At 57.4% G+C, this 115,343-nt stretch carries 103 protein-coding genes, 1 tRNA gene and 1 pseudogene; 49 read left to right on the forward strand and 56 right to left on the reverse strand.

Going from position 1 to position 115,343, the window contains the following annotated elements; genetic code table 11:
* The 3 genes and pseudogenes from DSL70_RS03865 to DSL70_RS03875 form a co-directional block, all read left to right on the forward strand.
* Window positions 1-217, forward strand: a 217-nt coding sequence (locus DSL70_RS03865) for an ATP-binding protein (RefSeq protein WP_162916331.1), incomplete at its 5' end; no start/stop codon positions are given.
* A 60-nt stretch (window positions 218-277) separates the two neighbouring features.
* The gene (locus DSL70_RS03870) at window positions 278-1,309 is read left to right on the forward strand and encodes a hypothetical protein (protein WP_162916332.1); all 1,032 of its coding nucleotides are present in this window, start codon (window positions 278-280) and stop codon (window positions 1,307-1,309) included.
* Window positions 1,303-1,494: pseudogene (locus tag DSL70_RS03875) on the forward strand (ZinT/AdcA family metal-binding protein); the annotation flags it as partial. The gene DSL70_RS03870 and the pseudogene DSL70_RS03875, both read left to right, overlap by 7 nt.
* A gap of 234 nt (window positions 1,495-1,728) precedes the next feature.
* On the opposite strand, the gene DSL70_RS03880 reads toward DSL70_RS03875, so the two are convergent.
* The 5 genes from DSL70_RS03880 to DSL70_RS03910 form a co-directional block, all read right to left on the reverse strand.
* A tRNA-Pro gene (locus DSL70_RS03880) sits at window positions 1,729-1,805 on the reverse strand.
* A 560-nt stretch (window positions 1,806-2,365) separates the two neighbouring features.
* Window positions 2,366-3,976, reverse strand: a complete 1,611-nt coding sequence (locus tag DSL70_RS03890; protein ID WP_119306620.1) for a bifunctional metallophosphatase/5'-nucleotidase — start codon at window positions 3,974-3,976, stop codon at window positions 2,366-2,368.
* A 436-nt stretch (window positions 3,977-4,412) separates the two neighbouring features.
* Entirely contained in the window at window positions 4,413-5,453 is a 1,041-nt protein-coding gene (locus tag DSL70_RS03900; protein WP_119306622.1) for an NADP-dependent oxidoreductase, read from the reverse strand.
* 176 nt (window positions 5,454-5,629) lie between these two features.
* A complete protein-coding gene (locus DSL70_RS03905) occupies window positions 5,630-6,220 on the reverse strand; it encodes a TetR/AcrR family transcriptional regulator (RefSeq protein WP_119306623.1) in 591 nt (196 codons plus the stop codon).
* 105 nt (window positions 6,221-6,325) lie between these two features.
* A complete protein-coding gene (locus DSL70_RS03910; RefSeq protein WP_119306624.1) occupies window positions 6,326-6,748 on the reverse strand; it encodes a YchJ family protein in 423 nt (140 codons plus the stop codon).
* 139 nt (window positions 6,749-6,887) lie between these two features.
* Here DSL70_RS03910 and DSL70_RS03915 point away from each other — a divergent pair, with 139 nt between their 5' ends.
* Window positions 6,888-7,157, forward strand: coding sequence for a hypothetical protein (locus DSL70_RS03915; protein WP_119306625.1), 270 nt, complete (start codon window positions 6,888-6,890; stop codon window positions 7,155-7,157).
* Between the two features lie 104 nt (window positions 7,158-7,261).
* Here DSL70_RS03915 and DSL70_RS03920 read toward each other — a convergent pair whose 3' ends face one another.
* The 3 genes from DSL70_RS03920 to DSL70_RS03935 form a co-directional block, all read right to left on the reverse strand.
* Window positions 7,262-7,498: an exodeoxyribonuclease VII small subunit gene (locus tag DSL70_RS03920; RefSeq protein WP_119306626.1), complete on the reverse strand. Its 237-nt coding sequence runs from the start codon at window positions 7,496-7,498 to the stop codon at window positions 7,262-7,264.
* 293 nt (window positions 7,499-7,791) lie between these two features.
* On the reverse strand, window positions 7,792-8,127 hold the full coding sequence (locus tag DSL70_RS03930) for a hypothetical protein (RefSeq protein ID WP_119306628.1): 336 nt from the start codon (window positions 8,125-8,127) through the stop codon (window positions 7,792-7,794).
* 242 nt (window positions 8,128-8,369) lie between these two features.
* The gene (locus tag DSL70_RS03935; protein ID WP_245418089.1) at window positions 8,370-9,272 is read right to left on the reverse strand and encodes a histone deacetylase family protein; all 903 of its coding nucleotides are present in this window, start codon (window positions 9,270-9,272) and stop codon (window positions 8,370-8,372) included.
* 300 nt (window positions 9,273-9,572) lie between these two features.
* Between DSL70_RS03935 and DSL70_RS03940 the strand changes: the two genes are divergently transcribed.
* The 3 genes from DSL70_RS03940 (at window position 9,573) to DSL70_RS03950 (ending at window position 11,546) form a co-directional block, all read left to right on the forward strand.
* Entirely contained in the window at window positions 9,573-10,052 is a 480-nt protein-coding gene (locus tag DSL70_RS03940; RefSeq protein WP_119306630.1) for a DUF805 domain-containing protein, read from the forward strand.
* 181 nt (window positions 10,053-10,233) lie between these two features.
* The gene (locus DSL70_RS03945) at window positions 10,234-10,725 is read left to right on the forward strand and encodes a DUF805 domain-containing protein (protein WP_119306631.1); all 492 of its coding nucleotides are present in this window, start codon (window positions 10,234-10,236) and stop codon (window positions 10,723-10,725) included.
* Between the two features lie 200 nt (window positions 10,726-10,925).
* Entirely contained in the window at window positions 10,926-11,546 is a 621-nt protein-coding gene (locus DSL70_RS03950; RefSeq protein ID WP_119306632.1) for a DUF805 domain-containing protein, read from the forward strand.
* A gap of 91 nt (window positions 11,547-11,637) precedes the next feature.
* Here the strand turns inward: DSL70_RS03950 and nadC are convergent, their stop codons facing one another.
* The 4 genes from nadC to DSL70_RS03970 form a co-directional block, all read right to left on the reverse strand.
* The gene (nadC, locus tag DSL70_RS03955; RefSeq protein ID WP_119306633.1) at window positions 11,638-12,531 is read right to left on the reverse strand and encodes a carboxylating nicotinate-nucleotide diphosphorylase; all 894 of its coding nucleotides are present in this window, start codon (window positions 12,529-12,531) and stop codon (window positions 11,638-11,640) included.
* Between the two features lie 104 nt (window positions 12,532-12,635).
* Window positions 12,636-14,255, reverse strand: coding sequence for an L-aspartate oxidase (locus DSL70_RS03960; protein WP_119306634.1), 1,620 nt, complete (start codon window positions 14,253-14,255; stop codon window positions 12,636-12,638).
* A 128-nt stretch (window positions 14,256-14,383) separates the two neighbouring features.
* On the reverse strand, window positions 14,384-15,463 hold the full coding sequence (gene nadA, locus DSL70_RS03965; protein WP_119306635.1) for a quinolinate synthase NadA: 1,080 nt from the start codon (window positions 15,461-15,463) through the stop codon (window positions 14,384-14,386).
* A gap of 853 nt (window positions 15,464-16,316) precedes the next feature.
* Window positions 16,317-16,784 carry an RT0821/Lpp0805 family surface protein gene (locus DSL70_RS03970; protein ID WP_119306636.1) on the reverse strand — a complete coding sequence of 156 codons (468 nt, stop codon included), beginning with the start codon at window positions 16,782-16,784 and terminating at the stop codon, window positions 16,317-16,319.
* A 90-nt stretch (window positions 16,785-16,874) separates the two neighbouring features.
* Between DSL70_RS03970 and pdxH the strand changes: the two genes are divergently transcribed.
* Both pdxH and DSL70_RS03980 read left to right on the forward strand, forming a co-directional pair.
* A complete protein-coding gene (gene pdxH / locus DSL70_RS03975) occupies window positions 16,875-17,471 on the forward strand; it encodes a pyridoxamine 5'-phosphate oxidase (RefSeq protein ID WP_119306637.1) in 597 nt (198 codons plus the stop codon).
* Window positions 17,472-17,663: 192 nt separating this feature from the next.
* On the forward strand, window positions 17,664-18,272 hold the full coding sequence (locus DSL70_RS03980; RefSeq protein ID WP_205563189.1) for a LysE/ArgO family amino acid transporter: 609 nt from the start codon (window positions 17,664-17,666) through the stop codon (window positions 18,270-18,272).
* 269 nt (window positions 18,273-18,541) lie between these two features.
* On the opposite strand, the gene DSL70_RS22160 is transcribed toward DSL70_RS03980, so the two are convergent.
* The gene (locus DSL70_RS22160) at window positions 18,542-18,694 is read right to left on the reverse strand and encodes a hypothetical protein (protein WP_162916333.1); all 153 of its coding nucleotides are present in this window, start codon (window positions 18,692-18,694) and stop codon (window positions 18,542-18,544) included.
* 482 nt (window positions 18,695-19,176) lie between these two features.
* Window positions 19,177-19,797: a TetR/AcrR family transcriptional regulator gene (locus DSL70_RS03985; RefSeq protein ID WP_119306638.1), complete on the reverse strand. Its 621-nt coding sequence runs from the start codon at window positions 19,795-19,797 to the stop codon at window positions 19,177-19,179.
* A gap of 571 nt (window positions 19,798-20,368) precedes the next feature.
* Between DSL70_RS03985 and DSL70_RS03990 the strand changes: the two genes are divergently transcribed.
* Window positions 20,369-21,097 carry a hypothetical protein gene (locus DSL70_RS03990; protein WP_162916334.1) on the forward strand — a complete coding sequence of 243 codons (729 nt, stop codon included), beginning with the start codon at window positions 20,369-20,371 and terminating at the stop codon, window positions 21,095-21,097.
* A 123-nt stretch (window positions 21,098-21,220) separates the two neighbouring features.
* Here the strand turns inward: DSL70_RS03990 and atpF are convergent, their stop codons facing one another.
* From atpF to DSL70_RS04015, 5 genes are all read right to left on the reverse strand, one after another.
* Window positions 21,221-21,703, reverse strand: a complete 483-nt coding sequence (gene atpF / locus DSL70_RS03995; RefSeq protein WP_119306640.1) for a F0F1 ATP synthase subunit B — start codon at window positions 21,701-21,703, stop codon at window positions 21,221-21,223.
* Window positions 21,704-21,715: 12 nt separating this feature from the next.
* Window positions 21,716-22,273: a F0F1 ATP synthase subunit B gene (locus DSL70_RS04000; protein ID WP_119306641.1), complete on the reverse strand. Its 558-nt coding sequence runs from the start codon at window positions 22,271-22,273 to the stop codon at window positions 21,716-21,718.
* Window positions 22,274-22,651: 378 nt separating this feature from the next.
* The gene (locus DSL70_RS04005) at window positions 22,652-22,879 is read right to left on the reverse strand and encodes a F0F1 ATP synthase subunit C (RefSeq protein ID WP_090070561.1); all 228 of its coding nucleotides are present in this window, start codon (window positions 22,877-22,879) and stop codon (window positions 22,652-22,654) included.
* An 83-nt stretch (window positions 22,880-22,962) separates the two neighbouring features.
* Window positions 22,963-23,724, reverse strand: coding sequence for a F0F1 ATP synthase subunit A (locus DSL70_RS04010; RefSeq protein ID WP_119306642.1), 762 nt, complete (start codon window positions 23,722-23,724; stop codon window positions 22,963-22,965).
* Between the two features lie 144 nt (window positions 23,725-23,868).
* Window positions 23,869-24,225: an AtpZ/AtpI family protein gene (locus tag DSL70_RS04015; RefSeq protein WP_119306643.1), complete on the reverse strand. Its 357-nt coding sequence runs from the start codon at window positions 24,223-24,225 to the stop codon at window positions 23,869-23,871.
* A 728-nt stretch (window positions 24,226-24,953) separates the two neighbouring features.
* Here DSL70_RS04015 and DSL70_RS04020 point away from each other — a divergent pair.
* From DSL70_RS04020 to DSL70_RS04045, 6 genes are all read left to right on the forward strand, one after another.
* On the forward strand, window positions 24,954-26,675 hold the full coding sequence (locus tag DSL70_RS04020; protein WP_245418091.1) for a M16 family metallopeptidase: 1,722 nt from the start codon (window positions 24,954-24,956) through the stop codon (window positions 26,673-26,675).
* A gap of 11 nt (window positions 26,676-26,686) precedes the next feature.
* Window positions 26,687-28,225: a M16 family metallopeptidase gene (locus DSL70_RS04025; RefSeq protein ID WP_119306644.1), complete on the forward strand. Its 1,539-nt coding sequence runs from the start codon at window positions 26,687-26,689 to the stop codon at window positions 28,223-28,225.
* 259 nt (window positions 28,226-28,484) lie between these two features.
* Window positions 28,485-29,507: an L-threonylcarbamoyladenylate synthase gene (locus DSL70_RS04030; protein WP_119306645.1), complete on the forward strand. Its 1,023-nt coding sequence runs from the start codon at window positions 28,485-28,487 to the stop codon at window positions 29,505-29,507.
* Between the two features lie 206 nt (window positions 29,508-29,713).
* Entirely contained in the window at window positions 29,714-30,163 is a 450-nt protein-coding gene (mscL, locus tag DSL70_RS04035) for a large conductance mechanosensitive channel protein MscL (RefSeq protein ID WP_119306646.1), read from the forward strand.
* A gap of 164 nt (window positions 30,164-30,327) precedes the next feature.
* Window positions 30,328-32,349, forward strand: coding sequence for a bifunctional metallophosphatase/5'-nucleotidase (locus DSL70_RS04040; RefSeq protein ID WP_119306647.1), 2,022 nt, complete (start codon window positions 30,328-30,330; stop codon window positions 32,347-32,349).
* Window positions 32,350-32,646: 297 nt separating this feature from the next.
* Window positions 32,647-33,828 carry a M20 metallopeptidase family protein gene (locus DSL70_RS04045; protein ID WP_119306648.1) on the forward strand — a complete coding sequence of 394 codons (1,182 nt, stop codon included), beginning with the start codon at window positions 32,647-32,649 and terminating at the stop codon, window positions 33,826-33,828.
* Window positions 33,829-33,900: 72 nt separating this feature from the next.
* On the opposite strand, the gene DSL70_RS04050 is transcribed toward DSL70_RS04045, so the two are convergent.
* The 3 genes from DSL70_RS04050 to DSL70_RS04060 form a co-directional block, all read right to left on the reverse strand.
* On the reverse strand, window positions 33,901-35,607 hold the full coding sequence (locus DSL70_RS04050; protein WP_162916335.1) for a putative bifunctional diguanylate cyclase/phosphodiesterase: 1,707 nt from the start codon (window positions 35,605-35,607) through the stop codon (window positions 33,901-33,903).
* A 617-nt stretch (window positions 35,608-36,224) separates the two neighbouring features.
* Window positions 36,225-37,136 (reverse strand): NADH-quinone oxidoreductase subunit E, encoded by a 912-nt coding sequence (locus DSL70_RS04055; RefSeq protein WP_119306650.1) that lies wholly within the window; start codon window positions 37,134-37,136, stop codon window positions 36,225-36,227.
* Between the two features lie 143 nt (window positions 37,137-37,279).
* Window positions 37,280-38,746 (reverse strand): OmpA family protein, encoded by a 1,467-nt coding sequence (locus DSL70_RS04060; RefSeq protein WP_119306651.1) that lies wholly within the window; start codon window positions 38,744-38,746, stop codon window positions 37,280-37,282.
* Between the two features lie 279 nt (window positions 38,747-39,025).
* Between DSL70_RS04060 and DSL70_RS04065 the strand changes: the two genes are divergently transcribed.
* A complete protein-coding gene (locus tag DSL70_RS04065) occupies window positions 39,026-40,255 on the forward strand; it encodes a winged helix-turn-helix domain-containing protein (RefSeq protein WP_119306652.1) in 1,230 nt (409 codons plus the stop codon).
* A 66-nt stretch (window positions 40,256-40,321) separates the two neighbouring features.
* On the opposite strand, the gene DSL70_RS22165 is transcribed toward DSL70_RS04065, so the two are convergent.
* Window positions 40,322-40,465 carry a hypothetical protein gene (locus tag DSL70_RS22165; RefSeq protein WP_162916336.1) on the reverse strand — a complete coding sequence of 48 codons (144 nt, stop codon included), beginning with the start codon at window positions 40,463-40,465 and terminating at the stop codon, window positions 40,322-40,324.
* Between the two features lie 184 nt (window positions 40,466-40,649).
* Here DSL70_RS22165 and DSL70_RS04070 point away from each other — a divergent pair, with 184 nt between their 5' ends.
* The 3 genes from DSL70_RS04070 to DSL70_RS04080 are packed head-to-tail and all read left to right on the forward strand — an operon-like array spanning window position 40,650 to window position 42,460.
* On the forward strand, window positions 40,650-41,288 hold the full coding sequence (locus DSL70_RS04070) for an HAD-IA family hydrolase (RefSeq protein ID WP_162916337.1): 639 nt from the start codon (window positions 40,650-40,652) through the stop codon (window positions 41,286-41,288).
* Window positions 41,289-41,308: 20 nt separating this feature from the next.
* A complete protein-coding gene (locus DSL70_RS04075) occupies window positions 41,309-41,494 on the forward strand; it encodes a hypothetical protein (protein ID WP_119306654.1) in 186 nt (61 codons plus the stop codon).
* 33 nt (window positions 41,495-41,527) lie between these two features.
* Window positions 41,528-42,460 (forward strand): NAD(P)-dependent oxidoreductase, encoded by a 933-nt coding sequence (locus DSL70_RS04080; protein WP_119306655.1) that lies wholly within the window; start codon window positions 41,528-41,530, stop codon window positions 42,458-42,460.
* Window positions 42,461-42,519: 59 nt separating this feature from the next.
* Here DSL70_RS04080 and DSL70_RS04085 read toward each other — a convergent pair whose 3' ends face one another.
* Window positions 42,520-43,158 (reverse strand): 5'-methylthioadenosine/S-adenosylhomocysteine nucleosidase, encoded by a 639-nt coding sequence (locus tag DSL70_RS04085; protein ID WP_119306656.1) that lies wholly within the window; start codon window positions 43,156-43,158, stop codon window positions 42,520-42,522.
* Between the two features lie 405 nt (window positions 43,159-43,563).
* On the opposite strand from DSL70_RS04085, the gene DSL70_RS04090 reads away from it, so the two are divergent.
* Entirely contained in the window at window positions 43,564-44,505 is a 942-nt protein-coding gene (locus tag DSL70_RS04090) for a 2-hydroxyacid dehydrogenase (protein WP_119306657.1), read from the forward strand.
* A gap of 154 nt (window positions 44,506-44,659) precedes the next feature.
* On the forward strand, window positions 44,660-45,823 hold the full coding sequence (locus DSL70_RS04095) for a cation:proton antiporter (RefSeq protein ID WP_119306658.1): 1,164 nt from the start codon (window positions 44,660-44,662) through the stop codon (window positions 45,821-45,823).
* A gap of 42 nt (window positions 45,824-45,865) precedes the next feature.
* Here DSL70_RS04095 and DSL70_RS04100 read toward each other — a convergent pair whose 3' ends face one another.
* Window positions 45,866-46,639: a hypothetical protein gene (locus DSL70_RS04100; protein WP_162916338.1), complete on the reverse strand. Its 774-nt coding sequence runs from the start codon at window positions 46,637-46,639 to the stop codon at window positions 45,866-45,868.
* Window positions 46,640-46,702: 63 nt separating this feature from the next.
* Window positions 46,703-47,698: a DnaJ C-terminal domain-containing protein gene (locus DSL70_RS04105; protein ID WP_119306660.1), complete on the reverse strand. Its 996-nt coding sequence runs from the start codon at window positions 47,696-47,698 to the stop codon at window positions 46,703-46,705.
* Window positions 47,699-47,884: 186 nt separating this feature from the next.
* Here DSL70_RS04105 and DSL70_RS04110 point away from each other — a divergent pair, with 186 nt between their 5' ends.
* The 3 genes from DSL70_RS04110 to DSL70_RS04120 all read left to right on the forward strand — a co-directional run bounded on the left by DSL70_RS04110 (window position 47,885) and on the right by DSL70_RS04120 (window position 50,676).
* Window positions 47,885-48,937 (forward strand): M42 family metallopeptidase, encoded by a 1,053-nt coding sequence (locus DSL70_RS04110; protein ID WP_119306661.1) that lies wholly within the window; start codon window positions 47,885-47,887, stop codon window positions 48,935-48,937.
* A 645-nt stretch (window positions 48,938-49,582) separates the two neighbouring features.
* Window positions 49,583-49,942, forward strand: a complete 360-nt coding sequence (locus tag DSL70_RS04115; RefSeq protein ID WP_119306662.1) for a CidA/LrgA family protein — start codon at window positions 49,583-49,585, stop codon at window positions 49,940-49,942.
* A gap of 14 nt (window positions 49,943-49,956) precedes the next feature.
* A complete protein-coding gene (locus tag DSL70_RS04120; protein WP_119306663.1) occupies window positions 49,957-50,676 on the forward strand; it encodes an LrgB family protein in 720 nt (239 codons plus the stop codon).
* A 98-nt stretch (window positions 50,677-50,774) separates the two neighbouring features.
* On the opposite strand, the gene poxB is transcribed toward DSL70_RS04120, so the two are convergent.
* From poxB to DSL70_RS04140, 4 genes are all read right to left on the reverse strand, one after another.
* The gene (gene poxB / locus DSL70_RS04125; RefSeq protein ID WP_119306664.1) at window positions 50,775-52,499 is read right to left on the reverse strand and encodes a ubiquinone-dependent pyruvate dehydrogenase; all 1,725 of its coding nucleotides are present in this window, start codon (window positions 52,497-52,499) and stop codon (window positions 50,775-50,777) included.
* 581 nt (window positions 52,500-53,080) lie between these two features.
* Window positions 53,081-55,000, reverse strand: a complete 1,920-nt coding sequence (dxs, locus tag DSL70_RS04130; protein ID WP_119307250.1) for a 1-deoxy-D-xylulose-5-phosphate synthase — start codon at window positions 54,998-55,000, stop codon at window positions 53,081-53,083.
* A 362-nt stretch (window positions 55,001-55,362) separates the two neighbouring features.
* Entirely contained in the window at window positions 55,363-56,022 is a 660-nt protein-coding gene (locus DSL70_RS04135; RefSeq protein WP_119306665.1) for a hypothetical protein, read from the reverse strand.
* A 198-nt stretch (window positions 56,023-56,220) separates the two neighbouring features.
* A complete protein-coding gene (locus DSL70_RS04140) occupies window positions 56,221-57,345 on the reverse strand; it encodes a dienelactone hydrolase family protein (protein ID WP_119307251.1) in 1,125 nt (374 codons plus the stop codon).
* 269 nt (window positions 57,346-57,614) lie between these two features.
* Between DSL70_RS04140 and DSL70_RS04145 the strand changes: the two genes are divergently transcribed.
* The 4 genes from DSL70_RS04145 to DSL70_RS04160 all read left to right on the forward strand — a co-directional run bounded on the left by DSL70_RS04145 (window position 57,615) and on the right by DSL70_RS04160 (window position 60,622).
* A complete protein-coding gene (locus DSL70_RS04145) occupies window positions 57,615-58,043 on the forward strand; it encodes a VOC family protein (RefSeq protein WP_119306666.1) in 429 nt (142 codons plus the stop codon).
* Between the two features lie 226 nt (window positions 58,044-58,269).
* The gene (locus tag DSL70_RS04150; RefSeq protein ID WP_119306667.1) at window positions 58,270-58,902 is read left to right on the forward strand and encodes a LysE family translocator; all 633 of its coding nucleotides are present in this window, start codon (window positions 58,270-58,272) and stop codon (window positions 58,900-58,902) included.
* A gap of 211 nt (window positions 58,903-59,113) precedes the next feature.
* The gene (locus DSL70_RS04155; protein ID WP_119306668.1) at window positions 59,114-59,767 is read left to right on the forward strand and encodes an SCO family protein; all 654 of its coding nucleotides are present in this window, start codon (window positions 59,114-59,116) and stop codon (window positions 59,765-59,767) included.
* Window positions 59,768-59,866: 99 nt separating this feature from the next.
* Window positions 59,867-60,622, forward strand: a complete 756-nt coding sequence (locus DSL70_RS04160) for a TlyA family RNA methyltransferase (RefSeq protein WP_119306669.1) — start codon at window positions 59,867-59,869, stop codon at window positions 60,620-60,622.
* Between the two features lie 48 nt (window positions 60,623-60,670).
* Here DSL70_RS04160 and ubiA read toward each other — a convergent pair whose 3' ends face one another.
* A complete protein-coding gene (gene ubiA / locus DSL70_RS04165) occupies window positions 60,671-61,624 on the reverse strand; it encodes a 4-hydroxybenzoate octaprenyltransferase (protein WP_119307252.1) in 954 nt (317 codons plus the stop codon).
* 417 nt (window positions 61,625-62,041) lie between these two features.
* On the opposite strand from ubiA, the gene purD reads away from it, so the two are divergent.
* A complete protein-coding gene (gene purD / locus DSL70_RS04170; RefSeq protein WP_119307253.1) occupies window positions 62,042-63,334 on the forward strand; it encodes a phosphoribosylamine--glycine ligase in 1,293 nt (430 codons plus the stop codon).
* Window positions 63,335-63,437: 103 nt separating this feature from the next.
* On the opposite strand, the gene DSL70_RS04175 is transcribed toward purD, so the two are convergent.
* Window positions 63,438-64,433: a FecR domain-containing protein gene (locus DSL70_RS04175; RefSeq protein ID WP_162916339.1), complete on the reverse strand. Its 996-nt coding sequence runs from the start codon at window positions 64,431-64,433 to the stop codon at window positions 63,438-63,440.
* A gap of 35 nt (window positions 64,434-64,468) precedes the next feature.
* On the reverse strand, window positions 64,469-64,810 hold the full coding sequence (locus DSL70_RS04180; RefSeq protein ID WP_162916340.1) for a hypothetical protein: 342 nt from the start codon (window positions 64,808-64,810) through the stop codon (window positions 64,469-64,471).
* A 32-nt stretch (window positions 64,811-64,842) separates the two neighbouring features.
* Here DSL70_RS04180 and DSL70_RS04185 point away from each other — a divergent pair, with 32 nt between their 5' ends.
* From DSL70_RS04185 to DSL70_RS04200, 4 genes are all read left to right on the forward strand, one after another.
* A complete protein-coding gene (locus DSL70_RS04185; RefSeq protein WP_119306672.1) occupies window positions 64,843-66,090 on the forward strand; it encodes a class I SAM-dependent RNA methyltransferase in 1,248 nt (415 codons plus the stop codon).
* Between the two features lie 223 nt (window positions 66,091-66,313).
* On the forward strand, window positions 66,314-66,619 hold the full coding sequence (locus DSL70_RS04190; RefSeq protein WP_119306673.1) for a hypothetical protein: 306 nt from the start codon (window positions 66,314-66,316) through the stop codon (window positions 66,617-66,619).
* Window positions 66,620-66,905: 286 nt separating this feature from the next.
* Entirely contained in the window at window positions 66,906-67,250 is a 345-nt protein-coding gene (locus DSL70_RS04195) for a hypothetical protein (protein WP_205563152.1), read from the forward strand.
* Window positions 67,251-67,510: 260 nt separating this feature from the next.
* A complete protein-coding gene (locus DSL70_RS04200) occupies window positions 67,511-67,990 on the forward strand; it encodes an SRPBCC domain-containing protein (RefSeq protein ID WP_119306674.1) in 480 nt (159 codons plus the stop codon).
* A gap of 280 nt (window positions 67,991-68,270) precedes the next feature.
* Here DSL70_RS04200 and ald read toward each other — a convergent pair whose 3' ends face one another.
* Entirely contained in the window at window positions 68,271-69,389 is a 1,119-nt protein-coding gene (ald, locus tag DSL70_RS04205) for an alanine dehydrogenase (protein ID WP_119306675.1), read from the reverse strand.
* A 218-nt stretch (window positions 69,390-69,607) separates the two neighbouring features.
* On the opposite strand from ald, the gene DSL70_RS04210 reads away from it, so the two are divergent.
* Window positions 69,608-70,075: an Lrp/AsnC family transcriptional regulator gene (locus DSL70_RS04210; RefSeq protein ID WP_119306676.1), complete on the forward strand. Its 468-nt coding sequence runs from the start codon at window positions 69,608-69,610 to the stop codon at window positions 70,073-70,075.
* A gap of 15 nt (window positions 70,076-70,090) precedes the next feature.
* Here DSL70_RS04210 and DSL70_RS04215 read toward each other — a convergent pair whose 3' ends face one another.
* From DSL70_RS04215 to DSL70_RS04225, 3 genes are all read right to left on the reverse strand, one after another.
* On the reverse strand, window positions 70,091-71,521 hold the full coding sequence (locus DSL70_RS04215) for an ATP-binding protein (protein WP_119306677.1): 1,431 nt from the start codon (window positions 71,519-71,521) through the stop codon (window positions 70,091-70,093).
* A complete protein-coding gene (locus tag DSL70_RS04220) occupies window positions 71,518-72,249 on the reverse strand; it encodes a response regulator (protein WP_119306678.1) in 732 nt (243 codons plus the stop codon). Before DSL70_RS04220 ends, DSL70_RS04215 begins: the two co-directional genes overlap by 4 nt.
* Before the next feature lie 550 nt (window positions 72,250-72,799).
* Window positions 72,800-72,988, reverse strand: a complete 189-nt coding sequence (locus DSL70_RS04225; protein WP_119306679.1) for a hypothetical protein — start codon at window positions 72,986-72,988, stop codon at window positions 72,800-72,802.
* A 704-nt stretch (window positions 72,989-73,692) separates the two neighbouring features.
* Between DSL70_RS04225 and DSL70_RS04230 the strand changes: the two genes are divergently transcribed.
* Window positions 73,693-74,370: a trimeric intracellular cation channel family protein gene (locus DSL70_RS04230; RefSeq protein ID WP_119306680.1), complete on the forward strand. Its 678-nt coding sequence runs from the start codon at window positions 73,693-73,695 to the stop codon at window positions 74,368-74,370.
* A 45-nt stretch (window positions 74,371-74,415) separates the two neighbouring features.
* Here the strand turns inward: DSL70_RS04230 and DSL70_RS04235 are convergent, their stop codons facing one another.
* A complete protein-coding gene (locus DSL70_RS04235; RefSeq protein WP_162916341.1) occupies window positions 74,416-74,937 on the reverse strand; it encodes a GNAT family N-acetyltransferase in 522 nt (173 codons plus the stop codon).
* A gap of 337 nt (window positions 74,938-75,274) precedes the next feature.
* Window positions 75,275-75,763, reverse strand: coding sequence for a MarR family winged helix-turn-helix transcriptional regulator (locus DSL70_RS04240; protein WP_119306682.1), 489 nt, complete (start codon window positions 75,761-75,763; stop codon window positions 75,275-75,277).
* Between the two features lie 142 nt (window positions 75,764-75,905).
* On the opposite strand from DSL70_RS04240, the gene DSL70_RS04245 reads away from it, so the two are divergent.
* The gene (locus DSL70_RS04245; protein WP_119306683.1) at window positions 75,906-77,555 is read left to right on the forward strand and encodes an MFS transporter; all 1,650 of its coding nucleotides are present in this window, start codon (window positions 75,906-75,908) and stop codon (window positions 77,553-77,555) included.
* Window positions 77,556-78,241: 686 nt separating this feature from the next.
* Window positions 78,242-79,405, forward strand: coding sequence for a PepSY-associated TM helix domain-containing protein (locus DSL70_RS04250; protein WP_119306684.1), 1,164 nt, complete (start codon window positions 78,242-78,244; stop codon window positions 79,403-79,405).
* Between the two features lie 114 nt (window positions 79,406-79,519).
* Here the strand turns inward: DSL70_RS04250 and ribB are convergent, their stop codons facing one another.
* The 6 genes from ribB to DSL70_RS04280 form a co-directional block, all read right to left on the reverse strand.
* The gene (gene ribB, locus DSL70_RS04255) at window positions 79,520-80,623 is read right to left on the reverse strand and encodes a 3,4-dihydroxy-2-butanone-4-phosphate synthase (RefSeq protein ID WP_119306685.1); all 1,104 of its coding nucleotides are present in this window, start codon (window positions 80,621-80,623) and stop codon (window positions 79,520-79,522) included.
* Between the two features lie 171 nt (window positions 80,624-80,794).
* Window positions 80,795-81,889: a chorismate synthase gene (gene aroC / locus DSL70_RS04260; RefSeq protein WP_119306686.1), complete on the reverse strand. Its 1,095-nt coding sequence runs from the start codon at window positions 81,887-81,889 to the stop codon at window positions 80,795-80,797.
* A gap of 454 nt (window positions 81,890-82,343) precedes the next feature.
* Window positions 82,344-82,844, reverse strand: a complete 501-nt coding sequence (locus DSL70_RS04265; RefSeq protein WP_162916342.1) for a hypothetical protein — start codon at window positions 82,842-82,844, stop codon at window positions 82,344-82,346.
* A gap of 289 nt (window positions 82,845-83,133) precedes the next feature.
* A complete protein-coding gene (locus DSL70_RS04270) occupies window positions 83,134-83,748 on the reverse strand; it encodes a histidine phosphatase family protein (RefSeq protein ID WP_119306688.1) in 615 nt (204 codons plus the stop codon).
* Window positions 83,749-83,991: 243 nt separating this feature from the next.
* Window positions 83,992-84,801 (reverse strand): enoyl-ACP reductase FabI, encoded by an 810-nt coding sequence (fabI, locus tag DSL70_RS04275; protein WP_119306689.1) that lies wholly within the window; start codon window positions 84,799-84,801, stop codon window positions 83,992-83,994.
* Between the two features lie 664 nt (window positions 84,802-85,465).
* Window positions 85,466-86,164, reverse strand: coding sequence for a TetR family transcriptional regulator (locus DSL70_RS04280; RefSeq protein WP_119306690.1), 699 nt, complete (start codon window positions 86,162-86,164; stop codon window positions 85,466-85,468).
* Window positions 86,165-86,700: 536 nt separating this feature from the next.
* Here DSL70_RS04280 and DSL70_RS04285 point away from each other — a divergent pair.
* On the forward strand, window positions 86,701-88,191 hold the full coding sequence (locus DSL70_RS04285; protein WP_205563153.1) for an FAD-binding oxidoreductase: 1,491 nt from the start codon (window positions 86,701-86,703) through the stop codon (window positions 88,189-88,191).
* On the forward strand, window positions 88,188-88,634 hold the full coding sequence (locus DSL70_RS04290; protein ID WP_119306691.1) for a GNAT family acetyltransferase: 447 nt from the start codon (window positions 88,188-88,190) through the stop codon (window positions 88,632-88,634). The genes DSL70_RS04285 and DSL70_RS04290 overlap by 4 nt, the downstream gene beginning before the upstream one ends.
* 219 nt (window positions 88,635-88,853) lie before the next feature.
* Here the strand turns inward: DSL70_RS04290 and DSL70_RS04295 are convergent, their stop codons facing one another.
* From DSL70_RS04295 to DSL70_RS04305, 3 genes are all read right to left on the reverse strand, one after another.
* Entirely contained in the window at window positions 88,854-89,111 is a 258-nt protein-coding gene (locus DSL70_RS04295; RefSeq protein WP_162916344.1) for a hypothetical protein, read from the reverse strand.
* A 275-nt stretch (window positions 89,112-89,386) separates the two neighbouring features.
* Entirely contained in the window at window positions 89,387-91,534 is a 2,148-nt protein-coding gene (locus DSL70_RS04300) for an AsmA family protein (protein WP_119306693.1), read from the reverse strand.
* Window positions 91,535-92,649: 1,115 nt separating this feature from the next.
* Complete coding sequence (locus DSL70_RS04305) at window positions 92,650-94,377, reverse strand: ABC transporter permease (protein WP_119306694.1); 1,728 nt, start codon at window positions 94,375-94,377, stop codon at window positions 92,650-92,652.
* 324 nt (window positions 94,378-94,701) lie between these two features.
* Between DSL70_RS04305 and DSL70_RS04310 the strand changes: the two genes are divergently transcribed.
* Window positions 94,702-95,904, forward strand: a complete 1,203-nt coding sequence (locus DSL70_RS04310; RefSeq protein ID WP_162916345.1) for an MFS transporter — start codon at window positions 94,702-94,704, stop codon at window positions 95,902-95,904.
* A 518-nt stretch (window positions 95,905-96,422) separates the two neighbouring features.
* On the opposite strand, the gene DSL70_RS04315 is transcribed toward DSL70_RS04310, so the two are convergent.
* Entirely contained in the window at window positions 96,423-97,466 is a 1,044-nt protein-coding gene (locus tag DSL70_RS04315; protein ID WP_119306696.1) for a Fe(3+) ABC transporter substrate-binding protein, read from the reverse strand.
* A 413-nt stretch (window positions 97,467-97,879) separates the two neighbouring features.
* On the opposite strand from DSL70_RS04315, the gene DSL70_RS04320 reads away from it, so the two are divergent.
* The 4 genes from DSL70_RS04320 (at window position 97,880) to DSL70_RS04335 (ending at window position 101,128) form a co-directional block, all read left to right on the forward strand.
* Complete coding sequence (locus tag DSL70_RS04320) at window positions 97,880-98,488, forward strand: YfbR-like 5'-deoxynucleotidase (protein ID WP_119306697.1); 609 nt, start codon at window positions 97,880-97,882, stop codon at window positions 98,486-98,488.
* 194 nt (window positions 98,489-98,682) lie between these two features.
* The gene (locus DSL70_RS04325; protein ID WP_119306698.1) at window positions 98,683-99,192 is read left to right on the forward strand and encodes a tyrosine phosphatase family protein; all 510 of its coding nucleotides are present in this window, start codon (window positions 98,683-98,685) and stop codon (window positions 99,190-99,192) included.
* 147 nt (window positions 99,193-99,339) lie between these two features.
* On the forward strand, window positions 99,340-100,416 hold the full coding sequence (locus DSL70_RS04330; RefSeq protein WP_425359336.1) for an NUDIX hydrolase: 1,077 nt from the start codon (window positions 99,340-99,342) through the stop codon (window positions 100,414-100,416).
* A gap of 10 nt (window positions 100,417-100,426) precedes the next feature.
* Window positions 100,427-101,128 (forward strand): ribonuclease HII, encoded by a 702-nt coding sequence (locus DSL70_RS04335; protein WP_119306700.1) that lies wholly within the window; start codon window positions 100,427-100,429, stop codon window positions 101,126-101,128.
* 56 nt (window positions 101,129-101,184) lie between these two features.
* On the opposite strand, the gene DSL70_RS04340 is transcribed toward DSL70_RS04335, so the two are convergent.
* Entirely contained in the window at window positions 101,185-103,170 is a 1,986-nt protein-coding gene (locus DSL70_RS04340; protein ID WP_162916346.1) for a DUF2207 domain-containing protein, read from the reverse strand.
* Between the two features lie 129 nt (window positions 103,171-103,299).
* On the reverse strand, window positions 103,300-103,860 hold the full coding sequence (locus tag DSL70_RS04345) for a LemA family protein (RefSeq protein ID WP_119307256.1): 561 nt from the start codon (window positions 103,858-103,860) through the stop codon (window positions 103,300-103,302).
* A gap of 281 nt (window positions 103,861-104,141) precedes the next feature.
* Here DSL70_RS04345 and DSL70_RS04350 point away from each other — a divergent pair, with 281 nt between their 5' ends.
* Both DSL70_RS04350 and DSL70_RS04355 read left to right on the forward strand, forming a co-directional pair.
* Window positions 104,142-105,341 (forward strand): ChaN family lipoprotein, encoded by a 1,200-nt coding sequence (locus tag DSL70_RS04350; protein WP_119306702.1) that lies wholly within the window; start codon window positions 104,142-104,144, stop codon window positions 105,339-105,341.
* A 177-nt stretch (window positions 105,342-105,518) separates the two neighbouring features.
* Window positions 105,519-106,589, forward strand: coding sequence for a FecR domain-containing protein (locus DSL70_RS04355; RefSeq protein WP_119306703.1), 1,071 nt, complete (start codon window positions 105,519-105,521; stop codon window positions 106,587-106,589).
* A gap of 105 nt (window positions 106,590-106,694) precedes the next feature.
* On the opposite strand, the gene DSL70_RS04360 is transcribed toward DSL70_RS04355, so the two are convergent.
* Window positions 106,695-107,642, reverse strand: coding sequence for a glycine--tRNA ligase subunit alpha (locus tag DSL70_RS04360; RefSeq protein WP_119306704.1), 948 nt, complete (start codon window positions 107,640-107,642; stop codon window positions 106,695-106,697).
* A gap of 783 nt (window positions 107,643-108,425) precedes the next feature.
* Here DSL70_RS04360 and DSL70_RS04370 point away from each other — a divergent pair.
* Together DSL70_RS04370 and moaB are read left to right on the forward strand one after the other, a co-directional pair.
* On the forward strand, window positions 108,426-109,046 hold the full coding sequence (locus tag DSL70_RS04370) for a YitT family protein (protein WP_205563154.1): 621 nt from the start codon (window positions 108,426-108,428) through the stop codon (window positions 109,044-109,046).
* A 134-nt stretch (window positions 109,047-109,180) separates the two neighbouring features.
* Complete coding sequence (gene moaB / locus DSL70_RS04375) at window positions 109,181-109,741, forward strand: molybdenum cofactor biosynthesis protein B (protein ID WP_119306707.1); 561 nt, start codon at window positions 109,181-109,183, stop codon at window positions 109,739-109,741.
* A 141-nt stretch (window positions 109,742-109,882) separates the two neighbouring features.
* Here the strand turns inward: moaB and DSL70_RS04380 are convergent, their stop codons facing one another.
* The 4 genes from DSL70_RS04380 to DSL70_RS04395 all read right to left on the reverse strand — a co-directional run bounded on the left by DSL70_RS04380 (window position 109,883) and on the right by DSL70_RS04395 (window position 114,505).
* Window positions 109,883-110,218 carry a hypothetical protein gene (locus DSL70_RS04380; protein WP_162916347.1) on the reverse strand — a complete coding sequence of 112 codons (336 nt, stop codon included), beginning with the start codon at window positions 110,216-110,218 and terminating at the stop codon, window positions 109,883-109,885.
* A gap of 159 nt (window positions 110,219-110,377) precedes the next feature.
* Window positions 110,378-111,241 (reverse strand): CAF17-like 4Fe-4S cluster assembly/insertion protein YgfZ, encoded by an 864-nt coding sequence (gene ygfZ, locus DSL70_RS04385; RefSeq protein ID WP_162916348.1) that lies wholly within the window; start codon window positions 111,239-111,241, stop codon window positions 110,378-110,380.
* A gap of 150 nt (window positions 111,242-111,391) precedes the next feature.
* Window positions 111,392-112,252, reverse strand: coding sequence for a TIGR01459 family HAD-type hydrolase (locus DSL70_RS04390; protein ID WP_119306710.1), 861 nt, complete (start codon window positions 112,250-112,252; stop codon window positions 111,392-111,394).
* A 225-nt stretch (window positions 112,253-112,477) separates the two neighbouring features.
* Window positions 112,478-114,505 carry an EAL domain-containing protein gene (locus DSL70_RS04395; RefSeq protein WP_119306711.1) on the reverse strand — a complete coding sequence of 676 codons (2,028 nt, stop codon included), beginning with the start codon at window positions 114,503-114,505 and terminating at the stop codon, window positions 112,478-112,480.
* Window positions 114,506-115,343: the final 838 nt, after the last annotated feature.

Here is a 115,343-nt window from a genome sequence, read left to right on the forward strand (position 1 = left end):
GCTCTATGAACGCACCAGCGTGATCATAACGACAAACTTGAGCTTCAGTGAATGGGCTCAGGTTTTTGGAGACGCGAAAATGACAACCGCATTGCTTGATCGTCTTACCCATCGATGCCACATCCTCAAAACAGACAACGACAGCTATCGGTTCAAGGCAAGCTCAAAACAGGCACAGAAAACACGAAAGGAAACGAAAACATTGACCACCGCATAATCGCAGGTACATAACGGAACGGTGGGTCAATTCTCGGTGAAAGTACCGGGTCAGTTCTCAGTGACATTCAACATCTTAAGAAATTTCAACCAAACTGTTTCGATTCCCCAAAAGACACATTCAAAGCAAAAGCGGTACCGAATACACCCATTATTGATACAAGCGAAAGAAAATTTCATCAATTCTCGTCAGATCGAAGAGGAGGGTTACCTAAAACCCTATAAACAGCTTCTGGTAGACATCACAACCTCCAGAGCCTGCCTTGATAGATCCTTAGCGTTCGCTTCGGTGTTGTTTCGAGCGTTTAAAGAAGCGGGCCATAATGTCTCTATCGCATCAAAAGACAGCGGCTTTCGTCGCCCGGATATCGATGAGCGTGAAAGCCATGGTACCCGCGGTTATAATCGTTACGGCAAATGGTCGCCTCTGCGTCCGACGGTAGTCGATGTTCAAGGCATGGTGCTTGGCATCTCTATTGTCGAAACATCAGAGGATACTCTTCTGCACTATGTTGAAGGGAAATATCTTAGAGAAGCCGCCTTTCGCAAACTGAAGCTTCCGAAATTCATGCTCGAGAGGTCTTGGACCACCTCTAAAGATTTACCTACCGGCCGTCTGCGCCTCGTCATTTATGAAACATATGCAGGCGTGAGTTGGCAGAAGGTGTGGCAGGATACAACTAGTTCGAAGCTAGACACCATTATTCCTTCAATTGTTGAGCAAATAGAGAAGAGCATAATCACCCTCACGCAAGAAAGAGAGAAGGCTGACCGCGAAGCAGAAGCAAGGCGACGTGAGTGGGAGGAACGATGGGAAAAATCCCGACGTGAAGACGACAGACGCGCTGTAGAAAAATCAATCGTAGACAGCGATATTGATCTTCAAAAGATTATCGAAAGTTGGGCGAGAGTGCAGCAAATTGAGCAGTTCTTTAAACAACTTGAACAGAAGGCATCGTCGCTTCCAGAAGACCAGGAAAACAGGGTCAGAGAGCGTGTGAAACTCGCTCGTGAGGTTCTTGGCACACAGGATCCGCTCGATTATTTCCTTAGCTGGAAAACACCCGAGGAAAGGTACAAGCCTAAATACTGACCTACAGGCAGTGCAGCCAAGGCGTCGGGTTTATCTTTGTGAAAGCAGAAGAAGACAGTGAGGTTCCCCGGTTTATTCAGTTTAGTGATCACCGCATCGCTCCGGCAGACGCCGACCATTATCATCTCTACTGGGGGAATGATCGAGCAGAATTGCTGAAGGAAGTTACCAACTGGCCAACCTAATATCCAACTTCCCTGGCAGGAGATAAAATCGTCAAGGAAATGCTGGCGTACTAATCAGACGCCGAGAGAGACTGCAGGCTCGCTTCCCGAGCTTGCGGCTCTCGCGCATACCTTTTTCCACACAAAATCGACTACGCACTGGTGTGGCTCTTTTGCACGAAATACCTCTGGTGAGTTTTTGGTGAGTTTTTTGTTTTTCACCCAAAGGGGAAAGACCTAACCTATTGAAAAGGTTGGTCGGAGTGAGAGGATTCGAACCTCCGGCCCCTGCCTCCCGAAGGCAGTGCTCTACCAGGCTGAGCTACACTCCGTTGGTGGCGGTAGGATTATGACAAAGGAATGAAATAATCAAGCGCGTCATGGCCTGATGATGCAGATTTAGAGCAGATCTTCACCGACTTTTGTGCAATCGACAGCTTGTCCACAAAGCGGAGCGGATTGCTTCCCCATTTGGCTGCCATGGTCGAGAAAAATGGGTTGCTGGAAAAGGCGAGGATAGCGGATTTGGAGACAACAGTTTCGAGGGCTGCGGAGTGGCTCCGATTCCCTTGCGCTAAAGAAGGTTTTCTCTCCCCTTCAGGATTGATCGCTGGGGTTATTTCTTGAAACGCTCAACCACCTTGTAAAGCGCATGAGCCATCAAGAAAGTGATGAGAATGACGATTAGCCCGTAAACGACAGTCATGGCACGCCTCCCGCATAAGATTGGAACAGTTTTTATTATCTCAACTCCTGGCACCTGCGACAAGTCGACTTGCGTCGGGTCCGGAAACGAACGGACTGAAGCTCGCATCAGACGTCATGAAAAAGGCTCGGCAGGGAATCTCCCACCGAGCCTTTTCAGTTTCAAATCCTGAGCAGGATAAATGGCTTATTCGACTTCGGTGATGTTGCCCGGCAGAGCGACCGTGAAGTCCGGATGCTCGGAGATATAGCTTGCCACCACGTCTTCAAGGTTCGGGCCGTAGTCATAGGCATTCTGGCCGTTGGTCTTGAAGACCTTGTAGCCATCACCACCGGAGCGCATGTAGTTGTTGGAGACAACGCCGTAGACGGCTTCCTTGTCGATTGGCGCCCATGCGCCGTCTTTCATGACCTCGACAGAGACAACGCGTTCACCGGCAGGCTTGGCGCGCGACCAGCTGTATTTGAGGCCAGCGACCTGTGGGAAGCGGCCTGCGCCTTCTTCAACCTGCGAGAGGCCATTCTCCAGAGCGGCGATGACGTCAGCGCCGGTCAGCTGGAAGGTGGCAACCGTGTTCTGGAATGGCAGAACGGTTAGCACGTCACCCATGGTGACCTCACCGCCCTTGATGGAGGCGCGCAGACCACCGCCGTTCTGGATGGCGATCGAGATGCCCTGATCCTTGACGCGTTCCAGCATGGCGTCCGAAACGAGTACGCCCATGGCACATTCCTTCTGGCGGCAAGTTTCGCGCGAGCCGTCAACGTCAGCCCCGAGAGAACCAATCACCTTGGCCTTGAGCTCAGCGATTGGAGCACCCAGCTCCTTGATACGTGCCAGCACGGTAGCGTCCGGCGTGACCGAAGCGTCCAGAAGGATCGGATCGCCCTTGGCGGAAATGACATTGCCGGCATCATCAAAGGTAACCTTCAGATCACCAAGATATTTGGTGTAGGCATAGGCGGTCACGATTGGCACATCCTTGCCATCCGGATTTTTCACCAGGGTCGGATAAGGGCCAGTGGCCTTCTCGTCGGTGTTGGACAGCAGGGTGTGGGAGTGACCACCGACGATGACGTCGATCCCGGCAACCTTGGCAGCCAGATCCATGTCCTTGGTGATGCCTTCATGGGTGAGCGCAATGATCTTGTTGACGCCCTGCTCGGTCAGTTCCTGAACCGCCTGCTTGAGGTAGTCCTCGGAAGAGGTAAAGATCACTTTTTCGCCCGGAGACGAGGTCTCGGCGGTATCAACGGCCAGAGTGGAAATGATGCCGATCTTCTCGCCACCGACTTCCTTGATGACGTAAGGCTTGATCTTGCCCTTGAGCACAGGCTCGCTGGACACATCGATGTTGCCGGAGATGATCGGGAAGTTCACCTTGCCGATGAAATCGGAAAGGCCTTTCGGGCCGTCATCGAATTCATGGTTGCCGACAGCCATCACATCATAGCCAATGGCGTTGGCGAATTCGGCAGCAGCTTCGCCCTTGTAGGTGGAATAGAACAGCGAGCCCTGGAATTCGTCGCCAGCATGCAGCAGCAGGGAGTTGGCGCCATCCTTGGCGAACTCTGCACGGAGCTTCTCTACTTCGCTCTTGACGCGGGCAACACCGCCAAAGCACTTGCCTTCTTCTTCGCCCTTGGCATCGCAGGTGTTATCATACTTGCTGATCGACTCGATGCGGGAATGAACATCGTTAAGATGAAGAATGTTGAGGGTGTAGTCTGCATGCGCAGCGCCGCCAAGGCCAGCGGTCATGGCAAGGGCAGCAACACCGGTGAGTAGATTTTTCATATGAGAGAAACCTCCAAAACATGATTGATCTCCCCGAACTGATCTCGTCCCACTTCAGTATCGAAATCCTGATCCATTCCTGTCCGTGAATTAGTGTGAGCCATGACAGAAATGGTGGCTTGCTTCCGGGGAGCTTTTCCGTGGGCCTTTCTCCGGCAAACCGGGGCCCTCCAAATCGCAGGCAACATTAACCAGCCACGGCAACTGTTTCATGACAGGTTTGCCGTGGCTAGAGTGGAAAGCAGGATCCCCACAAATATGTCGAAATATCCGGACAGGCCTTGGATATCCTGACGAGAATTTGCCCCGCCAGCGGGCAAACGCGCAAATTTCACTCACACTTTAGGCGAATTGGAGGTCACGGTTGCGTGATTGACAAAAAACCCGATGAGGCTCTTCCCACCGGGTTTTGCAGACTATTGCCGTGCTTCAAGGATCAGAGATCGTGCTCGCCGACCTTGATGACCATCTTGCCGAAGTTCCGGCCTTCGAGCAGATCAAGGAAGGCGGCGGGGGCATTTTCGAGACCTTCCACCAGATGCTCGCGATATTTGATCCGGCCTTCCTTGATCCATCGGGTCATGTCGGCGGCGAACTCGGGATAGAGATGGCCAAAGTCCTGGAAGACAATAAACCCGCGCACGGTAACCCGGCTCTTGAGGAAGCTTGCCATCAGGGCACCGGACATATCCGGCCCTTCAGGCAACTCGGTGCTGTTGTATTGGGCGATGACGCCGCAAAGCGGAATGCGAGCACCGGAATTGAGGAGCGGCACGACGGCCTTGAACACATCGCCACCGACATTTTCGAAATAGACGTCAATGCCATCGGGACAGGCTGTCGCCAGCTGCTCCGCAAAATCAGGCGCGTTGCGGTCGATGCAGGCGTCAAAGCCCAGCTCGTTGACTGCGTAATCGCATTTGTCCTTGCCACCGGCGATGCCAACAGCGCGGGCACCCTTGATCTTTGCGATCTGGCCGACGTTGGCTCCCACACCTCCGGTCGCCGCAGCAACAACCACGGTTTCGCCCGGCTTCGGAGCACCGATCTGCAACAGGCCGGTATAGGCCGTCATGCCAGGCATCCCCAACGCACCCAAGGCCCATGACGGGGCTTCGGGGGTCTTGCCCATGTTGGTCACCATGGTGCCATCGGACAGGGCATAGTCTTGCCAGCCGTTAAAGGAGAGCACCCAGTCGCCTTCGGTAAAGCCTTGCAGATTGGATTTGACCACCCGCGCTACAGTGCCGCCGACCATCGGGTCGCCGATCTCCACCGGCTGGGCGTAGGACTTGGCCGCACTCATGCGCCCGCGCATGTAGGGATCGAGGGACAGATAAACCGTGCGCAGCAGCATCTGGCCATCGGCCGGTTCGGGGATGCTGGTTTCCACCAGCTTCAGGGTGTTTTCGTCCGGGGCCCCGACAGGGCGTTCATTGAGAAGGAACTGGCGGTTGGCCGTTGCAGTCTGTGTCATGTCAGGCTTCTTCCTTGATGTGGGTTAGCCGCTTGGCTGCCCCCGATACTGGGCGGCTCCGGGCATAAGATGAGTAAATATTAGACCGGTCGTCTAGTTTTTTGATGAGAAGTGTTTCTTCCCTATTTGCGGGCCTTGCTCAGTTGTCTTTTCCAGAGAGAACGGGGATTCAGGCGTCAGCCCGCAGGCAAAAGGGCCTCGCTGTTGGTGCGGGCCTGTATCAACGGGCTGGAGGAGTGCTGCACCTTGGCCAGAAGGCTGGCACCAAGCCACATCTGATAGAGCAATGCCGCCGTCATTTCGGCATTGATCTCGCTGGCCAATGAACCATCGGCTTTGCCCTTCAGGATCTGTCGGCTCAGACGATCCGTGACACCCGAAACACCGGTTGCTAGAATGTTGCGCATATTCTCAGACAAATCAGAAACTTCCGCGCCGAGCTTGACGATCAGGCAGGTGCTCTTGTGGTCAGCAGGGCACTGGCTGACTACCCATTGATCCCAGTAGTCCATCAACTGCTCGCGGCTGGAGCGTCCCTCTTTCGAGAACAGCTCATCGAGCCTGCGGTGATAGTAGCCGACATATTGCTCAAGCAACTCGCAAGCGAACTCTTCTTTCGAAGAGAAATAGTGATAGAAGGACCCTTTGGGGACGTCGGCTTCGCGCAGCAACAGCCCAAGGCCCAACGCGCTGAATCCCAACTCGGCCATCAGCTCTCGCCCTACAGAGAGGATATGCTCGCGCGTCTTTTCCGTTTTCTTGTTCATGTCGGTGCATATAGGTAAAATTAGACCAATCGTCTAGTCGCTTATTGCCAATTTTTGGATTTTACCCGATTAGCAACCGGCCCGCATCCTTCCGGCAAGGCGCTTTCAGACCTCAGGCAGTGCCTCAACATAGTACCAGCGGCCGGATTTCTTGCGAAAAAGGCTGAGCTCCCGATGGGTATTGAGACTCCCGCCAGCCAGATAGCGCGCCTCGAACAGCACCGTCCCCTGCCGGTCCCCCACTTCCCCCATTTCCGTGGCCAGAATCTTGAGCCCGGCCCAATGGTTCTCGGCAGCCCATTTGGCCGTGGCGAAATGATCAAATCCCGGTTGGTATTTCGGCCAGAGCGTCTCCTTCAGATAGTCGATTTCCTGAAGGGCAAAAGCGGAGTAACGCGAGCGCATCAGCGCTTCGGCCCTCTGAGGCAAGGCATCGCCCTGATGATAGGGAGCGCAGCAGTCGGCGTAGGCCTTGCTGCTGCCACAGGGGCAAGGCTTGTTGTCGGCAGGATTGTTTGGTGTGACCATGATGCTCCCCTCGCTTTGCGGACGCGCGTTTCGGATTAGTCGTATTTATGAAAGCTTTCTGCGCATAGGCAATAGCCTTGCGGCGGCAAACTTGTTAAAGCAGAACAATTCATCCAAGCTGACAGTCAGAGGAGCCTGCATGTCCAATTTACCGAGCCTGATCCAAATCGGCAGCTACGAGATGGTCGTGGTCCAGGTGTTGTTTCTGGCGGGCGTGATCGGCGCGATCACAGCCAAGGCCAAGGGACGCTCCGGCTTTGTCTGGTTTGTGCTGAGCGTGGTCAGCTGCGGGGCCGGGATTCTGGTGGTGCTGTTCATGCCTGCAAAGAAAGCCTCTGCCCACGGCAAGGCTGACGGCTCTGATGGTTCCAGTGGTTCTGACGGCACATCTGAATCCCATTCCAAATAAGGCTGGATCGGCGTCAGACAGACTGACTGACAGCCTTCAGCCACCGATCGTGCAGATCACGACAAACGCATTTCTGGAAAACAGGTATTCGGAGGCCCGGCGTCTCAGTCGACGTCGAGAGGCTCGGTGCCAACCGGTTGGCCTTCTGCGGAAAGGCGAATCTTCTCGACCTTTTCCTCGGCCTTGCGCAGCAGTGCATCGCAGTGGCGCTTCAGCGCTTCGCCTCGTTCGTATTCCTCGATGGACTTTTCCAGAGCGACATCCCCGCGTTCCAGACGCTGAACGATCTGTTCCAGTTCGGCAAGGGCTGCTTCAAAGGTGAGCTCGGACAGGTCGGACATGGCGAATTGATTTCCTCTGGCATGGCTTGGAATCGGGTGAACGAAGCGACTGTCGAGTCGCTCATTTCCTTTACCATGGAAATGTCCTCGTGCAAAAGCCCCGTCGCCAAGCCCTGCGATCTTGCTCCCCCCAGACAGGGGAAAGAGCAAGACAAGATACAGAGCGACTTAGGCATGGACTCGGACATGGGCATAGGCATGTACATCCGCATGAAGCGCGGACAAAATCCAACACCTTCGCCACCTTGAAAGCGCAGTCTCCCGGCCCTCACATCCGGCAGCAGGTCCAGTCGTTACAGGGAGCAGCTCTTCTTGATCATGGTTGCCCGCACTGCGTCCTTCTGGCCCTTCAAATTGGCAATCTGAGGCGCGACGTTGCCACCGGAGAGGCTGGAAACCGGCAGTCCCAGAAGGATCACACCAGCGATATCATTCTTGCGGGCCTGTTCCTGTTGGCCGGAAGCCGTCATGTAAGCCTGATTGAGACGCTCTTCCTCGGCGGCAAGTTGCTTGCAACTGAAGCTTTCATAAAGGGTGGGGGTCACGTAGGCCGGAGCAATGGCATCAGGCTTCTGAGCGCAACCCGCTACCAGCAAAAGGGCAATACAAGCCAGAATGGATTTCTTCATCTTATTTCTCCTTTTGGTTGTATTGTTAGTTTTCACAACTCATAAGTCCACTGTTTCGTAACAGCGCAACGAGGTTTTCCAAAGCTTCGTAAGCGCGTCAGCCACGCCATTGACTGCCAGGTGTGAGTTTTGGGGAAACAGGGCTGCGGGGATGGCTTGCCAGAATGAGGAAAGGGTCCAATGCCTGGCAACATTGGACCCTCCCTTCGGGTGGACCGAAAACTCCGGGATCAGGCGCGGTATCACCCGTGCATTAGCCGGTCCACGTGAACAGCAACCGAACGGGCCAGAGCCGTCAGGTCATAGCCCCCTTCCAGCAAGGAAACCACCCGGTTGTCACAACATTTGTCAGCAACATCCATCAGTTTGCCGGTCAGCCAGGAAAAATCCGCCTCGGTGCAGGTCAGATCGCCCAAGGGATCGCGGATATGGGCATCAAACCCGGCGGAAATGATCACCAGATCGGGGTTGAAATTATAAATAGCAGGCAGCAGTCGCGACTCAAAGGCATCGCGCATCTGCTCGGACCCATTGCCCGCACTGAGCGGGGCATTGACGATATTGCCTTCGTCATCCTTGCCGGTTTCGCGCCAATCGCCGGTTCCGGGATAGAGCGGCATCTGATGGGTCGAGCAATACATCACACTCGGATCATCCCAGAAGATGTCCTGAGTGCCGTTGCCATGGTGCAGATCGAAATCGATGATGGCGACACGCTCAGCCCCATATTGCTTCTGGGCGTAGCGGGCGGCAATTGATGCATTGTTGAAAAAGCAGAAGCCCATGGACCGGTCACGCTCGGCGTGGTGCCCCGGAGGGCGAATGCCGCAGAAGACATTGTTGGTCTTGCCCTGCATGACTTCATCGACAGCCTGCGTGGAAGCACCAACCGCATAGAGCGCTGCGGTCAGAGTGTCAGGCGACACAGTGGTATCGCCATCAAGCGAAATGAGCCCTTCCGCCGGCGTCACGCTTTGCAGATGATCGATCACGCTTTGCGGATGGCACAGCAGAATGTCCTCATAGCGACCGAGCTGAGCCTCTTCGCGCGGAATGAAGATGAATTTCTCATGCTCCAACGCGATGTTGACCGCACGCATCCGATCAGGGCGCTCGGGATGACCCTCAGGCGTCTTGTGATTCATGAAACTCGGATGCGTAATGTAAACCGTTGACACGCTCTAGCTGCTCCTAAACGGGATCTTCTTCCGGATCCCAGCCCGGACAGACTCTGATATCCGTACTATCCTCTATATGCATCCAACGTTTCAAGGGCTTCCGTCAATGCAACATTCGAGGCAGAAGGGGCTTTTATCCGCTGGGCAATTCGTTGAGTTGTCAAAGAAATCACAGGTGCACGGGCGTTTGGCCACGGTATTTGCACAGACCGGGCCGATTTGTTATTGGGCACTATCAAGGGCTTGCTGTATGGAAAAGAGTGTCCCATGCTGGAAAGCTGGCCCGATCATCGCAAGGTTGTACCCATGTCCCCTGTCAAGCTCGTTGAACACAGTCTCTTCCATTGCCTCGATTTCAAGGGCCGCGCCGGGCGGGCGGAATTCTGGCTGTGGATCGGCTTTTCGTTGTTGATGACGGCAGGCTTCTATTTCATCGGCCTCAATGCCCCGCTGCTCTCCGAGATCTGGAAAGCATGGTTTGCCCTCACCTTCCTGTTCGGCATTTCACTGACAGTGCGGCGGCTGCACGACATGGATCTGTCGGGCAAGTGGTTCCTGATCGTGCCGGTGGGCATCCTGATGACCTTTGCGATTGCCACGATCGCCCCGGACCTGATGGCGCAAATGCTCTGGATCCCGGTGGCGCTGGTCATGGTGCTCTATTTCGTGGTTGGCTTTGTTCCCGGTCCGGCAGGTGAGAATCGCTTTGGCCATGCCTTTCCGCCGCGCAAGCTGCCTTTTGCCTGACACCCCCGGCTCCTTCCACAACTGCCTCCCCTCCCCGAGATCAAGCATCCACAAAGAGGGGCAAGCTTCGCCTTGCAGCATTAACCATGTGCAGCAAAAATCAATCTTTACGATTGATTAACCATAAGCTCTTCCGTAGGCTCTGCTTATCGACAAGCGACCGCTTGCGGAGGAGAAGGCAATGTTTTCACTCTATGGCAAACTCTTTTCAATTCTGAGAGCATCCTTTTCCTATTCAGGCCGCACTGCACGCATGGAATTCTGGCTGTTTCTGCTGTTCTATGCCCTGATGTATTTTGCGGCCCTTGGTGCGGACGTCACCTATTTCCAGCAGCAGCAACCAGGCGGCTTTCCGCTCTTGCTTTCCCACCTTATGGGCGGCAGGGAACCGTTTGTCTGGCTGCATTTGATCCTGCTGAGCCCGGCGATGATCGCCATCACGGTGCGGCGTCTGCACGACCGAGGGCATAAGGGCTGGTGGGGGCTGGTGTATCTCGTGCCGTTCTTCGGCCTGTTCCCCATGGTTGCCATGCTGGCGCGCAAGGGCCAACAAGGCTTCAACCGCTTCGGCGCCAATCCGCTCGATCTGGCGGCGCTCGCCAAGCGCGAGGCTCAGGCGGCGAAACCGGCCTACACCAGTGCCCCGGCGTCCGCTCCGTCTCCTGCGGAGTAAGCAACACATTCCGCCCAAGGGTTTGCTATTGCATTTAAAAATACGCATCTTTTGTCTTGCCGCAGACGTATTTTAATAGACAGTTAACGCTTTCTCTGGTTTGAGCAGGGAAAGCCGAAGGCGACAATTGGCCATTAGGGTTCAATTAACAGACGCAATCCATAGTTGGATTATTACCATCTTAGATTGCAGAGTTTGACATGACTTTTTTTGCCGCCATTTCTTCCTGTCTGAGGCATTCGTTCGACTTTTCAGGCCGCGCGCCCCGATCGGAATACTGGTACTGGGGGCTTTTCATCATCCTCTGCAGCTTCATGATTGGTCTGCTGGGGGCTCTCCTGTTCGGTCGTGCCACAATACTGGGCGTCAGTCCCCTGACGCTGATATTTGTGCTGGCCACCGCCCTGCCCGGTTTTTCAGCCATGGTTCGAAGACTGCATGACGTCGGCAAAAGCGGCTGGTGGTGGCTGATATCGGTAGTCCCGGTCGTCAATTTGTATTTTTATTATTTGCTCCTGAAGCGCGGAACGGATGGCCCGAACAAATATGGCGACGATCCCTTGTCCGGAGGCTCCATGGGCTATGCTCCGGGTGCATCAAGGCAGCGAGGCGACCAAGCGCTCAGACCCTTCAGCGATGAGGAACTGGCCAGACTGTTGCCTGATCGAGCCACGGGCGGCGCAGCCGGACAGGCAAGACCCAGAACCAGCGTTCCAACTGTCGGAGGGCAGAAAAGCACCGGCTTTGGACGACGCGGTGCTGGCAACAACCCCGGCTTCAGGGGCTTCCAGACTACCCAGCAAAGGCTCGGCAAGCATTAGCTGGCTTGCCGCCAGCCGCAGATCAAAAACAAAAGCCCCCGCAGGTCGTTTCCCTGCGGGGGCTTTTGTCATTTCTGAACAAGCGGCTCAATCAGCTGACGGAAATGTCGAGGCCGAGATCGAAGTTCGGTGCCGAATGGGTGATGTAGCCTGCGGAGATGTAGTCGACACCGGTCTGGGCGATGGCGCGGATCGTTGCCGGGCTGACACCGCCCGATGCTTCGGAGATGATGCCGGTACCGTTCAGCAGAGCCAGCGCCTCGGTCAATTTTTCCGGTCCCATATTGTCAAGCATGATGACATCCGGCTTGGCCGCAATCGCTTCCTTGAGCTGCTCAATGGTATCCACTTCCACCTCGACCCGAACCAGATGGCCGACGAAATCGCGTGAGCGACGGATGGCCTCGGTGATCGACCCGGCCACGGCGATGTGATTGTCCTTGATGAGAATCGCGTCATCAAGGCCGAAGCGATGGTTGGAGCCGCCGCCGCACTTGACCGCATATTTCTCGAAGGCCCTCAGCCCCGGCAAGGTCTTGCGGGTGCAGGTCACTCTGGCCTTGGTACCCTCCGTCAACTTGACCATCTCATGGGTGGCGCTGGCTACACCGGACATGTGGCAGAGGAAGTTGAGCGCGATGCGTTCAGCAGACAGCACAAGACGAGCCGGACCATGGATTTCGGCAACCACGTCGCCCTTCTTCACCTCGGTGCCATCGCACATTTTGGGAGAGAACTCCACCGCCTCGCCATTCCATTTGCCGATCTGGCGGAAGGCGCTTTCGGCAAGCGGAATCCCCGAGATGATGCCCTGATGGCGTGCCGCAATGACGGCCTTGGCCTGGGCAGTTTCCGGGATGGTGGCGAGCGTGGTGATATCACCGGCGCGGCCCAGATCTTCCTTCAAGGCAGCAAGGACTGCCTCGTCAATGATCGGCTGGGGCAGAAAGAGTTTGTCTGCAGTGATGGGTCTGGCTTCGCTCATGATCGGGGTTTCCTTCGGTCTTCGTCCAGATCTGGTCTTTTCTGGTGCGTTTCATCCTTGCGTCTTCAGCTAGCAAAAGGCGGTGCCAAAGGCGCTGTTCTAGATCAATCGGCAGTTGCTTTGCCGAGAATCCGGTCCATCTGCGCCTCGGCGTCCTTCAATGTCATGTAGGTCCTGTGACGCCATTCCTCGCGTGGCTCGGGGTAGTCGATGCGATAATGCCCGCCGCGGCTCTCGGTGCGCAAAAAGGCTGCAACGGTGATCAGCTTGCTGGCAATGAGATGATTGCGGAAACTGTCGTTGACGGCCCTTGCCTCCAACTCGGCGATGATCTCCAGTGCCTTTTTCAGCCCTTCCCCATCGCGCTCGACGCCGACATAACGGCTCATGGTGGCGCGCAGCCTTTCGATATCCTGCCGGGGCTGATTGACCGCCGGGGCGCGCCTTTCATTGCGGATGGGTTGCCAGAGTTCATGCTTGGGGGCGCTCAGCTGCTGGTCAATATCATGAGCAACAAGCGAAGCGAACACGACCGCCTCCAACAGCGAGTTGGAGGCCAGCCGGTTGGCTCCGTGGGCTCCGGTGGAAGTCACCTCACCTGCGGCCCAGAGCCCGTCAAGGGTCGTGCGCCCCTGGGCATCGGTGAGAATGCCGCCCATGTGATAGTGAGCTGCCGGGGCAATAGGCAACGGCTCGGTGACGGGATCAAGCCCGGCTTCCTCGGCATAGCCATAGACGGTGGGAAATTCCTCCGGGAAGGCCGCGCCAATCGCCTCTCGGCAATCAAGAAACGCACCGTTTCCTGCCTCCACCTGACGGTGAATGGCCCGGGCGACAATATCGCGCGGAGCGAGTTCGGCCAGCTTGTGCTCTGCCAGCATGAAGCGTTCACCGGCCCTGTTGATCAGCTTGGCACCATGACCGCGCAGGGCTTCGGTTGCCAGTGGCGCCGGATCCTTGCCGACATCAAGCGCAGTGGGGTGGAACTGGACAAATTCCGGATCGGCGATGACCGCCCCGGCCCTTGCCGCCATGGCGATGCCGTCGCCGTTGGATTCGGGGGGATTGGTTGTCACCCGATAGAGATTGCCCGATCCGCCCGAGGCCAGAACCACGGCACGAGCCGGGAAAAAGATGGTGCTGCTTTCCTCGTCCTCGGGCCGGGCACAGTTGCGGGCAACGATACCTTTGACATAGCGCCCCTCCATGTGCAGCCGTTCGGCCTGATAGCCCGAGACGATGCGAATGGACGGCATCTCAACCACCCGCAGAATGAGCGCCGCCATGATGGCATAGCCCGCCCGGTCGCCGGATACGCGCACCACACGACTGGCTGAATGCGCCGCCTCACGGCTGAGGCGCAATTTGCCCTCAAGATCCTTGTCAAAGGGTACGCCCACTTCCAACAGGTCGAGAATGCGCATCGGTGCCTGTTCGGTCATCAGCCGGGCGATGTTCTCGTCAACGATCCCGGCGCCCGCCTCGATGGTGTCTCTCAAGTGCGACTCCGTGCTGTCGCCTTCGGAGACCGCCGCCGCTATGCCGCCTTGCGCCCATACGGAAGACGCGCCCTCTCCAATGGGGGCGGCAGAAATAAGCGTTACGGGGCGCGGTGCCAGTTTGTAGGCACAGAAGAGACCGGCCAGGCCGCCGCCAACAATGATGACGTCATCGTTGCGTTGCCAGCTTTCGGGTCGGAAATCGTCGGGGGCAGAGACTATCATGGACGTGACTTCAATCTGGCCGGGAATGCATGCGCTCCGCAAGGGGAACGGCCCGCGCCCGGCGCAGGATGGGGGAAGAAAAGAAAAGGCCCGGGTCAGCCTGTTGCCGTTGTCCCGGGCCTTCGATGTCAGGATTTCAGATTGATCATCCGCTCGACAGCCAGACGGGCCCTGTCGGCAACGAGAGGATCAACCGTGACCTCTTCCTGCATGTAGAGCAGGCTATCGAGGATTTTCGGCAAGGTGATCTTCTTCATGTGCGGGCACAGATTGCAGGGCCGGACGAATTCGACCTCGGGCGCTTCGCTGGCCACATTGTCGGCCATGGAGCATTCGGTGATCATCATCACCTTGCCACCGCGCTTGCCTTTCACCCAGTCGATCATGCCCTTGGTGGAGCCGGAATAGTCGGCTTCGGCGACCACCTCTGGCGGGCATTCTGGATGGGCAATGACCTGCACATCCGGCATGGAACGACGATAGGCCCGGATCTCGTCGGCGGTGAAGCGCTCATGCACTTCACAGGACCCCGCGAATGTCAGCACTTCCACATCCGTCTGGGCGGCGACATTGCGCGCCAGATACTGATCGGGCACCAGCAGCACACGATCCACGCCCAGGCTTTCGACCACCGCCACTGCATTCGAAGAGGTACAGCAGATGTCACACTCCGCCTTCACGGCCGCAGAGGTGTTCACATAAGTGATGATCGGTACGCCGGGATATTTGTCGCGCAGGGCGCGAACGTCAGCTGCCGTGATGGAAGACGCCAGTGAACAGCCTGCCGTGCTATCCGGAATAAGCACGGTCTTCTCGGGGCAGAGAATTTTCGATGTCTCCGCCATGAAATGCACACCGCACTGGATTATCAGGTCCGCATCCGAACGCGCGGCCTCAATGGCCAGTTGCAGGCTGTCGCCACGGATGTCGGAGACGCCGTGAAAAATCTCCGGCGTCTGATAATTGTGAGCGAGAATAACGGCGCCGCGCTCCTTTTTCAGCCGGTTGATCGCAGCAACATAGGGCGCATGAAAGGGCCATTCGATCGCGGGAATGATGTGCTTGACCTTTTCATAGATGTCTGCGGTCTCGGCAGCCACCTCTGCGGTGTAGGCCAGATCTGGCATAGGCAGGATTCCCCTCTCCTGCGCGGCCTTGCTCGGGGCACGTTTTGCGAAATCGGTAGCGGTCTGGGCGGGCATCATCATGCGATTCTGGCCTCCTTCAAATAGTGCGGTGCTCTGTCGATCTGTCCGGATACGTCTCAAACGCCGTGGGCTTTTCTGGTCGATCCCCCCCTTGCGTCCTGTCTCCAGACGGCCCTCCTCCCCGCGACCTGAAGCAGTCCTGCGACAGGCTCGGAGCGGTGGACACTGTTCTCCCGGAGAGGACACCTCGCCCTGTTATGCTCCGGTATTCCAGCAACCCAACTTATGCTCAAACTGAGCATAAGGAGAGCAATAAAACAACCAGCGCACCGCTGGTCCCCTGCCCTTGGGCAGTATTACTTATTTCGAAAAATATAGGGCCAACCCGGCGGGATTTCCAGCCCCTGAAGCGCGCCGGGGGATAAGTGGAGCCTGCGGTCGCAGCCTTTGGCGCCTTAATCCCCACGCCTTTCCAACCGTCAGATTCGTCGGCCAAATGCCGGCGACTTGCCTATACTTTCGGAATTACGCAATGAATTCAGAAGCAAGCGAATTGCGTTTTTCAAGGTTCAAAAGAAAAGACCCAAGGCCTTTCGGCCTTGGGTCCATTCTCAAAAACAGGAAAAATAACAGGATCTCGTGCTGGCAAAATTTGTAAACAGGCGGCAAATAAAAACGAAACAGGATTAGGTTCTGAAAGCCTTGAACTATGAATTTTCAAATCTTGATCTGTCTTGAGGCTCAAATTATCCAAGTTTCATGACAGTTCTTTGACAACCATCCGGAAAAATGACCATTGCATCCGCTTGGGCCAACATGGCGCGCGGCTGCACATGCCAACAGCCCCGTCGCCCAAGTGGTGTGAGCACAGGCAACAGGCTTTCAAGCAGTGGGAATCACGGGAAATGGCGTGCTAGACGGAAACACCGGTTGCGAAGCTGACGATCTGCCAGCTGCCATCGGGGACCTGACAGGCCTGGCCTTCGATATTCTCGACACCGGTCACCCGATGCATCGAGCTTTTGAAGGAACGGCATTCTTCGTTCATCATGTCAGGCAGCTTGCGCACCTGGGTGATGCGGCCTTTCGAGCCGGTTGCCGGATTGGCCCAGTCGGCATTGATGTCGCCACTCTGCATGGCGACCTTGTCGAAGGAGGAGATGCGGTCGAGAAGAACCTGCCAGTCGGAAGGATCTATGCCAGCCAGCAGACTATTGGTAAGGCCCGTAGAGCCGGTCTTGATCTCATCGATCTTGGCACTGGAGCCTACAAAGCTGACAGAAGCACAGGCCCCGAGGGAACAACAGGTGGCCACCACGCACAGCTTTACGGCGCCGCGCGCGACGCTGTAAATAGATGCAGGGACTCTATGGCCAAACATGTCCGGTTCCTTTAAACTCCCGGGCTGAGCCTGCTCATCAAGCAGGTCCCACCTTTGAATTGATAAAACTATTTTCAGCCAGGAAGGTTAATGAGTGGTAACTTTACTGAGGTAAATAAGCCTCTGGAGCTCTTTTCTCATTGGTTGGCGGAAGCCGAAGCCAGTGAAGTCAATGATCCCAATGCCATGGCTGTTGCCACGGTCGACGAAAGTGGTATGCCGAATATCCGCATGGTGCTGTTGAAGGATTATTCTGAAAAGGGTTTTGTCTTCTACACCAACTTTGAAAGCGCGAAAGGCCGTGAGCTGCTTGCCAGCCACAAGACCGCTCTGCTCTTCCATTGGAAAAGCCTCAGACGTCAGGTGCGTATCCGGGGCAACGTAGAAGTTGTCAGCAAGGAAGAAGCTGATGCCTATTTTGATTCCCGCGCCCGCGGCAGTCGGATCGGCGCATGGGCTTCCAAGCAATCCCGGCCGCTGGAAAGCCGCTTTGCCCTTGAGAAATCAGTTGCGGAATATACCGCCAAGTTCAATATCGGCCGCATTCCTCGCCCGGACTACTGGTCCGGTTTCCGCGTGGTTCCCGAGGAGATCGAATTCTGGCATGACCGGCAGTTCCGCCTGCATGACCGCGTTGTCTTCAAGGCTGTCGAAGGTGGCTGGGAGAAGACCCGTCTCTATCCATAAGCTTGCTGGCGGGGAGCTTTTCAAAGTTCCCGAGCCTGAGCGAAGGCGCAGCCCGGCGAGCGACATTGTCAGAACCTTCTACGGCTAGGCAGATCACCATCAAACGACCGGACATCAACCGACCAGATGCCCGGTTTTTTCCCTTCCGGCCCTAGTGGCCCTTTCCAAGTAACCACCATGACCATTACAAGCATGACCGCTCCTCTGTTGCAGGGGTTTCTGCTGGGGGCTTCCCTTATCATCGCCATTGGGGCGCAGAATGCCTTTGTCCTGCGTCTCGGGCTCCAGCGACAGCATGTGCTACCCATCGTTCTGATCTGCGCCTTTTCCGACGCGCTGCTGATAACAGCAGGCGTTGCGGGCATGGGGACACTCGTCAAGCAATCGCACACCCTGCTGACCGTGATCACCTGGGGCGGGTTTGCCTTTCTGGCCATCTATGGGCTGCAGGCATTCATCCGGGCTTTCAAGAGCAATGGCATGCATGTAGGAAAAGCTGAGGCTGTCAGTCTCAGAAACGCAGTGATGACCGTACTCGCCTTCACCTATCTCAATCCCCATGTCTATCTGGACACGGTAATGCTGGTGGGCAGTCTATCGGCCCGCTGGCCGGGCGTGCAGCAGTGGCTGTTCGGCATCGGGGCTATCAGCGCGTCCTTCGTCTGGTTCTTTGCCCTTGGTTACGGCGCGCGCATTCTCTCGCCACTGTTCGAGCGGGCCATTGCCTGGCGCATTCTCGATTTCATCATCGGCACAGTCATGTGGCTATTGGCCTGGTCTCTGATCCACAGCGCTTTCTGAGGCCGAACGTCTGCACCAGACGCAAAAAGCGCTTCACGATGTGAAGCGCTTCCACATTGTTGGCTTTCGCGCGAAATCCGCTGTCAACCGCACCAAGCTTGGATGCGCCAGCAAGCGAGCCATGCGGGTTGGAGACCGTTGAGGGGCTCCTAGGCTCAATCACGCGTCATCAGGGTCCTTGACAGAATTGCAGGCCCAAGACAGGAACCAAGGGCAGCAACACCACAGATCCGGACAGGATCCGCCGGCGACAATTCTAACAAGAGATCCTATTTCTTGTCATGAACAGGATCGTAATCCTTGTGCTTGGCTTCGATGTGCTTCTTGACGCAGCAAGCAGCAGCAACGGAAGGAATACCGATTTCGTGGTATTCTTTTTGCAGAAGATCAATCGAAGAAGATTTTTTTGCTTGTTCAGGCATGGTCATGTCTCGTCAAATTTGCCAGTTCACTCCGGTAAACAGACCTTAGCCCAAAGTATCTTCCAGATGTTTGACTCAGTCCAAACCTGACTATCTTTCCCCGATTTTTTGGATATTCCCCTACAAAGCCATTCGATTTATGCGCGGGAGATGTGCAGAAATCACATTTCCTTTTTGAGGAAAACGACAAAGAACATAATTTTTCAAAACTTAAATATTCAGCACATAATTTCTTAAAAGAAGCGATACTCAATATATATATTGGAAGTCTTCGTCAAATCTGCACAACTTTGAGGCAAAACTCGCCATTTCGAGCCGCAAATCTTGTACCCAAGCTTTTCTCATGCAAATTTGCATATTCGGTATGTAACAATCGGATGACTTGTATTGCGCGCCAGCAGCAACACGTTGCACTTCTCAAAGCGGCAAGCCCTGTTCCAACAGCTCGTTCCGATCAACGATCAGGGCATTGCCGGCCCGATTCAGCGGACCGCGATAAAGTGGGCCAGAAGATAGTTTGACTCGCGCTTGATCGAATTGATGATCTCCCGATCCGTGACCATGTCCCCTCCATTCCTGTCCAGACGCATGAACAAGGGAAACAACGTCAGACCAAGCCGGAAGGAGAGGAATAGCTCTGCTGAAATGTTGCGAACCGTATTCTGGGCAACACCTCTCTTGATGGTTGCTTCGATCAGATTGAGAATTTCATTGATCTTGTCTTCACTGCTGGCAAGAATCGAATTCTTGTTGGGAGCAGGAAAATCATAGAGCAGCAGGCGGGCATAGCCCCGTTTAGCAAGATAGAGATCGATCGTACGGTCCGCACTGGCAAGCAGTGCCTCGCGAGGCGGCAGGGCTGATAGCTCCTTGTAGATATCCAGCAATTTGCCCAGAAACTCATCGGTCAGAGCTTCAAGCAACACCTTGCGACTGTCAAAATGCGCATAGAGAGACGGTAGCTGGACACCGACCTTCTCGGCGACATCCTTGAGCCGAAAACCCTCGACGCCATTGCGGGCGATCTCCTGCTCAGCCACTTCGAGAATGATTTCCCGTGTGCTGCGCTTTCCTTCAGTCTGCCTTTTGCTTTTTGTGGTCATCGTATTTCAACCAGGTCTTGCCTTGCTGTCACAAGGTACTCATCTCACATGGCCGCATCAGGGCGTCGTCACCCGGGTGTATGGCGTGTTGCCTTGGTCCAGTGGTGGGCGTCGGTGCCTTGTTGGTTATATTCACAATCGATGATTGAAAAATGCTTGTCAACGCTTGATAGCAACCTTGTTACTAAAGACATTTTTCATTCACCGCTACGATGTACCAACCAAAAGATCGATTTTCCAAGGCTTCGTCCGGTCCGCTTGGAGACACATCCATGACCGGTTTTGCGCCGCCCTAGTTTGTTGGTGCCAACCACTCTTATACTTCTCTATGCGGGCACTGGATCAGTGTCGTCATAAATATACAAAATTGACGCAAGCTGATGTCGGCCCTCGAAGCACCGCAGGTGCTGTCGCATTCGTTTGACCAATACTGAAGTAGTTTTAAGTATTTCCAAATTTGGCAACACGCATCCCGCACGGATTCGGTGTAAGTGAGTTGATTTTTCGTCCGTAGTTCGGCTGAATAGTTATGGAAATGGATAAGATCAAACGATTCTTGGAAGCAAGTCGCATGATTTATGAAAGTCCATCAGACCCAGCCCTGACCGATTGGCTCAATATTTGTGAGTTTGAAGCGCTATTCTGGGAAGAAAGCCTCAGAATACAGACCTTCGATCGCGCACTGGCCAACGAACGCCCCTATTTCGTCCAGCAGCATCCATCATCATCCCATAGCGGACCGGGAGCCAAGCATGTCGATGAGTGGCTCCCGTTGTTGCTTTTTGGCAAACACATCAGCGGCGACATGCGGCATTGGGACTCAACCCTTGAGGTCTGCGCCACGCGAACCGGCAGTGGCGACCCGAAGACGGCCAACGGCTGCAGTTTCGACGCCATGTACCGGATGTTTTCCAACCAGCCCCATATTTCGCCCGACCGGGAGGGCTATCTGGAAATCACGCGAGCAATGAACCCGCGGCAGGGTGCCGACCTTGTTCGGCATGACCGGGAATTGTCGCGCGTGGGTGTGGTCATCGAGAGCTACCGCCCCTTCAGCATCAGCCTGCAGGAGGTGGAACGGGAAGTGAAGCGCGCCGTTCTACGCAAGGCAGCAAAAAACTATGAACCCGACACCACCCTGATCATCTGGCTCAGAGACGAGCCCCCTGCCCTTGGCAAACGCCTGCAGGACAAGGACCTGCACAGGGATATCCAACGGCTCTCGGACGGTGTCTTTGCCAATGTCTGCTGTGTCGGTCTGAAAACAGGCATATCGTGGCTGCTCGGCTCCGGCCTCTGAGGCCGGAAAAGATCTCTTGGGCTCAACGGATTGTCGCCTGATGACGCTCCTCCGCCCAACAAAAAAGCCGCGGCATTCAGCGCCACGGCTTCAGAATTCTTCTGTCCTGTCCGACGGACCAGACTAGTGCAACTTGGTGCCGACTTCGGCGATGGATGCTTTCAGCAGATCCTTGCCTGCCTTGCCTTCCATCTTCTTAGTGAGGATCTTCTCGGCAGCCTTGACGGCCAGATCAGTGGCGGCACCCTTGACTTCACTGAGGGCACTGGCTTCGGCCTGGGCGATCTTGTCTTCGGCGAGCTTGGTGCGGCGTGCCACAAAGTCGGCGATCTTGACCTGAGCCTCTTTCTCCATCGCTTCTGCTTCGCGCTTGGCAAGCATCACGATTTCTTCCGCTTCACTCTCGGCTTCGCGTGCCTTGCGCTGATATTCAGCCAGAAGGGCCTGAGCCTCTTCACGCAGGCGGCGAGCCTGATCCAGTTCGTCTTCAATTGCCTTGGCGCGTTTGTCCAGAGCTGCAGCAATCGTGCCGGGAACACCCATTTTCAGGATGATGCCGACAAAGATGAGGAGACCGATAAAGGCCCATAGCGTATTCGTACCCATCAGGCTCTCCCTCTAGTTTGCCTTGACCGTGGACACAGCGGCGGCAACTTCCTTCTCAGTGACGTTGGAGCCGAGAATGTGCTCCAGAATGGCTGAGGTGGTGCTCGTTGCAATTGCGTCGACTTCGCCCATGGCTGCGTTCTTGACGGCTGCGATCTTCTTGTCCGCAGCAGCAATCTGGCTAGCCACATCCGCCTCAACCTTGGCCAGTTCGGCTTCGATATGAGACTTTGCTTCTTCACGGGCGTTGTGTGCAATGCCGTGGGCTTTCTGGCGCGCTGAAGCCAGAGACTCTTCGTAGGAAGCAATCGCTTCGTCCGTGTCCCGCTTCAGGCGTTCCGCCTCGCCAAGGTCGCTGGCGATGCGATCACGGCGCACCTCCAGAATGTTGGCAATCTGAGGCAAAGCCACCTTGGACATAATGTAATAAAGCAGCCCGAAGGTGATGGCCAACCACAGAAGCTGAGATCCAAAAGTCGATGGATCAAAAGGAGGGAATGATGAATGCCCGCCTTCTCCTCCGCCGTGACCGGCCACTTCCGTATGCGCATCGATCTGCTGTTGCGCCATCGTCATCTCCAAATCATAAAGTCAGACCCGCTAAACGAACCTGCTTTCGTTCCGGCTTTCAACGAGCCAGCCAGAAGCCGACATCGCAGGCCATTCCCGTTAGCCCCAAGGACATCAGCAAGGGCGTGTTCGATGACGCGCCCTGCCCAAAAATCCGACTGCTCCCTCTTCCGTCCACGAGACGCCTCCTTACACAAAGGAAGGCTCGTTCCGTCTTGAGACAAGCATGGGTGATCGTTGTTGCTCTTCAAAGGCAGAAGGGGCAGACCGTCAGTCGGCCCGCTTCAAATTCCAATGCACTGAAGAGTTCAAGGCTGTAACTGAGACCTTGAAACTATCCGTTGCCTGATCCTGCCCCCTAAGGACAGTCAATCAGTATTAGACAACGAACATCAGCAGGAAGGCAACAACGAGAGAGAAGATGCCAAGACCTTCTGCAAGTGCTGCGCCAACCAGAGCGTTGGTGAACTGAGAGGCTGCTGCAGACGGGTTGCGAAGAGCACCGGTCAGATAGTTGCCGAAGATGGTACCAACACCGATACCGGCGCCAGCCATACCAATACAAGCGATACCAGCACCAATCAGCTTTGCTGCTTCTGCATCCATTGTAAATTCTCCTGTTTCATTCAATCAGAATTTGAGTTGGGTTAATGTTGGTTTGAACTCATTCAGACGAGCCCGAAGCCTTATCAGTGTGACGGGTGAATTGCGTCGTTCAGATAAACACAGGTCAGGATCGTGAATACATAGGCCTGCAAGACTGCGACCAGAGTTTCCAGTGCCGTCAGGGCAACGGTCATGCCGAGCGGAAGAACGCCAGCAAACCACCCCCCGACACCTGCCGCCGTCAAGGTGACGATAAAGCCGGCAAACACTTTCAGCACGATATGACCGGCAAGCATGTTACCGAACAGACGCAAAGAGAGAGAAACCGGACGAGACAGGAAGGATAGCACTTCGATAATGGCGATAAACGGCGCGATTGCCACAGGCAATCCGGATGGCAGGAAGAGCTTGAAAAAGCCAAGTCCGTTGCGCATTAGGCCATAGACGATCACAGTGAAGATGACGAGCAACGCCAGCGCCGCAGTGATCACCAGATGACTGGTAACAGTCATAAAGTAGGGCACCAGCCCGAGAACGTTCGCTGTCAGCACGAAAGCGAAAATCGAGAAGACGAACGGAAAGAAACGCATACCCTCCGTTCCGGCAGAATTGCGCAATGTGCTGGCAACCAGCTCATACATCAATTCGGCAGCAGACTGCCAGCGGGTCGGCACCAGGCCGCGGCCGGAAGTCGAAAGAATCAGGAACGCGGAAATCAGAACGACAATTGCGATCATGAACATTGCGGAGTTCGTCATAGCGAACTTCACACCACCGACTTCGCCCAGAGTGAAAATATCATAGATCTGGAACTGATGAATCGGATCAACGGCAGGATCTGTCACTCGTTTGCCCTCTCAATCAACCTGGTCATCCAGCCTGCCCCGGGGCGCCTTTGGCGCAGAACCGTATTCGACAGACTGGTGTTAAATTCTCAAATGCGTCCTTACCCGCGATTATCGCCCATGGCAAGTCACAGTTCGTTTAAATCAAGCCCCCGGAGGCGGCAACTTGCCCGCCGAGCGCAGCAAATTCAGCATTCCGGCCATGAACCCGAGCAACAGGAAGATGATCATCCCCCACGGTCTCACGCCCAGCCATTCATCAATCAGCCAGCCGATGGCTGTTCCAACAAGAACCCCTGCGACAAATTCGGACCCAAGCCGCCATGCCATTGCAAGACCGTTGTTGCTGGCGCTGGACTGGTTCTTCCGCTCCCTTGTCGCCTGATCCTGCCGAATACGCGCAAGCTCAGCGTCCAAGGTTTCCCGGCGCGTGTCCAGCTCCGGCTCTTCGTCTCGTTGCGTGGTCGCCGCCGGAGTTTCCGCTTTCTTTTCACCGGTCATCCCTTTGAGCCCCTGCAACTGTCGAAGACGGGCGCACCTTAATCGGGGCCAGTTGGGGTGTCAAGCCAGCATATCCCTAAGTCATATCCCTGTAATCCTTAGAGAAATTGCAAATGAGGGCAAAATATCCTCCATTCGTTCGTCCAATGGGGGACGGCAAATGCTCTTCGCGGGTGCAAAACGACGTGGAAATCTTGGCTATTTCACCCCCTCACGCATTTTTGAGCGGGATTTTTCCCATTCGTATCAATACGAAAGTCGCAAAAACCTGTGTGTTTCTCCCTGTTTTGGAGGCTAATAGACAGGCTCAACGGACGGGATAGATTCTCTCTATGCGGAGAATCCGTTAAGCGCCCCGTCCCCTCTCCTTCGCAGAGGCATCAAAAAGACTTACGACTTTTTGTAACGCAGCATAAGCTGATTTGATCGCAACTTCCGCGCCTTACCAACTTTTCATTTGGGACGGCCATATTTCCCTCCTAGTTTATAAAGTATCCAACCTGACAGCGACTTGGCCGTCGGCCAGCGCTTGATCGCAGCAGCATGGTGCTGGCACCGGCCAGATCAGGCCAGATCAGGCCAGATCAGGGAAACCGGCCAATCTCTGCCACAGCTTTGCCGCAACTGTGATTTAGCAGTTGGCAAGAGTTTCGTGGCAAGAGTGGACATTCTGGCAAACGCCCTGCGGACCAACCGCTTGCAGACCAATAGAAAGACTGGAGATTTGAATGCGAAGACAGGTTCTCTCGATTGACCGCTCGATCCATCGCTCCGTGATGATCATGCTGATGGCTGGCAGCCTGCTTGGTGGCGGTTCCGCCGCGCTGGCAAGCCAAAGTGCCACCCAGCCCTCAGGCAGCGCCCAGCCGGTGGCCGGCGCTCCGGCCAAGGTGAGCGCTCTTGGGCAGGCGATGGGTGCCAGTCTTGCGGAGTTGCCGCAATTCGGAACCAATTTCTCCACCTTCAATCTTGAAAACGGCATGCAGGTTGTGGTGATTCCCGATCATCGCGCACCGGTGGTCACCCACATGGTCTGGTATCGGGCTGGTGCCGCTGACGAGAAGCCGGGCGTTTCGGGCATTGCCCATTTTCTCGAACATCTGATGTTCAAGGGCACGAAAGCCCACCCGGATGGAGAGTTTTCCAAGATCGTGGCCTCACTGGGCGGCGAGGAAAATGCCTTCACCACTCAGGATTACACCGCCTATTACCAGCGCGTTGCCAAGCAGCACCTCAAACTGATGATGGAGCTTGAAGCGGACCGCATGGCCAATCTTCAGCTCACGGACGAGCAGGTCAAACCGGAACTGAAGGTCATTCTCGAAGAACGCGCCATGCGGATCGACACGGATCCAAGCTCGCTGCTGAGCGAATCCCTTGATGCGGCGCTTTACCGTAATCATCCCTATGGCATTCCGGTGATTGGCTGGGAACACGAGATGGAGCAGCTGGACCGTCAGGACGCCATCGACTGGTATAATGAATTCTACACTCCCAACAATGCCATCCTGATCGTTGCCGGAGACATCAACGAGGACGAGGTCCGGGCGATGGCCGAAGAAACCTATGGCAAGGTTTTGCGCCGGGCCGAACCGAAGGCACGGCTTCGCCCTCTGGAGCCGCCGCAGCGCACGGCCCGCACGCTGACCCTCACCGACGAACGGGTCAGCCAGCCCAGCGTCCGCCGCGCCTACATGGTCCCATCGGATCACACCGCCACGAATGGCGAGGCCGAGGCGCTCGATCTGCTCACCTATATTCTCGGGTCGGGGCCAAACTCGCGTCTTTATAAAAGCCTCGTGATGGACAACAAGATCGCCACCTCTGCCGGTGCCTATTACCAGAGCACCACGCTTGATGATACCGACATGATGTTCTACGGCATTCCGGCGGCCGGCAAGTCCGTTGACGATGTGCTCACCGGCATCAAGGGCGAAATCGACAAGATCATCAAGGAAGGGGTGAGCGAGGAAGAAGTCGCACGCGCCAAGCGCGCCATTCTGGCCCAGACCTTCTATGCCCAGGACAATCAGGCTTCTCTGGCCAGAATCGTCGGCACGGCGCTTGCCACCGGGCAGGATCTCGATGCGCTGCGCAAGTGGCCCGAACATCTGGCCGCCGTCACGCCGGAACAGGTGGTGGCCGTTGCCGCGAAATATCTTCAGGAAAGCCGCTCCGTCACCGGCTACCTGCTCCCACCTGGCGTCAGCGCCGGTCCATCCGGGAAAGCCGCCGATTGCGCCCCTGGAGCGGACCAGCCGATGCCGAAGGCGCGCGCAATGAGTTACCCCAAGGAAGCGCCTCGGGCATCGCAGAAGGTGCCAAATCCACAGTCCCGTCCGCAGGGGCAGCCAAAGCCGAAACCAGCCGCGGATGCCGCCAAGACCCCTGCTTCCCCAAATGCAGAAGCCCCCAAGGCTGAAGCCCCAAGCACTGAAGTCAAGCAGTAAGGAGGATCGAGATGACCAGACGACAGGCAATGCCCATGCGCCAGATCCAGACCGATCGCGCACCGATCCACCAGACAGCCAAGGACTCCACCATGCATCATCGTCCAGCCCGGGCCCGGGCTCTTGCCAAACAGACCGAAGGCACCGCTCGCGCGCTGGTCATTCTGCTGGGGCTTTTTGCCAGCCTTTTTGTTCTGTTCAGCTGGGGTCAGGCACGCGCCACGGAAATCCAGCGCGTTGTCAGTGACAAGGGCATCGAGGCATGGCTGGTGGAAGACCACACCGTGCCGATTATCGCCGTGGACTTTTCCTTTACCGGCGGGTCTGCCCAGGACACCCCGGGCAAGGAAGGCACGGTTTCCATGCTGACCAGTCTGCTTGACGAAGGGGCTGGCGACATGGACAGCCCGACCTTTCAGACCGCCCTTGAAGACAACGCCATCAAGCTCAGCTTCAGCGCGAGCCGCGACCGTTTCTATGGCTCACTGCGCACGCTGACGCCAAACCGGCAGATCGCCTTCGACCTGTTGAGCAAGTCACTGCAATCGCCGCATTTCGATGCAGACCCGATTGAACGCATGCGGGCCCAGTGGATTGTCTCGGCCAAGCGCAAATTGACCGACCCGGACTCCATCGCCGGACGGGCCATGCGCGAAGCTGCCTTCCCGGATCACCCCTACGGGCTGGACAGTGATGGCTCCGAAGCCTCACTTGCCCGCATCACACGGGACGACATCGCCTCCATGCACAAGAATATCATGACCCGTGACGGTCTGTTCATCGGTGTGGTGGGTGCGATTGACGCCGATAGTCTCAAGGCCATGCTCGATCAGGTCTTCGCTCCGCTTCCCGAAACGGGCACCCTCGCGCCGATTTCAGACGTGGCCATTGCCACGACAGGTGAGCAGCATGTGGATTTTGCCACCCCGCAAACCTCGATCAGCTTCATGATGCCGGGCATCAAACGCCAGGATAAGGACTTCTACGCCGCCTATCTGGTCAATCATATCCTTGGTGGCGGCTCCTTCTCCTCGCGTCTTTATGAAGAAATCCGTGAGAAGCGCGGCCTTGCCTACAGCGTTTACAGCTATCTCAGCGATTATGATCACACCCAGATTTTGGCAGGCGGAATGGCCACTCGCACCGGCAATTCCGATCAGGCTCTGATGCTGGTCAAACAGGAAATCCAGCGCCTCGGCAACGAGGGCCCAACCAAGGAAGAACTGGCCAACACCAAGAAATTCCTCATCGGCAACTATCCGCTGCGCTTTGACAGCTCTTCCAAGATTTCCCGTCAGTTGGTGGGCATTCAGGAAGACGGCCTCGGCATCGACTATTTCGACAAGCGCAACAGCTATATCGAGGGCGTCACGATGGAAGATGCCAAGCGGGTCGCCAAGCGACTGTTGGATCCCTCCAAGCTGCTGATCATCACCGTCGGCCAGCAGATCAAGCATGCAGCGATCAGCCCGGACCAGCAGCCGAGCGCAGTGCCGACACCGGCCAATGACAATGGCAGCAAGAAACCTGCCAAGGTCGCGACAAACTGAGCGCCCTGCTCTGAGCTTCTGCACCGAGCCTCAGTTCGGGCGCGACGCCAGATACCACCAGCCGCCGACGGGCCTGCCCTTCGGCGGCTTTTTTGTATCCGTTTCTCTGGAGCATACGCGCCACCCGTACGCGCCCATTCGCGACATCAGCCATGCAAACGGACACTGGACCTTGGGCGCTCCATCAACTAAAAGACTTCCAACTGCGCAGCCCTAGCGCACCCCTTGCCCGTTTCTTGCCCATTGCAGAATGAAAAAAATGACCAGACCAGCAACTCAGTGGCGCCCGCTTCATCCCGACATCGACCCGCAAACCGGCGCTCCCGCCCCTGGTCTTGCAGATGATCCGGGGTTTCAGAGCGCCAGCAAGCTGCTTGCTGATGGTGGACTGGTGGCAGTGCCGACAGAGACGGTCTACGGGCTGGCGGCGGATGCCACCAACGCCGAGGCGGTCGCCAGCATCTATCAGGCCAAGAACCGGCCAAGCTTCAACCCGCTCATTTCGCATTTACCAAGCCTTGCGGCTGCCGAGCTGCATGGGCTGTTCAATGAAGATGCCCTGAAACTTGCCAAGGCCTTCTGGCCGGGGCCGATCACGCTCGTGGTGCCCAAGAGACCGGAAAGCTCCATCGCCGATCTGACCTCTGCAGGCCTTGACACCGTTGCCATCCGGGTTCCCGATGCGCCCCTAATGCGGGCACTAGCCTTTGCCACCGACAAGCCGCTCGCCGCCCCGTCGGCCAACCGCTCGGGCCGGGTCAGCCCGACCACCGCTGCGCATGTGAGCGAGGAACTGGCCGACCGCATCGACATGATCGTTGATATGGGCGCCTGCCGGGTCGGCGTCGAATCAAGCGTCATCCTCTGTGTGGACGGCAAACCGGTAACCTTGCTGCGACCAGGCGGCGTTTCAGCGGAGGATCTGGAAGCCGTCCTCGGCCGTCCCCTTGCCCGGGCTGGTACAAACGACAAGACCCCGAGTTCACCGGGCATGATGACCAGCCATTATGCGCCGTCGGTTCCGGTGCGGCTCAATGCTGAAACGATCGAAGACGGCGAGGCCCTTCTGGCCTTTGGCCCGACGCTGCCCGCCCATGCCGACCGCGCGGTCGAGATCGTCAATCTCTCGGCGACCGGCGACAGCTTCGAGGCAGCCCAAAAGCTCTTTGCAGCCCTCAGGGCACTTGATCGCCCCGATGTCCGCTGCATTGCCGTTGCCCCCATCGGCAACGAGGGCCTCGGCGAGGCCATCAACGACCGGCTGAAACGCGCCGCCGCCTGATCCCTTCTGTCGCGATCGCACCGGCGAGACAGCCCATGTGCCTTCATGCCCTTGTAAAAACGCGCACAGCGGCCAGACATTCATGTAGGCTTCATCTTCATTTCTCTATAGGATGAACGCCAGTGCAAGGGGTTGCACTGGCATTTTGCAAACTCTGACCGAGTATCCGCAAGACACGGACTGGCGGTCATTGACAGGGGAAAGTCATGTTCAAGGAATTTCAGACATTCATTGCCAAGGGTAATGTCATGGATCTGGCTGTCGGCGTCATCATTGGCGGCGCATTTGGCCTCATCGTCACATCGCTGACCAACGACATCATCATGCCAATCATCGGCGTGATCTTTGGTGGCCTCGATTTTTCCAACTATTTCCTGCCGCTGAGCGGTAGTGTCACCGCCACGACGCTGGATGCAGCAAAGGAACAGGGCGCCGTTCTGGCCTATGGCAACTTCCTGACAGTGGTGCTGAACTTCCTCATTCTGGCCTGGATCATTTTCCTGATGGTCAAGGGCGTCAACAAGATGCGGGCAGAAGCAGAGGAACGCATGTTCAAGAAGGAAGAGGAAGAGAAGGCGGCGGAACCGGAAGCACCAGCTGCCGACATCGCCCTTCTCACGGAAATCCGCGATCTTCTGGCCAAACAGAAGGCCTGAGCCTTCTCGTCGCGCTTTCTTTCATCACGGCGCCCCCGCCCCGCATTCGGCAATTGGCGGGGGCTGTCATCAAAGTTTGTTCTGGCTGTAATTTGGCTGCCATCTCCGGGATGGAATGGTTTGGGTCTCCTTCTTTCCTATTGCCCAGTTTCAAGAGACCCCAAATGACCAGACACCCGTCCAGAGCTCCATCGAGCCTGTCGCGCCGCAGCCTGCTTCTCGGCGGAGCCGCCATCGCCACATCCGCCGCCTTTTCTCCCATACTGACCTTCCGCGCCAACGCCACTCCGATGGCTGGCGAGTTGCTGCTGGTGCCCGCTACGCCGAACCCGAATGGTGTCATCGACCAGTTGTTTCTGCTGAAGGGCGACCCGCTCGCAGGCCAGATCAAGACCATTGTTGCCGAGGACGGCAGCCCGGTTCCCGCTCCTGTCCTCAAGGATGGCGAGCGCCGGGTGCTGCGCGTGCTGCATTTCAACGACATGCACAACCACATCACCGATCTGCACGGCAAGAAGGGTGACACCTATCGCCTTGCCCAGATGGTCAAGCTGGTCAAGGATGCTCGCGCCAATGCGGCCGACAATGAAGCCGTGCTGTTTGTCTCTGCCGGTGACGACCACACCGGCTCGATCTTTGACGAATTGATGGGATGGACACCGGAAGAGTTCGTCGCAGACGCCAGCTATCGCGCCTACAGCGCTGCCGGTGTTGAAATCGCGACCCTTGGCAACCACGAATTCGACCGCGGTGCCGAACTGCTCAAGAAGGGCAAGGACACGGACGCCGCCTTCCCGCTGCTGTCTGCCAACGTCCACTCCTCTGGCTACATGAAGCGCGATGAGGATTATACCGCCGCCGCCATTGCCGATATCAAGGGGCTGCGCGTTGGCATCATCGGCCTTACCACCAACATCGACACCCGTGTCGGCCAGCCGAATGATCCGACCCTTGCCGTCGAGCGCCCGGTGAAAGCCCTTACCAACATCCTGCCTGCGGTTTCGGAAATCTCCGACGTCGTCGTCATTCTCTCCCATTGCGGCTATGGCATTGGCCAGCACAAGTCCGGCAAGGCAGCGACCGCCCGCGCCATCGGGGACGGTGATTTTGCCATTGCCGAGATTGCAGCCAAGCTCAGCCAGAAGCCGGTGGTCGTCGTTGGTGGTCATACCCACACCAAGCTCAATGAAACCGGCATCGACGAGAACAACCTCAAGGACGGCGTTCTCATCACCCAGGCTCTGGCGCATGGCCAGTTCCTTGGCGATATCGCCATTTCCATCGCCGCCAATCAGGGCCGCAAGGACTGGTACAATTCGGTCTCGCTACATCCGATCAAGGCCAGCGACAAGCGTGTGGCAAGCGATGATCCGAAATACAAGACCCTTCAGCAACAAGGCGACTGGGACGCAGCCTTTGAAGATGCTGTTGTGGTCCCCCTTCTCAAGCAGCTCGACAGCAAGCTCGCCGAGACCATCGGCACCGTGGACACCGAAGCCCTTGGTCGCGACGTCACCATTGCCAATCGCTATATCGGCGAAAGTGCCCTTGGCAATTTCATGAATGACGCCGTGGTTGCCCGCTCGGAAACCTTCCCCGGCGGCAAGGTCGACTTTGCCCTTTTCAACGCAACCGGCCTGTCGGCTGGCGTGGAAAAGGGACAGCTGACCTTCAAGGCGTGGTATGACGTGATGCCCTATGCCGACGCAATCCACGTGGCAACGATGACCGGAGCCCAGTTGCGCGACATGCTCAACAACAACGCAGTGCGCCTGCTGCGCCCGGAGGAAGCAGAAGGTGTGGACCTCAACGGCTTTGTCTCGCGCGGCTTCCTGCACTTCTCCTCGGGCATCCGTTATGAAATCGCGCTCGGTGCTGACGCCATGTCCGCAAAGGCAGTCCACATCACGCTCAACGGCCAGCCAATCGAGGAGGTTCTGGACAAGACATTCACCCTCGCCATCAACAGCTACATCGCCTTTGGCGCCTATGGCGAAACCTGGAACGGCAAGCCGATTTCTGGCGGGGTGGCGGGCGACATCCCGAGCTTCGACCTCAGAAAACTCGACTATGATCACACCGGCCTTGTCTACCGCAACGAGGTCATCGCCTTCATCCGCGATCAGAAGGTGATCACCGAAGCCAACGGCGCCAAACTCGATGGCCGTCTGGTGGTGAAAGCCTGAGGCACCCAAACCTCATTCATCCCTCATGTGCCTGTCTCCCTCCGGAGGCAGGCATTTTTAAATTTGCAGCCTGCGTTGGCGGGTGGAGCCAGTGCTCACACACGCATCAGGGAAAAACATTACATACCCGTCTCGACTCTGATCCCGGAAAGTAATAACCAAGAACAAGGTGGGCTGGCGGTGGTGCCAGCGCCTCTTTCGCCTTGCGCCCTCCCCTGCAAGGCAATCCTGGCCAGCCATATTTGAATTTTGCAGCGCTGCAACGGTGCTGAACAAGAATAAAAAAAGGAACCTTTCATGGATCAGAGCAACGATTTTGCCTCCCTTGTCGATTTGGAAAAAACCAAGGAAGAAATGATCGCCAACCGGCGACATATTCATCAGAACCCGGAGCTTTCGCACGAGGAAGCAAAGACAGCGGCTTTTGTTGCCGGAAAGCTCAAGGACTGGGGCTATGAGGTAGCCGAGAATGTCGGCGGCCATGGCATCGTGGCCCGTCTCAAGGTTGGGGAAGGCAGCAAGAGCCTTGCCATTCGCGCCGACATGGACGCCCTGCCGATCACTGAAGAAACCGGCCTTGACTATGCCAGCCAGAATGAAGGCGTCATGCATGCCTGTGGGCACGATGGTCACACGGCCGTTTTGATGGGCGCGGCGGAATATCTCGCCCGCACCAAACGGTTCAACGGCACCCTGAACCTGATCTTCCAGCCGGCAGAGGAAAGCCCGGTGAAGAGCGGGGCCGAGCGGATGATCGAGGATGGACTGCTGGAACGCTTTCCGTTCGACTGCATCTACGGCCTGCACAATCATCCCGGCGCACCGGTCGGGCAGATCATGCTGCGTGACGGACCGGCCATGGCCGGGGCCGACATGATCGACATCACCGTACGTGGCAAGGGTGGCCATGGTGCCCGTCCGCAGGAGACCATCGACCCGGTGGTCACCGCCTGCCACATCGCCATCGGTCTGCAAACCATCGTTTCGCGTAACATCGATCCGTTTCAGCCAGCCGTGATCACTATCGGCGCGATCCATGGCGGTAAGGCACCGAACGTCATTCCCGAAGAGGTTGTAATGCGCGTGACCCTTCGCACCTTTGACCAGAAAGTGCGCGACCACGCCAAGAAACGGATCATTGAAATGTCCCAGTCAATCGCCGAGGGCTTTGGAGCGACCGCAAGGGTGGATATTCCACACGGGCTGCCGGTGGTAGTCAACTCGACCGCTGAAATGGAGTTTGCAAGGGAAGTGGCGATCGAACTCGTTGGAGAGGAAGGCATTGCCGAATTTCCGATCAGTTCGGGCAGCGAGGACTTCGCCCATTACCTGGCCCACAAGCCGGGCTGCTTCATTCGCGTCGGCAATGGTGTCGATTCGGCTGCGCTGCACAATCCCAAGTTCAACTTCGCCGATGACATGCTGCCGGTCGGAGCGGCCCTGTGGTCACGCCTTGCGGAACGCTATCTGCAGGGTTGAGCCGCGGTTTGCATCAGACCCGGCAACAAGACATTGTGCCAGCCTCTCTCACCCAACGAGGGGCTGGCCTTTTCATGAAACCAGGGCGCGCGGCTTGATCGTCTCAGACTTCAAGACATCGCCTGCCGGAGCATCGGCCTTTCGAACAGACAGGAAGGCACCAAGTTCGCTTGCGGGGACTGGTGGCGACCAGTAATAGCCCTGCACATACCGGCCACCAAGTCCGGTGACGACAGCCAGTTCCTCGGCTGTTTCCACCCCCTCGACAATGCACTCCACCCCCATGTCACGGCTGAGCGCCAGCAATGATTTGACGATCTTGTAACTCGCCGGCTTCTTGTCGAGATCGGAGACAAAGCTGCGATCGATCTTGATCGTGGTCAGAGGGAAAGCGTGCAGCTGTGTGAGGCTCGAAAAGCCGGTGCCGAAATCATCAAGCGATATGCCGCAGCCCAGCGTCTTGAGAGCAGCGACAGCGGCTCTTGTCTGTGCCACGTTGCCCATAGCTGCCGTTTCCGTTATTTCGAAATCGATGCGGCGCGGATCGACCCGGCTGTGCATGACCACCGCAGCCAGCTTGGCAACCCGCTCCACCGAGCTGACATCATGGGCAGACAGGTTGAAGGACAGGTTGACGTCCCCTGGCCAGTCCGAGGCAACGGCAAGTGCCTTTTTCAGCAGGATGAGGGTGATCTCCCCGACCTTGCCGCTGCGTTCGGCGATGGGGATGAAGACAGCCGGAGACACCGTGCCGACCATCGGGCTCTCCCATCGGGCCAAAGCCTCCAAAGCAGCGACACGATGGGACCGGATATCGATGATGGGCTGGAAATGAACGGTCAGTTCCTTTTCCAGATCCGCAGCCCTGATAGCCTGTTCTATCATGCTGCGGGCTTCCAGCTCGTGCGCCTGTTCCTTGGCGAACAGACCCGGATAGCCGCGATTGGCCCGCTTGTTCTGATACAGCGCATAGTCGGCGCATTCATAAAGTTCGTGCGGGGTCCGGGCCACATCGGGATAGACGGCATAACCGATGGAACCTGAAATACTGATCCTGACATTTTCGACAAAAAAGGGCTCGCGGAGCGCAGTGCAAATGTTTTCGCCTGTCAGCAACAGCTCCGAATTGGAATTGCGCGACTTGATGAGCAGGGCAAACTCATCGCCGCCGAGGCGGGAAACCAGCACATGGCTGCCCAGAATTCCGTTCAATCGCTCGGCCACCTGCATCAGCAGCTGGTCGCCAATATTGTGGCCGTGCAGGTCGTTGACCGCTTTGAACCCGTCAAGATCGAGGATTCCGACCGCCAGGCGGCGACTGTTTTTCTGGGCAAAAGCGATTTCATCGTCGAGATTGCTGAAGAATAGGCGACGATTTGGCAATCCTGTCAGACTGTCCAGATTGGCAAGGGTTTGATTGTGTTCACTGGCCTTCTGCAATGCGGCCTTGGAATAGACCGCCTCCCTGAAATGGCGCGATTGCACATAAACAATCGTCAGCAACATAGCCGAAGCGACTGCAAGATTGACCCCCATGGTCATCAGGGCCGTGTCCCCGGTCAGCAGCAGTCGCCCGACGAGCGGCACATACACGATGATGGCAACCTGATAGGCAGCAATGCGCAGATGCATCAGGAAGACCACGATGCAGACCCCGGAAATCGCCATGAAGTAGGCGATATTGACACGAACGACATGGTCTCCGACTTCAAACAGCGTGAGAGCCCAACAGGAAACGACGATCGGCAACACGCCACCGAGCAGTCTGGTTCTGGCCATCGCCTTTCTGGCCTGCCCAATTGTCATGAACCTCGATCGCGTGCTGGTCCAGTGAACAATGCGCAGAACTGCAAAGACAGAAAAGACAGCCGGTACGGAAAATGTCAGCCAAGCCGGGGCGCAGTCCTTGCTGGTCAGAGCCGCCCCCCATATCGAGGTCAGCAGGATGACGTGTATCAGAGGCAAATGGCGGGAGCAGGCTTCATATTGTGCCTGAACAATTTCAGGCCCGTTTTCGCGAGACCGAATGTAATAAAGATCCCAGATCTTTTTGATAATCTCGGCGTTCAAGGTTCCGCCCTCTGCACTCATCCCAATGAGATCCGAGGGTAGAGAGCAAGGGTAAATCAATCATTGCGTGCCGAGGTAATTTTGGGCTACCTATACTAAAATAGTAGATACAGGTAACAAAAACGTTCCATTTTCTCTTTAAATGTCAGAAACATAGTCAAATCTACCGATCACTTTAAACGGTAATTCTGACAATCATTTTTACCCTCCGTATTGATAATAAAAAAGCGCAACCCGATGTCGCGCTTTTTCCTGATGCTCATTTCCGATGCCATTCCTGTTGCAGTTTTCTGTTGAGCTGGCCAACAGCTGAGGAAACAGAGATATCAGCTTCTGGAGCTTTCCACTTCCCCCTTGGCAACGCGCATGGAGAAAGCCGTCGCCTGACCGGAGGACAGCAGCTTGGCCTGTGCCACCCAGTTTTCACGATCGATCCGCCCCTTGAAGCTGAGGAAGGTGGAGACATAGTTGACTTCGCCACGATCCCAGTCGGCAATCTGCTTGAAATGATAGATACCCATTGCGTTGAGCTTGCCCTCGATCACCTTGCCAATACCCTTGATCTGCTTGAGATCATCTGCCTTGCCTTCGATAGGGGCCTCAAGGGCCAGCGGTTTGGTTCCGACTGCCTCGGCCTTCTGCTGAGCCGTAGCCCCCTTTGGCAGGGCTGCAAGTGCCTGTTCGAGCTTCTGCTCCTCGGTCCTGGCTTCAGTTTCGCTGATTGCGCCAGACGATGCGGCCGCAGGATCTGGCGCGTCTTTTGATGCGTCATCTTGCGCTTCCGGAGCTTTATCAAGCAGCCCCTCGCCCGCCATGCCTTCGGCAACCTTGGTCGGGTCGACACTGGTGTCATAGGCCTTGGTTTCAGGCGCTATCGTTTCCTGGGCTTTCCCCTCGGCGCTGGCGGCAGGTGCCATTTCCTCGACCGGAACGACGCTCTGCTCGACTGGCAGCGGTGCTTCCCTGCCACCGGGAACCGGCGCGCCGGTCATGGCCACAGAGGCGGCAGCAGCACTGTCGGCTTCTGCGGCAGACGCCCCTTCAGCCGCCTCAAGAGGAAACGCCTCGGCGGCTTTGCGGGCGGCTGCCGCGGCTGGATCATAGAGAGCTTCGGCCCGGTTGGTCAGATCCTGCCCCTGCTTACTGGCCAGAAAGGCCCTGAGAGCACAGCCAAGCAAAGCACCGATGATGACGGCCAGTATGATGAGCAGCAGTTCCTGCCCGATTAATGCGGTCATGGCACCCTCCCTCAGTGTTTCGCTTGATCTTGGTCTTGCGGTTCACAGGCAAACCAGCCGATGATCGCTCCAAGGACAACTCCCAACAGGAGCAATGGATAGAGATTTGCAATAAGATATCCCATGTTCAAACTCCTGATGGTCTATTGCTGCAGAATGACGAATTCGATGCGGCGGTTCTTTGCCTTGCCTTCCGGGGTATCGTTGTCGGCCACCGGCTGGCTCTCGCCAAACCCTTTGGCCTCCAGCCGGTCCGGGCTGAGGCCCGCACTACCCAGATAGGCAACGACAGCTCCGGCTCGCTTTTCCGACAGCGTAAGATTGGCAGCATCATCCCCGTCACTGTCGGTATGGCCTTCAACCACTATGTGGCTTTCCGGGCAGCGGCGGGCGGTAAAGACCAGCCCATCGAGCAAACCGAAGGAATCCGATGAAATCGTCGCCTCGCCGCTGTCAAAGAAGATCGTGTTCTGTGCCAGCGCTCCGCGCATCAGGGCCTGACAGCGGTCTGCATCAACCGCTTCGCCCGGCGCACTGACGGTCAGTTGCGGGGTGAAGGCAATGGAAGCAGGCAGCGCTGCCTTGAGCGAAGTCTGAAGCTGTTCAAGCGCCCCATCATAAAATGCGCTGCCGCTGAGGGTCAGCCCATCGCTTGACAATCTGGCCTCGCCGCCATCAAGTCGGCTGACTGCCTGAAGCACGGCGGTTGTAATCCTGTTGTAGTCATCGGCACCAAGACCGGCGATCTCTTCGCCCGGCCGCACCGACATCGTGTCTGCAACGGCAGCAAAGCCGAATTTGCGGCGCGCCAGCGTGAGGATATCATCCTTGATGGCCTGACTGGGGACAGCCCCATTGAGCACCACGCCGTCGGAGGATCGGGCAATCGCGAAGCCATCAATCGACGTGGCAGCGCTCGCATCAGACGCTGCGGGTTCAGATGCCGCCAGTAGAGGCTCGGAGATCTGGAAATCAACGGTGATGCTGCCCAGATCGGCCTTGGCCAGCGTTTCCTGCAGCTTCTTGTAAAGGGCGAGACCTTCAGGGCTGGCATCAAGCGCGCCGGAGACGGTCAGTTTGCCATCAATCAGCATCGCCTTGCCCTCGGGCAGATCGGCCAGCAGAGTCGTTGCCAGCGCAACCGCCTTGTCGATCTCCTTGGGGGCGCCGCGCGCTGCGGTAACATTGTCAATGTCGAGATCCATGCCCGTCATCGCTGCCGAGATTTCAGCCGGTGCCTTTTTCAGAACGTCATAGGGCAGATAGCCGATCATCGTGAGGGCATTGCCCTTGCGGCTCAGCCCCCAGGTGTAGGGGCTCTGGGCGGCGAGAAGGTCGGTCTTGTCCTTGACGATGCGAACGCCCCACTCGGCCAGCAGCAATTCGGACGCCCATTCGGACGCCCCTTCTTCCGGTGCCGTGCCGGTCAGTGTCGCATCGCGGCCCTTGAAGGAAACGGAAGCCCAATCCATATCCTTGGCTTCCAGAATCCCGAGGGCTCTGCCGGTAAGGTCTGCTTCGATCTTTTCGGTTTCGCCGTAAAGGGAAAGCCCGGCAACTGCGGCAACCGCCAGCGCACCGGGGATCAACCAGCTTTTCAGCAATGACATTGTGGCAATTCCTTCCTATGATCCACTGGGCATCCGTCGGATGTCGTCGGTGACAGAAGTGGAACCCAATCCTTGGCAGAGTATCCCAGCAATCTTTCAGGACCAAGACCATGAGCCCCGCGGCAGGACGAAATTTACGGTTTATTCAACTTTTTAACTGTGCGAGGGTGTTCCGCCCGCTTCTACAACCAATTCATTGAAGACTCGGGCGCCGATTTTCCACCCCACAGGCGGCCATCCCTCTTTCGCCAATCATTCCAGACAGTTCGCGACAGCTTCATGACAGACCAGAGCCTTTCGAAAGTCCAAGCCAGACGCATCGCCCTCAGGGCACAGGGGTTCCTGCCGCAGCGGCGGAGCCTCAAACGGGTGGACAAGCGCCATCTGGACGGAGTTTTCGAACAGGTTTCCCTGTTGCAGATCGACTCGGTCAACGTGCTGGATCGCGCCCACTATCTCACGCTGTTTGCCCGCCTTGGTGCCTATGACAAGGCCACGGTCGACCGCCATCTGCACGAGGTTTCAAAATCGGGAGCACAAAAGGCCTATTTCGAATATTGGGGGCATGAGGCGTCGCTGCTGCCCGTCAGCCTCTATCCGGCGCTCACATGGCGCATGGAACGAGCCCGCCAGCATCAGGGTGTCTGGGGCAACCTGTCCCGTTACGCAAAAGAGAACCCGGACGTCATCAATTCCGTGTTGGAAGAGATCGGGGCACGTGGTCCGCTATGTGTGTCGGATCTGGAACGGCGCGGCAGTCGCTCGGGCTCCTGGTGGGGCTGGAATGACAGCAAGATCGCGCTGGAGTTCCTGTTCTGGTGCGGGCATATCGTTGCGGCGGGGCGACAGGCTTTCACCCGCTACTATGACCTGCCCGAGCGCGTGCTGCCCGCAGCCATTCTCGGGCAACCGGCGCTCGATAGCCATGAGGCGCACCGCCAGTTGATGGCGCTGGCAGCCAAGTCCCATGGCATCGGCTCGGAGAAATGCTTGCGGGACTATTTCCGCCTGTCCCCTGATGGCGCGCGACAGACCCTTGGCAGTCTTCTGGAAGAAGGCATCATCGAACCGGTTGAAGTAGAAGGATGGCAGGGGCCGCTCTACCGGCACAAGGAAGCCAGCCTTCCGGCCCGCGCCACCTGTCAGGCTTTGCTGGCGCCATTTGATTCCCTCATCTGGTATCGCGACCGGGTGGAAACCCTGTTCGATTTCCGCTATCGCATCGAAATCTACGTGCCGAAAGAGAAAAGGCAGTATGGCTATTATGTCCTGCCCTTCCTGATGGGAGACAGGCTGGTGGCGCGGCTTGACCTCAAGGCCAACCGGCAGGAAGGCATTCTCGAAGTGTTTGCCGCTCATGGCGAACAGGGTATCGACAAGGGTAAGGTGGCCGACGCCCTGGCGACAGAGCTGGCACTGATGGCAGGATGGATGGGGCTTGGGACGATACGAGTGGGGACAGAAGGGGATCTGTCCAGCTCGTTGGGGGAGGCAGTCAACAGACTGTAATCGTCATGATGCGCGGATCACTTTTGCGTGAAAAGTCACGATCCCGCGCATCCGCGCTTGTGGCTGTTACTTGTTGCAGGTGCAGCAGCAGGCAGACGGGGCGATCAGGTTGCAGACAACGGACCGGAAGGCATCACGGCAAAGACCGTAGGCTTCACGGGAGAGTTTGAGACGCGAAACTCTTGCACTAGCGATGGTATAGCTCGACATGGTTCAGCTCCTTAGCGGATTTTTTTGGTTTTTGATTTAAAGCAACTCTAAACTAGATCATCAGCATCCACAAGCGCTCCGACATGATCCAAATCGCATGTTTGGTATGAGCAATATCTATGATAAGCCTCTGAAGAAATTCCATCCCCCCGCATTTCTCCGCTTTTCAAGAAAGACAACTCCCATGAATAAGCTGGACCTTGACCGCATTCAATGCGTCATCTTTGATCTGGACGGCACCCTGGTCGATAGTGAAATCCTGAGCCTGCAAGGCTATTGTGACACGGTGCCCGATCTGGACTGGGACGTGAACTATATGGTCGCCAACCTGCGCGGCGTACAGTTTCACAAGATCGTCGAAGCAATGGAAGGTCGGGTCGGCCACAAATTGGCCGATGATTATGAAACCACCTACCGTGCCCATGTGGCCGAGTTGTTCGAAGCCGGGCTGAAGGCCTATCCGGATGTGCTGGAAGTGGTTCCGGCCCTCAAGATCGCCAAATGCATCGCCTCGGCAGGCCCCATCAAGAAAATGCGCCACTCGCTTGGCCTCACTGGCCTGCTGCCGTATTTTGAAGGTCGCCTGTTCAGCTCCTATGATGTCAAACTCTGGAAACCGGATCCGGGCCTCTTCCTCTATGCAGCCAAGTCGATGGGCTTTGCTCCGGAAAACTGTCTGGTGGTCGAAGACAGCGAAGTCGGTATCGAGGCTGCGCAGCGGGCCGGTATGCAGCACATGTTGCATTTGCCGGAAGGCCACGAGGTCTACGAAGGCTATGACGGCGCCGTGCTGCATCGCTATCGCGACCTGCCCCTGAGCTAACAGCAAAGAGGAACAAAAAGATGCCTGAAACGCCCCCGGAACTGGATCTGGCACCCGACAAGCCTGGCCTGACAAAGGGAAAGGCAGGGCCAGAGAGGGTGCGTCAACGGATGGAGCAGTTCGACAGGGACACTCGCGACAAGCTTATAGCCGTGCTTGTCTGCTTCATCTTGCTCGGCGCATTCTTTCTGTATATTCAGGGCTGACCAGTCAAAACCACAACAAGACGAACAAACGCCATGAAATGCCTAATCGTACAGCCTGTCCATGAGGAAGGCCTAGACCTGTTGCGACAGAACGGGATTGAACCCGTGATCTGTCCTGATCCGTCCATGTCCACCGTCGCCTCGCTGGTGCCGGGCTGCGAAGCCGTCATCACGCGCGATGCGGGCTTCAAGGAAGAGGCCTTTGCTGCCGCCGACATCCTCAAGGTGGTTGTCGTGCATGGTGCGGGGCATGATGCCGTTGACAAGGAATCAGCCACCCGCCACGGCGTACTGGTCTGCAACACCCCCGGTGCCAATGCGCAGTCGGTTTCCGAGCTGGCCCTTGGGCTGGCGCTGGCTGCGGCCCGTCTGCTTCCCGCAGCAGACAGGGAAGAGCGGGCCGGAAAATTCGGTTTCCGCAACCGCAACAAGACCGTTGAACTGCAGGGCAAGACCGCACTGGTGGTCGGCTGGGGTCATACCGGCTCGCGCCTTGGCAAGATGCTGCGCGGCGCCCTCGACATGAGGGTTCTGGTGCATTCGCCACGGGCCAGCGATATCGGCGATTTCGACCGCGCCAGCTCGCTGGAAGCCGGGCTTGCAGAGGCAGATCTCATCTCGCTGCACACCCCGTTTCGTCCCGAAACCCGCCACATGATCAACCGGCAAAGCCTTGCGCTGACCAAGCCGGGAGCCATTCTGGTCAACACAGCCCGGGCCGGACTGGTGGACGAGGATGCTCTGCTGGAAGCTCTCAACTCTGGCCATCTGTTTGCTGCCGGGCTTGATGTCTATCAGGATGACGCTCCACAGGGCGCGCTCGGGCAGTCGGATCGCGTGATCTTTGCGCCCCATCTGGGTGGCGCCACCGAAGAAGCCATGCGCCGGATCGCCGTTGCCTCGGTGCAGAATGTGCTGACCGCTCTCTCCGGCAAGCGCCCGGCCACCAGTCTCAATCTGGGATAATCCAGTGGGCCGACCGGTCGCCGGTCGGCCTCACACAAAACACGAGCTGCGGGCGAGACTCAGAGGCTGATCGCGCCATCCTCTATTGCCTGCTCCAGCGTCGAGACGACCTTGGCCAGATTGGCATCGACGACATGGAGATATTCCTTCCAGTCGTTGACGTGGGTCAGCTCCTTCTTGCCATCGGAAATGCCGCGCAGGCCGATCATCGGCACGTCATGCAGCATGCAGGCCCGCAGCACCGCAAAGCTCTCCATATCCACCATGTCCGCATCGATGCTGTCATAGGCTGCGCCAGACACGATATTGCCGCCGGTTGAAAGCGTCGCTTCCTTGACGCCGGGAATATGGAACGGCATCGGCACCTTCACGGGCAGATCGACAAAGGGGGTCTTTCCCTTCTCGAAGCCAAGTGGCGAGGTGTCCATGTCGCGATAGCTGATGAAAGTTGCCTGATAGACTTCAGTCTGCTCCAGATTGGCCGACCCGGCCGAGCCGAGCGAGACCACCAGATCCGGCTTCTGGCCGGTTGCCGACAGTCTGGCAAGGAAGGACGCCACGACGATCGCCGATTCCACCGGCCCGACCCCGGTCATCAGCGGCACGATCCTTTCGCGCAGATGATCGCCATATTCGGCGTCTACCGCCATGACATAGAGAATGCGCTTGCCCGCGACGGTCTTCAGTTCATAATCCATTGTCTTGCCTTCGAGTTCAGCCCATCCGGGCGGTTTTCGGTTTGTGGAGCTGCCCGCTCCATCGGCGCCAGATCCTGCCATCCGTCCACTCAGCTACCTGCCACAAATGGAGTGGCCCTCTTGGTGCTACATCGAAATGGTCGTGAATCCAAGCCCATAAGGCCGCGCCCATCGCCGCATCGGCCCCAAATGGCAAGGCACGCGTGACTGCGGAAAGATTGGCCGGTCGGCAAGTCCCTGATTTACAGCTCCCCCGAATTGCAGCTAATATGCCAGTATGGCCCAACCGGCCCCCCATTTATTTATTTCGCTCTAGTCCCTTGTCCTGCCAAGCGCTGTCAACGGCGCGCCTCCCCACGCAGGCAGAAAGGGAAGATCCCGAGCCAGCATCAAGGAAACCAAGACATGAAACCGGACGTTCTTGTTCTCGTTCCCCTGCGCCCAGACCAGCAAGCGCAGTTGGAAGCCACCTACACGATCCATCGCCTTGATCAGGCTGACGACAAGGCTGCCTTTCTGGCAGCTGTCAGCGACAAGATCCTTGCTGTCGTCACCAATGGCGGCCGTGGCATCTCGCGGGCGGAAGTTGAAAAGCTGCCCAATCTCAAAATCGTCTCCTCCTCGGGCGTTGGCTATGACGCCATCGACGTGGAAGCCTGCAGCGAGCACGGCATCAAGGTGACCAACACCCCCGATGTGCTGACCGATGACGTGGCCGACATGGCTGTTGCTCTGTTTCTGGCCGTGCGCCGCGAGATGATCAAGGGTGATGCCTATGTGCGCGACGGATCGTGGGTGAACAAGGGCGCCATGCCGCTCACCCGTTCCATCCGTGGCAAGAAGGTCGGTATCGCCGGTCTTGGACGCATCGGCAAGGCCATCGCGGCCCGTCTTGAGCCGATGGGTGTCGAGCTTGCCTATAATGGACGCCACGAGCAGAGCGACGTTGCCTATCACTATATGGGCGATATCGTCGCCATGGCTGCATGGGCCGATGTGCTGATTGCTGCCATGCCCGGCGGGGCCTCGACAGAAGGCGTGATCAGCCGCGACGTGCTGGAAGCGCTGGGGCCGGAGGGAAGCTTCATCAACATTGCCCGTGGCAGTGTGGTGGATGAGGCTGCGCTTATCGATTGCCTCAAGGCGGGAAGCCTTGGCAGCGCCGGTCTTGATGTCTTCCTCAATGAGCCCAAGTCCGATCCGGCCTTCAACAGCCTCCCCAATGTGGTGCTGCATCCGCACAACGCCTCTGGCACCATCGAGACACGTGGCGCGATGTCCCAGCTGGTCGTTGACAATCTCGCCGCCCATTTCGCTGGCAAGCCCCTGCTGACGCCGATCAACTGAGCCGGGGTCAACAGGTCCGAAGGTCGGTTCGCGGCCACCGGCTGAAAGGTGTATAGTCTTGAAGAGAGGCGGCAGGGCACCCCCGCCCCTCTCGAACCGGCGCTCATCATCAAGTCAATGAGCCGATGAGGCGCATAAAGGCTGAGGCGGCACCATGGACCTGCATCTTCTGTTTCTCTCTCTGGGGGGGATCCTGCTTGTTGGACTGGTCACAGATGAACTTGGTCGACGGACGCGCCTGCCGCGTGTCACCCTGCTCATCCTGTTCGGGGTCATCATTGGCCCATCGGGGCTGAACCTGCTCCCCGACCAGTTCGAAGAGTGGTATGAAATTCTTTCCGCAACAGCCTTGACGATGGTTGCCTTTCTGCTTGGCAGCCACCTTTCGCTCGCCTCGCTGCGTCGGAGCGGCAAGGTCATTCTGGTGGTCTCGGCGGTGGTCGTGCTGCTGACGGCGGTGATAATATGGGGCGGCCTCATCGCCCTTGGCTCATCCTTCCTCATGGCGATCCTGCTGGCCGGGATCGGCACCGCCACCGATCCGGCAGCGTCTCAGGATGTCATTCGCCAGACCGGGGCAAAGGGTCCGTTCGCCAAAGCCCTGCTGGGCATCGTCGCCATCGATGACGCCTGGGGGCTAATCGTCTTCAGTCTGCTTCTGGTCATTGCCAAGGCAATGTCGGGAGGTGATTTCGATGACATTATATGGAACGCAGTGCGTGAGCTGGGCGGCGCGGTATTGGTCGGCGGCATGATCGGTTTCCCGGCGTCCTATCTTTCCGGGCGCATTCGCCCCGGCGAACCGATGCAGCTTGAAGCGGTCGGGCTGGTGTTCCTCTGCGCAGGTTTTGCCATCTGGCTTGACGTTTCCTTCCTGCTGTCAGGGATGATCGCGGGCTTCATCATCGTCAATTTAGCCCACCACCACAATCGCCCCTTCCATGAGATCGAGCATATCGAATGGCCGTTCATGGTGTTCTTCTTCGTTCTTGCCGGAGCATCGCTGCAGATTTCCGGGATCGCCGATATCGGCCTTGTGGGGATGGGCTATATCGCGATCAGAACACTGGGTCGGCTCATCGGGGGATGGATCGGGTGTCGGCTGGCCGGTTGCCCGCCCTGTCACAAGCATTGGATCGGTCTGGCGCTGATGCCGCAGGCGGGGGTGGCGCTGGGCATGGCACTGGTGGCGCTGGATCATTTCCCCGCCATTGGGGACCAGTTGCTGGCCATCACCATCGGCACGACTGTGATTTTCGAAATTGCTGGTCCGATCCTCACCCTTGTCGCCTTGAAAAAGGTGGGCGAGTCAAGATAGAGCCGCATGAAACAACTTCAAGTATCCCAAACTATGTAACTTTCAATAGACGGGATCTTTGTCTAAGTCTGACCTCAAAACCTCTTTCTTGAAATCATATTTCTTACAAATGCTTTTAACCAGCTCCTTGAACCAATCAGGTGCGGCTGGTGCTACAAAAACTTCGTCAACCAATCTATCGACGTCGATTTCTTGAGGATATCCTACCGGCGTCCTAAAGCACCTCTGTTTCCCTTCAACCTGCTCGCTAAAAGCTACTCCGGGAGCATTGTCCGGATCAATGTGAAACATAGCTCTAACTTCTTGCTCATGTGCAAATGAGAGCCTTTTAGACATGAACAAGCCATATGGTCTTGTTAGATTCTGGCGTTTCTCGCGATCATAATCTATATATTCAACTTCACCAAGTATACAGTCACAAGGAAGCAACTGAAGAAGTTTGCTAAATTTAGTTGTAATGGCAATTGCTTCTTCACTTCCCCCGTATAGCTTCCACATTGCAACCGATTCTCTATCATTTCGATGCCAGCAATTTATGTAAACGATTTCTCGTAATTTAGGATTAGCCTCCAGATGCTTTCGAATAAACTCATGTGATGGCCTATCGCTTTCCCTTGGTGGGTTCTCGGCAATTTCTCTCAATAGAACCGTAAATGCGGCAGCGCTTCCTTCATGAGTGTCCTCGAAGCATGATGCTCTGGAGAACCAAAGCGATTTGGTCTCGAGCAAAGACACAAACTTTGTGAAACTCATATACCTCCACAATTTTGCGTTCTCTTTCTTAGGCCATTTAAATACTCTCCTATCCTTACTCATGTTCCTCCCCGTCATAAAAATGCAAAAAGCGGCCCGTTGGGCCGCTTACAGATCTTTATTGCCTTAGCTGAATTCCGGTCCGCGCGGGCGGTAAGGCCGGGTGTCCTGCCAGTCTTCCATCAGGGCTCTGAGGCCCGGATCGGAGCCTTCCGGCAGGATGATCCTGGCTGTGACCAGCAGGTCGCCGCGGTTGCCGTCCCTGTCGGGCAATCCCTTGCCCTTCAGACGCAGACTCTTGCCCGAGCTCATGCCAGCCGGGATCTTGATCTCGCCCTTGCCCTCAAGGGTTGGAATGCGGATCTTGGCACCGAGCACGGCTTCATAGAGCGTCAGCGGCAGATCAAGGCGGACGTTGTTGTCTTCCACCGTGAACAGCTTGTGCGGCAGGATCTGGATGGTCACCAGAGCATCGCCTGCCGGACCACCGCGGCTTTCAAAGCCCTGCCCCTTCATGCGGATGGTCTGGCCATCCTTGACACCCTTGGGCACAGCCATGTCCAGCGTCTTGCCAGTTGGCAGATGCACACGGCGCTTCTCGCCGGAGACAAGCTCTTCCAGCGTCACGCTCAGTTTGGCTTCCGCATCCTGCCCCTTCTGCGGTTGGGCTCGATGATGGCCGCCATGATGAGCCCCGCCGCCGAACGGATCAGCACCCGCACCAAACGGGTTGCCACCAGCCCGGCGTCCACCATTGGCCATGTTGCCGAAAATCTCGCTGAAGATGTCTTCAGCCGCACCACCACCGCCGCCGAAGGGATTGCCTCCCCCTCCGCCGCCAAACGGATTGCGACTGCCACCGAACGGATTGCCGCCGCCAGCAAAACCCTGGAATTTCTCCTTGCCCTCGGCGTCAATTTCGCCGCGGTCATATTTTCCACGCTTTTGCTTGTCACCTACAATCTCGTAGGCCTGATTGATTTCGGCGAACTTTTCCTGAGCTTTGGGATCGCTCTTGTTCTGATCAGGGTGGTATTTCTTCGCAAGCTTGCGAAAAGCGCTCTTGATTTCGCGCTCATCCGCCGACTTGGACACCCCAAGCACACTGTATGGATCTCTCATCAGTCTTGTCCTCACCCCCGTCGGTGCGCCCGTCAGGCACGCGCCGACAGTGTTCAATTGGATTCGTATGACAGCACCTAGGGGAAAGCCCTTAAACAAGCGGCTACGAATCGTTGCCTGGCACTGTCTTTTTACGTTACCTCTGATATAGAGTGTCTGATTGCAAATTTCCATAGAGAGAACAAGATGAACATTGATCTTCTCCGCCGCCTTTGCGAAACCCCCGGCGTTCCGGGCCGCGAGCATCGCATCCGCGCCCTGATTGAAAAAGAAGCCGAAGGCCTCTTTGACGAAATCTATACCGACGCCATGGGCTCGCTCGTCTGCACCCGGTTTCCGACCACCGAGCAGGAAGAAGGCGCAGTGCCTGAACGGATCCTGCTGCTCTGCCACATGGACGAAATCGGCTTTCTCGTCAGCAATGTGTCCGACAAGGGCTTCATCAATATCGACCCGGTTGGCGGTTTCGACCCGCGCACCCTGTTCGCCCGCCGCGTGCTGGTCTGCACCAAGAACGGCGACTTCAAGGGCGTGATGAACCCGGGCGGCAAGGGCCTGCACATTTCGACCCCGGAAGAACGCAAGAAGCTTCCTGAAGTCACCGACTTCATCATCGACCTCGGCTTCGGCGAAGCCACCAAGGAAAAGGTCAAGATCGGCGACTATGTCGTCATGGACGAGCCGCTGCTCGAACTGGGTGACAAGGTCGTCTCCAAGGCCCTCGACAACCGCATTGCCTGCTGGCTCGGCATCGAAGTGATCCGTGAGCTGGCTGACGCCAAGGTCGCCCATGACTGCGAGATCACCGTCGCCTTCACCGCGCAGGAAGAGGTAGGCCTTCGCGGGGCTCGCACCGCCAGCTTCGGCGTTGCTCCAGACGTCGTCATCGGCGTTGACACCACCCTGTCCTGCGACACGCCGGGCACCCCGGAAAAAGACACCATCACCACCCAGGGCAAGGGCGTCGGCATCGACATCAAGGACGGCTCCTTCATCGCCGACATCGATCTGGTTGAAGAGCTGGAAGCTGTGGCTGCTGAAAAGGATATTCCGGTACAGCGTTTCATTCTGGCCCGTGGCGGTCAGGACGGGGCAGCCGGACAGCAGGCCGGGTCCGGCACCAAGGCAGCTGCCATTGGCGTTGGCACCCGCTACATCCATACTGTCTGCGAGATGATCGACAAGACCGACATCCAGTCCGCCAAGGACCTGCTGGTCGCCTATCTCGGCAAGCACTGATCCGTCGATCAGTTGCTTTTGCCGATCCGAAATCGACAAGGGGGAGCCATTGGGTTCCCCTTTTTCTTTGGGCTCATTTGCCAATTCACTTCAAGATGTAGCAGCTTCCAAGTGGCCGCAGAAACCACTTTAAAAGCGGATTATTACGAGTCTTTTGAATCACTTGGACGCTGTTGCTAAGAGAAAGAGTCCGGCGCTTAAAGCATTTGTTAACCAGCATTAAGCGCTTAACAAACCGATTCAATCCCTTCAAAAGCCGCCTCGGTCAGCCGTAATCGTGGCCGGATCAGAACTGCGCGATAGGATCCATTGGCGATGTGTTGTCAGGCGTGGTCTGGTCCTCGTGCAGGTCCTTGGAACCTGCTCCCGGCGCAGTAGCCAGACTGGTGAAAGCTTCGGGATGACACGCATCACAGCCTTGCACTATTGACGGTCTTCATTGGCAATTTTGCGCTCCCCTCACCGCAAGAAACATGGTATGCGTCATTTTGTCCATATCCTGCTGCCTCTGGTGCCTGTTTCAATAGAAGCTCTGCTGCCTCAAGCGCATGGTCCGCAACGTGCCCCCGGTGCGTTTGCCAGTGGCAAATCCAGACCCTTCCGCATGGCCCAAGGGCCAAGAAAAGAAAGAGGAGAGAGTCTCAAGTGCTCTTCTATCTAACAATCATATTGCTCTGCCAGCTGTTCGGGGAAGCGCTGGTTACCTTCTTCGCCCTACCCGTACCCGGCCCGGTCATCGGCATGGCCCTGATGTTCGTCGGGTTGCTGATCAAGGGCTCGGTGCCTGACGGATTGTCGGTCGTTGGCGAATCCCTGTTGTCTCACATGTCACTGCTGTTCATCCCGGCTGGCGTCGGCATCATGGTGAATGCCGAGCTGATCCAGCGGGAGTTCGTGCCCATATCGGTCTCGCTTGTCATCAGCACGTTGCTGTGCATCGCGGTTACCGGCCTTTTGATGAGCTGGCTGACGCGCAACAAGTCCATTGGCGGATACAAGGAATAGGTGCCGTGCAATCCATGTCTTCCTCCCTCAACGCGCTCTGGAACCATCTCAGCGACAGTCCGCTGCTCTATCTCACGCTGACCCTGATCGCCTATCAGATCGGCCTGTTCCTCTACCAGAAGTCCGGCAAGAAGCCGCTGGTCAATCCGGTGCTGATCGCCATTGTTCTGCTGGTCGCGGTGCTGCTGATCACCGGGACGCCCTACGACCGCTATTTTCAGGGCGCGCACTTCCTGCATTTCCTGCTTGGTCCGGCAACGGTGGCGCTGGCCATTCCGCTCTACCGGCAGTTCGAGAAGGTACGCAAATCGGCGCTGGCGATTGCCATCAGCTTGCTGACCGGCTCCGCCGTCTCGGCGGTGTCCTCGGTGCTGATCGCCTGGGCGCTTGGTGGCTCAGAGCAATCCTTCCTGTCGCTCGCCCCCAAGTCCGTGACCACGCCGGTGTCGATGGGCATCACCGAGGCTCTGGGCGGGGTTCCGTCACTGACCGCCGTGCTCGTCATCATCACGGGCATTCTGGGTGCGTCGCTCGGGCCGACCGTGCTCAACATCGTTCGCGTCAAGAGCTGGGCCGCACGCGGCCTTGCCATTGGCACCGCAGCGCATGGCCTGGGCACGGCACGCAAGCTACAGGTGAACGAAGAGGCGGGCGCCTTCTCCGGCCTCGCCATGGGGCTCAATGCGTTGGCCACAGCGATCCTCCTGCCCATCGTCTGGTACTGGATCTTCTGACAATCGCCGCAAGACCTTTCATCAAAAAAACCCGGCAGGAGATGTACCTGTCGGGGTTTTGTTTATTCGCTCGTTGATGGGCTCGGCTCAGCCGGATATCAGCGCAACCAGTTGGTTTTGGTCAGCTCCACCAGCTCTTCACCGCGACCGGACAGGATCGCCCGCATCATGTAGACGCTGAAGCCCTTGGCGTGTTCCACCTTGATTTTCGGCGGCATGGCAAGTTCCTGTTTGGCAACCATCACGTCGAGCAGGCCCGGCCCCGGCTTGGCGAGGAATTCGGCGACCTTAGCCGGCAGATCGGCGTCATCTTCCACGCGCATACCGTCGATGCCAATGGCTTCGGCGATCTTGACGAAATCGGGATCATTAAGGTCCGTGTCGTCGGAAATATAGCCGCCCGCCTTCATCTCCATGGCCACAAAGCCCAGAGAGCGGTTATGGAAGACCACCATCTTGACCGGCAGGTTGAGCTGCCGGATGGTGAAAATGTCGCCCATCAGCATAGAGAAGCCGCCGTCGCCGCAAAGGGCGATCACCTGACGGTCCGGGCAGGCAGCCTGTGCGCCGATGGCCTGCACCATGGCGTTGGCCATGGAGCCGTGGTTGAAGGAGCCGATCAGGTTGCGCTTGCCGTTCATTTCAAGGTAGCGGGCCGCCCAGACAGTCGGCGTACCAACGTCAGCTGTGAAGATTGCATTGTCGGATGCCTTTTCACCGATGACCCTGGCCAGATATTGCGGATGAATGTCGCTGTTCTTGCCGCTCGGTTTGGCAAGGTCGTCGAGGCCTTCCCGCGCCTTGCGGTAGTGCTTGACCGCAGCCTTGAGGAAACTGTCGTCACTCTTGACCTTCAGCTTGGGCAGCAGGGCAGAAAGGGTCGGCTTGACCTGACCGACAAGGCCCAGATCGATCTGGGTATGGGCGCCAAGTGCTTCGGGGCTGATGTCAACCTGTACGATCTTGGCATTATCGGGATAGAAGGCACGATAGGGGAACCCGGAGCCAAGGATCACCAGCGTGTCGGCATTTTCCATGGCGTGATAGCCGGAAGAAAAGCCGATGAGGCCGGTCATGCCGACGTCATAGGGGTTGTCCCACTCAACATGTTCCTTGCCGCGCAGAGCGTGGACAATCGGTGACTTGAGGGTTTCGGCCAGTTTGATGAGTTCGTCGTGGGCCCCGGCGCAGCCTGCACCACATAGTAGCGTCGGTCGGTTGGCACTGTTGAGGATGGCGGCCAGCTTGTCCAATTCCTCTTCCGGTGGCAGGGAAACCGGCAGAGCAGGCTTCGACCAGCGGACCTCGACGTTTTCCGGCATTGGCTTCAGCGCCACGTCGCCGGGCAGAACAACCACGGCGACACCCTTTTTCAGAATGGCGTTGCGCATGGCCAGTTCCAGCACATAAGGCATCTGTTCAGGGTTACTGACCAGCTCGCAGTAGACACTGCATTCCTTGAACAGCTCCTGCGGGTGGGTTTCCTGAAAATAGCCCGAGCCGATTTCGGAGGAAGGAATATGGGCGGCGATGGCCAGCACCGGCACGTGATTGCGCTGGCAGTCGAACAGGCCGTTGATCAGATGCAGGTTGCCGGGACCACATGACCCCGCGCAGACGGAGAGCTCACCGGTCAGTTGGGCTTCGGCACCGGCCGCAAAGGCTGCGGCCTCCTCGTGACGGGTGCCCATCCAGCGAATTTTCTTCTGGCGGTGCAGGCTGTCGCTGATGCCGTTGAGGGAGTCACCGGTGACCCCCCAGATGCGTTTGATACCGGCTTCGGCAAGGGTTCTTGCCACAAAATTGGCTATGGATTCGGTCATGTTACAGTCCCTATATCATCAATGGTCACTGATCTGGCCAAAGGCGATCATGGGGCGAGGCTTGCAATGCGATCCGGAGAATGCTTGCGGGTCTCGGACATCCGCCAATGTCCAAACAAGTCAAATTGCTCAACTGAGCGCTTCGTGATCAGCAAAGATCAGCTGCGCTCGAGGTCAACGCACGAATACGGTATTTGTCCCGAAAAAGGGCAACCTTTCGGAACAGATGCATTGCAGTGCGAGGATCCTTCTCCTGTCGCGCGTCAGAGGCTGTTTTGAGTATGGCGGGCGGCGATCGGAAAGGGTCCGACCTGTACCATTTGATATCGGCCTGCCGGAGCCATTCGACAACAGGCAATCGATGAACGCGGACATGCTCTCAGCGCATACCTTGATGAACATGAGATGCATATTTGCATCCATGAGCAACAAGGCCGCAAAAGCCGCCAGTCCGGAGCAGGTAGTCCGGAGCAGGTAGTCCGCACCGGATGGCTTTGATCAGGTGGCGTGCGCAAGATGCTTTGCCGAAACGGGGAAGGAATTGAGGGCGTGGTGGCGCTTGTCCTCTGATGCTCGACCAATCAGGCGATCTCACCCGCTTCGATGGCGGCGTTGAGATCCTTGCCCAGCGCTTCGAAGACGGCACGAATGATCCCGTCAGCGTCAAGACCATTTTCCTTGTACATGACGTCGGGCTTGTTGTGGCTGGTGTAGTGATCTTCCATCGTCAGGGAGCGGATCTTGAGCGTACCGTCAAGCGCCCCCTCGGCGGCCAGCATATGCAGCACCTGCGAGCCGAAGCCGCCGACGGCACCTTCCTCGATAGTGATGAGCATGTCATGGGTACCGGCAAGCTTCAGGATCATCTCGCGGTCCAGCGGCTTGGCGAAGCGCGCATCGGCAACCGTTGTACTGAGCCCATAGCCTTCAAGCCGTTCGGCTGCATTGAGGCTCTCGGCAAGGCGTGTGCCGAGCGACAGGATGGCAACCTTGCTGCCTTCCTTGACGATGCGGCCCTTACCGATTTCAAGCGGCACGCCTTCCTCCGGGATTTCAACGCCAACGCCTTCGCCGCGCGGATAGCGGAAAGCAATCGGGCCATCATCATAGGCGCGGGCCGTGGCGACCATATGCACCAGCTCAGCCTCGTCACTGGCGGCCATCACAACCATGTTCGGCAAGGCAGCAAGGAAGCCGATATCATAAGCTCCGGCGTGAGTCGGACCATCGGCACCGACGAACCCTGCCCGGTCGATGGGGAAGCGCACCGGCAAATTCTGGATGGCCACATCATGCACCACCTGATCATAGGCGCGCTGCAGGAAAGTGGAATAAAGGGCACAGAAGGGCTTGAGCCCCTCACAGGCAAGTCCGGCGGCAAAAGTCACGGCATGCTGCTCGGCAATGCCGACATCGAAGGTGCGGTCCGGGAACTGCTTCTCGAAGATATCAATGCCGGTGCCGGATGGCATGGCTGCGGTCACAGCAACAACCGCCTTGTCCTTGGCGCCTTCCTTGGCAAGGCTCTCCCCGAAAATGCGTGTGTAGCTTGGTGCATTGCTCGGCGGCTTGAGCTGGGCACCGGTGACGACATCGAACCTGGACACGCCGTGATACTTGTCACTGGCATGCTCGGCCGGGGCATAGCCCTTGCCCTTCTGGGTGACCACATGCACCAGAATGGGCCCCTTGTCTGTGTCGCGCACATTGCGCAGGATCGGCAGCAGATGCTCCAGATTATGGCCGTCGATGGGGCCGACATAATAGAAGCCCAGTTCCTCGAACAGCGTTCCGCCGGTCACGAAGGAGCGGGCGAATTCTTCTGCCTTGGCGGCCTTTTCCTTGAAGAAACGCGGCAACTGATGGGCCAGCTGCTTGGCGGCGTCACGCAAGGACAGGAAGGTCTTGCCGGAGATGAGGCGAGCCAGATAGGCGCTCATGGCACCGGTCGGCGGTGCAATCGACATGTCGTTGTCGTTGAGGATCACGATGAGGCGGCTGTCGAGCGCCCCGGCGTTGTTCATGGCTTCATAGGCCATGCCCGCACTCATGGCACCATCGCCGATGACTGCGATGACGTTGCGATCAACACCGTTGAGCTCTGACGCCATCTGCATGCCGAGCCCGGCAGAAATGGAGGTGGAGCTATGGCCGGTGCCAAAGGGATCGAACTCGCTCTCGGAGCGCTTGGTAAAGCCACTGAGCCCACCGGGCTGACGCAAGCTGCGGATACGATCCCGACGACCGGTCAGAATCTTGTGCGGATAGGACTGGTGTCCCACATCCCAGATCAGGCGATCATGCGGCGTATTGAAAACATGATGCAGCGCGACGGTCAGTTCAACAACGCCCAAACCGGCCCCCAGATGCCCCCCGGTCACGGACACGGCATCAATCGTCTCGGTCCGAAGGTCCTGAGCAAGCGCCTTGAGCTGCGCCATGTCCATGGAACGAATGTCTTCAATGGACTTGACGCTGTCGAGTGTGGGGGTCTTTGACAATTCCGTCACCTGTTATTCTTTGACGCGCGGTGCTGGAGCGCGCGCCCCTGGTTTTCCTTTTGTGCCATCAAACGCCTCAAATAAGGCGTGATGAAGCCGCCGGTTTTGCTATTCTGTCTACGCAGTCTACCATATATGTGGCAATTTGAGACCAGAACTTACAGGCTATTGGCAAACCTGATGTTCTCAGCGTCTCGTGCGCGTGACAAAAAGCCGAAAAATACAGCACTGACTCCCCATGTCTATAGGGAAAATGGGTATAGGGCAAGGACGGGAATCATCGCCAATTGGTCACATCTGGCCAAGACTGGTGAAAAGCCGCAACAACCGTAATCCGAGCCCCCGACAGGCCGTCGCAACGGTCAGCTGAACAGCGATTTCAGCTTCAGCCAGAGGCCGGTTGAGGCCGGTGCCGGGTTAGGACAGTTGGCTGCCGAGGTACTGTCAAGTTGCCGCTTGATGGCATCGACCATCCAGCGGTCGCCATCGGTGAGAACACCCTCCTTCTGTTGTGACAGCAAGATAGTGTTGGCACTGGCCATAAGTCGCTTGCGGTTCCTTGTATCCACCTCCGCCAAGCGCCACTGGGCGATGGCCAGATCCCGTCTCAACCTCTGGCTCTCGGGGAAGAAGGAGAGCATGCGCTCGCGAATGGACACCGCCTCGCCATAGGCCACCATGGCCGCAGCCTCGTCACCCAAGGCTTTTCGAAAGTCGCCGATCCTGACCTGCAAGTCACTCAGCCTCAGCTGCGGGCCAGTCTGATCCTTATGCAAGTCCAACAGCTTTCGACAACTCCCGAGCGCCTGTTCAAAGGCGGCAAGAGCGGCGTGATCGGCTCCCGCCTCGGCGTGCCAGTCACCGATCCTCTCGTGAACTTCTATCAGATCATGGCGGTAGATACTGCTGATCGGGTCTAACAATACGCGGGCCGTGGCCAGATCAAGCGCCTCCTGCAGTTCCTTGCTGACCAGAGCGGGCATACCCGCACTGGATTGAAGATTCGATTCATCTGCCGCCATGGAAGCCCTTGCCGTCTCGTCACTTTTCTACTTTGAAGTAACCCCGGCAATCCTGACGTCGCACCGCTTGGCTTCCGAGTATGGAAGGTCTATCCCTCTTCACCTAAGGCTTTGAAGGAAAGACACAAATTGATTAGATAGCAAATTCTTGACGCCTTTTTGCAACAGCCTTCGGCATGTCCACAAGAGATTTCGCCTTCAGAAGCAACCGGCAAGCCAATCGAAGGCGGCCTGCTGGCGGTCACGGGTAAAACCATGACCGCCGGGCCAAAGCTCGGTGCGCAGATTCTCGGACTTGCCGAAGGCCGACCAGACCCGTTGCATCCGCTCATAGGCCTGCTGTACGGCCTGCCGTGGAAACAGCGGGTCGTCTTCGCCCGACATGAAGTAGAGCGGCTTGGGGGCGGCGAGCGCTGCGACATCGGGATAGTCAAGGCATTTGGCAAGGCCGGGATGGGTCATGTACCACGCCGACTGGCCACGCAACTGGTTGTTGCCCGGCACCATCAGACCGTTGATCGTCGCCATCCAGCACACCGCAACCGCTGCCTTGACATCATCGGACAAGGCCGCCAGTTGCCAGGCGCGAAAGGCCCCGAAACTGAAGCCCACCGCGACCAGCCGGTCGGGATCCACCTTAGGCAGCATCCTGACAAATCGGGCGGACCGGATATCCTCTGCCGCGACCAGCCCGGCCAGCGAACTGCCGAGATTGAACAGATTACAGGCCAAGGCCTGTTGCGCCTCATAGCCGTTGCCGATGCGGTCTCCCCAGCCGAGTGCATCGATCGCCACAACCACATAGCCGCGGCGCGCCAGCTCTTCACCGGGAAAGAGGCCGGAGAAATAGCGATCCGACCAGTCGTGGGAGGCCGCAAGGCGAGCGTCGTCATACCACGGGCGAATGCCTTTTTCCTTGCCGATGTCAAAGCGGGACCCGTGGTCATGCAGCAGCAAGGCGGCGGGGAAAGGCCCCTCGCCCTTCGGCACCAGCACCAGAGCCGTGATCCGGCTTTCCGCAGTCACGTTGAAGGCAACACGTTGGGCCAGAAAGTCCCCCCGGTCGACGCTGTCATGCAGCGCAGGTGCAAAGGGCACATCAGAGGCCGTTCCGCCCGGCAACCCTGCAGCCCCATCAGGGAGCATCAGGTCAGCGGCTGTTGCGCGCGTCTTTCGTCGCCATTGCTCCGGATCGCACGAGGTGAAGGCAAGAGGAAAGGTGAGCTTCTGCTTCAGCTCCGGATAGAAGTCCGGCAGATTGCTGCTGGAGATCGCGACAGGCCCGTCCTCACTTTTATCTGGCTGATGATCCGGCGTCGTCATCGGTTCCTCCCTGACATTGCCTTTCGTGCCGTGATAGGCCGCAACAAAAAGTCGAAGTCCGCTGCGGCTTGCCGACTTCGAACTGAAGCGCACTTTGCTAGAAAATACAACCGGCTACGCACCGATCCACCATTTTCCCATGCCGTGCACCATCGCAGTTTCCGCGGCCTTCTTGCCGCATAGGCAAAAATCCCGATTGACGCGCGGGGCCAGAAGGATCATCCTCAGAAAAGAACATTTCATGAACATTTATTGCTTCGGAGTTATCAATGACCAGCGAACCACCCATCATCATGGCGCATGTTTCGATCGGCACCAACGACTTCCCAAAGGCCCGCGATTTCTACAAGGCCCTGCTGCCCACGATCGGTGCGAAGGTCATCATGGAGGTTGACGTACCCGGCGAGGTAGGAGCGATTGCCTTTGGCAAGACCCATCCGGAATTCTGGGTGCAGACACCGCATGACCGACAGACCGCAACCGTTGGCAACGGAGCGCATTTCGCCTTTCTTGCTCTCAGCAAGGAGGCTGTTCATGCCTTTTGGGACAAGGCGCTGGAACTGGGCGCAACACCGGATGGCGAACCCGGCCCACGGCCCGATTACGGCGACCAGTATTACGGTTGCTTCGTAAGGGATCTAGACGGCAACAAGATCGAGGCCATGTTCTGGGGCGCGCACGAACAGTTCGAGGGGTGACAGGCAGGGCTTTGTTGCCCTTTTGCCAAAGGCCGGGCAGAACGGCGCGCTTGCGACAATAGCCGGTTGCCGTGCTGCCCGTCCGGTCCTATCATCTGTCTCCGGCGCTCAGCCACTCCGTCGTAGGTTTCAGGCTTCTATCTGCCTTTCTGCGGCTTTTCCATGCCACGGGGCCGGTCATCCTGTTCCCTCTCCTTGGTCTTCCCATCCTTTCGCGAGGCCCGTCATGTTCGAGCATTTTCCCTTTCTGGCCATCATCCTTGCTCTCACAGCGCTGACAATGGCCCCGGGAATGGATTCGGTGCTGGTACTGCGCAATGCGGCACGGGGCGGCTTTGCCGATGGCTTTACCACCAGCTTTGGCATCTGTTCGGGGCTGTTTGTCCATGCAACGATTTCGGCGCTCGGACTATCGGTGATCCTCCTGCAGTCGGCCTATCTGTTCATGGTGCTCAAATTCGCAGGGGCCCTGTTCATCATCTATCTGGCCAGCCAGTCTCTTCTGGCAGCATGGCGTGGTCATGGGCTGGTGATTGCGCAGGAAGGTGCCCGCTCGGTGTCTCTGCTCACCGCCTATCGTGAGGGCATCCTGTCCAATGTGCTCAATCCCAAGCCGATTCTCTTCTACATGATGTTCCTGCCGCAGTTCATCGACCCGACCCAATCGGCGCTCTGGCAGTCGCTGATGGTGGCGGCAATCCATTTCTTGCTGGGGATGATCTGGCAGGGTGGTCTGGCGCTTATGGTCCACAAGGCCCGCCGCTTTCTCAGCCGTCCGCTTGTGGCGCGCAGCCTCAATGGCGCAACCGGGCTGTTGCTGCTGGTTTTCGGCATCAAACTGGCCCTCACCCACCGCTGACGGCTGGCCTTTCGATACGATCTGGGGTTTTCATGCCCTTGGCCGCATGCATGCGCCACGAGACGGATGATGCAAGCCAATTGCTGAGGCGTATTTCATTCTTAAGCCTCATGTGCAGTTTCGCCCGGTTGACTTGTTAGCGCGGCTGTGAAAACTGAAGGCTCTTCGACAGCCTGTCGGCCTTTCGTTCACCCAGCTTCAGGAAAGCCCCATGAAAGCACTCTTCCGCCTTGTCTCCTGGCTCCTCACACTTGTCGTCGCCATCGGACTGGGGTTTCTGATCTTTTCCTGGTACAGCAACGAGCTGATGGTACAGAAGACCCAACAGGGCCAGACCGCGGTGCAGATCGGCGGCGATTTCTCTCTCACCGATCACACCGGCAAACCGGTCACCTATGCCGACTTTGCCGACAAGCCCATGGCGATCTATTTCGGCTATACCTTCTGCCCGGACGTCTGCCCGACGACCCTTAGCGAAATGACTCTGTGGGTGGAGGAGTTGGGCGATGACGCCAGGAAGATGAATTTCGTCTTCATCACGGTCGACCCAGAGCGTGACACGCAGGAAGCCATGGGAGACTATGTCAACGCCTTCTTTGACCAGCTCATCGGCCTCAGGGGCACCCGCGAGCAGACCGATGCCGTGATCAGCGCTTACAAGGTCTATGCCAAGAAGGTGGAAGATGAAAGCGACGATGGCGACTATGTCATGGATCACACCGCGTCGGTATTTCTGATGAAAAAGGGTGGCGAATTCTCTGGCACCATCTCCTATGGCGAGGATCATGACAGTGCCGTCAAGAAGCTGCGCAACCTGATTGCCAGTGCCCAACAGCACTGGATAGCACTGGATAGCACCGGATAGCACTGGATAGCACTGGCATCCCGGCAAGCCCCCTTGATTTGCTCGCCTCTGCGCTCTATTGACGAACCATCATTGAAAGAGGATGCGAGGACAAACGCCATGGCCAAACTGCGCCTTGATCAGGCACTGGTAGAGCGCGGCCTGTGCGCCAGCCGGGCGCGGGCACGGGATGTGATCAAGCGCGGCTTTGCGCTGGTGGATGGCCAGCCTGCGGCCAAGGCAAGCCAGATGGTTGGGCCAGAAGCGACGCTTGCCATCACCGATCCGGCGGCGGGCTATGTTTCGCGGGCGGCCCTCAAACTGATTGGCGGCCTTGACCATTTCGGTTTTGACCCGGTGGGACGGGTCGCCGTCGACATAGGCGCATCAACAGGGGGCTTCTGTCAGGTGCTGCTGGAACGCGGAGCGAGCGAGGTCTTTGGCATCGATGTCGGCCACGACCAGATGCATCCGAGTCTGCTGACCAATCCGTCCCTTCATTCGCTGGAAGGCGTGAATGCCCGGCATCTGGACAGGAGCCATGTGCCGGTGCCGTTTAGCGCTCTGGTCAGCGATGTTTCCTTCATTTCGCTCAAGCTGGCCCTGCCAGCGGCCCTTGCCATGGCCGAGGGAGGCAGCTTTGCAGTGCTGCTGGTCAAGCCACAGTTCGAAGTGGGCAAGGACGGAATCGGCAAGGGCGGGTTGGTGCGGGATGCGGCCGAAGGCGAACGGGCAGCACAGGCCATCGCCAACTGGCTTGATGGCAACGAGGATGAAGCCACGGCAGGCTGGACCGTTCGGGATCTCATCCCCTCGCCCATTCTCGGCGGGGATGGCAACAAGGAATATCTGCTCGGAGCGGTCAAGACGCACTGAGACACTCCTCGGATTCGTTTGGCTGGCGGAATGGCCTTCGTGCTGGTCTTATGCCCAGATGCTGACCAACAGTCCGGCGAAAATGATCCAGCCGATCTGGGTGTTCGAGCGGAAGAGCGTAAGACACTGGCCTGCGTTGCCGATGTCGAGTGTCCAGATCTGCCAGCCCATATGGGCAGCGGCAATGGCGAGGCCGACAAAGGCTGGCCACGAAACACCGGCAGTGGCAAAACAGAGGACCATGCACAGCACCATGACCGCATAGAAGAGGATCAGCCATTCGCGGGTGTTCTCGGCGAACAGCAGTGCGGTAGACTTGACCCCGATCATGACATCATCTTCCTTGTCCTGATGGGCATAGATGGTGTCGTAGCCGATGGTCCAGACGATGGCGCCCAGATACATCATCACCGGAGCAAGCGCCAGCTGGCCGGTGATCGCCGTCCAGCCGACCAGTGCCCCCCACGAGAAGGCAAGCCCGAGCACCAGCTGCGGCCAGTGAGTGATCCGCTTCATGAAGGGATAGATGGCGACGACACTGAGCGAGGCAAAGCCAAGCCAGATCGTGTAGCTGTTGAACTGCAACAGAACAAAAAGACCGATGAGCAGCTGGGCGATGAGCCAGCCCCATGCATTGCGGCGGGAAACCTGATGGCTCGGCAGTGGCCGGGAGCGTGTGCGCTCGACCTTTTCATCGATATTCTGGTCAACCAGATCATTATAGGTGCAGCCTGCCCCGCGCATGGCGACAGCTCCTAGCCAGAAGGCAGCGCCGTAATAGAGGATCTGCTCGACCGAGGGAATGCTCCCGGGGCCAGCAGTGGAAACCGCCAGCGTCATCGACCACAGACATGGCCACAGCAGCAGCCACCAGCCAATCGGGCGCTCCAGCCGGGACAGGCGGGCATAGGGCCGGAACCAGGCAGGCAGAAGCGTATCCGCCCAATGGCCGCGCACGGCATCCGCAACGCGCCCCTCTCCCAGTGTCGCCTGATCTTTCATTGCAATGTCCTTGGTCGTGAAAAGTAAGCCAGAAGGGTAGTCCAATCTATGTTGTGAGCTTTGCCCCAAGCGTGCAGCAAGGTCAACACCTCAAATTGTATTGATTTGTCCTGCAACAGTATCCTTTTGTATTATCTATACTAATTACAATTTGCATTTGGCCGCCAGACGCCATCCGGGCCCTGCTTTACTCCGCTCCTGTCTGCATTATGTAGGGGTGTGATGGGCAATGGCAACCAACATATACGGACAAAATTGCGTGAGGCGTTGCCATTTCGGCATTTCAGCATGGCTTTTTGGGCAACAATCGCCTTGTGGGCTTGATTTTGCGGCGGCCGAAGGGTAGCAGACGTGCATCTGTCCCATTCCGTGTTTTCCAGAGCCGTATCACAGGCTCTCTACCAAAAGGTGGCCCTGATGACCGATCGCCTCAATGTCCTTCTCATCGGCTCTGGCGGGCGCGAGCATGCGCTGGCCTACCGTCTCAAGACATCCCCCCGTCTTGGTGCGCTCTATGTGGCCCCTGGCAACGCCGGGATCCTGACACTGGCGCAAAAGGCCGACATCAGCGAGAGCGATCACGATGCGGTCATCGCCTTCTGCAAGGACAAGGCCATCGACTTCGTGATCGTCGGCCCGGAAGCACCATTGGTGGATGGTCTGGTCGACAGCCTCACGGGCGCGGGCATCCTGACCTTCGGCCCCACGAAAGAGGCCGCCCAGCTTGAAGGCTCCAAGGGCTACACCAAGGATCTGTGTGCCGAATTCGACATCCCGACAGCAGCCTATGCGCGCTTTGGTGATTGCCCTTCGGCGCTCGCCTATCTCAAGGATCATCCGGCCCCGATCGTTGTCAAGGCCGATGGCCTTGCCGCTGGCAAGGGCGTGACCGTGGCCATGAGCGACGCCGAGGCGGAAGCCGCCATCAGGGAATGCTTCGACGGCGCGTTTGGCGATGCCGGAGCGGAAGTCGTGATCGAAGCTTTCCTGCAGGGTGAGGAAGCCAGCCTGTTTGCGTTATGCGATGGCAAGACCGCTCTGCATCTAGCTTCGGCACAGGATCACAAGCCGGTTGGCGAAGGCGACACCGGCCCGAACACCGGCGGCATGGGCGCCTACAGCCCGGCTCCGGTGATGACCGATGCCCTCACGGAAGAGGTCATGGAGAAAATTGTTCGTCCGACCATCAACGGCATGGCCAGCCGCGGTGCGCCCTTCACCGGCATCCTGTTCGTCGGCCTGATGATCACCGACAAGGGGCCGGAGCTGATCGAATACAACGTCCGCTTCGGTGATCCGGAGTGCCAGACCCTGATGATGCGCCTTGAAAGCGACCTGCTCGAACTGCTGCTTGCTGCGGCCAAGGGCGAGCTGGACGGCGTCGATGCCAAATGGTCCAACGATGTGGTGATGAATGTGGTGCTCGCCTCCAAGGGTTACCCCGGCTCCTATGAGAAGGGCACCGTGATCGAGGATCTCTCCGCCGCCGAAGCCATCGAAGGCGTCACGGTTTTCCATGCTGGTACGGCCGAGAAAGACGGCAAACTGCTGGCGACCGGCGGCCGAGTCCTCAATGTCTGCGCCCGCGGCAAGACCGTGACGGAAGCCCAGAGCCTTGCCTACAAGGCGGTTGATGCCGTGCGCTGGGACAACGGCTTCTGCCGCCGTGATATCGGCTGGCGGGCCGTGGCCCGCGAACAGAAAGCCTGACATCCAGCCCAAGCGTCAATGCGCATTGGCTCATACCGATAGCAAAACCCGCCGCGATCCGATCGAGGCGGGTTTTTTGATGCTTTTGCGCTGCCCTTGAATTCTAGCGGCGGCGGAAGAATACCAGACACAGAGACCCCAGCCCGAGGATCAATCCGACGACAACACCCACGAGCGCGACGCGAACCCAATAGTTGATGCCGGCAAATTGCGCATTCAGATCGATAAACGGCGATAGGGCGACAACAATGAGGCCCGTGACCCAGCCGATGGCTGTGTTGATGATCTCTCCCAGATAGCCGATGACAATCGCCAGACCGTCGGTAATTGTTAATCCGACCCGGCCAATCGGGCTGGCTCGCCAGCGCTCTCGTTCCTGCCTGTGTCTGACTGTTTCGATTTCTTCGGGACTGTCTTCGCCACGCGCACTGAAGGTCAATCGTGCACTACCGGCTTTTGTCCCGTTGTTGCCGCCCATGAACAATCCGTGCCCTGAAAACAGATCCCTGCCAGAAGCCAGACCGGAGGAGAGGCTCGCCACATTCATGGTCACAGCTTCCCCGGCCTTCACGTCAAAAGCTTCATCCTCCACCTGGTTCTTCACCTCAACGACGCCTTCGTGCACGCGCACCTTGGCCCATTCATCGTCGATGGAAACGGTAAATTCGGTGCCTTTGACAACGGCAACCAGATAAGGTGTTTGCACCTTGAAATGCTGGCTCTTCTGCTTGTCTATCGACAGCGTGATTGTGCCCCGCGTCTGACGGACAATCGTCATGTCGGGCTTTGTTTCCTCTTCGGGAGGCAGGCTGAGCGTCGTGTTCGAGCTGACCTGGATATGCTGTTTGCCGTTTGACAGCATCAATCGGGTGCGTGGACCTGTCTTCAGCGTTTGGCCGGCAAGCAGAATCTGCCCGCTCTCAACCGCCACAGGCTCGGCTCCCGTCGCCTCAACATGGGCAACGCCACTCAATTGCAGAACTTTCCAGACATCAGACACAGGACTGACATCAGATACGGGATTGCTGGTTTCCTGCGCCTGGACAACCGCGCCAAGAGACAGGAAAAGCGCAACACAAATTGCGAACAGAGTTTTCAAGGTGGGTCCCCTTATTGTCCGCGCCATGTTCCGGATCACCCCCACCCCGCTCGCGATCCAAATTTGGCAGAACTAACCATGACAGGAGTATCAATAGGCCCAATCGGTGAAGGATCTTTAAACAGCGGCCAGACTCTGCGCTTTTGGTAAAGATTGTTCAAATATTCATTTGCATAAATAATAATCATATCTCTTAAATCGAGATTTTGTTCCTCCCGCAGGTTCCTTCCCTGGGGCTTCCTGATTTGCGCTGTGGAAAGCTCAACAGCAGGCATGCGCGATCCTTTCACCTGAATGAAATTCTCAATACGACAAAGCTGCACGAATCCTATAGTTTCATAGGATACAAAGGCGTTCCCACCTGAGTCACTGGCCATGTGACGCCGGAACGCGGACCCTCTGGAGGACCATGAGCAAGGTGACAGATCCTGTTGAAATCACGATAGACGAACTTGGCGGCAAAGGAGACGGGATCGCCTACCACAGCGGCGGCAGCCTTTACGTTCCCTATGCCCTTGCAGGGGAGCGCGTTCGGGTCACTCCCATGGGTGAACGAGGCGATCTGGAAGATGTCATCACGGCCTCTCCGCAACGGGCCGATCCGATCTGTCCGCTGTTCATGACCTGTGGCGGCTGCTCCATGCAGCATATGGATGCCGACCTTTATGGTGCATGGAAGGCGTCACTGGTGCGCGATGCACTGGCTTCACGCGGGTTCGATGATGTGCCCATCAATCCATTGATATCGACAAAGCCGGGAGGACGGCGCCGAGCCGTGCTAACCGCCCGGCTTATCGGGCGGCGGCTGTTGTTCGGCTATCATGAGGCACGTTCCAACCGGGTTGTCGATGTGGATCGCTGCCCGCTGCTGGTCCCTGCCCTCAATGCGTTGTTGCCCCGGTTGGCCGATTTCCTGCCGCTGTTCGTGACCAAGAAGAACGAAGCCCGCATCACCATGCTTGCCACCAGCTCCGGGGTCGACCTCAGCCTTGATGATGTCAAGGACATGCGCAACGGGCAGGATTATCTCAAGGCCGTCGAGATGGCCGAAACGCTGGATCTGGCGCGGCTCACGGCCAATGGCGACATCCTGCTCGAGCGCCGTCCGCCACTCCTTTCCATGGGCGGAGCCGAAGTCAGCCCACCACCGGGCGCCTTTGTGCAGGCCGAGGAAAGCGCCGAGCTGGCCATGGCCAAGATGGTGGTTGACAGCATTGGCGACGCCAAGCGGGTCATCGACCTGTTCTGCGGCTCCGGCACCTTTGCCCTCAGGCTTGCCAAAAAGGCTCAGGTCTGGGCTCTGGAGAGCGAGGACGCTGCGATCAAGTCGCTGGAGAAGGCCTGGCGCTTTGGCAATCAGCTCAAGGGCATCAAGATGGAACGGCGCGATCTTTTCCGCCGCCCCTTGCTGGCCGCCGAGATGAAGAAATTTGATGCGCTGGTGTTCGACCCACCTCGGGCCGGCGCCAAGGCACAGTGCGAGGAAATCGCCAAGACCCACATTCCGGTAGTCGTCGCGGTTTCCTGCAATCCCGGCACGCTGGCGCGTGATCTGCGCATTCTGGTCGATGGAGGCTACAAGATTGCCTCAGTCACGCCGGTTGACCAGTTTCTCTATTCCCCGCATGTCGAGTGCGTGGCGACGCTCACCCGCTGACCTCATCCGGGCGGCAGACAGCCGATCTCAACAGCTTTTGCGCTCCACTCTGGTTCTGCCGGGGTGGAGCGTTTGATTCCATTGGAAAAATACGCCACGGGCCGTCCTATTCCGCTGCATTTCGTCAGGCTCGACTTGATCTTGCCACGAAGCTGACTAGATATTGCATAAAATGACAAGTTTTGGGTGTGCATCAGCTCAAGCTCGGAAAGGGCACCGCCAGATGGTCCACATAAAGCGATGGGTGATCATCGCCTTCGCTATCATGCTGTTTGTCGTCGGGCTGGCTTCCGTCTGGACACCCGTGCCGATCGGCGCTGTGCTGATGACCTTTGCCACCTTCCTGCTGATTGCCTATAGCAGACGCGGCCGGGCTCTCGTGCGCGGTGTTCGCCGCCGGTCTGCCCTGATTGACAAGCAGATGCGCTGGTTCGAAACCCGCAGCAAGGCCAAGATGGTACGGGTTCTCAAGACCACTCAGCCTCTGGAATCCCGTTTGCGCTTTGGCACCAGACATATCAAGCCCTGACCGGATCAAAGCAGGCCCGACTAAGGCTGCTCCGTTGACATCTCTCCCTCATCCTTCCCCAATTCCCGGTTACCCGCTTTTGTCCCGGCGTCCTCCCCATGCTTTCATCTGCGGATTGGGGATCGCATCGCAAGGCAGGCAAAAGGCGGAGCCGCTGTCTTCCGTTTGTCACAGACCCGTCCTAATGGAAAGGAATCGGCCGCTCGCAATGGGCAGACCCCGTCATGCCTGAAGGCTGAATGGACACCCGGGAGACCGGTTGCCCATCGTGAAGGAGCGTCAAACGGTGATCACGAATCTCCGACAATGGGCGATATTGGGCTTCGCCTTTCTATGTCTGATTGCCGGGCTGGCAACGATCTGGCTGCCGATTCCCACCGGTGTGCCCCTGCTGGCGCTCGGCGCTTTTCTGGTGATCGCCAATAGCCGGACAGGCCGCAATGCGGTCCGTCGCCTGCGCAAGGCCATTGGCTGGCTGGACCATGCTCTGGTCTGGCTGGAGGACCGGGCAAGTCGCCCCTTCGGACGCGTTCTCAAGACCACCCGCCCGCTGATGACACGCCATCGTCGCAAAGCTGAAGAGGCATCGATACGCCAAAAGGCAGGGCGTGACAATCAGCCGGAAATCTAGGAGCCTTTCCTTGGTGAGCGTCAGCGTGGGGGTTTGAAATCCCCTTTCTGATTCAACCACTTAAAACATCAGGTTGCAAAACGATCAGGCGCCCACCCTACCAAGGACGCCTTGTGCGGATCGCGCCAAATCTTTATCTTTTGACAATGGTTTACAGGAACGCTGCGCGGCAAGAATCGCTCAATCGTTCTTTCGATGTTTCACACCACCACCCCCAAATGGCAGGAAGGCACAGGGGCTGGCCTGATCAGGATTGCGCGATGTATAAACCGATCGTCAAAGTGATAGAAGTGCCAACCGATGCACTCACGGCCTATCGTCTGTTCACGGTGGAGATGGGAAGCTGGTGGCCGCTTGATACGCGTTCCATTTCGATACACAGCACCGGGATTCCGGCCAAGGCGCTGGAAACCGATCCTCTCGCGGGCGGTGCCATCATCGAAATCGCATCCGACGACACGCGCCATGTCTGGGGCAATTTCACCGACTGTGACGAACCGAATTCGGTCGCGCTGGATTTTCACATGGGGCAGCCGATGGATCAGGCGACCCATCTGGTCGTCAGCTTCTTTGAAACCCGCCCCCAGCAGACCATGGTCAAACTGGTGCATGGCGGATGGGACTGTTATGGCCCGATCGCGTCGATGATGCGCGATGGCTATGACAAGGGCTGGAACGAGATCTTTTCGTTTCACTTTGCCCGGGCGTGCGAGAAAACCCGGTTTCTGCGCCGCGCCTGAGCGGACATCCGACGCGAGGGAAGCACGCCGAAGGATCGCACCAATTGCCCCCGCGAACCGGCATTCCCCCTTGAAGCAGAACACAATAAACGCCCGATTGTGCCTGACAATCGGGCGTTTTCATTCAAGGCCGCCAAATCCTCGGGAAGTACCTGCCCGAGCCTGGACGAGAGGGGGACCGAAAGCCCTTCGCGATCGAAATTCGATCCACGCAGGGCTATCCCGGTTTTGGCCATCCAGCGCCTGTCTGACCGAGGGGGACGATCAGACAGGAGATGCTTCAGAGGCCCAGAATGCTTTCAGCCGAAACATAATCATAGCCAAGAGCCTTGGCGACGGCTTCATAGGTTACCTTGCCGTCGTGGACGTTGAGGCCAGCACGCAGATATTTGTCATCCTTGCAAGCCTGTTCCCAGCCCTTGTTGGCCAGAGCCAGAGCGAACGGCAGGGTGGCGTTGTTAAGCGCGAAGGTCGAGGTACGTGCAACGCAGCCCGGCATGTTGGCAACGCAATAGTGAACAACACCGTCGACCACATAGGTCGGATCGGAGTGGGTGGTTGCCTTCGAAGTTTCAAAGCAGCCGCCCTGATCGATGGCCACGTCAACAACAGCAGAGCCCGGACGCATGGTCTTGATCATTTCGGCGGTGACCAGCTTCGGGGTTTCCGCACCCGGGATCAGCACGGTGCCGATGACCAGATCAGCCTTGGCAACGAGGCGAGCGATGTTGCCCTTGTTGGAATAGACCGTCTTGATGGCCGTACCGAAGCGGTCAACTGCAGCACGCAAGGCATTGGTGTTGCTGTCGACCATGGTCACGCTGGCACCCATGCCAAGAGCCACACGGGCCGCGTTGGTGCCGGACACGCCAGCGCCGATGATGACAACTTCAGCCGGATCAACGCCCGGCACGCCGCCGAGCAGAACGCCCATGCCGCCACCGGTGTTTTCCAGAGCCTGCGCACCGACCTGCGGAGCCAGACGGCCAGCCACTTCGGACATCGGGAACAGCAGCGGCAGAGCGCCGGTCGGGGATGTTACGGTTTCATAGGCGATGCAGGTTGCACCGGATTTGACGAGGTCTGCAGTCTGGGCAGGATCCGGAGCCAGATGCAGGTAGGTGAAGAGAAGCTGGCCGGGGCGCAGTTTGGCGCGCTCGACAGCAAGCGGTTCCTTCACCTTGACGACCATTTCGGCCTTGGCGAAGATTTCGTCCGGGGTAGCAACGATCGTGGCTCCTGCTGCGACATAGTCTTCGTCGGCACAGCCGATGCCAGCGCCAGCGCCGGTTTCAATCATCACTTCATGGCCGCAAGCGACCAGTTCCTGAACAGAGGACGGAACAAGACCAACGCGGTCTTCATGGTCCTTGATCTCTTTTGGGCATCCGATAAGCATTGTTTGGTTCTCCGTGGTGTATTGCTGCCAATACGTCGCCTTGTTGGGCGTGCACACCCTTCTGAGGGGTCATTCACACGCAGTTCGGGACGCTTTTGGGTCTTCGAATTACCTGTCAATGATGAACCAAATTTTGCGCAATGTGCGGCGAAAGGATCTTGTTTTACCAGTATCTTTTCGCATATAATTGCGCAAATTATCAAAATTATCGAATTTTCATGACGCTCGAAAAACTCGACAAAAGGGACCGCCAAATCCTCAATCTGCTGCAGGACAACGGACGGCTGAGCAACGCGGAGCTGGCAGAGAAGGTGAACCTTTCCCCTTCGGCCTGCCTCAGGCGCGTCAAGCAGCTGGAAGACAGCGGGCTGGTGGAAGGCTATCACATGCAGCTGGACATGAAGGCCTGCGGCATGTCGGGTGCTGCCTTCGTGTTCGTGACGCTTGATGGACAGGGACGGGATTCTTTGGCGCGCTTCGAGCGGGCAATCAAGGAAATCAACGAGATACAGGACTGCTACCTGCTCGCCGGACAGTATGACTATCTGTTGCGGGTCATCTATCGCAATGCGGCCGATCTGGAGCGCATCCACCACGACATCCTGACCAACCTGCCCGGCGTTGTCAGGGTCAACTCCACCCTGACTCTGAGAGCGGTCAAGCACACCGGCAAGCTCGAAGTCTGAAGAAATCCGACGCGATCACTTAGCCAGCGGGAAGCGCACGATCACGGTGAGACCACCGCCTTCGGTATCGGTCATCTCGATGGCGGCGTCATGGCTTTCGGCCACCTTGCGAGCAATTGCAAGGCCAAGACCAAAGCCAGACTTGTCGTTCATGGTCCGCGCCTTATCGCCACGGGCAAAAGGCTCCTGCAACAAAAACCTGTCTTCCAGAGCGATGCCCGGGCCATGATCGATCACCCGCAGGCAGGCAAAGGCGCCTTCCTTTTTCAGCGAGATTTCACAAGCCCCGGCGTATTTGACGGCATTGTCAATCAGGTTGTCGACCAAGCGGGAGAGATCGTTGGGACGGGCCAAAATGGTCAGGTTGGTGTAGTCGGTCAGTTCAACAGCTTCGCCAGCATCACTCCACTCACAGGCCAGACTGTCGACCAGACTGCTCAGTTCCAGACGGACCGGTTTCTCCCCAGTTTCTCCCTTGCTGAAATAGGTCATCAAGCGGGTCAGCAATCCGTCCATCATCGTAAGATCGCGCAGGAAAGCCTTGCGCAGCTCTTCCGGCTCGACCGTATCGGCCCTGAGGCGCAGGCGCGTAACCGGGGTACGCAAATCATGGCCAACAGCGGCCAACATGCGCGTGCGATCCTCGATCAACTGGTGGATGCGATCCTGCATCTTGTTGAGCGCCATGGACGCCACACGCAGCTCTGTGGGGCCAGCAACTTCGGCCATCTGCGGCTTGGCGTTTTCCTTGGCGATGTTGTTGGTCACCTGCGCCAGACGACGCAGGGGCCGGATCAGGAAAAGGATGGCCCACAGCAGCAGCAGCAGGGTGCACACAAGGGAGTAGATCAGGACATTTTCAAGCGCATGATTGGGCATTTCCGGCGCTCTGAGGGTAATGCTGGCGCTCAGGACACGCTGATCCGGCAGCCGGGAATAGACCGTCACCTGCGACTGATTGTCTTCAATTTGATGAACCGAGCGCGCAAAGGACAATCCGATTGCCTGAGGATTGGCAAAACCCTTTGCAATATCGGCACTAGAGGGAGGTTCTCCAAGAGGCGAGATCAGTCGTGACAGAAAACCTAGAGGTTCGGCAGGAGGGGCAGGCGGCAGATCGGCAACACCAATGTTGCGGCGCATCCACTCAAGCGACGCAACAACCGGGTCCGAGCCGGAGAGGAGCAAGTAGGTGACGTTGGGGTGCTCGACTCGTAGCTGTTGCAGAGCTGGCTCGACAGCATCTGACGGCAACTGCGCCAGGGCTTCGGCTATACCGACCTGGCGTTCGGAATAGAGCATGATTGGCGGAGCCAGCGGCGCCACACGCGCCGCCTGCACCGAAACATAGATGCCGGTCAAGAACATTCCCATTGCCAGAATCAGAAGGATCAGCAACTGACCGGCAATGGAATTGAGAAAGTGGAACCAGCGAGCCTTTCTCATACAGTCTCGCGCTGTTCATGGACTTCCGCGATGAACTCATAGCCACCGGAACGAACGGTGTGAATGAGTTTCTGGCTGTTCGGTCCGTTTTCCAGCTTGCGGCGCAAACGGGAGATCAGGATGTCGATACTGCGCTCGGTCGCGCCGGAGCTCGGGCCCTGTGTCAGCTCGATCAACTGTTCACGGGTCAATGTCAGGCCGGGTCTTTCGCAGAAAACACGCAGCAGATCGAACTCGGCTGGCGTCAGATGGATCTGCACGCCATTGTAATCGTTTAACTCTCGTTTTCTGATGTCGAGCTGCCATTTGCCTCCGAAATAGAGGATTGGCGCCTGCATGCGGCTGTCCTTGATCGACATGCGGCTGCGACGCAGCATTGCCTTGATGCGAGCTTCCAGCTCCCTGGGATTGAACGGCTTGGCCATGTAATCGTCAGCGCCCAGTTCCAACCCGACCACCCTGTCGATATCCTCGCTCTTGGCAGAGAGAATCATGATGGGTACTGTTGAAATGGACCGAATGCGGGAGCAAATGCTCAACCCGTCTTCGCCGGGAAGCATGACATCCAAAAGGATCAGGTCGATATTGCTGCGGGCCAAAATGGCGTCTGCCTCGCGCCCGTTGGAAGCCAACGAGGCCATCCAGCCATTGCGCTGCAATAACGCAGCCAGCAGCGACTGGATTTCAGTGTCATCTTCGATGACCAGGATGTGCGTTGTATTCTGCATGGCGTTTCTTCTGGTTCAAGTGGAATCATGTTTGCGGGCTTGTTGAGAAAAAATCAAAGGAACCTTCAGCTTTTGCGCAGATTTTCTCACGGTTTTGTTTCCTGCCATGTCTATATCAGAATCCGAAACACGCAGACATTGTTAGAAATATGCAAGAGCACGTGCAATTGAGAATTATCCCAGTTTATGAGGCACCATGCGCGGGACAATCGCTCACCACTTCCCCGATGACCCCCACTAAAAGCTCTGCATCAGGAGAATCGGTCCGGGACCGCATTTCTTCAGCCCCACAGATTTCAAACGATCTGGAAAGATGTGACCCTGTGCCAAACAGGAAAGACAAGCAACAAAATGAGCTGCTGAACTTTCAGTCTGTGAGGGCGAATAGGATATACGGCGGGCAAGAGCCTCTGGGGCTTTTCTGTTGGAGGAAAAGAGAGGCAGCAGACAAACATCCACCACTGCCCAGACCTGTCCTGACAGGCGCCTCTGCTCAGGGTTTTCAAACACGGGAGGCCCACGATCCGGGAGACTGCAAAACGAAGGAGCCTTAGAACAGGCGGTTCTTTATGCCAACAACCATGGAGAACAAATGCTTGGTCAGAATTCCGATTGCCGTCAAAAATAACATGTTGCGCATAATATAAACCTCATCAACAGAGCTTTCACTCTCATAACTCTCAAGAGAGGACTTTGTTCCATCGCCATCGAAATTTTTCACTTCTTTATATGGTGGCATTTTCGATCGCTTCAACTGGCCTGTCCGCCCTGCCCCGTGGCTTCTTCCAGAATTCCGGACTGACATGCGGGGCGTTTGCCCTTTCAGCCGTCTCGACAGCAATTCCCTGTCGTGCAATCGGGTTGCTCTGCTTGGCCAATTCCTCATTGCCCTGTCAGATCATCAATCCCGTTTCACCACTGTCGCGGTGGTCCAAGTTCAGAACATCATCGAGTTTTCAAATTCGCGTCAGAATTTCTCTTGCCTCTGAAAGATACGCACAAAATCCCTCAGGATTATGGCATGAGGTAACCCCGCTGCAGCAAATTGTATCAAACTGTAACCCGGGGCCGAGCGACAAATCGAAAAACCTCCGATAGCCATTTGCGACCACTGCGGGTAAAGCGAAACCGTAAAATTCTTTTGATCTATTTAATTTCTCCAAGAACACAAAAAGAACAAAAATCAAACAAATGAATCGCACCCGGAACACCGGACCATCAAAGAGAACATACAGAAAACAAACATACGTAAATCCATTTGATTTCTAATGGGTTTTTGGTAAATTCGCACTACTTAACCCATCATTAATTTTTTTCTGACAATCGGCGCTATCAGCTACACACAGGGTCAACCGCGTTTGCAGTTCAGGTGGTTGCTTTGTTGGCGGAAATCTGCCTAATCATGCCCGCAGAGAGTATCCGTTACCGAAAGGCTTACAAGCCATGTCATTCACCCAGCCCCTGTTGATGGCACCCGAGTTGTTTCTCGACAAGATCGTGCCGATTTTCTTTTATGCCGGGCTGATTGTCTTTGCCATGACCGGAGGCCTACGGGCTCTGCAGTCGGAAATGGATTTCTTCGGCGTGTTGATGGTCGGCTTTGTGACAGCCACTGGTGGCGGCACCCTGCGCGACATCCTCATTGGCGCTTTGCCCGTCAACTGGGTCAGCGACCCGACGCCGCTGGCCATTGTCATGCCAGCATCCCTTTTGGCCTATGCGGTCGAGCGCATCGGCTGGTCTCAGCGCCAGATCTTCAACTGGATCGATGCCATCGGCATGGCAATCTTCTCGGTGACAGGTACCGTGCTGACCCTGGAGCTTGGCCACCATCCGGCAATCTGCATCATGATGGGCGTGATCACTGCAACCTTTGGCGGCCTCATCCGCGACATCCTGTGCAACGTGGTGCCCTTCCTGCTGCGGCAGGAGATCTATGCCACGGCGGCGCTTCTTGGCTCTTGCCTGTTTGTCGGCTTCCACTATCTGGAGGTGGATCCGGCAATCAGCGCCATCATCTCGATGGGTGCGGCGCTGCTGCTGCGTGGACTGGCGATCCGCTACAAGTTCAATGTGCGGGATGAAGACCAGAAAGCCTCCCCCCGCATCATCCAGCGCTGATCGCCCACCCGCCAGCTTCGCAAGACAGACCTGCCGGCTTCAGCCTCAAAGGGCATGCACCATTTGCACGCGCAAGGGCTGGAAACCGAGCTGCTCATAAAATCTCTTTGCTCCTTCATTGAAGTCATAGACGTTGAGCAGCATTTCCTTGGCGCCATTGCTGCGTGCCCAGGTCTCCGCTTCACCAAGCAGGGCCCGCGCCACGCCCTGCCGCCGTATGGTTTCGTCAACCACCAGATTTTCGACCTCGAAAATGACCCGCACCGGGTAGACCGGGCCCGGCGGGCAGGTTCTCAGCGTCACAAGGCACAGGCCAATAAGCCGCGATGCCTCCCCCTCAAGGCTGGGGCAGCTTTCTGCCAGCAACAGCGCCCTGTCGGCGCAATGGATAACCTCGGCGATATACTCGCGAGAACGCGGTGCCTCATCCTGTTTGTGCGGGAAGCGCTGCGGGTCACGGGCCTGATGGTAGCCGTCGAGCTGACGCCACAGCGGTTCCATGGCCTCGAAATCATCAAGGCGCGCCTGTCGTATGGTGAAGGGTCGTATCTTTGAAAGATGGGTCATGTCGTCTCTCCTTGCCTCGGTCTTTGAGCGAGGGCGTTTCAGGGTGCGGAGATCAGACATCAGAAACAAGAAGACCACCGAACCCGGTGGTCTGTCTTAAGCACGCAAAAGCCAACCACCCATCTAACAGGATGGGTACCAATAGGATACGGTAGCGATGGTCAGGTTTTTGCTCATGCAGGCAAAATAAGCGCAGGGGCGGCATCGGTCAAGAGACATCTTGCCACCGGCGGCCGGGAACCCACGCTTTCCGCAAAGGCCGGAGCGCCCATCCTGCGCCTTCCCCGAAAGGCCTGTCCGGTCAGCCATTGCCGAGCGGCCTTGCCCCATGCCGTCCTCAGATTTCATCCATCGCCTTGATGGCCTCGTTAAAGCGGATGACATGATCGGCAAACTGGCAAAGATCCTCGCCCGGCCAGTCTTTCATCATGGTCTGCAGGCTCCGGCGACGGGCAAGCTGCATCTGCTGGAACAGCTCAAGCCCCTTTGCTTCAATCTCGATCATGATCCCGCGGCCATCATCGGGATTGCTTTTGCGCAGAACATATCCCTTCTTCTCCATGGCCACGATCTGTCTGGTCACCGTGGATTGGTCAAGCCCGAGCATGGTGGCCAGTTCGCCACTGGAGTGGGCTCGTTCCCTGAGCACCATCAGGGCAAGATAGTGCGCCCGTTCAAGAGGATAGCGTCTTTTCCGATAGATCGAATCCAGTCGCCGGATCATGAAGGCGATCTCCCGCTCCAGCTGGGAAATAGCATCAGCAGAACGAGCATCCGACTCGCCTGTGCCCGCGTCCTGTCCGTTGGTCTCACTATGCTCAGACATGCATATCCTCCGTCATTTTATTTTCTTGTACCATACAACTTGATTTCCATGCGGGCTATCTGTAGTTTTTCCAAACTTGTTTCCTCCCCATCGGGGACAGCATCGATCGCGTTTCTTCCCATTTCATTTCTGCGAGTAATCCATGTCTGCGACAGAGTCCCATCTTTCCATTGCCACCCCCAAGGCGGCAAGCAGTTTCAGGGATCAGCCGATTGCCGTCTGGGCCACTGCATTTGCCTGCGTTGTCGGCTTCATGTCAATTGGTCTGGTTGATCCAATCTTGACAGCCATCGCTGCGGGCCTCCATGCGTCGGCCAGTCAGGTGTCCCTGCTCTTCACATCCTACTTCTTCGTCACCTCGATCATGATGCTGATCACCGGCTTCGTATCCAGCCGCCTTGGCAGCCGCGTCACCCTGCTGATCGGCGCTGCTCTGATCATCGTCTTTGCGGCGTTGGCGGGCACCTCCCAATCTGTCGCCGAGCTGATCGGCTTCCGGGCCGGTTGGGGGCTGGGCAACGCCTTCTTCGTGGTGACGGCCCTGTCGGTGCTGGTGGCGGTCACCCGCGGTGGTACGGGCAAGGCCGTGCTGATCTATGAGGCCGCCATCGGGCTTGGCCTCTCGGGAGGTCCGCTCGTCGGAGCGCTGCTCGGCGCACAGTCGTGGCGTTATCCCTTCTTCGGAACGGCGACCCTGATGGCAATCGGCTTTGTGTCGATCCTGCTATTCCTGCCGAAATTGCCAAAGCCTGACAAGAAGATAGCCATCAGCGCACCGATCAGGGCCCTTGGCCATCCGGGGCTGTTCACCGTTTCGCTCGCGTCCTTCTTCTACTTCTTCGCCTTTTTCACTGTGCTGGCCTTTGCGCCCTTTGTTCTGGATCTGTCGGCCTACGCAGTCGGCGGCATCTTCTTTGGCTGGGGCGTTTTGCTGGCGATCTTTTCGGTGTTTGTCGCACCGCGCGTTGATGCCCGTTTTGGCATCCTGCCGGTGATTTCGGTCTGTCTCGTTCTGCTGGCAACGATGCTGATTGCCATGGGTGTTGGCAGCAAGCTGGTGGTGGCAGTCTGCGTCATTCTTTCCGGCGCGGTCATGGGGGTGTGCAACACGCTGTTTACGGAACTGGCGCTGGAAGTGTCGGACGTTCCGCGCCCTGTTGCCTCGGCCGGTTACAATTTCCTGCGCTGGTTTGCCGGTGTCATCGCTCCATTCGCAGTCCCTCATCTGGCAGAATCATTCGGGGTTCTGCCGGCCTTCTCTGTTGCCGCTGTGGCGGCCCTTCTGGCGCCGGTCATCATGGGACTCCGGCGGGCCAGCATCGCCCCTGCCACGCATGAAGCCAGCTCGGCAGCAGGCGTGCAGCAGGCCTCGGTCGTCATCGCTGTTGATGGCAGTAACCGGGACGTCCGTGTGATCGAACAGGCCATTGCGCTGGCGCGGGCATCAGCCGTCAGCAAGGTCACAGCCTTGCATGTGCGGATGCGGGAAGTTGTCGAAGGAGAGGAGGCAGCTCTGGAAAGTGAGGAAAGGGCCAGGCGCATTCTGGCCGATGCCAGCAGCCGACTTGCGGCAGGTGGGCTCGACGTCGATGTGCTTCTGCTCGATGCACCAGCCGGTCAGGCAGCCCGCAGGGCCGTTGATCATGCCCGTGCGGCAGGGGCTCGGCATCTGGTGCTCGGAGCACCGCACGCCCATGAGATCGAGGATCTCCTTCACGGCAGCTTTGCCCTGACGACAAAGGCTCTGGTGCACACCACGAAAGATGGCCCGTCGGTATTCTTCGCCTACTGACGGGCACACACACGCATCCTTATCGCCATGAATGGACAAGGCGAACCAGTTGCTTCTCACGAAAGCCCCTCATCAACCGTGCTCATGGCCGGTGACGGGGCGGGAGTCAATAGATAATGGAGGATGCGGGCCAGCAGGCAAGCCGCTCGCATGGATCAATTCAAGCCGAAAGGCCGATCAGTTCACGGAAAGCCAGAACAGGCCGTAGGCGACCAGCCCCAGACTCAGCATTGCGGCATATTTGGCGACATCAATGGAAGCGCTTTTTGCGATTGCTTTTTTTGCCATTTTTTCCACCTGTTCCTAAGACCATTGCTCAAGTGTAAGAAGCAAAAGTGAATCAGATGTGAACTTTTGCTCTTCCTTATATTTAGGCACACCCGCGAAGAGTTCAAATGGTTCCAAAGATTAATTTGTCCTTTAGAGCCAGAAATCCGCACCGTTTGCCCCTTCTTATCGCCGAACAGGGCATTTTTCACACGCACCCCCTGCCAAAGAACAATACCCATCGTGTTGAAAAGCACTCTTCCAACCCACGGCAGGCAGGAAGAGTGTATCGAAATGTAACCAGAAAGGAGACTGCGACATTTCATGACAATTGCGGGAATTGTCGAGATTTTTTTGAGCAGAAGCTGCAGTATGCTTGGCAATAGTATCGATAAAATCTCTTGAGCGGAGACGCTGCAATGTCTTTCAGACGCATTATTTTTTGGACCCACCTTGTCGTGGGCGTAGCCACCGGCCTTGTCATTTTTGCGTTGGCCTTTACGGGCGTCATGTTGACCTATGAGGCGCAGATCAAGGCAGCCTTTGATCCATCGGTTGCTCCGACAGCCGACTATACCGAGATGATGTCGGCTGACGACATCATGAAGATCGCCCAACCGGCATTTCCGGGCGAGACCGCCACGCTCAATTTCTACAGCGATGCGTCAAAGCCGGTTTCTGTGTCTGCCGGACGGCATGAAGCCAAGCTGATCGATCCCTACAGCGGCGCCTTCATCGAGGCAGACAGCAATCCGACTGAAGGTTTCTTCGGACTGATGGAAAACATTCACCGCAATCTGGCGATGGGCTTCGACTCCGCCGGCAGCCAGATGGTCAAGATCAGCAACGTCGCCTTCCTGTTCATCATCCTGTCGGGTATCTATCTATGGCTGCCGCGCAAATGGAAATGGTCCTTCATCAGGCAGAAGATCTTCTTCCAGAAAATGCCGACCGCCAAGGCGCGCGACTTCAACTGGCACCATGTCTTTTCCTTCTGGGTGGTGATCCCGCTAGTGGCGGTGGTCGGCTCCGGGGCCGTGCTGTCCTATCAGTGGGCCAACAATCTGGTGTTTGCCGCAGCGGGCCTTGAAGCGCCACAGGGGCGCGGACAGGGCAAGGGCATGTGGGCCAAGAGCTCAGGTGGCGGTACTTCCTCGCTGCCTGCCGAGCAGTTGGTTTCCTTCCAGTCCATTCTGGACAAGGCAGAGGGCGTGGAAAGCAACTGGAAGACCATTTCCATCATCGTTCCGGCCTCTGATCAGGCCAAGACGGTCGATGTGCTGATCGACACCGGCAATGGCAAACAGGGTGCAACCCAGCAGACCATCACCTATGATCGCGAGAGTGGCGAGGTTGCTTCGGTCAAAGGGCCGGATGAAATGGCCACCCCGACCCAGTCGCTGCGGCGCTACATCCGCTTCCTGCACACCGGCGAGGTCTATGGGGTAATCGGGCAGACCCTCGCGGGTATCGCATCTCTGGCCTGCCTGTTCCTCGTCTGGACCGGCTTTGCCCTGGCCTGGCGGCGCCTCATCTCGCCGCTGTTCCGGCCAAAGGCCAAACCGACGCTTAGCATGCGCTAGGCCATCGGACACATTGTGGGCCCCTTCCGCACAAGCGGGTGGGCAAGCGAAACCCGCAGAGCTTTTTAAGGCTCTGCGGGTTTTTCATTGTTGCTCAATAGCGGACGGGTCTGCTCAGATGATATCCGTGCCCGAGATCTCAAGGCCAAAACCATCCAGCCCCACATAAGTGCGCTCGCGAGACGACAGCAGACGGATAGAGGAAATGCCAAGGTCTTTCAGGATCTGCGCGCCAAGCCCGATGTCGCGCCAGCTATTCTCGCGGCCTTTTGCACTTTTATGCTCTTCATTCTGGGCCAGTTCCAGAGCGTCACGCGGGCGCATGGAGCCAGTGGCCACACAAGGCGAGCCATCACGCAAATAGACAAGAACGCCACGATCAGCGGCAAATCTCTCGGAAATCTTGTCAAGAGTGCCGGAGGTGCCGAAAATGTCGGCCAGCACGTTTTCCTGATGGATACGAACCGGAATGTCCTTGCCATCGCGGATATCGCCGAAAATCAGGGCGACATGTTCCATATCATCGAACTTGGCCTTGAAGGTCACAGCGCGGGCCGGGCCGAAACGGGTGTCGATCTGGAAGTCTTCAATGCGGTCAACCAGACGCTCGATGCGCTGACGATAGGCGATGAGGTCGGCAACGGATACATGGGTGATGCCATGCTCTTTGGCAAAGGCGATAATGTCCGGGCCTTTCTTGACCGTGCCATCATCATTGACCAGCTCGGAAATCACACCAACCGGAGGCAGGCCAGCCAGATTGCAAAGGTCAACAGCTGCTTCGGTATGGCCGGAACGGACCAGCACGCCGCCTTCCTTGGCGATCAGCGGGAAGATATGACCAGGGCGGACGAAATCGGTGGCACTGGAGTTGCCATTGGCAAGGCCATGCACGGTGATGCTGCGTTCTTCGGCAGAAATGCCCGTGGTGGTGCCATGCTTGAAGTCCACCGATACGGTGAAGGCCGTCGAGAGCGGCGCATCATTGTGCGCAACCATCGGGGTCAGGTTGAGGCGGCGGGCATTCTCGCCCGTCATTGGCGCACAGACGATGCCTGAGCTGTGGCGAATGATGAAGCCCATCTGTTCAGGGGTGATCTTGGTCGCGGCAACGATCAGATCGCCTTCGTTTTCACGATCGTCATCGTCGGTGACGACCACCATTTCCCCTTTTTCAAATGCGCGAATGGCTTGCGCAACCCGTTCCATGTCGGCCATGTCGTTACTGTCCTCGTTGTTGTTATCCGTTGTCCGGTGCTGGTTTGCTCTTGTTGTTATTCTGCTTGTTCCGGGAGGCCTCGACCCTGCGTATTGACCCAGTACCGGTCAACGAGAGAGCGACAGTGTCCCTGCGGCCTAGACATAGTCCTTGTCCGCGAAAAAACAATCCTACATTCCGCCCTGTTGTGCCCGATGCAGCAGCGTGTGGTCGGCCAGAACCAGCGCCAGCATGGCCTCGCCAACCGGCACAGCGCGGATGCCCACGCAAGGGTCGTGGCGTCCCTTGGTCATGACATCCACTTCCTCGCCGGAGCGGGTGATAGACTTTTTCGGGGTCAGGATGGAACTGGTTGGCTTGATGGCAAAGCGCACCACGACATCCTGCCCGCTGGCGATACCGCCAAGGATACCTCCTGCGTGATTGGAGAGAAACTCCGGCTGTCCGTCCGGCCCGATGCGCATTTCATCGGCATTTTCTTCACCTGTCAGACAAGCTGCGTTGAATCCTTCACCGATCTCGACACCCTTGACCGCGTTGATCGACATCATCGCACTGGCGATATCCTGATCGAGCTTGGCATAGATCGGCGCGCCCAAGCCGGCAGGAACGCCAGAGGCAACAATCTCGATCACCGCGCCGATGGAGGAGCCAGATTTGCGGATACCGTCAAGATAGTCGGCAAAGAAGGCCGCAGCCTCCTTGTCCGGGCAGAAGAAGGGATTGTTGTTAACCTCGTCCCAGTCCCAGTTGGCGCGATTGATCTTGTGCGGGCCCATTTGCACCAGAGCGCCGCGGATCGTGATGTCGGGAATGACCTTGCGGGCAACGGCACCGGCAGCAACGCGCATGGCGGTTTCGCGAGCCGAGGAGCGGCCACCGCCACGATAGTCGCGGATGCCGTATTTGGCATCATAGGTGAAGTCGGCATGGCCGGGACGATAGCGTTCGGCAATGTCGCCATAGTCCTTGGAGCGCTGGTCGGTGTTGTGAATGATGAGGCTGATCGAGGTACCGGTGGTCACCTGCTCACCGGTCTGGGGATGAGCGAAGACGCCGGACAGGATGTCCACCTGATCGGCTTCCTGCCGCTGGGTGGTATAGCGCGACTGGCCCGGACGGCGACGGTCCAGGTCCTTCTGGATGTCCTCGCGGGTCAGGCCGATCAGCGAAGGGCAACCGTCGACGGTGCAGCCAATGGCCGGCCCGTGGCTTTCCCCCCAGGTGGTAACGCGAAAGAGGTGTCCGAAACTGTTATGTGACATGTGTGGCGGGCTTCCCGTCTCTAGCGATCATCCGAGATGCGTGGCATATCGGCACCGACGGGAACCCTGTCCCCGAAGCCCCATGCCCATGCACGACGTCTCGCGACCGGGCGTACCGCAGCCGTTGCTGTGCACGCCAAGATAAATCCAACGAAACTGTCATAAAGAGCAAGGAGGAAAAGGTCAAACGCCTGAGCACATTTAAGCGCATATTTAGGGGCGTATTTATGCTCATGCCAGCTCAGAGACCAGCTCTGGGGCCAGCTCTGGGGCCAGCTCTGATACCAGCTCTGGGCTGTGGTCGGGGTGGATACGCGACCAAGCGCACCCATTCCCGAGAATCCCGGGCGGGTATGCCTAGCGGCGGCGCTGATCACATTCAGGAGGAGGCGGAAGACGCGCTTGCCAGCAGCGTCTTCCTAATATTCGACCGAATGCTGAGCATCAGAGCCCGCTATTTGGCAAAGGTCGTGGACCAGTAACGGTTGCCCTTGCCGATGATCTTGTTGCCCACCTTCTGGCCACAGTCCCGCATGGTCTTGTGTGTCCAGTCTCGGGCACCGCTGACGCCGTTGTAGAGGACCATGGTGATCTGGTCATCATTCTTGTAAAGCTCATAGGTCGTGTAGATATGGCGGCTCTGTTTGGGGCTGCGCATGGAAACCCGTTCATAGAGATGGACGCGCCCTCCGCGCGTATCACTCAGGGTTTCGTAGCTCCAGTAGTCACCCAACTGGCCCTTGTTGGCACTGCCGATGTTGAACACCACTTCCTTGTCGGGAAAGCGCGGATCGATCCGGGAGATGGATCCCGATCCGGCCTTGAAGTGGTAGTCGCGCCCCGATGATTCATTGCCACCGCTGCAATAAAAGGAGCTTCCAGCCAATGCACTGACGATATCCTCGGAGGCAGCCGAGGCACCATGTGAGACCATGACACCACACACCAGTATCATGCCGGCAAGTTTCTTCGATATCCTCATTTCCAAGCTTCCCCAGACACACGGGTTTGGAAACCGTGTCTTAAGCTGATTTTGTTGAGATTCCCGTTTGCCGGGGAACATTATCAAAAGCTTCCTAAATTTTCGTCAGGAGCCGGGGGTAAATTTGAGAAAGATTTATCTATAACTTGAGTCAACGAGTGCGTGCATGGCAGAAATCTGCGCGTTTTCTTGCGACTCTTATTTCAAACATTTGAATAAACTGAAGAAATATGTGCCACATGATCAGGCAGAAATGGCGAGATCAGATCCAGCTCGCCTCCTGACCATCCCAGAAATAAATCTTGTCTTGTGGGGTTTTCAGCAACGGAGCTTCGAGTTCAGGCACTTTTTCCAGGAAATAGCGCACGATACGCAACACGCCGCCATGGCCGATGACCACTGTCGGCTTGTCCAGATTGTGGAACCAGCCTCCGACCCGCTCGGACAGCATCTGATAGCTTTCACCGTTTGGCATGCAGGTGCGCCATTTGTCCTTCTCGCGTTCCCAATAGAGCTCCGGCTCGCGTTCCTTGATCTCCTCCAGCGTCCAGCCTTCCCAGTCGCCGAAGGAAAATTCGATCAGCTTGTCTTCAAAAGTGACACTCCTGGCCCACTCGCTGCCTGACCAGCCAGCCTCTTCCATCACCAGCGCCAGCGTCTGGCGGGTGCGCGTCATCGGACTGCAGAACAGATTGGCTTCGGAAGGATCGGGGAGGATTTCGGCCAGCACTCGCCCGTTGCGACGCGCCTGCCCCTCACCCTTCACATTGAGCGGAATGTCCTTCTGGCCCTGATACCGATATTCGGCGTTCCAGTCGGTTTCACCATGGCGAATGTAGTAAATGGGCGGGATCGGCATCATCTCTCCTTGGTGCATGCGGTTGGCTCGTTCGGTTGAGGCCAGAGGCTCGGTCCGGGTCCGGCGCTGGCGGCAAAGTGTTCAGCCTTCCATCCTGAGCGCGGGTCACCCTTAAGGGCCCTTCAGTTTGATGCCGTCTTTAGGCCATAAAAAAGCATCCGCGGCAACTGCCAAATTTGGCAGACCACGGATGCATAATGCGGCAGCTATAGCAAGGCCCGGACGAAACCGGGCCTTGAAAGACGGGAAAGACGACGGCGCCTAAACGGTGATGTCCGGAGCGTCGACAGCCTTCATGCCGACAACATGGTAGCCAGCATCCACATGGTGGATTTCGCCGGTTACGCCACGTGCAAAGTCGGACAGCAAATAGACGGCGGAATCACCGACTTCCTCGATGGAAACAACACGGCGCAGCGGCGAGTTGTATTCGTTCCATTTGAGGATGTAGCGGAAGTCGCCGATGCCGGAAGCAGCAAGGGTCTTGATTGGCCCTGCGGAAATGGCATTGACACGGATGTTGTTCTTGCCCAGATCTTCGGCCAGATATTTGACCGAGGTTTCCAGAGCAGACTTGGCAACGCCCATGACGTTGTAGTGCGGCATGACCTTTTCAGCACCATAATAGGTGAGGGTCAGCAGCGAGCCGCCTTCCGGCATGAGCTTTTCGGCGCGCTGGGCGATTGCCGTGAAGGAATAGGCCGAAATGAACATCGACTGGGTGAAGTTTTCGGCAGTGGTGTCGATGTAGCGGCCGGTCAGTTCGTCCTTGTCGGAGAAGGCAATGCAGTGCACGACAAAATCAATTGTGCCCCACTCTTCGGCCAGATTGGAGAAAACGGCATCGATCGTTGCACCATCGGTCACGTCGCAATGTCCCACCACAAGGGCATCAAGCTGTTCGGCGAGCGGCTCTACACGCTTCTTCATTGCATCACCCTGATAGGTCAGGGCCAGCTCCGCGCCAGCGTCCTTGCAGGCTTTGGCAATGCCCCAGGCGATGGAACGGTTGTTGGCAACACCCATAATCAGGCCGCGTTTGCCCTTCATCAATTGTGGTTTGTCAGACATAGGAACCTCTTGATTCTGTCGCGAGTGTCTCGCGTAATTCTGTGCCCCGCAGCCATCAGCGGTCAGGGCCAAGTAAGCCGGATGGTTGCAGTTTAAACCCTGCCAAGGCCTGTTCCTGAAGCAGCCCTGATAAAACTACCAGAAATGAATGCTGGAAACAGTGATCGGCGGAAGGTTGACAGGGCAATTTCCTGCCTCCATGGCCCCCCACCATGGCCTTCGTGCAAACCATCACGAGATATGTGTGGCCTTTATCAACCATGTTGCAACAAAATTGCAATGCCTAAATTCAGGTGCGATCATACGGCTGTGCTCAATATTTGTTACAGATTCTTAACCGCGCCGTATGGCAAAGCCCCATTTGTGACGCCCGGTTCGGGTGGCTCCGTTCCTGCAGAATAATGACAGGCGTGAAAATACGGATATGCATACCTCCCCCTAGAAGACGAACGGCATTAGCTCGTTCGGCACGAACCAGCCGTGCGACACGGCAGAGCCAACCGAGGGAGACTGAACAAGACAGACACGAGACAGGCGTGAAGCTGGCACAAGGCTGGCATGAAACCGGCGCAAAAAGGCAGGGCACCCGCTGACGCGGACATCCTGCCTCTGATTATCATTGCGCCCTCCTGCCGGTTGAGCCCGACAGGAAAACGGCTAAGTTTCACGCGATGGCCGAGATCTGCATGCGGCTTCTGGGCTGGTCCGGCAGAAATTGATATCCTGCAAGGACACCCTCCAACGCGACGCCAAGACGCTGCTGCAAATCGAAACTGCGTTCGTCATTCAGCCACAGCTGCCCCATCCCGAAGAGGATGGACAGCATGATGTTGCTGATATCTTGCGGTTTCAAGAGATCGCTAACCTGCTTCTTGTCCCGGGCGGCGGAAAACAGCCGTTCCAGGGTATAGGTCAGTTGCGAGATGGCGCATTTGTTGCCCCGTCCCGATGCTTCGACCATGGGCAGTTCTGCCTCTGCGGCAATACTGCGCTGACAGATCAAGGTCAGCCACACACCCGGCGAACGCTCGAAACTGGCCCCCATCTGGAAGATGACGTCCTGAAGCAGATTGATCGGATCGCTCCACATTTCGGAACGACCGATCAGCAGTTTCAGTTCATCGATCACCCGCAGGTTGGCTTCCTCGAGAATTGCCCGATGCAATTGCTGCTTTGATCGAAAATGCCGGAAAATTGCCGGCTGAGAAATGCCTACCTTGTAGGCAAGTTCCGTTGTTGACAGCGACAAGTGTCCTGACGCGGCGATACAATCGAACGCAGCGTTCACGATCTCGAGCTGTCTTCTGGCGCTGTTCATACGTTGAACAGGCCTCTTTCTTGAAGATGAACCCATATTAGGCATCCAGCTGTCCCCTTGCTGTGATGCAGACAAATAGCAATAGGCAATATTTTATATATATTTATTTGGCAAATGCTATGGGGTATGCAAATAAGTTGCCGAATATCATGGCTTCTGCGTCACTTTAGGCAACATCAAACGATTTACCTGTGCGTAACTCTTCCCCAAAAGTATGATTTTGCCTTGGGTATTTACGCCCGGGTCCGGCACACGAGTCGCAGAGAGTTGCCATTTATTGCAATGTCTTCCCGATATTCCATCAGGCTTCCATGGCAAAGAAGTCGTCAAGACTAGACTGTAGTATTTCTTGCAAGGACAGGAACAGGCTCTGGCAACCGGATGATGCGCATTGGCAGCCCTCAGCTCCGCCAGCCAGTCGCCTTCCCCCATCGTCCCTTATCTTCCCTCCCGAGGCATTCTCCACGTCCAAGTTGCTTTTCAGCCCGAGTTACTTCTGATAAGTTGGCCACAACAGACCCACCCCGGGGACCAACGACAGCGCTTGTTGTCTTGCCCCTCTCTATCAAGCGAAGCTGCCAGTGAAGAATCCTACCCTATCGCCAAACACGTCAGGGCACAGCCCTGTCGATCAAGCCGTCATCGATCAGTTCAAGGCCCTGCTGGGCGAGCAGCATTGCCTGACGAGCCATGCCGATACCGATCCCTATTGCCACGAATGGCGCGACAAGTTTGTCGGCAAGACAGCACTGGTGCTGAAGCCGGGCAGCACGGCCGAGGTGAGCGCGGTCATGAAGCTGGCCTACAGCCTCGATCTGGCCATCGTGCCGCAGGGGGGCAACACCGGTCTGGTTGGCGGGCAGATCCCGGACCAGAGCGGCAACCAGATCATTCTCTCCACCGAGCGGCTCAACCGCATCCGCCAGCTTGATCCGGACAGCAACGTGGCAATCGTCGAGTCAGGTGTCATTCTTGAGCAGTTGCAACGCGCAGCCGAAGAAGCCGACAGGCTGTTCCCGCTGACACTCGGCGCACAGGGGTCTTGCCAGATTGGCGGCAATCTTTCCACCAATGCCGGTGGCACCAGCGTGCTTTCCTACGGCAACAGCCGCGACATGGTGTTGGGGATCGAAGTGGTTCTGCCCGACGGGCGAATCCTCAACAGTCTGCGCACCCTGCGCAAGGACAACACCGGCTATGATCTCAAGCATCTGTTCATTGGGGCAGAGGGAACGCTGGGCATCATCACCGCCGCATCGCTGAAGCTCTATCCACGCCCCATCGACCAGCAGGTCGCAATGTTCGGCGTGGCGACGCCAGAAGATGCCTTTTCACTGTTCATGCTGGCACGCCGCCATTCCGGCTCCATACTGACAGGCTTCGAGCTGATGCCGCGCATCGGCGTCGAATTTGCCATCAGGCACGCACAGGGCACCCGCGACATGATGGCCGAGCCACACCCGTGGTATTGCCTCATGGAGCTGTCGATCAACTCGCCTGCAGTCGATGGCCGGGCACTGATCGAGGCGATATTCGAGGAGGCCTTCGAAGCCGCCATCGTTGAAGACGCGGCGTTGGCGGAAAGCAGCCAGCAGGCGGCGGACTTCTGGCGGCTGCGCCATGGCATGAGCGAAGTGCAGAAAAATGAAGGCGGCTCGATCAAGCACGACATTTCCGTGCCGGTGAGCGCTGTTCCTGCGTTTCTGAGGCGGGCTATCCCGGCCTGCGAGGCAGCCATTCCGGGCTGCCGTCCCGTGCCCTTCGGCCATATGGGCGACGGCAACCTGCACTTCAACATCTCCCAGCCGATTGGCGCCGACCGGACAACCTTTCTTGCCCGTTGGGAAGAAATAAACGAGATGGTCCATGCCATTGTCACGGACATGGGTGGCTCCATCTCGGCAGAGCATGGCATCGGTACTCTCAAGCGGGACCATCTGCCCGATGTCAAAGACCCGGTGGAAATGGAGCTGATGCGGCAGATCAAGGATCTTCTTGATCCCAAGGGGTTGATGAACCCTGACAAGCTGCTCAAGGCCGTTGCTGCCACGAAGAAGGAAACCAACCAATGATACCCTTAGTCGTCTCGGATATTCAGGATGACGAAATCGAGACTGTCGTTGCCCTGTGGCAGGACTGCGGTCTGACACGCCCGTGGAACAACCCCTATAACGATATTGCCTTTGCCCGCTCCCAACCCAATTCGACCGTGCTGGTCGCCCGTCTCGAAGATGGCGGGCCGATTGTTGCTGCGGCGATGGCAGGCCATGACGGTCACCGCGGCTGGACCTACTATCTCTCGGTTGCTCCGGATCACCAGAGTGCAGGTCTCGGCAAGGCGATGATGAAGGCGGTTGAGGAATGGCATCTGGCACAAGGCATCTGGAAGTCCCAGCTGATGGTGCGCACAGGCAACGAAAAGGTCATCAGCTTCTATGAAACACTGGGCTACAATGTTTCTGCAACCCAGTTGCTGGAGCGCTGGATCGACTCGTCAAAGCGCGGCGACGTCTGAGCAGGCCCGGATGGTCGCCAGAGCCGTCGGAACCACCGAAAGACCGTCGGAAGAATGCTTGGGCTCGTTCGTATGGCACTCTTGAAAAGGAAAGTCTTTTGAGAGCAGGAAGACAGGGGGACGTGCAACGTCCTCTCGCCTGCCGCCCCTTCTTGCGACTGATGGCAGGTTATTTCCCAGCCAGATCGTCAGGTAGCTGACTGTTTGGCCTTGGCTTCGTCAGCGTCTGGGGCCAAAGAGGATCAGAATGATCCAGATCGGTACGATAATCACCATCCCGACGAGGATATTGGGGACCACCCAGATCACCAGCCAATTCACCGTCAGCTCGATCGCATCGGTCAGTTGGTCAACATAACTTGCCATGCCGGGAAAGATATCGCGGCTTGTGACACCGAGAAACCCCAGCACCGTGCCGGTAATCAACGAGGCAAGCAGGGCCTTGCCCAACCCAGACAGCATTCTGGCAAATCGCATGCTTTTCTCCTCGCGGTCTCCCGTTGGCGTATAACGGACTTTCCTGCCCGACACACCTATCTCGGACCGGTGTCGGCCAGCATTAGGCAGAATGCCGAAGCCCCAACTCACCGGTTATCGCACAGCCACCGGAAACTGTTCACGTTTCCGGCTTCGGTTCACTTTCTTGTTCCGATTCCACCGCTGATGTCAATTTCTCAAGTCTGCCCCGATCCGCCCGCCTGCGCCATAAGACCAAAGGCTCTCACACTGCTTACCGTCTTCACCGCCCACCCTCAGGGCTTGAGGCTGAGGCCTGTGTCAGGGTCGGCAAGAGGGAAGCCATTGATGCCCCCTTCCAGAGGGATGGACAAGGAAGGCTTGCCCGGGGCCGCCCCTGACGGATCGACAGGATCCGGCGGCGGGGTGCCTGCGGGTTCGTCCGTGACGGTCATGCCTTCAGTCGGAGCCGCGCCACCTGTCTCGACGGAAGATTGCTCCGGGGCAGCATCGGAAGCCGACTGCCCTGCCTTATCCACCTCCTGAGGGATTACCTCTGGGGCAAGGACCGGATTGATCTCCTGATTGATCACCTGCGGAACACCGGGCGCCAGAATATCCTTGTTGTCGGGCACCACATTTTCCCTCACCTGACGAAGGGAAATACGGGGCGCGTCAAACGAGCCACTCATCAGGAACGGGATTTCCCGCTCCGGCGCTTCCGTCGAATGGCTGGCAGGGTCCGAGCTTCGGTAGATCGCCAGCGTGCCGGGGAAATCCAGCTCACCGTTTTCAAAGCCATAGCGCGCCGCCCCCAACAGGGCCCGCTTGCCTGATGTCATGCGCAGACCTTCGATATCCAGCGTCTGGTCGGCCAGTTGGCCACGGATCGAAAGCACATCGAACTCCGACTTGCCCTGGCGCAGCTTTTCGCTGTCAATGTCGCGCCCTTCCTGCAAGGCACTCTGGAACAAGCCCAGATCGAAATGATTGAGCTCGCCATCGGTCAGCACCACCGACAGGGTGCCATGCGCATCGGCCAGCGTCTCATCAAGATGAGTGCCCCGTGCCTGCAGGTCCAGCTCCATCAGGGCCGTGCCCGTCAGCAGTTCGTCTCCGGACAGCTCCCGCGTTACACCGGCAGCCGAGATACCGTTGGCCTTGGCACGCAGGCTGGTGTTCATCCGGGTTGGATCATCGTTGTCCTGCTTCATGTCGAGGGTGGCTTCCAGCCGTCCGCCATAGGCATAGGCCTCGCCGATGGACACGGAAACCTGATTGTCGCGCGTCATCAGGGAAGCCGCAGCCCGCCCCAGATTGACCGGCCCGAGCTTCAGGTCCGTCGCGGACAGCCGGATGTCGAAGTCGACGGATGCCGCCTTGCTCCGGGTGAGATCATAGTGCATCAGTTCATCGATGCTTTCGGGCATACGCACATACTGGGCCAGATCCAGCACGTCGCTTGCCAGCGTCCCCTGAACCATCGGGCGGCTTTGGCGGAAATCAAGTTGCAGGACGCCGTTGATCTTGTTCTTGTCGAGGCTGGCGTCCAGATCGGAAAGCGCAATAGAGGCTCCAACCAGATTGGCGCGCGCCGACAGGGACGCAGGCCCCAGATCGCGGCCCGAGGGCAGGTCACGCCCCGACCAGTGCATGAAGTTGCTGAGCGACGGGGTGCTGAAGGAAAAATCTCCTTCAAACTGGAAGTTCGACATGGTCGCCGCAGATCCATCCAGCGAGATCTTGAAGAGCGGCGACGACAGATCAAGAGACAGCGGCGACAGCCCACCCGCAAACAGCTCCATCGGCTTGCCGGAGCTTGCCTTCAGCTCGACTGTTTCGTCACGCCACAGCGCTGTCCCCTTGATTGAGGCAGTCTTTTCGGTGCGCGGCCAGTCAAACGCCATGTTGATATCGGAAACCTGTTCCTCGGTGCCAGAAACATCGTCCTTGAAATGGGCGACGCCTTGGGTGATCTGGAAATTGCCCAAGGTCAGATCGGACAGAGTGAGACGCCCGTTGTCAGTCTTGAACAGGGAGCCGCCGCGCAGGTCCCAGGAGAAGGCTCCCTCCTTCTGGCGAACCAGTTCGAACACCGGCTCGATCAGATGGAACCGGCGCACCTCGAATTTGCCAATGAGCAACGGTAGCCAGTACATCTGCGCCCGCAGGGTCTGCATAGAGACCAGCGGCGGTTCATTCTCTCCCAGACTTGAGGCGATTTCGATGTCTTTTAGCTTGACCGTCAGATAGGGGAAAATCGTGACAACGGGTTCGCCGTGTACCGTGACGGGAAGCCCCAACCAGTCCGAAATCTGCTGGGAAATCTGGTTCTTGACCAGTCTGGTATTGATCAGATAGGGCGTAGCCATGACCAACCCGACCAGCAAGATCAGGAATGCCAATGTGCTCCACAGGATACGGATCCGCATGGTCCTTGTCATCTATCAAACCGTTCCTTCTTAGTGGATCGCGGCTCGCCCACGGCCGTCAAGGGCGAGCGACCTTCAGCCCCGCACCTTCGATGTCAGGACCTGGGCCAAGAACTGCCAGCTGCCGACGGAAGCCCTATGGAAGCCCATAGAAGCCAGTCTGAAGAGTGGTCCTGAAGGCCATGTTACTGCCTCATACCTCTCGTCCTGTTGTCACCGGGAAACCGGTAACGACTGCGCACCGTGTGTCACGCTACGTGCCACTCAGCCCCATCGAACCGGTCTGAGCCGATATCAACGTCAGTTTGGAACCATGGCCGCACATGCTGTTTGCCTTCAGCCGGAATCGCTCCCGTTCAGCAAACAATCGGCGTGACAGCCTCACCACGATAAAAATTTTCTTCTAAAGGCATAAATCTGCCCATATTTCGAGCACATACTATCTAGCCGAGGGAAGATTGTACAAATCAAAATGTGACGGGCGGTTGGTTAACAACAGGGAAAGAAAAGACCACAGATGCGACGCGCTGCCGACAAGGATGAATTGCAGCAACCGGCATGATGAAATAGGCGGCGTTGACCTTTACGTTGGCGCCACCCATGTCAAAAGACGAGACGGGCAGATTTTCACATACGGAACCTCAAGGATTTCACGTTGATATTGAGAAACCCTCCTACCGACAAGACCCTCCGTCAGCGGCAGTCAAAGCACCAACCCGCCCAATAATATTGATAAATAAGTTTTTTCTAATAGATATTTCCAACTAATAATTACGCCAAAAAACTTTAGCAATAATATTTTCAATTCCATTATTGCTCTTCATAAAAGAATAAATACACCAAATAAGAGAGAAATTCTCAACAGATGCCACAAAAATATGGATTATTTAACTGATATTTATGAATGAAATAACTTACATTCCCACTTTCTGATCAATTTAACAAGAAAGTACTTCATTATTCATTCTTAGACACGATATGTATGGATGACAGCTTCGGTGTGAGGCTCTTTGTCCAAGCGCCTTTTGGACGGGAGATTCACCCGAGATCAAGCGGGCGATGACAAGTCCGTGCATTCCGCTACCTATCCCGGCTCAGGCCGGGACCCTTTCATTCACCATGCCCGCTCACTCGTGCATGGACCGCCCTGACGTGCGGGAGAGCAGAATGACCGGCACGATTCCCACCAGCACGATTGTCAGCGCCGCGAGCGCGCCCTTCTCGAAGGCCTCCAGCGAGGCCTGCCCATAGACAAGGGTCGCCAGTGTGTTGAAGTTGAACGGCCGCAGCAAAATGGTTGCGGGCAGCTCTTTCATCACGTCGACAAAAACCAGCAATGCCCCGGACATGAGCGCCGGGCGGATCATTGGCAGATCGATTTCCACCAGCGTCTGCCAGGGGGAGCGACCGAGCGTGCGGGCGGCAGCTTCCAGATTGGGAGAGACGCGCTGCAACCCGGTTTCCCCTGCCCCATAGGACATGGCCATGAAGCGGACGCAGTAAGCGTACAGCATCGCAGCGCCGGAACCGATCAGAACAAGCCCGGAAGCGATGCCGAACCATTCCTTCATGCTTGAGGCAATGAGATTGTCGAGCCAGGCCACCGGAATGAGGATCCCCACGGCCAGCACAGTGCCGGGCACCGCATAGCCGATCGAGGATAGCCGCGTGACGGCCTTCACCAGTGCGCTCTTCTGGCTGCGAGCGAAATAGGCAAGCGCCGTACCGAGAGACGCTGTGAGCAAGGCGGCGACCGACGCCAGCAACAGCGAATTGCCTGCGGCGGCCAGAAAATCGCTGTTGATGTTGTCGCGCCAGTGGAACAGGACCGAGCGCATCAGAACCGATGCTGGCAGCACAAAGCCGAGCAGAATGGGCAGCAAGCAGACCAGAAAGGCCGCCCCTGCCCGCCAGCCTCTGAGCCGGAAGCTCGGCAGGGACTGATAGCGCCGGGTTGTCGTGGCAAAACGCTGTTCGCGTCGGCCGCGTCGTTCCAGCCACAGCAGCAACAGCACCACCACCAGCATGACCGTTGATATCTGCGCAGCCCCCGCAAGGCTGGCCCGATTGAGCCAGGTATCATAGACGCTGAAGGTCAGGGTCTTGACCCCGAAGAATTCCACCGCCCCGATATCATTGAGGCATTCCATCATGGCCAGCGTCACCCCGACGACAATCGCCGGTCGCGCCAGCGGCAGGGCCACGGCAAAGAACAGCCGCACCGGCCCTGCCCCAAGGGTCCGCGCCACATCAAGGGCACAGGCCGACTGCATCAGAAAGGTCGCCCGCGTTGTCAGGAAGACATAGGGATAGAGCACGAAGCTCATCACCAGAATGCTGCCGGGCAGCGACCGCACCTCGGGAAACCAGTAATCGCGAGCGCTCTTGAAACCGAACAACCAGCGGATGAGCGTTTGCGCCGGGCCGGAATAGTCCAGCAGATCAACTGCCGTATAGGCGACGATATAGGTGGGGATGGCCAGCGGCAGCAGCAGAGCCCACAGGAACACCCCCCGACCGGGAAACCGGCACATGGTCACCAGCCAGGCGGAGGAGACCCCGAGCAGACTGGTCAGCCCCCCAACTCCAAGCATCAGCCAAACCGTCGTCATGATGGAGCGCGGCAGCACTGTTGACAGGAGATGTGGCCAGACATCGCCTGCGTCACCGAATGCAATGGCCAACAGCGAAAGCACTGGCGCAATGACCAGCAGCAGGACCAGCAACAACAGCCAATAACCAAGACGCGAGCCGCCACCGGTGCGTGGTGGAACAATCAGGCTGGCGAGGCGTCCTGCCTCAGCCACCAGCCTTCTGACACCGGATACCTTGGTCGCATTTGCGGTTTCGGACATGCGACCTCCTTGGGCTGGCGCCGAACTCAGGGGAAAACCGTATTCTTGAGAATTAAACACATATTTTAATCAGGCCACGAAATCAAGCTGTCCCTAGGGCTGAACCAGTTGCATATGAGCCATGTGGGCCGCCTTCGTGATCAGATTGTTCTTGCGCTTGGCGTTAAATTAAGTATTTTCCATCAATATAGGCCCAATATCCCAAGTCTCCCCCGATCGCTTCTCTCGTTTCAGTCTCGTCTCAAGTACGGGCTCGTCTCAAGCGCGGGGCTTTTCCGATTCCTGAAATTTGAACTGCATGGCCCCTTGCGGGTGCCTGCAAGCATGCAAGTGTCCACCGTTATGCCCAATCAATATCTCGTTCTCGTGCTGGTTTTTGTCGGCTCCTTCTCCAATGCCGCGACGGTCCCTTTCATGGGACTGTTCATCATTGAAGATCTCCAGAAGTCGCCGATGATGATCAGCGTCTACTCCCTTGTGGCCACCGTACTGGCCGTTGCGGCGAACCGCTTCGTGGGGCACAAGATCGATCAGGGTTGGGACATCCGCAAGCTCCTCCTCGCCTCCATCCTTGCCTATCTTGCTGCGATGAGCTCGCTGCTGTTCGTCACCAGCTACTGGACGCTTGTGACGATGTTCGCGGCCTGTCTGGCGATCGCCAACACCGCCATCGGCACCATCCTCAGCTTTGCCCGCTTCTATGCAGACCAGAGCCATCTGGACTCGGCCAAATTCAATTCCCGTGTACGCGCCATGATGTCCCTTGCCTGGATGGTCGCTCCGGCGCTCTGCTTTGCGCTGGCCAGCGTCTATGGCCACATGATCGTTTTCCAGCTGGCTGTCGCGATCGGCTGCGTCTGGTTGCTGGTGTGGAACATCACACTGAAGCAGCCATTTCGCCGTACCCATCCGGCCCATCAGGATTCTGCGGCAGCCAGTGCAGCAGCGGCCAGCAATTTCAACTTCCCGCTCTGGGCCGCCACGGTCGCCTGCTTCTTCATTGCCCTTGGCAACTCGCTGGCGCTTTCCTCGGCACCGCTGTTCATGATCAAGGAAGCGCATCTGCCCGACTATGCGCCGGGGCTGGCCATCGCCGTCAAATGCTTTTTTGAAGTGGTGGTCATTCTGGGCACGCCGGGGCTGCTGAAAAAGATGGGTGCCCGCAACGCGATGATCCTGGCCAGCATGATGGCCGTTGTCTGCTATGGCTATCTTTCCACCATCACGTCACTGACGGAAATGTCCATAGCCTCGGCCATCGAAGGCACCTATTTCGGCATCTTCGCGGCGGTCAGCATTTCCTTCATGCAGTCCTTTGCTCGTGGCTTCATCGGCAACGCCATGGCGCTCTACACCAACTCGATGTTCCTTTCAGGGCTGGTGGGCGGCTCGCTGATGGGCATCATCGCCAGCTACAGCGACTATCGCACCGCCGTGCTGTCTGCCTCGCTTGCTGCGGTTGCCGGTATCATCACGCTGGTGGCGACCCGTCGTGCCGACAGGGAAGCAGAAGAACTGCCAGCCTGAGACGGTTCTCTCAGGAGACTTCGAGCGGGAGAAACCGAGAGACTCCCGCCCCAAAATGAAAGTGCCACGACGGGAAGCCGTCGTGGCACAATCCATTAAAGGCAATCGGACAGGCGGAGAGTAAACAAGGGACCAGCTTGTCCACTATTTTGACCGAATGCCTTCATGTCCAATCCCGCATTCTTGTCTTGTGGGCAAAAGCCCGGTATGCATAAGACCGTATCGTTCGATGACGCGCATAATAAAGGGACCAGCTTTATTTTCATGCCACCGAATGCGGGACCGTTTGGGGTTGCGCTCCTTACAGTCGGTCGACGCGAGAGGACCAGTATCGCATCTGTCGTCTGCCAAGCGCTTATTGGGTGAAGGGTCGCCTAACGGCCATGGACTGTAGGACCAGTACAGTCCGCCTCGCTTTGCCACTGGGGGCAAATCGGCTTGCCTTCAACCAATTCGATAAAATTCCTTCTTTCCTTCGGTTCGAACCACCCGGATTATTCCAATCCGGTCAGCGTCCCCTAGTTGGCACCAGCATCAAAATCCACGATATCGACCAGCTCGGACGCCTTCTTGCGCGCATCGGCAATCTCGCCGAGGGCAACGCTATCGGGCTTGAAACTACCCCAGCTCTTGACGATGGCTGACGGCTCGACACCATCCAGCACAGGATATTCGAAGTTGCCTTCCGCATAGATCTGCTGGGCTTCGGCCGAAGACAGGAATTCCATCAGTTTGATGGCGTTATCCCGGTTCGGCGCATGCTTGACCAGCAGCATGCCGGAAATGTTGACATGGGTGCCGCGCCCGTCGGTGTTGGGGAACAGAATGCGGACCGAGGCGGCCCATTCCTTCTGTTCGGGCTCCTTGTCATTGGTTTGCATCTGACCCATGTAGTAGGTGTTGCCGAGAGCAAGATCGCATTCACCCGCATAGACGGCCTTGACCTGGGCGCGATCATTGCTGGTTGGGCGGCGCGCCAGATTGGCCTTCAGCCCTTCCAGCCATGCACGGGTTTCTTCTTCACCATGATGCACGATCATCGAAGCGATCAGGCCGATGGTGTAATCATGCTGGCCGGAGCGGGTGCAGATGCGGCCCTTCCATTTCGGATCGGCCAGGTCTTCATAGGTGATGCTATCCTGTTTGACCCGTTCTTTCGAGGCGTAGACCACCCGTGCCCTGGTGGTAAGACCAAACCACTGGTTATCGGCATCACGGTATCGGGCGGGAATATTTGCCTTGAGAATATCGGAAGCCACAGGCTGGGCGATGCCCTGTTGCTTTGCAGCTTCCAGACGACCGACATCGGTGCTGAGCAGCAGGTCTGCAGGGGAGTTCTCCCCTTCTGCCTCAATGCGGGTCTCCAGACCCTGCTTGGCAAAGATCAGATTGGCTCGAATGCCCGTCTCTTTCTGGAAGGCTTCCAGAAGTGGCTCGATCAGGAACGGCTGGCGGTAGGAGTAGATATTCACTTCGCTGGCAGCAAGGCTGGCGTTTGTGGATATCGTAAGCAGGGCGGCAACGGATACCGTCGCTCGGAGGGCCCGGCAGGAATGTCTCATGTCTGTCTCCAATGGTGGGTTCAAGGCCCAAGATCGGTTGTGATGCGCTGAACTTGATGCGAAACGTTCGCAAAGTCAACGCAAAAGCCATAACAAAACAGTGAGTTAGGCTGAGATTTGCCGTCGATCTTCTTAGAATCTTTCAAATTGTCATTGGTAAGTAGCTTGAATTGTTGCATTTCATTCTCAAAAATTGAATACAATATTGTCCGTATTTAATTGTTGAAAATTATCCTCACCTTTTAGAACCATGTCCTTTTCCCAATGCGATGGAGCGATGTGGAACGCCACGCGGTCCGCACGATTGCTTGCGCATGAAATTGTCGTGAGATCCTCGGATTTTCCATACCAATGACAGGCCGATTGGTTTAGGTCATGACTGAACACGCCCCAGCCAAGATTTGGAGACTGACATGGCCCTGAAATCCGAAGCCCCCCGTGCCTGGCAGCGCATGCTTTCCGGGCGACGGCTTGATTTGCTCGATCCGTCACCGCTTGACATCGAGATCGAGGATATCGCCCATGGCCTCGCCCGCGTCGCCCGCTGGAATGGCCAGACCATCGGCGAGCACCCATTCTCCGTGGCCCAGCATTGCCTGATCGTCGAGATGATCATGCGCCAGAAGTTTCCCGCCCTACCAGTCGCGGCCCTGATGATGGGGCTTCTGCATGACGGCGCGGAATATGTGGTCGGCGACATGATCTCGCCGTTCAAGTCGGCGATCGGTGCCGATTACAAGCGCATTGAAGACCGGCTTGAGGCCGCCATTCACATCCGGTTCGGCCTTGCGCCACACCCCACGGCCGCCCTCAAGAAGCAGATCAAGCAGGCGGACCGGATTTCAGCCTATTTCGAGGCGGTTCATCTGGCTGGCTTCGAGGCAACAGAGGCCCGGCAGCTGTTCGGCGCCCCCGATGGCCTGGATGAGGAGGCGCTGCCGATCACGCCGTGGAGCACCGGCGAGGCCGAGGAAGCCTTTCTCCAGCGCTTCCATAACCTGCATCAGGCTCTGGGTGCCTGAGGGATGGCATTCCCGCAATTCCCGGGTCTGAGACGAAGGGTTTGCGACCAAATGGTAAGCGCCGGTTGAGCGCAAGGGACATGAAAAGCTGCTAGTCTTGTCCTGTCCTCTCAGGGCAGCCATCAAAGCGCCTCTCGCAGCGTGGGTGATTGAAGTCCGGTCAGGGGACCGGCAGGAAAGGTACGGTTCGTTCGATGCTCTATGTTTGCTCCCTCTCCAAGCTCGACAGGGTGGTCGAGGCAGTCAAGGCCTCTCATCTGGTCAGCGTGGTCAATCCTGACATGGAGGTCATCCGTCCGAAGCGCATCGCACCGGAAAATCATCTGTTTCTCGGCATGAACGATATTGCCGCCACCATCCCCGGTTTCACGCTCAGCACCGGACAGCAGGTCGCGCAGCTGATTGCCTTTCTGCACAAATGGGACCGCAGTGCGCCAATGGTCATCCATTGCTGGGCCGGTGTCAGCCGGTCGACCGCTTCGGCCTATATCGCCGCCTGTGCCCTGCGGCCCGATCTTGACGAGATGTTGCTGGCCGAGGATCTGCGCAAGGCGTCCCCGCCTGCAACGCCCAACCGGCGGCTGGTGGAGTTGGCTGACGAGCTGTTGGGGCGCGATGGGCGCATGAATGAAGCCATCAGAAGCATCGGCCGTGGCGCCGACTGCTATGAAGGCAACGTATTTGCCATGCCCCATATCGACTGATTGTGGTGCCGCCTCGATAGCGCACGCCAGCCCTCGGTCGGAAATGGTTTTCTTCCTCCTCCTGATGCTGTAACCATACACGAAAGACCTTTGACCGGATTCTGAGAACAAGGGCAGATCGTGGATCAGGACGCCGATAACACATCGATGGTTTCCATCGCCATCGGGCTCAATGCCGCCATTCTCGCCGTACGGGCGCTGACGCCGATGGTGCTGGAAGTGCATCTGCCCGACAATGCCCGTCGCAATGACGCCCCTGCCCTTCAGCCCCTTCGCTCGCAGCATCCAGCCACGCCGGAACCGAAAATGTCCACCGGCACCATTGGCAATCAGGCCTCGCTGCCGTTCGGTCCGTTTGAACCGGCCCGGCATCGCACGCTGGAAGCCGGGTTGCGCGCCTGGGTGCGCAGCCAGACCGGCCTGCGCCTTGGCTATGTGGAGCAGCTTTATACGTTCGGCGACAGGGGCCGCAGAGTGGAGGCCGACGCGGGAGACCTGCACGAGGTATCGATCGGTTATCTGGCCCTCACGCATCTGGCGGAGACTGCCAACAACGGCAATGACGAGCAACTGAACGGCTTCGGCGGGCGCTGGCGCAGCTGGTACAGCCATTTCCCCTGGGAAGACTGGCGCGATGATCGCCCCCCGATGCTCGATGGCCAATTGATCCCGGCGCTGCGCGACTGGGCCGCCACGGCAACAGACGACGGCAACAAGGCGCTGAGCCCGATGCAGCGGTTGCGTCTGTTCTTTGGCATTGACGGCGCAGTTTGGGATGAGGAACGGGTGCTGGAACGCTATGAGCTGCTTTACGAGGCCGGTCTGGTGCTTGAGCACTATCGTGATCGCGGCGCCCCCCCCGCAGCTGGCACACAGCTGTTCGGTCTGCCAATGCAGATGGATCACCGGCGTATCCTCGCAACCGCCATTTCACGCCTGCGCAGCAAGCTCAAATATCGGCCGGTGATCTTCGAGCTGCTGCCCGACAGTTTCACCCTCACCGAGCTGCAGGCAACGGTGGAGGCCATATCGGGGCGCCATCTGCACAAGCAGAATTTCCGGCGACTGGTGGAACAGGGCCAACTGGTCGAGCCGACCGGGGCATCCTCAACGAGCACCGGCGGCAGACCGGCCAAACTGTTCCGCTTCCGGCGGTCGGTGCTGGTCGAACGTCCGGCACCGGGGCTGCGCGTCGGCAGCGTCAACAAGATGGACGCCGGATAGGAACAGCGCCATGAAACGCAAGGGATCATTCCCAAACAGCAAGACCACACAAGGCGGTCTATTCGACCTCGCCAGTAACGGACCGGACTATTCGCTTGAAGAAGAGATCATCAAGCAGATCGGTGGGCCGGTCGCCGGAGTCGATGAGGTGGGGCGCGGGCCACTGGCCGGTCCTGTGGTAACGGCTGCGGTGATCCTCGACCCTATGGCCATTCCTGATGGGCTCAATGATTCAAAGAAGCTGTCGGAAGCAAAGCGTGAGAGGCTGTTCAAGGAGATCTGCACCAGCGCCCATGTGTCGGTCGCCTCGGCCTCTCCGGCCCAGATCGACGCCCTCAACATTCGCGGGGCAACGCTATGGGCAATGGCTCGGGCTCTGGAAGGCCTGCCGGTGCGGCCCGCCTTTGCGCTGTTTGACGGGCGCGATGTCGCCACAGCGTCGCCCTGCCCCGGACGTCACGTCATCAAGGGAGACAGCCGGTCGCTCTCCATTGCGGCAGCGTCCATCGTTGCCAAGGTCACCCGCGATCACCTGATGATGCGCATGGGGCGCGCCTTCCCCGGCTATGGCTTCGAGAGCCACATGGGCTATGGCACGAAACAGCATCTGGACGCGCTAGACCGCTTGGGGGTTACCATCCACCACCGGCGCAGCTTCCGGCCCATATACGAACGCCTGCCAACGCTGACGCCTGAAGAGGCCGCTGACTGAATACTGAAGCCGTCCGCTTCAGTCCAGCGGGGTGCATGGAAGGCGATTGCCAGCAATTACCAGCCGCCACCGCCGCCGCCACCGCCGCCGCCACCGGATGAGCCGCCACCCGAGGAGCCCGAGGACGAGGAGGCAGGAGGCGTCATTGCGCTCTTGAGATTGGTGCCAATGGCGTCGGTGACCTGTGCAAGGGAGGCAGTCGGTTTCGACGTATCGAAGTGCCCCGCATACCAGACCGGCTGATAGGATTGTCCGGGAGGCATCTGCGAGAAGACCTTCTTTTCCATGATCTTGGACCACTTGCGTTCAACCCCCAAAGCAATGGCATAGGGCAGAAGATCTTCATAGAGCCTGGGCGTCAGCTCCGGCATGCCCGCCGCGCTGGCCTGATAGGCCTGTTCGCCTGCGGTCACGGTCATGAACAGCTTGAGCCCCTCAACCTTGTCCATGATCTCGCGGCCCTTGAGGGTCGGCGCCTTCATCCAGTGATAGAAGGCAATCGCCAACAGCCACATGAAAACGGCCAGCAACGTTGGCCCGACTGCAAAGAAATCGGACCCTGGCATCACATCGGTCTGTTCACCAACCATGATCAAGATGGCAACAATGGCCAGACCAGCGAGGATGATGGTTCTCAGACCATTGCTGATCCTCTCCGGCAGCAGAGCTCCCGCAAAGACAAAGAAGAGGGTCATGAACACGCCAAGGAAGACTGCAGTTGCCACTTCCAGAATGGGAAACTCGAAGGGAGGCGCCAGAAAAGTCCGCAACAGAACAAACAGCACCATCGATGCAACGGCGATCATGAGGCCAATAAAGCTCTTCCCCATATTCTCGTGGAAATAGGTTTCGCCGGTCTCCTTGTCGATGGCGCTGGTAAAGGCCGACATGATCTTGCTCATCTGCTCATATTGCATGGTCTTCAGTTTGACCACATCGCGCCCCTTGAACAGCGCCTTGAACAGGGCCTTCTCGCCAGCAGGCAAAGCCTTGACGCGGCTGTCCATCTGTTTTCTGCCCGAAGCTGTGCTACCCGGATTGTCGGTGCGATGAATCTCGACGCTCTTGCCTTCCTCCTTGATGGAAATGAGGCCCTTGGTGCCCAGCGAGATCAGGGCCGCCATGAAGGAGGTCTGGTCGCCTTCCTCGAAGGTGCCCATGCCATAGATATAGCTGGCGATGGCGGGGGATATGGTGTCGGGTGCCCGGAACAGGGGAATGACGGTGCCACGCTCGGGGTCTTTTCCAACCTTGATCCACGAATAGACCAGCCAGAGGAATTGCAGCACGGCGCCGAGTATGATGACCATCATCGGGCTGTTGTCGAGGAAGCTTCCAACGGCCCGTTCGGCTTTGCTCGGTTCCGGCACGATGCCCTTTGGCCAGGCCACGGCGACAGTCATGCCCTCGCCGACATCAAACCGGCGTGTCGCCTCGAAGGCGATGGCGTTTTCGCTTTGGCCAGCCACCCGATAGCTATTGCCCTTCTCGCCTTCGCTGCCGGTATAAACCGAGTATTGCAGAACGCTTGCCCCATCGGGCAATTGCACGACCACGCGGGCGGCATCAATGGGGAAGGCCCACTCCGTGCCGATGGCGTTCCAGTAGATCTCGTCATAGTCATCGAAAAAGCCGATGGAATCGTCGACGCTGTAGGAGATCTCGTAGGTGTGGACACCATTCTGCAAAAGCACATCGGCGTCGCCGATGCGCAGGCGGAAATAGCGCCCCTCGTGGCTGGTCTGGTATGGCTCGCTCTGCCCATCGCGCAGCACGGCACTGACCGTGGGATTGATGTGAACATAGCTGCCGCCTCTGCCACGATAGGTCTCCGGGATATCCCGCAGCAGGCCGCGCTTGATCTGATCGCCCTCGACAGTGACCGAAATGACCTCGGTGATATCAACCGTGCGGTCTGGATTGACGGTAATGGCAACCTGATAATCGGTAATGCGCTCGCGGGCGAAGGCCTCGGGGCTGCCCGTTCCGAACAACAGACAAAGGGTTGCGATGACTGAATAGAACAGGCTACGGAGCATCATACCGGCCACCTTCCGATCATGTACGGCAAATGGGAAAGCCCGACGCGGCACCGGACATCGGCACACTGCGGCGGGCATCAACATGGAGACCCGGCAGCGTCGAGCCACCGAGCGCTGAACAGACCTCTGTCAGAACTTGACCTGCGGCGTTGCGCGGTCTGCTTCATTGTCCAGTTCGAAATAGTCCTTCTTGTCATAAGAGAAGAAGCCGGCAACGATATTGGACGGAAACTGTTCGATCATCGTGTTGAGGTTGCGAACCGTACCGTTGTAATAGCGGCGAGCAAGCTGGATTTCATCCTCGGCCTTGGCCAGCTCCTGCTGCAGGTTCTGGAACCCCTCGTTGGCCTTGAGGTCAGGGTAGTTTTCGGCAACAGCCATCAGATTGACCAGCGCCTTGGACAGGTTGCCTTCGGCCTGAGCGCGTTCCATGGCACCGCCGCCAGAGGCGTTGGCAGCACGGGCACGCATTTCGGTGACCTTTTCAAGGGTCTCGCGTTCATGGCCCATGTAGCCTTTCACGGCTTCGACTAGGTTTGGAATGAGATTGGCCCGGCGCTTCAACTGCACATCAATACCCGACCATCCTTCATTGACCATCTGCCGGGTCTTGACCAGCTTGTTGTAGATGGCGATGGCGTAAAGGCCCAAAAGAACCACGATCCCGAGAAGGACCCAGCTGATAGCCATAATCATGTCTCCCATACTATAAATTCGTATTCCTGTGAGCCAGGTTTGTTTCCGGAGATTAACCCACAGAAGGCAAAGTGCAAGCAAGAGTTGGAGGGGGCCACAGTATTTACCCTCCGCCTACTTCTTTCGGCCAACGGCACCGCGTGGCTGCTGTACTCACTGGCGGGATGGTTTAAAATGGCTTCCGTCCGTCACCGCAACCAGTCGCCGGAAAGGATTGCAGATCAAAAGTGCGAAGCCGGGCACCCCTCGGCATCAGGAAATGAGGAGGAAAAACCATGCCCCATGGCAGAAGCCATGATACAAAGCCGGACAGAAATCATGACAGCAATCATGACAATATTCATGACGGGCTACCGCAGCGCTCACTCGCCCGCCGCGTCTTTGTCTTCATCCTGTTTGCAGTCATTCTGGCATTCCTGTTCATTCTCGTCCTGTTTTTCGCTGCAGGTTTCTTTGGTGCCCCGCCGCTTGCACAGGCGGCAAGCGCCCCCGCACCTGCACAGGCACCCGGAAACAGCGAGCGGTCCATGATACTGACAGACCATCCATTGTCCGACAGCCTCTGGAACACACGAACCGGACAGAAAGCCTCAGTGCAGGAGCTTGCTGACGCCATCGCCGGGGCCCGTTATCTGCTGCTGGGAGAAAAACACGACAATCCCCGCCATCATGCATTGCAGGCCCGGATGATTGAGGAGGCCGCTGTGCGGATTGCCCCGAGCGGACGCAAGGGACATGTGATCCTTGAAATGCTGGAGCCACATTACCAGCCTGCTCTTGATGCCATCTCGCAAAAGGCTGCCGAAACCGTTGTTTCCGGTCCTGAGGCGCAGAAAACTGCCGAAAATTTAACAAAGCCCCTTGGGCTGACGCTGGAATGGGAGACACGCGGCTGGCCCGACTGGGCGCTCTACCAACCGATTTTTACCACAGCTCTTGCCCATCACATGACCTTGCACGCAGGCAATCCGGAACGGGACGACCTGCTGGCGGCTGGCCGCAAGGGGATCCTGTCTGATGATTTGCAGAAAGACCTCAGGTGGGAGCTGGACTATGACGTCAGCCAGCGCGACAGCCTCACCGAGGAATTGGTCGCCGCTCATTGCGGCATGATGGGGCCCGGCTCGGTCGGCCCGCTGATGACGATGCAGCGGCTCAAGGATGCCCATATGGCGCGGGCCATGCGGCAGGCTGGCACTGCAGACGATCTTTCAATCCTCATCGCCGGTAACGGCCACACCCGAAAGGACCGCGGCGTGCCGATGTTTCTGGAGCCCGGCAAGACCGTGGTCTCCGTCTCCTTCATGGAGGTCATGAGGGGCAGCAATGATCCGGCCACCTACCCCGGCTTCGATCCTGCACTCTATGATTTTGTCTGGTTCACTCCCCGCGTTGATGAGATCGACCCTTGCGAGAAGTTCAAGGAGCAACTGAAGGCGATGCAACACGGACAGACATCTTCAAACACGCAGTAAAGCACCATTAACGTTTGCTTAACCGACTTGGACACTTTTGCGCACTATTGTAACGATTGCCTCCATTTTGATCACTGCATTAATCTCACGTTCAGGCTGCCGCGGTCATATCTCGCAGAACGAATATGTCTTTCTGACGCTTGATTGCCCGTCTTCAAATACCAAGGATATGCAGTAATGCATCGTATTGCCTTCATTCTCGCGCTCTTCCTGCTCTTTCCGTCAGCAGCCTTCGCCCAGACAACTGCCAGCTGGACCGTAAAGAAGGTTACCGGTCTTGCCTATATCGCCGAAAAGGGCGCAACTGCCATCAAGGTGCGTCAAGGCTCAATACTGGCTCCGGGACAGACTCTTTCGACATCAAACCGGACGCGCCTGCTGCTCACCAGAGGCAAGGAACGCATTCAGGTCGGGCCGGGAACAATCATGGCGATCCCGCCTGATAAATACATCCAGCCGGGCAAGACTCTCATCCTTCAGCAAAGCGGGCAGCTTCAGCTATCGGTCAACAAGAAGGATGTGCAGCATTTCGCTGTCAAGACACCCTATCTCACTGCCGTGGTCAAGGGTACGACCTTCACGGTTGACGTAGCAAAGAACCGCTCCAATGTATCCGTGCACAACGGCCGCGTGGAAGTCTCCGATGGGGCGACCGGGAACACCACGGAGATCACGCGCGGCCAGACAGCATCTGTCACGCAGAGTGCAACGGGCAAGACTGAGATGAATGTCACGGCAGCAGGAGCAAAACCCGCCGTGCGGACCATCCGTTCCAAGATCAGCAAGCCGAATTTCTATGCAACGGTCAAGGTCAAGGACAAAGTGGTCGCTCTCAAACCGGGTGCCCGGCTTGAGACCACCACCATTGAGGCGGTTCGCAAAGCAGTCACCACATCGGCATCCAACAATGGCAAGCGAGGCAAGGCGGCAGCAAACAACCGTGCTTATGGATCACAGACTGCTGGTAGTGATGATGACAGTGACAATGACCATGGGAGCAATAGCGATAGCATCAGCTCCACAGCCGAGGATTCCTCATCTTCTGATGCTTCTTCCTCGACTTCCAGTCCCGGCAACAGTAATAACGCAGGCAACTCGGAAAACTCCAGCGCCAGCGATACGGCAACAGAGAGCAACCCAGGTTCATCGTCTTCCGATACAACCACCTCAACGACCAGTCCGGGCAACAGCCACGGCGCAGGCAACTCGGAAAACTCTAACGCCAGCGACACGGCTCTCGGCAAGTAGGGTCTGCGAAGGCCGTTCACCAGATGGACTTACGAAAAAACCGGCTTCATTTGATGAAGCCGGTTTTTTGATATCGGGCGCCAATCGCCTGAGTGCCGCGAAAGGTCAGCCTTCATAGCCAAGGCCACCGGCCTTGGTCTTGAGGAATGCCTCGCCGCAGGCCTTGGCCAGCTCGCGCACGCGCAGAATATAGCTCTGACGTTCGGTGACGGAAATCACGCCACGGGCGTCAAGCAGGTTGAAGACGTGAGATGCCTTGATGCACTGGTCATAGGCCGGGAAGACGCAATAATGCATGCCGGCTTCGCTGCCAGCCTTCTCGCCCTGCTCCAGCAGTGCCTTGCACTCGCCTTCGGCATCCTTGAAATGCTGAAAGAGCATTTCGGTGTTGGCATATTCGAAGTTATGGCGGGAATATTCCTGCTCGGTCTGCAGGAAGACGTCGCCATAGGTGATGCGCTCGTCGCCATCACGGCCGTTGAAATTGAGGTCGTAGACATTGTCGACGCCCTGAACATACATCGCAATGCGTTCCAGACCGTAGGTCAGCTCGCCGGCAACCGGCGCACACTCGATACCTGCCACCTGCTGGAAATAGGTAAACTGACTGACTTCCATGCCATCACACCAGCATTCCCAGCCAAGGCCCCATGCGCCAAGGGTCGGGCTTTCCCAGTCGTCCTCGACAAAGCGGATGTCATGGACAGAGCTGTCGATGCCGATGGCCTTGAGAGACCCCAGATAGAGCTCCTGCAGATTTTCCGGGCTCGGTTTCAGAAGCACCTGGAACTGATAATAGTGCTGGAGACGGTTCGGGTTCTCGCCATAGCGGCCATCGGTCGGACGGCGCGAAGGCTGCACATAGGCAGCGCGCCATGGGCGCGGCCCGAGCGCACGCAGGGTGGTTGACGGATGGAACGTACCGGCACCGACTTCCATGTCATAGGGCTGAAGAACTGCGCAGCCGTAATCGGCCCAGTATTTCTGCAGCGCAAGGATCATGCCCTGAAAAGAGCGTGCAGGCTGCATGTGGGGGGCAAGAATGTCGGTCATCTTCCTAAGTGTCTCGTTCGAAGTGAAAAATTCAATACTCGATTGTCCCGAAGGCTCGAGCGGACCCTAATGCAATCGAACCCATAAGAAAAGCGGGTTTTTGCTCTGTGACTATCTTCTGCAGGTCCTATGCTGGCGCTCCCCTGCTTGGCATTCTCTGTAAGATAAAGACAAATTCCGCTGGACCTCTTTGAATATATCTCCTACGATCTCAAATAGGCATCTGTTGATTAGCTCCTGATGCCAATATGAACGGAATATGAATGAGCCACTCAGACTGCATTCATATCGGCTGCTGTATAAGCCCGCGCATCGGCCTCAGGAGATGCGACTTGGTCCTGCGCCACAAGAAAACGAATTCCCTAAATCCATAATCAAATCGGTTCGGTTGTCTTTTTGATGGCTGAACCCGCGATCTGCCTTTGACATCACGCTGTCGGGCTCTCCGCCTTCCTTGTCCCCACTCGAAGGCTGAAAGCGTATGGTTTCGTGATGAAATTGCTCTTGCGTCCCCCAACGCGCAATTTGTTCAAAGGCAGATCGCATCTCTTTTTCTTCCCATATCTTCCCTGTGGCGTTGCCTCTGTTCCCGACGAGCCTTTGGCAACATCGGCAACACGGTTGCAAAGCGTCCCTTTGCCACTTGTATTGTTCATTGGCTGCGCGTTCAGAGCAAACCTGCCTTGAAGCATGCCTTTCCTGAACTTTTCCACTAGCATCCTGGCGACGAGTTCTTTAGATGCTGGCCATCGATCCGTCGAGCCAAAGGGATGGCCCATCAAGATGAAAATGACCAACACCATAAAAAGCAGCGACAAGCACAGTCTTCTGGAAGATGTCCAGGGCCTCGCCTTCGGGGTGTTCGCCTGCTCTCTGGGCATGGTATTCCTGACCCAACTGGGCTTTCTGACCGGCCAGACGGCGGGGCTTGCCCTACTGATCACCTATCTGACAGGATATGATTTCGGCACGGTGTTTTTTCTGGTCAACATTCCCTTCTACTGGTTCACCTATCACCGCATGGGGATGCGTTTTACCATCAAGTCCGTCATCTGCGTTGTTGGCATGTCGGGGATGATGAAATTTGTCAGCCCGGCCATCGGCTTTGAGCATCTGGACCCGCTGGTTGGCATGCTGGCCTTCGGGGCCATGGTCGGCGCGGGGTTGCTGGCCATCATCCGCCATGAGGGCAGCCTCGGCGGTGCAGGCGCGATGGCGGTGACCATTCAGGAGTTTACCGGTTTCCGCGCAGGCTATGTGCAGCAGTTGCTGGATTTCGTGATCTTTGCGACCGCCTTGTTCTTTTTCCCGTGGCAGACCGTGGCCTGGTCGGTTTTCGGCTCCATCGTGCTCAACTCCATCATCGCCATCAACCACCGCCGCGACCGCTATATCGGCAGATGAACGCCGAAATGAGCATCGGGCCAACAGCAGCGGCACATTGCTCCGGGGTGGCCGCTTGACAGGATGGAGGGAAAAGCTGATAGATCAGGTTCCGGTTTCAATCACCCCGCATCCAGCTCGACAGGACTGACGCCATGGCCCATGCCCCTTCTGATCGCCCCCTCGCCTTCATCCCCCTGAAAATCGCGATCCTGACTGTCTCCGATACCCGGACGATGGCTGACGACAAGTCCGGCCAGACGCTGGTCGACCGCCTTGAAGCAGCGGGGCACATTCTGGCAGACCGGGCCATCGTCAAAGACGAGGTTGAGGCCATTCAGGCGCAGGCCAAGGCATGGATTGCCAACGAGAGCATTGATGTGATCATTTCGACCGGCGGCACTGGCTTTACCGGTCGCGATGTGACACCGGAAGCGATGATGCCGCTGTTCGACAAGCATATGGACGGCTTTTCCTGGCTGTTTCACAAGATATCATTCGAAACTATCGGCACGTCGACCATCCAGTCACGAGCAACTGCCGGGCTTGCCGGCACGACCTTCATTTTCAGCATCCCCGGTTCAACGGGAGCCTGCAAGGACGCATGGGACGGCATTTTCGCCCCTCAGCTCGACTATCGCCACCGCCCCTGCAATTTCGTCGAGATCATGCCGCGGCTTGATGAGCATCTAAAAAGAGAAAAAGCCCGCACCTGAGAATGGCCTGTGCTGGCGACCCCTCCTAGAACCGGGTACGGGGCATTGCCGCAATCTGCAACAGAGCGTGTGGCCTGAACCATCGTTGCCGTGATGGCAGTTACTGCGTCAGGGGCTTGAAAGGCTATCGCCGGTGACTGCTCAGGCCACCTCACGCAACGAGGCGCCCAGACGGCGGATGGCATCGAAATCGCTAAGCGTCGTGTTCATCCGCGGGAAGGCTTCCATGCTGGCTGCCGTCATGGCGACATAGAAGCTGTCCAGCTGCTCGTCCTGATCCAGGGCGCGCAATTTCTGCAGGGCGTCGATGATATTCTGACAATCAGAGTAGCATGGTGTGCCAGACTGGGTGCACCACGCCAGTTTCACATATGCGCCGAAACGCGGCCCCGAAAGGTTGCCTTCCTCAAGCTGCCTTTTGGCATAAGCCGCCATGTCCTCGACCAATGAATCCAACACAAACAAGTCTGTCGGCATCTGATTGTTCCTTCGTCCCCACTGGACTCCAGACTAGGCAGAGATGCTTAATAAAGGATTGAGGGACGAGGAGCGATTGTATTTTTGTTAAGCATAGACCAAAAGTGATATTCGGCCCGCATCGCCTTGCCCGTTGATCACACAGGCTTTTCGGCGATCTCAACGATCGAGGGAAAAATCGGCATAATCCGGCAGCTCAACGCGCACGGGAATGCCTTTCACCGTCAGGGGCACCATTTCCTTAAGGGCCTCGCCGACACGATCAAGGCGCACCACGGCCAGAGCCCGCTTGTCAAGCACGGCTCCCACGGTTCCGACGGGCTTGCCGTCAGCCTCAATTGTGGCTCCACCGGTCGGGATCGGCATATCGGCCTCAACGCGCACCAGCCGCCTGCGGGCCGTGCCGCGATGATGCATGCGGGAGACCACTTCCTGGCCGACATAGCATCCCTTGTCGAAAAACAGCCCGCCCAGAAAATCCATATTGATGTCATAGGGGAAGGCATCTTCCAGCGTGAAATCCAGCCCGGCCTGAGGCACGATGGCGGCGATGTGGCGTGCCAGATAGTCGCTCTTCTGCCCATCTGTTGCCTGCCAGCCCTCGCCCTTGCCATAGAGGCGCCAGCCCAGCAGGTCCGACCGGATATCCCGCACGGCAAGCGCATCCGGATCGGCATCGGCCCTGAAGGCGACCCCGACCCTCTCGTCGCTCTCTTTGATCGTGACATCGGAGCGCATGCGGTAGAGCGTCATCTTCTTGATGAAGGCCGCAACGATAGCCTGGTCGAGGTCGAACAGCACGGCGTCGCCATCCCGGCAGATCAGGAAATCCATGGCGATCTTGCCCTGCGGCGTCAGCAGGGCACCATGGCGCACCTCGTCCGCCTTGAGTTCATCCATGTCAATGGTGACAAGCCGTTGCAGCAGGCTCTCCGTGTCAGCGCCGGACAGGCGCACGACAGCGCGGTTGGCAAGATGGAGGATTGCATCTTCGGACATGGAGGGGGACACGACATCGGACATGGGCTCATTCCTTTTTCGGCGGAAGCGGCGGGCAGCAGAGGTCTTCTCTTCTGACAAGATATAGGCGCAGAGCGTCATCAATCCAACCCTGCCGCGCTGCAAGTCCAAACCGGATCTGGCCGGACGGCAGGGTCCGAATGCTTGGCTTGCCTACCAGGCAAGCCGGGTCATGAAGCCGACTGTTTCCACGTCCTCATGGGTCAGGCGCAGATTGACACGCTCATCGTCCGGAGCGTCGTGCGGACCAAAATCAAGCGCATGAATGCCTGCAGTGATGAACAGCGCGTCGATTTTCTGGTAATGCGCACCGCGCATGTCGGTCGGCAGCGCATCGCCGACGATGAGGATGTCGTCCTTGGCCAGCGGAGCGCCATTGTTGAGCGCGGCAAAGCGGGCAAGTGAGGCTTCATAGATGGGAGCTTCCGGCTTGCCTGCCATGAAGATCTCGCCACCATAGGCTTCATAGCGATCGGCCAGAGCGCCGGCACAATAGACCAACTGGCCACCCTGATCGGCAATCCGGTCCGGGTTGGCACAGACAAAGGGCAATTGACGCCGGGCAAGGCGGCGCAGCAGGTCATCATAGTCATCCGGCGTTTCGGTCAGATTGTCCAGAAGGCTGGTGCAGCAGACCATCTCGGCGCTGGCCTCATCGACCAGGTCCAAGTCCAGCCCTTCAAAGAGCGTCAGGTTGCGCTCATGGCCCAGATGATAGACCCGCTTCTTGCCGGAATTGCGCAAGACATCCCGCGTTACGTCACCGGATGTGACCACAGCGTCATAGGCGCTGTGCGGCACGCCCAGCATGTCGAGCTGTTCGCAGATCTTGGCAGAGGGACGCGGCGCGTTGGTGATCAGGATGACCAGCCCGTTCTGCTTGCGAAAATTGCTCAGAGCATCGACCGTGCAGTCATTGACGGTCTCGCCATCGTGCAGGACCCCCCAGATATCCGAAAGCAGTCCCTTGTAGTTTGACGCGATGGTGGAAAGGCCGGCAAGGCGGGAAGACATGACAATCCCTTCAGATCGAGAGCAATTTTGAGGTTCCTCCCCTTGTCTCTTGTTAAAAATACAAGGTCAAGAGGCAGCCCCCCTCATCGGGCTCAAACATGTGTGCAAAGGCTGACAAAGGGTCGCGGCCACACGACTGACGCAGATCATCCGGTGGCGCCCCGGCGAGACCTCGATATGCCAGACCTCGATATGCCAGATCTCGATATGCTAGATCTCGATATGCTAGATCTCAATGTACTGGCCGCGATCAGTCCCGGTCTGGAGGCCAAAGTCATCGGATGCAGGCAGACGGTCGGCAAGGGATTGCGCCCTTGGCTGCGGCGCGGCCATGCGCTGTTGACGCGGCGCGGCTACCGGTTCTGACGCATCGCCGGAGCCAAGCAGACCTGCGGCCTCGGCAAGGGCCGTGCGGAATTGATCGCGGGTTTCGCTATTGTTGCCATCTTCGGCCGCCATTGCGCGCAGGGCTTCAGCTATGCGCGGATTCTGCCCCAGAGTGCGGGACGACTCGTTTGGTCCTGGCCTGAGGCCAGACGCTGACTGGGCGGGAATCGCCGGAGCGGAGGACGGTGCTTGTGGTCGCTGCGCGGACCGGACGGCAGGTGCTGCTCTCTGCGCTTGCGTCGGAGCCATGCCCTGCTGTGGCTGAGGCCGCTGAGCCGTGCGCGCCTGAGCGGCGGGAGCTGGTCTTTGCTGGAGCTGGGGGGGCATGTCTCGGCGCGGTGGTTGCCCGGCGGCGGCCTGTTGCTGCTGGGCGATGGTGCCGGACTGCTCGCCCCCGCGCAAGGCCGTATCCGTCGAAGGGGCCTTGAGGGCCTTGGCCGGGGCAAAATGATTACCCTGCGCCAGATGGATATTGAAATCGATGAGGTTGACCAGATCCCGCTCACTCTCAACATGGGTGACGATGAGTTCAATACCCTTGCGCGAGAGAAGACGCGAGAAATCGGCGGGATGAATATCCAGCCCGCGCCCGGCTTCCCGATGGGTCAGGATCGGTGCAGCGATCTTGGCGAATTTCACGCCCTTGTGGGCAAAATCATCAAACCCGGCCGCCAGATTGGTCACCCGGTCGACCGAGAAGCGGAAACCCATGGAGGTGAGCAGCTTGAGAGTTTCGTCTTCCAACAGGCCGAAGGACCGCATGTCGGCCTGAGAGAACTCAAGGATCACATGGGACGACAAATCGCGGTTCTGGTCGAACAGATCGCGCATCAGATTGAAGAAGTCGACGTCAGCGAGGCTGTCGAGCGACAGGTTGCAGAACAGGTCAACCGCATGGCCGCGGTCTGTCAATCGGCGCAACAGGCGGAAAGCCTCGTTGATCGCCAGACGGTCCAGCATCGGCAGGAAATTGTTCTTGCGGCAGACTGGCAAGAAAATATCGGGGGTGATGATGCGATCATCATCGGTCTTGAGGCGCGTCAGAGCCTCATAGAACTGCGGCTTGCGCATGGGCAGGGAGACAATCGGCTGCATGAACAGCTCGATGTGGCCAAGGGCCAGAGCACGCCGAACATCTGTTTCATCCTGCGGATTGATCGGCTTCTCCGGGCGTGGTGCCAGAGCCGGACGTGGCACAGCGGCGGGCTCGGCAGCCATCGGAGCTGGACCTTCTGGCGTGGCTGGTTTGACCGTCGCAGCGGTTTCAAATGGCGTCGGCTCCATTAGTCTCTCCCCGAAAGGGGCGTCCGGTCCGGTGAACTCAACGCTTTCCCGAGCAACAGGCGCCGCAGGCCGGTCACCTCTGGAAGCCAAAGACCGCGCACTAGCACGCAAGTGTTCTTCAAGCTGCTTGACTGAACTGGTTGCCGCGATCAGCTGGGCGTTGACCTCGGCCACCCGGCGGTCACCCTTCTGGACGCGGTCATCCAGCTCGGCGCAGCTCTCGGCCAATTGCTTGACCGGCGTACCGATAACATCGAGCTCGGCCAGAAAGGGTTCCATTTCCTTTTCGAGACGCTCGGCGACCGAGGCATTGAGCTGACGCGCCATATCGCGCACCTCCTGCACTTCCTTGGTCAGGGAGAGCTTGAGCCGCGTCATGTCATCCATCTGCTCATCAAGCATCAAGCGGTCACGCACGCGGCTGATCTGATAGTGTACCAACAGCAGGGTCAGCAAGACACCAAAGGAAAAGGGAGATGCTTCCGTGATCGACAGGCCGAACTTGAAATGCAACATGGCGCCGACAGACGCGGAGATGGCTACCATACAAATGGCGATAAAAACGGCCCCTAGCCTTTGCATGTTTTCATCTCCGTTGCAGGCGTCTTGTCGCGCCCGTTTTCTTACTGTTACTTCATCAGCATCAAGACACGCAGATCACGCTGTGCTTGTCGCCATACTCTTGCCGGTCTCTCTCAGGGCAGATTTCAACGAATGGAAGCATCCGGGCTTGCGGGCCGATCCGAGAGCTTTTCAGCGCAAATACGCCGAATCATGCATTTAACCTTTTGTTAGGGTAATATGCCCGAGCGGGAGTGGGAAGTGTTTCACGCGAGGGTGTGGGCTATTTTGCGCCTCGCAAGTTCCTCAAACATTGCCAACGCCCCGTAGCTGGCCCGCAGCTATCTCCAAAAGGGTGCTTTTCCCATTCTCGGGGCACAACTTTGCAGCCGCCAGACCGATGACGGAATGGGCTTTGAGGAAGACGCAAAACACCAACCTTGACCGCTTGCGGGATGCATCATCCCGAAGAGATTGGCGATCCTGAAGAGATTGACGACGGCTGACAGGAATTCTGAAAAAATAGGCTGCCCCGCTCAAACCGCTTGGTAGCGACAGAAACGGGGCAGCTAGACGCGCGGTGAAGGGAAGCCACATTCACCACGCAGCAGGAACGATGCGGCGTGTTCCTGCCAAGTGCGATCAAGCTCAGCTTACTCGCTGAAAGCCTAAACTGTCAGGCTCGCTACGCGATTCCATGACAATTCCAATTGATCCTGATCAAAACTGATGTATACCGAACCGATTTTGTCCGGTTATATCTAATTTCTTTTGATCCGATAGCGATTTCTTGTCCGCTATACGTCTCTGGTCCAGATCAATTGCCCTGTCTGAGGCTTGAATGTCTCACGACTGAATC

The organism is Cohaesibacter haloalkalitolerans, assembly GCF_003574655.1.
GTDB classification, from domain to species: Bacteria; Pseudomonadota; Alphaproteobacteria; order Rhizobiales; family Cohaesibacteraceae; genus Cohaesibacter; species Cohaesibacter haloalkalitolerans.

Bases quoted from the DNA above. Each gene is read 5' to 3' on its own strand.
- DSL70_RS03890 (WP_119306620.1), bottom strand. From the start codon at position 3,976: ATGAAAAATCTACTCACCGGTGTTGCTGCCCTTGCCATGACCGCTGGC.
- DSL70_RS03900 (WP_119306622.1), bottom strand. From the start codon at position 5,453: ATGACACAGACTGCAACGGCCAACCGCCAGTTCCTTCTCAATGAACGC.
- DSL70_RS03905 (WP_119306623.1), bottom strand. From the start codon at position 6,220: ATGAACAAGAAAACGGAAAAGACGCGCGAGCATATCCTCTCTGTAGGG.
- DSL70_RS03910 (WP_119306624.1), bottom strand. From the start codon at position 6,748: ATGGTCACACCAAACAATCCTGCCGACAACAAGCCTTGCCCCTGTGGC.
- DSL70_RS03915 (WP_119306625.1), top strand. From the start codon at position 6,888: ATGTCCAATTTACCGAGCCTGATCCAAATCGGCAGCTACGAGATGGTC.
- DSL70_RS03920 (WP_119306626.1), bottom strand. From the start codon at position 7,498: ATGTCCGACCTGTCCGAGCTCACCTTTGAAGCAGCCCTTGCCGAACTG.
- DSL70_RS03930 (WP_119306628.1), bottom strand. From the start codon at position 8,127: ATGAAGAAATCCATTCTGGCTTGTATTGCCCTTTTGCTGGTAGCGGGT.
- DSL70_RS03935 (WP_245418089.1), bottom strand. From the start codon at position 9,272: ATGAATCACAAGACGCCTGAGGGTCATCCCGAGCGCCCTGATCGGATG.
- DSL70_RS03940 (WP_119306630.1), top strand. From the start codon at position 9,573: ATGCTGGAAAGCTGGCCCGATCATCGCAAGGTTGTACCCATGTCCCCT.
- DSL70_RS03945 (WP_119306631.1), top strand. From the start codon at position 10,234: ATGTTTTCACTCTATGGCAAACTCTTTTCAATTCTGAGAGCATCCTTT.
- DSL70_RS03950 (WP_119306632.1), top strand. From the start codon at position 10,926: ATGACTTTTTTTGCCGCCATTTCTTCCTGTCTGAGGCATTCGTTCGAC.
- nadC (WP_119306633.1), bottom strand. From the start codon at position 12,531: ATGAGCGAAGCCAGACCCATCACTGCAGACAAACTCTTTCTGCCCCAG.
- DSL70_RS03960 (WP_119306634.1), bottom strand. From the start codon at position 14,255: ATGATAGTCTCTGCCCCCGACGATTTCCGACCCGAAAGCTGGCAACGC.
- nadA (WP_119306635.1), bottom strand. From the start codon at position 15,463: ATGATGATGCCCGCCCAGACCGCTACCGATTTCGCAAAACGTGCCCCG.
- DSL70_RS03970 (WP_119306636.1), bottom strand. From the start codon at position 16,784: ATGTTTGGCCATAGAGTCCCTGCATCTATTTACAGCGTCGCGCGCGGC.
- pdxH (WP_119306637.1), top strand. From the start codon at position 16,875: ATGAGTGGTAACTTTACTGAGGTAAATAAGCCTCTGGAGCTCTTTTCT.
- DSL70_RS03980 (WP_205563189.1), top strand. From the start codon at position 17,664: ATGACCGCTCCTCTGTTGCAGGGGTTTCTGCTGGGGGCTTCCCTTATC.
- DSL70_RS22160 (WP_162916333.1), bottom strand. From the start codon at position 18,694: ATGCCTGAACAAGCAAAAAAATCTTCTTCGATTGATCTTCTGCAAAAA.
- DSL70_RS03985 (WP_119306638.1), bottom strand. From the start codon at position 19,797: ATGACCACAAAAAGCAAAAGGCAGACTGAAGGAAAGCGCAGCACACGG.
- DSL70_RS03990 (WP_162916334.1), top strand. From the start codon at position 20,369: ATGATTTATGAAAGTCCATCAGACCCAGCCCTGACCGATTGGCTCAAT.
- atpF (WP_119306640.1), bottom strand. From the start codon at position 21,703: ATGGGTACGAATACGCTATGGGCCTTTATCGGTCTCCTCATCTTTGTC.
- DSL70_RS04000 (WP_119306641.1), bottom strand. From the start codon at position 22,273: ATGGCGCAACAGCAGATCGATGCGCATACGGAAGTGGCCGGTCACGGC.
- DSL70_RS04005 (WP_090070561.1), bottom strand. From the start codon at position 22,879: ATGGATGCAGAAGCAGCAAAGCTGATTGGTGCTGGTATCGCTTGTATT.
- DSL70_RS04015 (WP_119306643.1), bottom strand. From the start codon at position 24,225: ATGACCGGTGAAAAGAAAGCGGAAACTCCGGCGGCGACCACGCAACGA.
- DSL70_RS04020 (WP_245418091.1), top strand. From the start codon at position 24,954: ATGCGAAGACAGGTTCTCTCGATTGACCGCTCGATCCATCGCTCCGTG.
- DSL70_RS04025 (WP_119306644.1), top strand. From the start codon at position 26,687: ATGACCAGACGACAGGCAATGCCCATGCGCCAGATCCAGACCGATCGC.
- DSL70_RS04030 (WP_119306645.1), top strand. From the start codon at position 28,485: ATGACCAGACCAGCAACTCAGTGGCGCCCGCTTCATCCCGACATCGAC.
- mscL (WP_119306646.1), top strand. From the start codon at position 29,714: ATGTTCAAGGAATTTCAGACATTCATTGCCAAGGGTAATGTCATGGAT.
- DSL70_RS04040 (WP_119306647.1), top strand. From the start codon at position 30,328: ATGACCAGACACCCGTCCAGAGCTCCATCGAGCCTGTCGCGCCGCAGC.
- DSL70_RS04045 (WP_119306648.1), top strand. From the start codon at position 32,647: ATGGATCAGAGCAACGATTTTGCCTCCCTTGTCGATTTGGAAAAAACC.
- DSL70_RS04050 (WP_162916335.1), bottom strand. From the start codon at position 35,607: ATGGCCAGAACCAGACTGCTCGGTGGCGTGTTGCCGATCGTCGTTTCC.
- DSL70_RS04055 (WP_119306650.1), bottom strand. From the start codon at position 37,136: ATGACCGCATTAATCGGGCAGGAACTGCTGCTCATCATACTGGCCGTC.
- DSL70_RS04060 (WP_119306651.1), bottom strand. From the start codon at position 38,746: ATGTCATTGCTGAAAAGCTGGTTGATCCCCGGTGCGCTGGCGGTTGCC.
- DSL70_RS04065 (WP_119306652.1), top strand. From the start codon at position 39,026: ATGACAGACCAGAGCCTTTCGAAAGTCCAAGCCAGACGCATCGCCCTC.
- DSL70_RS22165 (WP_162916336.1), bottom strand. From the start codon at position 40,465: ATGTCGAGCTATACCATCGCTAGTGCAAGAGTTTCGCGTCTCAAACTC.
- DSL70_RS04070 (WP_162916337.1), top strand. From the start codon at position 40,650: ATGAATAAGCTGGACCTTGACCGCATTCAATGCGTCATCTTTGATCTG.
- DSL70_RS04075 (WP_119306654.1), top strand. From the start codon at position 41,309: ATGCCTGAAACGCCCCCGGAACTGGATCTGGCACCCGACAAGCCTGGC.
- DSL70_RS04080 (WP_119306655.1), top strand. From the start codon at position 41,528: ATGAAATGCCTAATCGTACAGCCTGTCCATGAGGAAGGCCTAGACCTG.
- DSL70_RS04085 (WP_119306656.1), bottom strand. From the start codon at position 43,158: ATGGATTATGAACTGAAGACCGTCGCGGGCAAGCGCATTCTCTATGTC.
- DSL70_RS04090 (WP_119306657.1), top strand. From the start codon at position 43,564: ATGAAACCGGACGTTCTTGTTCTCGTTCCCCTGCGCCCAGACCAGCAA.
- DSL70_RS04095 (WP_119306658.1), top strand. From the start codon at position 44,660: ATGGACCTGCATCTTCTGTTTCTCTCTCTGGGGGGGATCCTGCTTGTT.
- DSL70_RS04100 (WP_162916338.1), bottom strand. From the start codon at position 46,639: ATGAGTAAGGATAGGAGAGTATTTAAATGGCCTAAGAAAGAGAACGCA.
- DSL70_RS04105 (WP_119306660.1), bottom strand. From the start codon at position 47,698: ATGAGAGATCCATACAGTGTGCTTGGGGTGTCCAAGTCGGCGGATGAG.
- DSL70_RS04110 (WP_119306661.1), top strand. From the start codon at position 47,885: ATGAACATTGATCTTCTCCGCCGCCTTTGCGAAACCCCCGGCGTTCCG.
- DSL70_RS04120 (WP_119306663.1), top strand. From the start codon at position 49,957: ATGTCTTCCTCCCTCAACGCGCTCTGGAACCATCTCAGCGACAGTCCG.
- poxB (WP_119306664.1), bottom strand. From the start codon at position 52,499: ATGACCGAATCCATAGCCAATTTTGTGGCAAGAACCCTTGCCGAAGCC.
- DSL70_RS04135 (WP_119306665.1), bottom strand. From the start codon at position 56,022: ATGGCGGCAGATGAATCGAATCTTCAATCCAGTGCGGGTATGCCCGCT.
- DSL70_RS04140 (WP_119307251.1), bottom strand. From the start codon at position 57,345: ATGACGACGCCGGATCATCAGCCAGATAAAAGTGAGGACGGGCCTGTC.
- DSL70_RS04145 (WP_119306666.1), top strand. From the start codon at position 57,615: ATGACCAGCGAACCACCCATCATCATGGCGCATGTTTCGATCGGCACC.
- DSL70_RS04150 (WP_119306667.1), top strand. From the start codon at position 58,270: ATGTTCGAGCATTTTCCCTTTCTGGCCATCATCCTTGCTCTCACAGCG.
- DSL70_RS04155 (WP_119306668.1), top strand. From the start codon at position 59,114: ATGAAAGCACTCTTCCGCCTTGTCTCCTGGCTCCTCACACTTGTCGTC.
- DSL70_RS04160 (WP_119306669.1), top strand. From the start codon at position 59,867: ATGGCCAAACTGCGCCTTGATCAGGCACTGGTAGAGCGCGGCCTGTGC.
- ubiA (WP_119307252.1), bottom strand. From the start codon at position 61,624: ATGAAAGATCAGGCGACACTGGGAGAGGGGCGCGTTGCGGATGCCGTG.
- purD (WP_119307253.1), top strand. From the start codon at position 62,042: ATGACCGATCGCCTCAATGTCCTTCTCATCGGCTCTGGCGGGCGCGAG.
- DSL70_RS04180 (WP_162916340.1), bottom strand. From the start codon at position 64,810: ATGGCCAGTGACTCAGGTGGGAACGCCTTTGTATCCTATGAAACTATA.
- DSL70_RS04185 (WP_119306672.1), top strand. From the start codon at position 64,843: ATGAGCAAGGTGACAGATCCTGTTGAAATCACGATAGACGAACTTGGC.
- DSL70_RS04190 (WP_119306673.1), top strand. From the start codon at position 66,314: ATGGTCCACATAAAGCGATGGGTGATCATCGCCTTCGCTATCATGCTG.
- DSL70_RS04200 (WP_119306674.1), top strand. From the start codon at position 67,511: ATGTATAAACCGATCGTCAAAGTGATAGAAGTGCCAACCGATGCACTC.
- ald (WP_119306675.1), bottom strand. From the start codon at position 69,389: ATGCTTATCGGATGCCCAAAAGAGATCAAGGACCATGAAGACCGCGTT.
- DSL70_RS04210 (WP_119306676.1), top strand. From the start codon at position 69,608: ATGACGCTCGAAAAACTCGACAAAAGGGACCGCCAAATCCTCAATCTG.
- DSL70_RS04215 (WP_119306677.1), bottom strand. From the start codon at position 71,521: ATGAGAAAGGCTCGCTGGTTCCACTTTCTCAATTCCATTGCCGGTCAG.
- DSL70_RS04220 (WP_119306678.1), bottom strand. From the start codon at position 72,249: ATGCAGAATACAACGCACATCCTGGTCATCGAAGATGACACTGAAATC.
- DSL70_RS04225 (WP_119306679.1), bottom strand. From the start codon at position 72,988: ATGCCACCATATAAAGAAGTGAAAAATTTCGATGGCGATGGAACAAAG.
- DSL70_RS04230 (WP_119306680.1), top strand. From the start codon at position 73,693: ATGTCATTCACCCAGCCCCTGTTGATGGCACCCGAGTTGTTTCTCGAC.
- DSL70_RS04235 (WP_162916341.1), bottom strand. From the start codon at position 74,937: ATGACCCATCTTTCAAAGATACGACCCTTCACCATACGACAGGCGCGC.
- DSL70_RS04240 (WP_119306682.1), bottom strand. From the start codon at position 75,763: ATGTCTGAGCATAGTGAGACCAACGGACAGGACGCGGGCACAGGCGAG.
- DSL70_RS04245 (WP_119306683.1), top strand. From the start codon at position 75,906: ATGTCTGCGACAGAGTCCCATCTTTCCATTGCCACCCCCAAGGCGGCA.
- DSL70_RS04250 (WP_119306684.1), top strand. From the start codon at position 78,242: ATGTCTTTCAGACGCATTATTTTTTGGACCCACCTTGTCGTGGGCGTA.
- ribB (WP_119306685.1), bottom strand. From the start codon at position 80,623: ATGGCCGACATGGAACGGGTTGCGCAAGCCATTCGCGCATTTGAAAAA.
- aroC (WP_119306686.1), bottom strand. From the start codon at position 81,889: ATGTCACATAACAGTTTCGGACACCTCTTTCGCGTTACCACCTGGGGG.
- DSL70_RS04265 (WP_162916342.1), bottom strand. From the start codon at position 82,844: ATGATACTGGTGTGTGGTGTCATGGTCTCACATGGTGCCTCGGCTGCC.
- DSL70_RS04270 (WP_119306688.1), bottom strand. From the start codon at position 83,748: ATGCACCAAGGAGAGATGATGCCGATCCCGCCCATTTACTACATTCGC.
- fabI (WP_119306689.1), bottom strand. From the start codon at position 84,801: ATGTCTGACAAACCACAATTGATGAAGGGCAAACGCGGCCTGATTATG.
- DSL70_RS04280 (WP_119306690.1), bottom strand. From the start codon at position 86,164: ATGCCTAATATGGGTTCATCTTCAAGAAAGAGGCCTGTTCAACGTATG.
- DSL70_RS04290 (WP_119306691.1), top strand. From the start codon at position 88,188: ATGATACCCTTAGTCGTCTCGGATATTCAGGATGACGAAATCGAGACT.
- DSL70_RS04295 (WP_162916344.1), bottom strand. From the start codon at position 89,111: ATGCGATTTGCCAGAATGCTGTCTGGGTTGGGCAAGGCCCTGCTTGCC.
- DSL70_RS04300 (WP_119306693.1), bottom strand. From the start codon at position 91,534: ATGACAAGGACCATGCGGATCCGTATCCTGTGGAGCACATTGGCATTC.
- DSL70_RS04305 (WP_119306694.1), bottom strand. From the start codon at position 94,377: ATGTCCGAAACCGCAAATGCGACCAAGGTATCCGGTGTCAGAAGGCTG.
- DSL70_RS04310 (WP_162916345.1), top strand. From the start codon at position 94,702: ATGCAAGTGTCCACCGTTATGCCCAATCAATATCTCGTTCTCGTGCTG.
- DSL70_RS04315 (WP_119306696.1), bottom strand. From the start codon at position 97,466: ATGAGACATTCCTGCCGGGCCCTCCGAGCGACGGTATCCGTTGCCGCC.
- DSL70_RS04320 (WP_119306697.1), top strand. From the start codon at position 97,880: ATGGCCCTGAAATCCGAAGCCCCCCGTGCCTGGCAGCGCATGCTTTCC.
- DSL70_RS04325 (WP_119306698.1), top strand. From the start codon at position 98,683: ATGCTCTATGTTTGCTCCCTCTCCAAGCTCGACAGGGTGGTCGAGGCA.
- DSL70_RS04330 (WP_425359336.1), top strand. From the start codon at position 99,340: ATGGTTTCCATCGCCATCGGGCTCAATGCCGCCATTCTCGCCGTACGG.
- DSL70_RS04335 (WP_119306700.1), top strand. From the start codon at position 100,427: ATGAAACGCAAGGGATCATTCCCAAACAGCAAGACCACACAAGGCGGT.
- DSL70_RS04340 (WP_162916346.1), bottom strand. From the start codon at position 103,170: ATGATGCTCCGTAGCCTGTTCTATTCAGTCATCGCAACCCTTTGTCTG.
- DSL70_RS04345 (WP_119307256.1), bottom strand. From the start codon at position 103,860: ATGGCTATCAGCTGGGTCCTTCTCGGGATCGTGGTTCTTTTGGGCCTT.
- DSL70_RS04350 (WP_119306702.1), top strand. From the start codon at position 104,142: ATGCCCCATGGCAGAAGCCATGATACAAAGCCGGACAGAAATCATGAC.
- DSL70_RS04355 (WP_119306703.1), top strand. From the start codon at position 105,519: ATGCATCGTATTGCCTTCATTCTCGCGCTCTTCCTGCTCTTTCCGTCA.
- DSL70_RS04360 (WP_119306704.1), bottom strand. From the start codon at position 107,642: ATGACCGACATTCTTGCCCCCCACATGCAGCCTGCACGCTCTTTTCAG.
- DSL70_RS04370 (WP_205563154.1), top strand. From the start codon at position 108,426: ATGAAAATGACCAACACCATAAAAAGCAGCGACAAGCACAGTCTTCTG.
- moaB (WP_119306707.1), top strand. From the start codon at position 109,181: ATGGCCCATGCCCCTTCTGATCGCCCCCTCGCCTTCATCCCCCTGAAA.
- DSL70_RS04380 (WP_162916347.1), bottom strand. From the start codon at position 110,218: ATGCCGACAGACTTGTTTGTGTTGGATTCATTGGTCGAGGACATGGCG.
- ygfZ (WP_162916348.1), bottom strand. From the start codon at position 111,241: ATGTCCGATGTCGTGTCCCCCTCCATGTCCGAAGATGCAATCCTCCAT.
- DSL70_RS04390 (WP_119306710.1), bottom strand. From the start codon at position 112,252: ATGTCTTCCCGCCTTGCCGGCCTTTCCACCATCGCGTCAAACTACAAG.
- DSL70_RS04395 (WP_119306711.1), bottom strand. From the start codon at position 114,505: ATGCAAAGGCTAGGGGCCGTTTTTATCGCCATTTGTATGGTAGCCATC.